This window comes from Azospirillum sp. TSO22-1, assembly GCF_003116015.1.
In the GTDB taxonomy this organism is placed as follows: domain Bacteria; phylum Pseudomonadota; class Alphaproteobacteria; order Azospirillales; family Azospirillaceae; genus Azospirillum.
Window position 1 is genome coordinate 1 of record NZ_LGQZ01000033.1, and the last position, 92,371, is coordinate 92,371.

Genomic DNA, 92,371 nt, shown 5'->3' on the forward strand with positions numbered 1-92,371 from the left:
GGGCGTGCGGGCGCCGCCGCGCGCCGGCAGCGCCGCCGCGCCGAGCACCGGCAGCGCGGCCAGCAGCGGCAGGGGCACGGCGGCGGCCAGCCACGCCACGCCGCCCGGCCCGGCGAACCCGGCCAGGGACGTGCCCACCGCCTGCGCCGCGTAGTAGGCGACGAGGTAGGCGGCCATCAGCCGCCCGCGCGTCGCGGCGTCGGCGAGGTCGTTGAGCCGGCTCTCCACCAGCACGAAATAGCCGGACACGGCGACGCCCGCGGCGAAGCGCAGCGCCATCCAGGCCGGTACGCCGTCGCTCGCCGCCAGCCCCGCGGTGCCGAGCGCGATGGTCAGGGCGAACAGCAGCGCGGCGCGTGGAACGCCCAGGCGGGCGATCACCCGCCCGGCCGCCGATGCCCCGGCCAGCGCCCCGATGAAGTGTGCCGAGGCGATGGCCGCCGCCGCCGTGGTGTTACCGGCGGCGAGCGGCAGCAGCGTCGCGGTGAAGCCGGTGCACAGCACCATCGCCACGACGGAGGCGAGCAGCGGCAGCGTGGCGCGCGGGGCAGGGAGGGGCATGGGACGCTCCGGTCCGGGTCGATACCGGAGCGCGTTGTACTCCCAGGCGTTTTATGGTGAAGAAAGCATAAATGCGCGGAAGTTGGGGCGGGAATGGGACGGGGCATCCGAGGTGTATTGCCCCCCTCCCAACCTCCCCCCGCTTCGCAGGGGGAGGGGACAGGGGTGGGGGCAAGCGGCTCACCACGCCCGATGGTCCGCCACCACCACCGCGAACCGGTCCGCCAGCGCGGCGAGGTTGGCGCGGTGCACCGCCGCGGCCGGGATCACCCCGCCCAGCGGGTCGGGCAGGGCGCGCGTCGCGGTGGCGCCGGCCACCAGGGTGACGCGCCAGCCGAGGTCGAACGCCGCCCGCACCGAGGACGAGACGCACATGTGCGTCATGAACCCGGCGACGATCAGCTCGCTGCGCCCGGTCGCCGTCAACTGCTCGTGCAGGTCGGTGCCGGCGAAGGCGTTGGGCAGGCGCTTGACCACCGTGGCCTCGCCGTCCAGCGGCTCCAGGCCGGGGATGACGGCGCTCAGCGGCCCCTCCGGGTCGAACAGGCCGCCGGGCTTGCCGTGCTGGACGATGTGGAACACCGGCACGCCTTCGCGCCGCGCCAGCGCCAGCAGCGCGCCGACCTCGGCCGCGGCGGCGTCGATGCCGTCCAGCGGCAGCCGGCCCTCGGTGTATTCCTTCTGGTGGTCGATCACCACCAGCGCCGCGCGGTCGAGCGGGCTGGGGTGCAGCGGCGCGCCGGCCAGGGCGAGCAGGGTGCGGGGTTCGGTCATGGTGTCCTCCGGAACGGGATCGTCGATGCGCGCATCGTCGCCTGTTCAATCCCGTCCCGCTATCCGCTAAAATGGCGCCATGCCTGTTCAAAAACGAACATCTCCGCTGGACTGGGAGGATCTGCGCGTCTTCGTGGCGCTGGCGCGGGCCGGCAGCCTGTCGGCGGCGGCGCGGAGCCTGCGGGTCAGCCACGCCACGGTCGGGCGGCGGGTGGCGGACCTGGAGGCGGCGGTGGGCGCGGTGCTGTTCGACCGTCGCGCCGACGGCTACGCGCTGACCGCCGAGGGGCAGGCGGTGCTCGACCTCGCCGCCGGGATGGACGAACGGGCGCAGGCGATCCTGCGCCGGGCCGGGCGCGGCGGCGGGCTGGCCGGCACGGTGCGGCTGACCGCCACCGAGATGCTGGGCGAACGCTTCCTGGTGCCTCGCCTCGCCGCCTTCCGCCGCCGCCATCCCGGCATCGACCTGGAGGTGATGACCGACCCGCGCTCGCTCAGCCTGGCGCGGCGCGAGGCCGACGTGGCGATCCGGCTGGCGCGGCCGGACGCCGGGGAACTGGTCGCCCGCCGTCTCGCCATCATCGGCTACGGGCTGTATGCCGCCGAGGGCGCGGCCGACGCGGTGATCGGCTACGACGATTCCCTGGCGCACCTGCCGGAGATGCGCTGGCTGGCCCGCCACGCCGCCGGCTGCCGGGTGGCGTTCCGGGCCAACAGCCTGTCGGCGCAGCTTGCCGCGGCGCGGGCCGGGTTCGGGCGGGCGCTGCTGCCGCGCTGGCTGGCGGCGGCGGAGCCGGAGCTGCGGCCGCTCGACCCGCCGGCCCCGCCGCCGGAGCGCGAGGCGTGGCTGGTGGTGCACCGCGACCTGCGCGACGTGCCGCGCGTGCGCGCCCTGCTCGACCACGTCACCGCGGCGTTCGAGGCGGAGCGGGCGCTGCTGGCCGGCTGAGCTACGCCCTTCGCCGGAGGGGCTGGCGGACGGCCGGGGGCACCTCGGTCGCGCCGCCGACTTGCTGCGCGGTGGACGATGCTTATGTGGATTCCAGGGGGGCCGCTCCGGTCTGCACGGATCCTGGGCAGGGAGCTTCGGATTCGGGCAAGGGATCCAATGCGGATCCCGCGTGTTGGTGAGGGAGAGGTACCGCGGCGGAGCCGCCGGTCCCGAGGTGGTGCCGCTGTTGCAGCGCGGCACGGCTCGTGCACGGTCCGCGCCGCGGAGTGACGACGAACCAGTGGAGTGTCGACGCATGTGGGATCTGCTGTTGGCGGGCGCCGCCTGGTACCTGTGTGGTGTGGTCGGGTTCCTGTACTGGTGGACCGAGGATTTCCAGGCCGATGCGCGCACCGTCGCCGAGGCGCTGGTGTTCGGCGCGATGGGCCCGGCCACCGTGCTCGCCGGCTGGCTGATCCACCGAGTCCTACTGGCCGGGGAACCGCGCGAGCTGAAGCCGATCCGCATCCGCACCGACGACGACCGCCGCCGTCCCCGCCGCTGACCGGCCACGCTGATGGATCAGGCGATGCGCCGCTCCGGCATCGCCTCGGCCCCCGTCCGGGCCGCGGCCGGGATCTCCACGGTGAAGACCGCGCCGCGGCCCGGGCGCGAGCGCACCCCGATCCGGTAGCCGAGCAGGCGCGTCAGCCGCGCCACCGTCGCCAGGCCCAGGCCCAGGCCCTTGTTGCGGTCCCGCTCGGGATTGTCGACCTGGTAGAAGTCCTCGAAGATCAGGTGCAGGCGTTCCGGCGGGATGCCGGGGCCGGTGTCCTGCACCTTGATGACCGCCCCGCCCTGCCGCGGCCGGCAGGCCAGCAGGATGCAGCCCGACGCCGTGTACTTCAGCGCGTTGTGCAGCAGGTTGCGCACGATGCGCTCCAGCATCGCCGGGTCGCTGTCGATGCTGAGACGGTCGAGGTGCACGCGCAGTTCCAGCCCCTTCGCCTCGGCCTCGACGTGCAGCTCGCGCGCGATGCGGTCGAGGAAGGCGTCGAGGTCGATCGGGCGCAGGGCCGGCTTCGCTGCGCCGGTCTCCAGCGCCGCAGTGTCCATGAGCGCCGTCAGCATGCGTTGCGCCGCCTCGAAGCCGGCGCGCGCGCCGTCCACCAGCCGGCGCATCGACGCGGCGGCGGCGTGCTCCGAGATCAGGTGCAGGTAGATGCCCAGCGTCTGCATGGGCTGGCGCAGGTCGTGGCTGGCCGCGGCCAGGAAGCGGGACTTGGCGGCGTTGGCGTATTCCGCCTCGGCGCGGGCGCGGGCCGCCTCGTCGTAGATGCGGCGCAGTTCGGCGGTGCGGTCGCGCTCGGCCAGCAGCGAGCGCGTCACCGCCACCAGCAGCACGCTGATGAGAAACCCGGCCACCAGGACCGTCACCGGCGCGCGCTGGTCCACCGACGCCTCGAAGCCGGGGGTGGCGCGGACGTCTACCGTCCAGGAGCGGCCGAAGACGTCCACCGCGGTGACCAGCTGGCGCGTGCCCGCCTCCTCCGCCGGCGCGTCGTACAGCAATGTTGCCGAATCCGCCGTGGCGCCGTCGTGGATGTGGACGTCCAGGTAGTCCTGCCATTGCCCGGTCATCAGCGGGTCCATCAGGTCGCTCATGCGGAACGGGCTGTAGACGAAGCCGCGGATGGCGCGCCGCCGGTCCCCGACACTCTCCAGCGGCAGGGCGCGGTCGTAGACCGGCAGGTAGATCAGGAAGCCGGCCTGCTCGTCCACGCCGGTCTCCTGCACCAGCCGGACCCTGCCGCTGGCGGCGGTCCGGCCGGTGTCGCGCGCCCGCTCCATGGCGGCGCGGCGCACCGGCTCGGAGAACATGTCGTAGCCGAAGGCGCGCAGGTTGCGGCCGCTGAACGGCTCCAGGTAGACGACGGGGAAGTAGGCGTCGCGTGGCGTGTCCGGCTGCACCCGGTAGTCGGGGAAGCCCTCGCCGCGCACGGTGATCTCGTGCGCGGCGATCTCGGCAGGCGCCACGCGCTCGGCGAAGCCGATGCCCTGGATGCCGGGATAGCGCTCCTCCACGTTCAGCGACGCCACGTAGGTGCGCCACGTGGCGCGGGTGACCAGCGCGCCGCCGGCATCCATCAGCGCCACGCCGCCGCGCAGGATCTGCTCGTAGTTTTCCATGCGCTCGACGATGGCGGCGGCGAGGTCGTGCGCCTGGGCGCGGAAGCGCGCGTCGGCCTGCCGATCGGCCTGCTGGTACAGCAGCCACGCCGCCAGCGCGGCCAGCGACAGGCCGAGTATCAGCGCCAGCGCCGCCTCCCAGGACGGCGGTCGGTGGTCGCCGTACGGCGGATCCGGCAGAGGCGCCACCATCACGCCCCCGGCTGGATCGCGCGGGCGAGGACGGCCTGCAGGTGCGGAGGCGGCACCGGCTTCTGCAGCACCGTGACGCCGCAGGCCCGCGCCTCGCGCAGGCCGTCGGTGCTGGTGTCGCCGGTGATGATGATGCTGGGGATCTCGATGCCGGTTATGGCGCGGATGCGGCGGATCGCCTCGACGCCGGTCTTCCCCTCGCGCAGGCGGTAGTCGGCGACGATGGCCTGCGGCGGCTCCCCGGCGGCGGAGAGCTTGTCCACCGCCTCGCGCTCGCTCTCGGCGGCGAGCACGCGGTAGCCCCACGCATCGAGCAGGACGTTCAACGCGCTCAGGACCGTGGTTTCGTCGTCGATGATGATGATCAGGGCGCCGGCTCCCCCGCGTGTTCAGGCGTCTTGCCCGTCCTGCCTCTAACATGGGCTGGGGGGGCGGAGGTTTCTATAAGCCCTCCGTCCTGCGCGCATGGCAGGAATCGGTTGAGATAATCCGGCCCATCCGCCATTCTTCTCGCCCTTTTTGGCGGGGATTTGGCGATGACCGGCGAACGCATCTACCTGTACGACACCACGCTGCGCGACGGCGCGCAGACCCAGGACGTGGACTTTTCGGTCGCCGACAAGATCGCCATCGCCAAGGACCTCGACCGCCTGGGCATCGACTACGTCGAGGGCGGCTGGCCCGGCGCCAACCCGACCGACGACCAGTTCTTCGCCCAAGTGCCGGAGCTGACGCGCACCACCTTCACCGCCTTCGGCATGACCCGCCGCCCCGGCCGCAGCGCCGCCAACGACCCCGGCCTGTCGGCGCTGTTCAACGCGCGCTGCAAGGCCGTGTGCATGGTCGGCAAGTCGTGGGACTTCCAGGTCGACGTGGCGCTGGGCATCCCGCGCGAGGAGAACCTGGAGCTGATCGCCGACAGCGTCGCCGCGGCGAAGGCCGCCAAGGGCGAGGCGCTGTTCGACGCCGAGCACTTCTTCGACGGCTACAAGCGCAACCCGGATTACGCGGTCCGGTGCATCCGCGCCGCCTACGAGGCCGGCGCGCGCTGGATCGTGCTGTGCGACACCAACGGCGGCACGCTGCCCGACGAGATCGAGGCGATCGTCCGCGCCGTGGTGACCGAGCACGGCATCCCCGGCGAGCGCCTGGGCATCCACTGCCACAACGACACCGAGAACGCCGTCGCCAACTCGCTGGCCGCGGCGCGGGCCGGCGTACGGATGATCCAGGGCACCATCAACGGCCTGGGCGAGCGCTGCGGCAACGCCAACCTCGTCTCGCTGATCCCGACGCTGATGCTGAAGATGGGCTTCGAGACCGGGATCAGCCGCGACGACCTGCCCCTGCTGACCGAGGTCAGCCGGAACCTGGACGAGCGGCTGAACCGCGCCCCCAACCGGCACGCGCCCTACGTCGGCGCCGCCGCCTTCGCGCACAAGGGCGGGCTGCACGTCTCCGCCATCGAGAAGGACCCGGCCTGCTATGAGCACGTGCCGCCGGAGACGGTGGGCAACCGTCGGCAGATCGTGGTGTCCGACCAGGCCGGCCGCTCCAACATCCTGGCGCGCCTGCGCGAGGCCGGCATCGACATCGACGCCAAGGACGCGCGCCTGCCCAGGCTGCTGGATCTGGTGAAGCAGCGCGACACCGAGGGCTACGCCTACGACACCGCCGAGGCCAGCTTCGAGCTGCTGGTGCGCGGCGAGCTGAAGCAGCTGCCCAACTACTTCGAGCTGCTGCGCTTCCACGTCACGGACGAGCGCCGCTACAACGCCAAGGGCGCGCTGGTGGTGGAGTCGGAGGCGGTGGTGCGCGTGCGCGTCGGCGGCGAGATCCAGCTGCACGTCGCCGACGGCAACGGCCCGGTCAACGCGCTCGACCACGCCATGCGCAAGGCGCTGGAGGGCAGCTATCCGGAGCTGAAGGGCGTCAAGCTGGTGGACTACCGCGTGCGCATCCTCGCCGCCAGCGCGGCGTCGGGCGCCATGCCGCGCGTGCTGATCCGCAGCCAGAACGTCTCGGGTACCGAGTGGTCGACGCTGGGCGTCTCCACCAACATCATCGAGGCCTCGATGGAGGCCCTGGTGGACAGCTACACCTACACCCTGTTCAAGGACGGCGTGACGGCACGCGGGTGACCCGGGCCGACGCTTCGAGAGACTGACATGACCTCCGGCAAGGACCCCAACCGGCCGACCATCACGGGCGGCCCCACCGTCATCCTCGTCCAGCCGCAGATGGGCGAGAACATCGGCGCCTGCGCGCGCGCCATGCTGAACTGCGGCCTGACCGAGCTGCGCCTCGTGCGCCCACGCGACGGCTGGCCGAACGAGAAGGCGCAGGCCAACGCGTCGGGCGCCGACCTCGTGCTCGACAACGCGAAGCTCTACGAGACGACCGCCGAGGCGGTGGCCGACCTGCAGGTGGTCTACGCCACCACCGTGCGCACCCGCGGCATGGTCCAGGAGTTCGTCACGCCGCGGGTGGCGGCCGAGGAACTGCGCGCCCGGTACACCGCCGGCCACACGGTCGGCGTGCTGTTCGGGCCGGAGCGCACCGGGCTGGTCAACGACGACCTGACGCTGGCCGACAAGCTGATCACCGTGCCGCTCAACCCCTCCTTCGCCTCGCTGAACCTGGCGCAGGCGGTGCTGCTCATCGGCTACGAGTGGTTCCAGACCGGCGAGGTCCCGCCCGAGCGCGTCCTGCACACCGGCCAGTCGCGCCCGGCCACCAAGGCGGAGCTGCTGAACTTCTTCGAGCACATCGAGGGCGAGCTGGAGCGGACCGGCTTCTTCACCACGCCGGAGAAGCGCCCCTCCATGGTGCGCAACCTGCGCAACGCCTTCGAGCGCATGCAGATGACCGAGCAGGAGGTCCGCACCTTCCACGGCATTCTCGCCAGCCTGACCGGGCGGCGGAAGGGCGGGACGTAGCGACAAACCGCTTGCGCGCCGCGCCGGCCTGTCCGACGCTGGCCGGCGCCATGCCGCCCACCCGCACCCCCGCCCCGTCCTCCTCCGGCAGTTTCGAGTACCGGCTGCAGCGCACGCCGGTGGGCGTGGTAATGCTGGACCTCGCGCGGCGCATCACGGCGGTGAACGCGGTGGCGGGCCGGCTGCTGCGGCTGAAGGGCACCGATCCGATCGGCGCGGACATCTTGGCGTTCCACCCGCCGGCCTCGCGCGCCAAGGTGCGCTGGTTGATCGACGCCGCCGAGAACGCCACCGACGGCACCGCCGGCATGGTGGTGACCACGCCCATGGGCAGCCTCGTCGCCAAGGTGACGACGCTGGGCGACCAGGGTTTCTGCATGATGTTCCACGCGCTGGGCGAACTGCCCATGGGCGACGCCGAACCGGCGGAGCGTCCGCACCTGCTGAAGCTGCCGGTGCTGCGCGGCGGCGCCACCGAGCTGGTGGAGATCGCCGACATCGTCTGCCTGACCGCCCAGGGCCACTACGCCGAGGCGCTGACCCGTGCCGGCACGCACCTCTGCCCGCTGGCGCTGGCGGAACTGGAGAAGCGCGTCGATCCCCTGACCTTCGTGCGCGTCCACCGCCGCCATCTGGTGAACCTGCGCCACGTCCGCGCCGCCGAGCGGGTGGACGGCCGCTGGACGCTGGCGCTGTCCGCCGGGCAGGGCGCGCGCATCCCGGTCGGCCGCGACAAGGTGGAACTGGTGCGCCGCCTTCTTGCGGTGTGATGCCGTTCATGCGCCGATGATGCCGTTCGTGCGCCGCCGGCGCGGTTCGGGCGCCGCCGGTTGAGCGCCGGTGCCGCCGGTGCGAGGCTGCCCGGGTCAACGCAGTCCTTTCAGGTGAGACGATGACCCAGCTCGCCCGCTACACCAGCTTCGCCGGCATCGACTTCGACGGCAACATGGCCGCGGTGCTCGGCCACCTGCGCCGCTACATTGACGACCCGGCCACGACCAACCCGTTCTGGGAACGCTTCAAGCAGCGCCTCGCCAAGGCCGAGAGCGACCGGGTGCCGGTGGCTGATGCGCTGCTGCTCATGCACTCCCACGTCTACTACATGGTCGAGCTGTTCGAGGAGCATGACGACGAGGTGGCCCTGGCCGCGCTGAAGAAGCTGGAGGAGGAGTGCTTCTGAGCGCCGCGCTTCAGATTGACCGACCGGGCGCCACCGGGGCGGGGGCGCCGCGTTCCGCCCGTTTGTCGTCCGGCTTCGGGCCGGTACCCCTCAGGCGGACGAACTGCGACAGCAGGTCGAACCAGAACGGTGCCCCCAGCGACAGGGCGAAACCGGTCAGCAGCCAGCCGAGCAGGTGAGTGGCCAGAACGTTGATGAGGACGCTAGGAAAACGCACCAGTCCGTCCCACGTCGGGATGAACGATTCGAGTGTCAGGGGCAGCGGCTCACCGGTCTTCTCATCGACCGGCCGCGCCCAGCCGATGGGCAGCCCGCCCAGCTTGGCATTCGCCTTGCGGATATCGGTGACCCAGCATTCGAGGTTCTTGGCGGGCGACTCGTCGGACTTGTCCGCGCAGGCGCTCTTGAGGAAGTCCTGCTTCTTGGTCGCCTCGACCGCGGCTTGCACGAAGGTTGCGCGCAACGTGTCGTTGCTCCACAGCTCCTTGCTGATGGCGACCGTGTCCACGTTGAGCGCCACCGTCACCAGCATGGCGACCAGCAGGGTCACCCGCTGGATGCGCTCCTTGTACCAGCCGGAGACGCGGTCCATGGACTGGTCGAACCAAGCCTGAATGGCTTTGACGGATGCCTCCGCCTTGCCAAGGGCATCCACCGCCTCCAATTCAGCGCGCGCCACGACCGGCAACAGCGCCGTGCGCAGCGGATGCCATTCCGGCAGTCGTTCCACCGCCGCCTTCACGTCGGTGAAGGCTTGGCCCACCTGAAGCGCCGGCGTGTCCGCCGGCTTCGGCGGCGGGTCGCCCGGCTTCTGGGCCGCGATCTGCTTAGGTGGTTCGGACGGCATGGCGCCGGACCGCAGAACGTCCACCAGCGCGGTCACGAACAGCTTCGGGTCGATGTAGCCCGGCACCTTGTCGCCCGGCGCGAGCCGGTAGATCAGAGGATGCTTGAACAGCTGATGCGACAGCGATTGGTCGAGAGGCACGTTCTCCGGGGTCGGCGGAAGGTTGCGCGCGTCGGTCGAAAGGGTGCGCCTCCCGTCGAAGCGCAGCGCCAGGAGGGGCATGATCAACACGTTGACCGGGGACAGGAGGGTCTGTCCGACCACCCGCTTGACCCGGTCCCAAGCCGTGGCCGGCCAAGGGGCGGCGTCATGCCGCGGCGGCGTGTTGTCGAGCAGCCAGACCAGTCCCTCCGCGAGGTTGATGGCACGGAGGCGCAGGAAGGAGGCGACGGTCTCGATGATCGCCGTGCATATGATGCTCAGCACCAGGTAAGCGAACATCAGGCCGATGGCCGTGTCGAGAAGCTTGAGCTGGTCCATGGCTTCTCACCCGCGGACGAGAGGGTTGCGATAACATCGCCGTCGTAAAATGACCTGAGGCTGTGGCTCTGCCAACCATGTCTCTGAAATGGTGTTTGGCCAAGCGGAAAATCCCGCACGTGCCGGGCGGGCACGTCGCGTTTGACATTCGGCGCGCGATCCGTATAGTGCGCGCCTTCACTTCCCGGGAAGGCGGGCGTGCCTGCTTGTCTGCGCCCCGTCCCCGGCGGAAACGCCGGTGGAACTACCGGGACAAAACCAACTCGCGAAAACCGAGGACGAGTATGAGCAAGCGTCAAGAGTCCAAGTACAAGATCGACCGCCGTCTCGGCGTCAACCTCTGGGGACGTTCCAAGAGCCCGCTGAACCGCCGCGAGTACGGCCCGGGCCAGCACGGCCAGCGCCGCAAGAAGCCGTCGGATTACGGCCTGCAGCTGATGGCCAAGCAGAAGCTGAAGGGCTACTACGGCAACATCGGCGAGAAGCAGTTCCGCAAGATCTACCAGGAGGCCGTGCGCCGCAAGGGCGACACCGGCGAGAACCTGATCGGTCTGCTGGAGCGCCGCCTGGACGCCGTCGTCTACCGCATGAAGTTCGTCCCCACCCCGTTCGCTGCCCGCCAGTTCATCAACCACGGCCACATCCTGGTGAACGGCAAGCGCGTCAACATCCCGTCCTACCGCGTCAAGGACGGTGACGTGATCGAGGTGAAGAACAAGTCCAAGCAGCTCGCGCTGGTCCTCGAGGCCGTCGCCTCGGGCGAGCGCGACATCCCCGAGTACCTCACCGTCGACACCGGCGCGCTGAAGGGCAGCTTCCTGCGCGCCCCGCAGCTGGCCGACGTGCCGTACCCGGTGCAGATGGAGCCGAACCTGGTGGTCGAGTTCTACTCGCGCTAACCGCCGGTTCTCGGACGACACGCGAAAGGCCGCGCCTCCGGGCGCGGCCTTTTCGTTTCTTAGCCCTCCCTCGCCTCCGGCGGGGGAGGGAGGGGACCCAGGCGAAGCCTGGGGAGGGTGGGGGCTACGGCCTTTCCCAAAAGCCGCTGCCCCCACCTAACCTCCCCCGCCGGAGGCGGGGGAGGGACAAGTCTCGTCAGGCGTCCACCGTCTCCAGCGCCGGATAGTCGGTGTAGCCCTTCTCCGTGCCGCCGTAGAAGCTCGCCTTGTCGCCCTCGGCCAGCGGAGCGCCGAGCTTCAGGCGGGCGGGCAGGTCGGGGTTGGCGATGAAGGGGATGCCGATGCTCACCAGATCGGCCTCGCCCTTGGCCAGCACGGCGTCGGCGGCCGCGCGGGTGTAATAGCCGCCGTTGATGATGAAGGTGCCCTTGAAGGCGGCGCGCAATTGGGACGCGACCGCCGGGGCGCCGGCCGGCAGCGTCATCGGGCCATCGATGCCCTCGATCACGTGCAGGTAGGCGAGGTTGAAGGTGCTCAGCGCCTTGGCGACGTGGGTGAACAGGGCGACCGGGTCGCTGTCGCGCATGTCGTTGAAGGTGCCGTTCGGCGACAGGCGGACGCCGACGCGGTCGGCGCCGATGGCGGCGACGGTGGCCTCGACGATCTCCAGCAGGAAGCGGGCGCGGTTCTCGATGGAGCCGCCGTAGGCGTCGGTGCGCTTGTTCGTGCCGTCGCGCAGGAACTGGTCGATCAGGTAGCCGTTGGCGCCGTGGATCTCCACGCCGTCGAAGCCGGCGTCGTAGACCGCCCGCTTGGCCGCCTCGGCGAAGTCGCGGACGAGGCCGGGGATCTCGGCCGTCTCCAGCGCGCGCGGCACCGGGAACGGCTTCATGCCCTCGCCGGTGTACAGCTCGCCCGCGGCGGCGATGGCGGAGGGGGCTACGGGCGGCGCGCCGTTCGGCTGGAAGATCGGGTGCGAGATGCGGCCGACGTGCCAGAGCTGCACGAAGATCCGCCCGCCCTTGGCGTGCACCGCCTCGGTCACCCGGCGCCAGCCGGCGGCCTGGGTGTTGGTGTGGACGCCCGGCGTGCTGGGGTAGCCCTGCGCGGTGTCGTTCACCTGCGTGGCCTCGGAGATGATCAGGCCGGCCGAGGCGCGCTGCGCGTAGTACTCGGCCATCAGCGGGGTGGGGGCGTTGCCCTCGCCGGCGCGGCTGCGGGTCATCGGCGCCATGGCGATGCGGTTCGGCAGCTCGAAGGCGCCGACGCGGACGGGCGTGAAGAGGTCGATCTGGCTCATGGGAGGTTCGCGTCCTCAGGTATGTATGTGCGTACATACTTACCGCATCGAGGCCGCTTGTCAAGTATGCGCGTGCATACCTATTATAAGCTCTATATCAAGCCTGCCGGGCACGGTGCCCGGCGAGGAAGGACGCCATGTTGGACGAGGAGACCCCCTGCGCGCGGGGTGACGAGGGCTGCGCCGGTCCCCGCAAGCGCGACCGCGAGGCGACGGCCAACGCGCTGCTGGACGCCGGCAAGCAGGTGTTCGCCGAGCGCGGCTTCGACGCCGCGACGACGCGCGAGATCGCCGCGCGCGCCGGCGTCAACGAGCAGCTGATCCAGCGCTACTTCAGCGGCAAGGCCGGCCTGCTGCTGGCGGTGGTCGAGCGCTATGGCCGCGAGGAGGCGCAGGGCTGCACGCTGCCGCCGATGACCGGCACCTGCGTGGAGAAGGAGATCCACACCTTCCTCCACCATCAGGCCGAACACGCCTGGAAGTGCCGCGAGTTCACCAAGGTGATCATGGGCCGCGCGCTGGTCGATCCGGCCATCGCGGCGGAGATGGGGCGGACGCTGTCGGAGAGCCGCATTCCCAGCCTGCTCTCGCGGCTGGAGGCCCTGCGCGACAAGGGGCTGATCGACCGCGACGCCGACCTGCCGAACGTCGCCGCCGGCATCGCGACGCTGAGCTTCGGCCTGGGCTTCCTGGATCAGGTGGTGTTCGCCGAGGACAACGGCCGGGTGTGCGCGGTGGCGCGCAGCATCGCGACGACGCTGGCGCGGGGATTGGCGCCGAAGGGTTAGTCAGTCCCCCGCCGCCGCGGCCGTCCGAACCGCCGCCCGGTGCGTGACGAAGGCGTCGTGCGAGTAGAGCACCAGCGCCACCCAGATGCAGCCGAAGGCGACGGCGTGCGCCGGGGTGAAGGTCTCGCCGTAGACCAGCACGCCGAGGAGCAGCTGCCCGGTCGGCCCGATGTACTGCAGCAGCCCGATGGTGGAGAGCTTGAGCCGCGCCGCGCCCACCATGAACAGCACCAGCGGCACCGCCGTGATCGGCCCGGCCAGCGCCAGCAGGACCGCCGTGCCGGTGCCGCCGCTGACGAACGCCCCCTGCGGCCCCAGCCACAGCAGGTAGCCGAGCGCCGGCGGGATCAGCAGGCCGGTCTCCACCAGCAGGCCGGTGACCGGCTCGATGGCGGCCTTCTTGCGGACCAGGGCGTAGATGCCGAACGTCACCGCCAGCGCCAGCGCGATCCACGGCACCACGCCGTACCACAGCACGAGGCTGAGCACCCCGGCCGCCGCCACCGCCACCGCGACCATCTGCTGGCGCGACAGCCGCTCGTGCAGGAAGACGACGCCGAGCAGCACGTTGACCAGCGGGTTGATGTAGTAGCCCAGGCTGGACTGCAGCATCTGCCCGCTGAGCGTGGCGTAGATGAAGATCAGCCAGTTGGAGGAGACCAGCGCCGTGGTGACCGCCAGGATGCCGAGCCGCCGCCACGTGCCGACCGCCCGCACCACGGCCATCGGCCCGCGCGCCGCCAGCACGAAGGCGCCGACCAGCAGCACGGTCCACACCACGCGGTGCGCGACGATCTCCACCGCGCCGATGCCGGTCAACAGCTTGAAGTAGACCGGCGCCACCAGCCCCCACAGCAGGAAGGCCCCGGTGGCCGCGGCCAGGCCGGTGAACGTCGGGTTGTGGCGGTCGGTGGTGGTGTCACTGAGGGTCGTCATGCCTCCGGTGTAGCACGGGGCCGGCGCGGCGGCGAGGCGACGCCGGGCATGACCGGGCTGCACCGCGGGCATGACGCTCCGTGGGGCGAACGGTTCAGCGTCTGCGCTCCTGCGTCTGCGGCGCGGCCGGCGCCGTCAGCGGCGACTATCACCGGCGCTCCGGATCCTCGTGGTCGAGGCGCTGGCGCGCCGCGTCGGCGGCCGAGCCGGGGACGGCGGACGGCGATGCCGTGCCGGGATTCACCGGGGGTGGCGGCACCGCCTCGGCGTTGCTGACGCGCAGCGCCTCGGCGGCCTTGCCCAGGTTGCCGTCGCCGCCGGTGTCGGTGCGCGGCTTCACCATGACCGGCGGCGGTTCGCCGGTCCAGCCGGAGGCGCGCCATTCGGCCGAGCGGGCGGCGAGATCGACGCTGTCCCCGCTTTCCAGCACGCCCATGGCGCGGTTCACCGCCTCGTCGTCGCGCGGCGAGACGACCAGCAGCGCGCCGCCGCGGCGCAGCCCCTCGGCGTAGGCCACCGCCTCGTCGTGCGGCGCGCCCCAGCCTTCGAGCTGCGGCATCACCTCGCCGTAGCCCTCGCCGGCGCCGTAGCCGGAGTTGTGCAGCACCTCGACCTCCATGTCGGAGAAGCCGGCGGCCAGCAGGTCGCGCTCCGCGGCCTCGGCGTCGTCCAGCGCGTCGAACAGGGCGACCAGGGTCTTCGCCATGACAGCCTCCTCAGTGCAGCCAGACCAGCAGGAGCGCCGCCACCACGACCAGCGCGACGATCCACAGGAACGACCGGGACTGCGACCGGATCGTGCCCACCCCCTCGTAGACGCCCACCTTGCGCGGGCCGTGATGGTCGGTGGCCATGCTGCTCTCCTTTCTGAACCTTCGGCAGAGGCAACAGGCGGATGGTCGGGCCGGTTCCGGCCAAGCCCACGAATCGGGTACGGCGAAAGCGCTGTTGCGCGCCGGGCGGGGCAGGGCCACCTGTCCGGTTTGGGGGGACTCGTCTCATGAAGGTGCTGATCGTCGAGGACGAGGCGCTGATCGCGCTGAGCTGGGCGCAGGTGGTCGAGAGCCTCGGCCACCGGGTGCTGGGCATCTGCGCCAGCCTGCCGGCCGCCCGGGAGCTGACGCGGCGCGAGGCGCCCGACGTGGCGCTGGTCGATCTGCGCCTCGGCGGTGGCCGCTGCGGCGCCAAGGTGGACGAGTACCTGAACGAGGCCTTCGGCACCACGTCGCTGTACGTCACCGCCAACCGCGACTTCGCCTACCGCTACGGCACCCGCGCCATCGGTTTCGCCGAGAAGCCGCTGTCCGGCGATTCCCAGTTCGCCGTGGTGCGCTTCCTGACCGCGTGGCACGAGGGCCGCCGCCCGCCGGTGCCGCCCGGGGTGACGCTGTTCGGCGACGCGCAGGAGGTGATGACGGAGGCAGCGCGGGCGGAGGAAGTTCAATAATTCCTCCCCCAGCCCCGCTGGGGGAGGTTAGGAGGGGGCAGCGGCCTTCGGGAACGCCGTAGCCCCCACCCTCCCACGTTGTGGGCCCCTCCCTCCCCCGCCGGAGGCGGGGGAGGGGAAAAAGGTCAGGCGTTGGCGCCGGTGGCGATGCCCTTGTCGGCGAGGAGCTGCTGCAGCTCGCCGTTCTCGTACATCTCGCGGACGATGTCGCAGCCGCCGACCAGCTCGCCCTTGACGTAGAGCTGCGGGAAGGTCGGCCAGTTCGAGAAGTCCTTCAGGCCCTGGCGCAGGCCCGGATCCTCGAGGATGTTGATGCCCTTGAACTTCACGCCCACGTGGCTCAGCACCTGGACGACGGCGGCGGAGAAGCCGCACTGCGGGAACACCGGGGTGCCCTTCATGTACAGCACGACATCGCTGCCGGAGAGATCCTGCTTGATGCGTTCGGCGACGTTCGGATCGACCATGTCTCGTACCCTTTTGTAAAAAAGCCTCAGGCCCCTTCCGGAACCGCGGTGGTGAGCGCCAGGGCGTGCAGCTCGCCGCCCATTCTGCCTTGCAGCGCCGCGTACACCATCTGGTGCTGCTGCACGCGCGACTTGCCCTTGAAGGACGGCGATTCGACGTGCGCGGCGTAGTGGTCGCCGTCGCCGCGCAGATCGGCGATCTGCACGGTGCAGTCCGGAATGCCTTCCTTGATCAGGCGTTCGATGTTCGCGGCTTCCATCGCCATTGGTCGTGTCCTTCGTCCTTATTCGACGCCGGCCGTCATATAGGCCGGAAGCCAAGCCTCATTCGCCTTGCGCAGGCGCTCGATCGATATGGCCTCGCCACCCCGGCCCGTCAACGCGGTGCCGCGCGTGGTGCCCAGAACGGTCACCGGCACGCCGGCTTCCCTTGCGCGGGCCTGCACCGCCTCGGCCTTGTCCGGGCGGACGGCCAGCACGTAGCGGGCCTGATCCTCGCCGAACAGCACCTTCGGATGGGCGCCGTCCAGGCCGGTGATGTGGGCGCCGACGCCGCCGGCCATCGCCATCTCGGCCACCGCGACCAGCAGGCCGCCGTCCGACACGTCGTGGCTGGCCGTCACCAGCCCGTCGAGCACCAGGGCGCGCACGAACTCGCCGTTGCGGCGCTCCGCCTTCAGGTCCACCGGCGGCGGCGGGCCCTCCTCGCGGCCGAGGATCTCGCGCAGGAACAGCGACTGGCCGATATGCCCCTTGGTCTCGCCGACCACCAGGATGGTATCGCCCTCGTTCTTGAAGGCGATGCCCACCGCCAGCATGGCGTCGGGCAGGCTGCCGACGGCGCCGATGGCGGGGGTGGGCAGGATGGCCTCGCCGTTGGTCTCGTTGTAGAGCGACACGTTGCCCGACACGACCGGGAAGTCCAGCGCCCGGCAGGCCTCGCCCATGCCCTGGATGGCGCCGACGATCTGGCCCATGATCCGCGGCTTCTCGGGGTTGCCGAAGTTCAGGTTGTCGGTGACCGCCAACGGCAGCGCGCCGACGGCGGACAGGTTGCGGTATGCCTCGGCCACCGCCTGGGCGCCGCCGCGGACCGGGTCGGCCTTGACGTAGCGCGGCGTGCAGTCGGTGGTGATCGCCACCGCCTTCTTCTGGTTCGGCAGGCGCACCACCGCGGCGGCGGCCTGACCGGACATGAAGCGGGTGTCGCCGCCGACGAGGCTGTCGTACTGCTCCCAGATCCAGCGCTTGGACGCCTGGTCGGGTCCGGAGACCAGCTTGACCAGCGTCTCCTCCAACGAGAGGTTCCAGCCGTCCCACACGCCCTCATCGACCTCCGGCTGCGGCGGGGTCGGCTCCCACGGGCGCTCGTAGACGGGGGCGCGGTTGGAGATCGGGGCGATCGGCATGTCGGCCCACACCTGCCCGTGCATCTTCAGCACCAGCCGGCCGGTGTCGGTCAGGTGGCCGATGACGGCGAAGTCCAGCTCCCACTTCTCGAAGATCTTGCGGGCGATCTCCTCGCGGCCGGGCTTGAGGATGATCAGCATGCGCTCCTGGCTTTCGGAGAGCATGATCTCGTACGGGCTCATGCCCGTCTCGCGCATCGGCACGTGGTCGAGCACCAGCTCGATGCCCAGGCCGCCCTTGCCGGCCATCTCGACCGACGAGGAGGTCAGGCCGGCGGCGCCCATGTCCTGGATGGCGACGATGGCGTCGGTGTCCATCAGTTCCAGGCAGGCCTCGATCAGCAGCTTCTCGGTAAACGGGTCGCCGACCTGGACGGTGGGGCGCTTCTCCTCCGAGTCCTCGGAGAACTCTGCGGACGCCATGGTGGCGCCGTGGATGCCGTCGCGCCCGGTCTTGGAGCCGACGTAGACCACCGGGTTGCCGATGCCGGCGGCGGCCGAATAGAAGATGCGGTCGGCCTTGGCGACGCCCACGGTCATCGCGTTGACCAGGATGTTGCCGTTGTAGGATTCGTGGAAGTTGGTCTCGCCGCCCACCGTCGGCACGCCGACGCAGTTGCCGTAGCCGCCGATGCCGGACACCACGCCGGAGACCAGATGCCGGGTCTTGGCGTGGTCGGGGCTGCCGAAGCGCAGCGCGTTCATGTTGGCGATGGGCCGGGCGCCCATGGTGAAGACGTCGCGCAGGATGCCGCCGACGCCGGTCGCCGCGCCCTGGTAGGGCTCGATGAACGACGGGTGGTTGTGGCTCTCCATCTTGAAGATGATGGCGTCGCCGTCGCCGAAATCGACCACGCCGGCGTTCTCGCCGGGGCCGCAGATGACCTGCGCTCCGGTGGTCGGCAGCGTCGTCAGCCACACCTTGGAGGACTTGTACGAGCAGTGCTCCGACCACATGACCGAGAAGATGCCCAGCTCGGTCAGGGTGGGCACCCGGCCCATGATCTCCAGGACGCGCTGGTATTCGTCGGCCGTGAGGCCGTGCTCGGCGGCGATTTCGGGGGTGACGGCGGCTTCGGTCAAGGCGGGTCTCACCGGTTCGTCCGGGCGGCCGGGCAGGGCCCGCGCCTCGGGGGTGGGTCTCCAGGGCTTTATAAGCCCCGCCCGCGCGAAAGCAAGTCGATCCGTCCCCGATTACCGCTCCGCGACCATGGTCTGCAGCGTGCCGGGCAGGTGGAGCGCCCCGGCGAAGCGTGCGCCGCCGATGCGCGCGTTGTCGAAGGTGGCGCCCGCCAGCTCCGCCCCGTCGAACACCGCGCCGGCCAGCTGCGCGTCCAGCAGCACCGCGCCGCCGAGGTCGGCGCCGGAGAAGTCGGTCGCCACCGCGTTGGCGGCGGTCAGCACCGCACCGCGCAGGTCCGCCCCCGCCAGCGTCGAGCCGGCCAGCACGCCGTTCAGCAGCAGCGCCTGCTCCAGCCGTGCGCCGGTCAGGTCGGCGCGGTCGAGGCGCGCGTCGCGGATGTAGGCGCCGGAGAAGTCGGCCGCTAGCGCGCGCGCGCCGACCAGCCGCACCCCCTGCAGATTGGCCGCGGCCAGCGTCGCGCCCGAGAGGTCGGCGCCGTCCAGCACGGTGTTGAACAGGTCGGCCCCGGAGAGGTCGGCGCCGACGAGGCTGCAGCCGGCGAGGTTCGCGAAGCGCAGGTCGGCCTTGCGCAGGTCGGCGCCGTCGAGACGGCAGCCGCGCAAGTTGATACCCGTCAAATCCGCCTGGACCAAGTCGACGCCGCGAAAATCATGGCCGGCCAGCTGTTGCCCGGCGAAGGGGCAGTGCGCGAGTCGGGTGAACGGCTGCGGCGCATCGCACGCGCCGCGGGGCCGGGAATCAAGGGCTTCGGCCGGGGTGCCGAAGGCCGCCACGACGAGGAGGGTGGCGACGAGGATGCCGGTGCCGAGGGAAAATCCACGCATGTTGGGCCTCCCAATGACTGGGACATTTTGCCCCAGATCTTGTCAGGCTACCGTATCGCGATCGATTCGCACAGCGATAGTTTCAAATTATGGCTTTTTGCGGCGCTATTCTGCACCCAGGCTTATTGCAGTGCGTCAACTAGGCCTTGGAACATAGGCCGGCCGTCGGTGTTGCCGTGCAGCGTCTCCACGGCGTCCTCCGGGTGCGGCATCAGGCCCAGTACGGTCTTCTTTTCGTTGAAGATTCCGGCGATGGCCGCGGCGGAGCCGTTCGGGTTGCCCAGGGGATCGTCGCCGCCGTCGGCCGCGACGTAGCGGAAGGCGACCTGGCCCTGGTCCTCCAGGCGCTTGATGGTGTCGGCGTCGGCCCAGTAGTTGCCGTCGCCGTGCGCCACCGGATAGCGGACGATCTGCCCCTTGCGGTACTTGGCGGTGAAGTCGCTGTCGGTGTTCTCGACGCGCAGCGCCACCTGCTTGCAGATGAACTTCAGCCCGGCGTTGCGGCGCAGCGCGCCCGGCAGCAGCCCGGCCTCGGTGATGATCTGGAAGCCGTTGCACACGCCCAGCACGCGCACGCCCTTGTCGGCGCGGGCCTTCACCTCGCGCATGATCGGCGAATGCGCCGCCATGGCGCCGGAGCGCAGGTAGTCGCCGTAGGAGAAGCCGCCGGGCACGACGATCAGGTCGACCTGGGGCAGCTCGGTGTCGCGGTGCCAAACCTCGTACGGCTTGACCCCGGAGACGGTCTCCAGGGCGGCGACGGCGTCGCGTTCGCGGTTGGAGCCGGGGAAAACGATGACGGCAGCCTTCATGGGGCGCGGATCCGCTCAGGACTGGGTGGGCGATGCAGGCCGGACACTAGAGGCATAGGCCCGGCGAAGCAAGGGCCTGCGGCGTGCGACCGCTTTCCATTCCTTAACGATAGATCGCTAACGTTGTGTGTTCCACGTCCCGCCTGGATCGGAAGAGCGCCCCATGGATTACCGGTTGTCCGATCTGATCGATCTCCAGCAGATCAAGCGGCTCATGGAGGCGTTCCACGCGTTGACCGGGCTGCCTTCCACCCTGATCGACCCGCAGGGCAACGTGCTGACGACCGCGGACGGCGCGATCGTCGGGGTCGGCTGGAAGCGCATCTGTTTGGACTTCCACCGCGTCGCTCCCGCCACCGCCGAGGCCTGCCGGCTGAGCGACGTGACGCTGTCGCGGGCGATGCGCAGCCGGACGCCGGAGGCGTGCAGCTACACCTGCCTCAACGGGCTGGTCGATGCGGCGGTACCGGTGGTGATCGACGGCGTGCACATCGTCAACCTGTTCACCGGGCAGTTCCTGCTGGCCCCGCCGGACGAGTCGCTGTTCCGCGAGCAGGCGGCGCGCTTCGGCTTCGACGAGGACGACTACCTCGACGCCCTGCGCGAGGTCCCGGTGTTCACCCGCGAGTATATGGAGAAGGGACTCGCCTTCCTGGCCTGCCTGGCCGCCACCGTGGCCGAGATGGGGTTGCGCCAGAAGCGCCTCCTGGAGGTCAACGCCGAGGTCGAGGGCCGGGTGCAGGTGCGCACCGCCGAACTGAGCGCCGCCAACGCGCTGCTGCAGGAGCGGCTGGCCGAGATCGAGCGCCTGAAGAAGGAGGTCGAGGAGCAGGCGGTCCGCGACCCGCTCACCGGGCTCTACAACCGCCGCTACTTCGACGAGGTGCTGAAGCAGGAGGTGGCGCGGGCGCAGCGCACCGGCCGGCCGCTGGCCATGGTCATGCTGGACATCGACCGCTTCAAGCAGGTCAACGACACGTTCGGGCACCAGGCCGGCGACGCGGTGCTGAAGATGCTGGCGGCGATGCTGCTGCGCGACACCCGCGCCCACGACGTGGTGTGCCGCTACGGCGGCGAGGAGTTCGCCGTGCTGATGTCCGACACCCAGGCGGCCACCGCGGCGGCGCGCGCGGAGTGCTGGCGCACCGCCTTCGCCGCCCTGCCGCCGCTGGTGAAGGACGGCAGGGAGGTGCAGGTCACCGTCTCCGCCGGCTTCGCCATCCTGCCGGCCAGCCTCGGCCAGGGCGACGAGTTGGTGCGCCGCGCCGACCTCGCCATGTACCGCGCCAAGCAGGACGGCCGCGACCGCGTCCAGGCGTGGAACGCCGCGCTGGATGGCGTGCTGTCTACCGTTTAGGCGTGCGGGCCCGCGCCTCGCGGGCCTGCTGCTGGAGCGCCACGTAGTGGTGCCAGACCAGCTTTGCGGCGAGGCTGCGGTAGGGGCGCCAGGGCTCGGCGACGGCGACCAGCGCGTCGCGGCTCGGGCGCTCGGCCCAGCCTTTCAGGCGCTGCACGCCCAGCATGATGGCGAGGTCGTCCACCGGCCACAGGTCGGGCCGGTCGAGCGCCATCATCAGGTAGACCTCGGCGCTCCAGCGGCCGATGCCCTTGAGTTTGACCAGCTCCGCTATGGCCGCCTCGTCGTCCATCGCGTGCAGGGCCTCCAGGTCGAGCCGGCCGGAGGCGACGGAGTCCGCCAGGAGGCGGCCGTACTCGATCTTGCGGCCGCTGAAGCCGCAGGCCTTCAGCGTCGCCTCGTCGAGCGCCAGGAACGCGTCGGGCGTGATTGCCGGCACCCGCTCCTCCAGCTTGCGCCACAGCGCCAGCGCCACCTGGGTGGAGAGCTGTTGTTCGAGAATGATGCGCAGCAGCCCCTCGAAGCCCGCCGGCCGCGAGAAGCCGCGCAGCACCGGCCCGCCGACGCGCACGCACTCGGCGAAGATGGGGTCGATGGAGGCGAGGTGTTCGGGGGTCATGGATTATTCCCTCCCCTGCGAAGCTCACGCGCAAACCAGAGGTTTGCGCTGACGCGGCAGGCGGATCTCCGATCCGCCGAGAGCGGGGGAGGGTGCCCGAGCGCAGCGAGGGCGGGTGGGGGGACGTATCGCGGTGAGGCCACTTGCCCCCACCCCAACCCTCCCCCGCTGCGCAGGGGAGGGAGTCACGCCAGCTCGATGGCGTAGTCTTCGATCACGGTGTTGGCCAGCAGCTTGGTGCACATGGCCTCCACTTCCTTGCGGGCGGCGTCCTTGTCGGTGCTCTTCAGCTCCAGCTCGATGACCTTGCCGGCGCGGACGTTGTCGACGCCCTCGAAGCCCAGCGTGTGCAGCGCGTGCTCGATGGCCTTGCCCTGCGGATCCAGGACGCCGCGCTTCAGGGTGACGTGAACCTTGGCCTTCATGGGTGTCTTCTCGCTTGTCGATGGGTGTTATTGAAGGGTCTTCGGGCCCTTGACGTCGCCGGGGCCGCCCTCGGGCAGGATGCCCAGGCGGCGGGCCACCTCCTGGTAGGCCTCCTCGACCTTGCCGAGGTCCTGGCGGAAGCGGTCCTTGTCCAGCTTCTCGTTGGTCTTGATGTCCCAGAGCCGGCAGTTGTCCGGGCTGATCTCGTCGGCGAGGACGATGCGCATGTCGTCCTCCTCCCACAGCCGGCCGAACTCCAGCTTGAAATCGACCAGCTTCAGCCCGATGCCGAGGAACAGGCCCGAGAGATAGTCGTTCACGCGCAGCGCCAGCGCCACCATGTCGTCCAGGTCTTGCGGGGCGGCCCAGCCGAAGGCGGTGATGTGCTCCTCGGTGACCATCGGATGCCCGAGTTCCTCGGACTTGTAGTAGTACTCGATGATCGAGCGCGGCAGCGGCGTGCCCTCGGGGATGCCGAAGCGCTTGGACAGCGAGCCGGCGGCGACGTTGCGCACGACCACCTCGATGGGGATGATCTCGACCTCGCGGATCAGCTGCTCGCGCATGTTCAGCCGGCGCACGAAGTGCGTCGGCACGCCGATCTCCGACAGCCGGCTCATCAGGTATTCGGAGATGCGGTTGTTCAGCACCCCCTTGCCGGTGATGACGCCCTGCTTCTTGTTGTTGAAGGCGCTCGCGTCGTCCTTGAAGTACTGGACGAGGGTCCCGGGCTCAGGGCCTTCGAAGAGGACTTTCGCCCTGCCTTCGTAGATGCGCCGGCGTCTGCTCATGGGTGGTCGTCCAAACTGCGTGTGGCCCGGCTTAACCGTTGCCGGCCCGGGGATGTACCCGAGTGATATAGCAAGCCGGCGTACGGAACACAATGCGGGGGGATACCCCCCCGTCTCAGCCCAAATCCAGCGGTTTCCAAGGCGTTTCGTGCGGTGCGCCCGGCGCGAAGTGCCAGATCGGGTCGAGATCCGGCCGCTCGGCCGACGGCAGCGCGAGGAGCGCGCTCGACGAGGTGCCGAAGCCGCTCGGCAGGCGGAAGTCCATGGCGCCGCGCGCGTCGGCACCGTCCCAGATGCGGCTGCCCAGCAGCTCCGGCCAGCCGCCCCAGCTCGCCGTCCCGGGATCCGGCGGCGGGGCGTGGCGGAACAGTGGCAGGTACAGCGCGGTGCGCGGGTCGGCGTCGTCGTCCAGGTCGAAGGCGGTCAGCATGTGCACGCCCTCGGGGATGGGCTGCGTCTCCGGGCGGTGGCGCGGGTTCGCGCCGTGGTGCGCCAGCACGTAGGCGTCGCGGTTGTCGGCGATCAGCAGGTTGAACGGCCGGTAGGCGCGGGTGTCGAGCTGGGCCAGCGCCAGCGCCGCCTCCGACGCGTCGGCGTGGTCGAGCGCCTCCAGCACCAGCTCGCCGCGCGAGCGCTTGCCCTGCTCCGGCCCCAGCGTGCCGGGGCGGTTGAGGATGGCGGCGACCAGCCCCTCGTCGTTCAGGCCCAGCCAGGTGCCGCCGGCCAGCTCGTCCAGGCCGGCGACCACGTTGGGGCGGTCGGGCCAGTGGCGCGCCGGCGGCTGCCAGGGGCGGTCGGCCATTTCGTCGCGGTTGGCGCCGAGGACGAGCGGCCACGCCGCGCCCGGTCGCCGCAGGATGATGACGCTGCACATGGTGTCCTTGCCCTCCGGCCTCGCTCCCGGTGTCGGACGCGCACGCCCCGGTGACGCGGGGCGGCGGGCCGGCTATATAAGACTAGGAACGAGAAACGCAAACAAGCCGAGGAGCCCGGGTCCCCATGACCACGTTCGACGAGCGCGAGCAAGCCTTCGAGAACAAGTTCCAGCACGACCAGGACCTGCTGTTCCGGATCCGGGCGCGGCGCGACAGGCTGGCCGGCCTGTGGGCGGCCGATCTCATGGGGCTGCACGGCGCCGACGCGGACGCCTACGCCCGGCAGATGGTCGATGCCGACTTCGCCGCCACCGGCCCGCACGAGATCCGCACCCGCATCGCCGACGACCTGCACGCCAAGGGCATCGACATCTCCGACCACCGGGTGGAGAAGGAGCTGGAGCGGCTCCTGAGCCTGGCGCACCAGCAGGTGGTGCGGGAGTAATTTCGAGCCCCTCCCCCCTCGCGGGGGAGGGGTTGGGGAGAGGGGGATAGCGGGCGGAGCCCGCAAGAGATTCGTGCCACCCTCTCCCCAACCCCTCTCCCGTCGAGGGAGAGGGGCCTTAGACCGCCCCCGGCAGCTGCCCGTTCCGCATCAGCAGCTCGCGGAAGCGTTCCGCCGGCACCGCCGGGCTGAACAGGAAGCCCTGGTACTCGTCGCAGCCGTGGCCGCGCAGGAAGTCCAGCTGGACGTCCGTCTCCACCCCCTCCGCCACCACCTTCTTGCCCAGCGCGTGGCCGATGGAGATCACGGCGGCGGCGATGGCCTCGCCCTCGGCGTGGTTGGTGATGTCGCGCACGAAGCTCTGATCCACCTTCAGGATGTCTAGCGGGAAGTGCCGCAGGTGGCTCAGGCTGGAATACCCCGTGCCGAAATCGTCGATGGCCAGCCGCAGCCCGATGTCCTTCAGCGCCCGCATGGTGCCGATGGCCTGCTCGGGGTTCTGCATGACCATGCTCTCGGTCAGCTCCAGCTCCAGGATGAAGTTGGACAGGCCGGCGTCCTGCAAGAGCTCGGCGATGTGGTGGTAGAGGTCGGCCTGGCGGAACTGCCGGGCCGACAGGTTCACCGACATCCGCGCGTTGCTCCAGCCCTCGGCGATCCAGCGCCGGCTGTCGTCGCACGCCGTCTCCAGCACCCAGCGCCCGACCTGCAGGATCAGCCCGCTCTCCTCCGCCACCGGGATGAAGCGGCCGGGCGACACGCTGCCCAGCCGCGGGTTGGTCCAGCGCAGCAGCGCCTCGGCGCCGACGATGGCGCCGGTCCGCACGTCGAGTTGCGGCTGGTAGAACACCTGCAATTCGCCGCGCGCGATGGCGCCGTGCAGCTCGCGCTCGATCACCATGCGCTCGCAGACGCGTTCGTTGATCTCGCGGGTGAAGAACTGGAAGCCGCCGCGGCCCATCTCCTTGGCGCGGTACATGGCGGCGTCGGCGTTCTTCAGCAGCGTCGCCACGTCCTCGCCGTCGCGCGGGTACATGGCGGCACCGATCGAGCAGGTGACGAACAGCTCCGACCCGTCGATGGTGAAGGGCCGGCCCAGCGCCTCGATGATGCGGCGCATGACGTGGGTGACGTCGCTCTCCTCCGGCGCGTCCTGGACGACCACGACGAACTCGTCGCCGCCCAGCCGCGCCACCGTGTCCACCTCGCGCAGGCAGTGCACGAGGCGCTTGGCCACCGCCTGCACCAGATGGTCGCCGACGTCGTGCCCCAGCGTGTCGTTGACCGTCTTGAAGTTGTCGAGGTCGACGAACAGCACCGCCGGCTTCTGGCCGTAGCGCTGGGCGCAGGCCAGCGAATGCTCCAGCCGGTCCATCAGCAGCGTGCGGTTGGCGAGGCCCGTCAGCGCATCGTGGTTGGCCTGATGCTCCAGCTGCTCCTCGTAGCGCTTGCGCTCGGTGATGTCGCTCATCACGCTGATGGTGTGCGTGACCTCGCCGGTCTCGTCGCGCACGGGGGAGACGAACAGCTCGTTGAAGAACAGCGTGCCGTCGCGGCGGTAGTTGCGCAGCACCGCGCTGCCCGGCCGCTTCTGGCGCAGCGCCGACTTGATGGCCTCCAGTTCCATCTGCTCGCGGTCCTGGTCCAGCAGGAAGCGCGGGTTGCGGCCGAGAGTCTCGGCCTGCGGGTAGCCGGTCATCCGCTCGAACGCCGGGTTGGCGTAGACGACGGGATAGTCGTGCGCCTTGCCGTCGGTGATGATGATGCCGTTGTTGGCCGATTCCACGGCGCGGTGGTAGAGGCGCATCGCCTCCTCCGCCCGCTTGCGCTCGGTGACGTCCTGCAGTGTCTCGATGGCGCCGACGACGTGCCCCTCGGCGTCGTGCAGCGGGGCGGCGGTGAAGGCCAGCCAGCGCCCGCCGCCCGGGCATTTCGGGAAGAAGTCCTCGGCCTCGTACGCCCCGGCGATGAAGGGGGAGCGGCGGAACTTGGTGGGGTAGTGGCGGGCGATCTCCGCCTCCAGGGCGCCGTCGACGATGAGGTCGGCCATCACCGGCCGCTCCTCGGTGTAGAAGGCCTGCCATTGCACCTGCGTGCCGACCAGCGCCGCCGCCGGCGCGCCGATCACCGCCTCGCAGGCGCGGTTCCAGTGGGTGACGCGGTGCTCGGCGTCGATGACGAAGGTGGGGACCGGGCTGCCCTCGACGATCTCGCCCAGGCGCTGCTGGGCCAGCCGCTCGCGCCTGACCTCCTCGGCCTGCTTGCGCTCGGTGATGTCCTGCAGCGTCTCGATGGCGCCGAGCAGGCGGCCGTCCTTGCCGCGCAGCGGGGCGGCGGTGAACGACAGCCAGCGCGCGCCGCCGGGGAAATGCTCGAACCAGCCCTCGGCCTCGTAGGCGCCCTCGATCAGCGGCGAGGCGCGCCAGCGCCCGGCGTACAGCCGCGCCACCGTCTCCTCGGTGATGCCGTCGACGATCAGGTCGGCCAGGGTCGGCCGCGGCTCGGTGTAGAAGGCGCGCCACTGCTCCGACGTGCCGATGATCGCCGCCGCGCGCACGCCGATGATGGCTTCGCAGGCCTTGTTCCAGTGGGTGACGCGGTGGTCGGCGTCGATGACGAAGGTGGGGACCGGCGTGCCCTGCAGGATGCTCGGCAGCGACAGGTCCGATTCAGCCGGCACCGACGACGCGTTCACGACCGCCCCGCCGGGCCCGTCGAGGCCCAGAAGCCCGTGGATCAAAGCGTTTCTCCCGAACTGCGCCGTTATAATTTTTATGGTCTTTCCAACCGGGGATGGTACGCGAGCGCGTGAAAAATCTGCAATATCTTTGATCTGTTTTTTCGGCGAATGAAATGTCGCACCGATGGTCGGTCAGGCCCCCGCCGGAGGGGCGGACGTTCCCAGCGGCCTGCGGTCGAGGGATCGGGCGCGAAAACCGCTTTCCGACTCGTTGCCGTCACGTCATCCTGGGCGGGCGGCTGCCGGCCTGTTCGTCGCCGCGACGCCTGGAGTCCCTCCCATGACCGACCTGATCGAAGCGCTGTGGGACCTGCTGATCGAGAACAGCCTGCTCCGGTGGTTCTTCATCGGGCTGCTGATCGGTCTGGTGCTGGTCGGCTCGATGGTCTGGAACGGCAGTTCCATGGACGCCGGGGACGCCGTCATGGGGATCGTCGCCAGCGGCGTTCTGGTGCTTGGCCTGCGTCTCGTGCTCTGGTTCGTCCGGAGCTAACGGCCCGGCGGAACGCGCCGCAGGTGTTCGTCGGCCGCGCTCCACCCGGCGCGGATGCGCGTTTCCACCGTGTCGGCGGAGTAGTCCACCGCCCCGCTCAGGGGCTGGTGCGGGCAGGCGACGACGCGCAGGTTCTTCAGGCAGCGGTACTCCATCAGCTTGTCGTACTGCGGGTTCCGCCGCACCGCGCTGTCCCTCGGCAGGGCGCGGTCGATGGCGTCGATCAGTCCGGCGTACTGGCGCAGGCCCTGCGGCCCGCCGAAATCGTCCCACGACTTGTTCTGGAACAGGATCTCCAGCACGCGGTCGCCGACCTCGTGCAGGTTTTCCGGGATGGTGCTGCCGCGCGTCTCGCGGTCGAGCACGAACAGCGGCAGGTCCTCGCGCTCGGCCGGCGTCAGGCTGTCGAGCATGGCGCGCAGCGGCATGTGGTCGAACAGCCCGCCGTCCCAGTACATCGCCTCGTCCACCCGCACCATCGGGAAGAACGGCGGCAGCGCCGCGCTGGCCAGGATGTGCTCGATGCCGAGCCGGGCGTCGGCGTTGCAGAAGCGTTCCAGGATGCCGGTCTGCACGTTGGTGGCGGTCAGCGCCACGCGCACGCGCTCCGGCTGGTTCAGCCGCTCGACGTCGATCAGCCGCTCCAGCGTGTCGGCCAGCGGCGCGAGGTCGTACCAGCTGGTCCAGGCGCCCAGGGAGAACGGGTCGGTGTGCGGGCGGTAGAAGCCGGGAATGCCGGTCATCGAGGTCAGTGCCTGCCGCACCACCGGCGGCACCGGCAGCGCCGGCACCTCCAGGTCGTTCCACAGCTCCCGCAGCGCCGCCGCCGGGTCGGGGTCGCGGGACGCCGCCAGCACCGCGGCGTTGATGGCGCCGATGGAGACGCCGGTCAGCACCACCGGCCGCAGCCCGGCCTCCAGCAGCCGGGTCGCCGCCCCGACCTCGTAGGCGCCCAGCGCGCCGCCCGCCTGCAGGCACAGTCCGATCGCCGTCATGCCACCCCCGCCCGGTGCAACCCAGCCCGTTCTACCATCGCGAACGCCCATCGTCCGCAAGGTCTTTTCACGCGCGCCCCGTGGGGCTAAGGTCCGGCCGCCGTCGCTGCCGTAGTTGGAGAGTACGATGATCCCGCGCTACACCCGCCCCGAAATGGCCCGCATCTGGGAACCGGAGAACAAGTTCCGCATCTGGTTCGAGATCGAGGCACACGCCTGCGACGCGCAGGCCAAGCTGGGCGTCATCCCCGCCGACGCCGCCAAGGCGGTGTGGGAGCGCGGCAAGTGGGAGATCGAGCGCATCGACGCCATCGAGCGCGAGACCCGGCACGACGTCATCGCCTTTCTGACCAACCTCGCCGAATACGTCGGCCCCGAGGCGCGCTTCGTGCACCAGGGCATGACCTCGTCGGACGTGCTCGACACCTGCCTCGCCGTGCAGCTCAAGCAGGCTGCCGACCTGCTGCTGGAAGACCTCGACGGCCTGCTCGCCGCGCTGAAGCGCCGCGCCTATGAGCACAAGGACACCGTCACCATCGGCCGCAGCCACGGCATCCACGCCGAGCCGACGACCTTCGGCCTCAAGCTCGCCGGCCACTACGCCGCCTTCCAGCGCGCCCGCGAGCGTCTGGTCGCCGCCCGCCAGGACATCGCCACCTGCGCCATCTCGGGCGCGGTCGGCACCTTCGCCAACATCGACCCGTTCGTCGAGCAGTACGTCGCCGGGCAACTGGGCCTGAGCGTCGAGCCGGTGTCCACCCAGGTCATCCCGCGCGACCGGCACGCCATGTTCTTCGCCGTGCTGGGCGTCATCGCCTCGTCGCTGGAGAACCTCGCCGTGGAGGTCCGCCACCTGCAGCGCACCGAGGTGCGCGAGGCGGAGGAGTTCTTCCACCCCGGCCAGAAGGGCTCGTCGGCGATGCCGCACAAGCGCAATCCGGTGCTGTCGGAGAATCTGACCGGGCTGGCCCGCATCGTCCGCTCCGCCGTCGTCCCGGCCATGGAGAACGTCGCGCTGTGGCACGAGCGCGACATCTCGCACAGCTCGGTCGAGCGGATGATCGGCCCGGACGCCACCGTGACGCTGGACTTCGCGCTGGTGCGCGCCATCGGCATGATGGAGAAGCTGGTCGTCTACCCCGAGCGCATGACGAAGAACCTGGAGGACCTCGGCGGCCTCGTCTTCTCCCAGCGCGTGCTGCTGGCGCTGACCCAGGCCGGCATGAGCCGCGAGGACGCCTACCTCGCCGTCCAGCGCAACGCCATGAAGGTGTGGGCGGAAGGCGGCAACCTGCTGGACAACCTGCTGGCTGACGCCGACGTCACCAAGCACATCGCCCGCGACACGCTCGCGCCGATGTTCGACATGACCTATCACACCAAGCATGTGGATACGGTCTTCAAGCGCGTGTTTGGCGCATAACCGGGTATTCACTTGGGCAGCTGCTGAAGAGGGCGGCGCGGATCTGGTCCGCGCCGCCCTTTTTCTTGGAGTATAGCTGCATACTTCAGTATGAAATGATTATCGGCCGCAATTTTCGCATGCGATAATTTATGAGGTAGGTTATAGTTCGGATGGGGTGTCCTGAAACGCGCATACGGGCGAAATCGGGCCTGCCTGAAAAGATCAAACCTCCCATCCTGTGGTCATCCGATGTCGGATTTTGACGGCCAGACGGCGCTGGAGCTTTTCCACGCCATGCTGCGCATCCGCCTCGTCGAGGAGGCCGTGGCGCTGCGCTACGGCGAACTGGAGATGCGCTGCCCCATCCACCTCTCGGTCGGGCAGGAGGCGGTCGCGGTCGGCCTGTGCGCTGAACTGCGCCGCAGCGACCAGATGCTCTCCACCCACCGCTGCCACGCCCACTACCTCGCCAAGGGCGGCGACCTCGCGGCGATGGTCGCCGAGTTGTACGGGCGCGAGGCCGGCTGCTGCGGCGGGCGCGGCGGCTCGATGAACCTGCACGACGCCGAGGCCGGGCTGCTGCTCAGCTCGCCCACCATCGGCAGCGCCATCCCCGTGGCGGTCGGCGCCGCGCTGGCCATGCGGCAGGCCGGCCAGGACGGCGTGGCCGTCACCATCTTCGGCGACGGCGCCGCGGAGGAGGGCGTGCTGCACGAGGCGATGAACTTCGCGGTGCTGCGGTCCCTGCCGGTGCTGTTCGTGCTGGAGAACAACCTGTGGTCCATTGTGACCACGCTGGAGCACCGCCAGCCCGACCGGCCGCTGACCGATCTGGCGCGCGCCCACGGCATCCCGGCGGAGACGGTGGACGGCAACGATGTGCTGGCGATGCGCGCCGCCGCGGCGCGCGCCGTGGCGCGGGGACGGCGCGGCGGCGGGCCGAGCTTCCTGGTCTGCGACACCTACCGCCTGCGCGACCACTGCGAACACACGCTGCCGCTGCCCGAGGACGCGGCGACCCGGGCCGAGCGCGCGGCGTGGCGCGAGCGCTGCCCGATCCAGCGCCTGCGCCGCCCGCTGCTGCGGTCCGGCGCCCTGACCGAGGCGATGGAGGAGGCCATGGCCATCGAGATCCTGGCCGAGATCGAGGACGCCTTCGCCTTCGCCCGCAGCGCTCCCTTCCCGACCACCGCCCGCGTCGAGGAGACCGTCTATGTTTAGCCTCGCCCCCGCCCCGGTTTCAGCCCCCGAGCCGCGCACGCTGACCACCATGCAGGCGTTGAACGAGGCGCTGGACCTCGCCATGGAGCGCGACGGGCGGGTGTTCGCCATCGGCCAGGGCGCGCTGCCGCCGCTCAGCCTGTTCGGCGCCACGCAGGGGCTGCTGGAGAAGTACGGCCCCGACCGCGTCGTCGAATCGCCGCTGTCGGAGAACGCCATGACCGGCGTGGCGGTGGGGGCCGCGTTGATGGGGCGGCGCCCGGTGCTGTTCCACATCCGCGCCGACTTCGCGCTGGTTGGCCTGGAGCAGCTGTTCAACAACGCCGCCAAGATGGCCTTCCTCAGCAAGGGCGCGCGCTCGGTGCCGCTGGTGGTGCGGCTGTACGTCGGGCGCGGCTGGGGGCAGGGGCCGGCGCACGGCCGCTCGCTGGAGGCGCTGTTCGCCGCGGAGCCCGGCCTGAAGGTCGTCATGCCCTCCGACCCGGCGAGCGCCAAGGGCCTGCTGCTTGCCGCCATCGAGGACCCGAACCCGGTGGTGTTCATCGAGCACCGCTGGCTGCACTTCATGGACGGCCCGGTGCCCGCCGGCCACTGGACCGAGCCGTTGGACGGCCCGAAGCTGCGCCGCCGGGGGAGCGACGTCACCATCGTCGGCACCTCCTGGATGCTGCGCGAGTCGCTGCGCGCCGCCGCGGCGCTGGCCGGCGCCGGCGTGTCGTGCGAGGTGATCGACCTGGCGGTGCTGCGCCCGTTCCGGCCGGAGATGATCCTGGACTCGGTGCGCCGCACCGGCCGGCTGATTGTCGCCGACACCGGCTGGACGACGCTCGGCATGGGGTCGGAGATCGTGGCGACGGTGACCGAGCGGGCCTTCGGTGCGCTGCGCCGCGCCCCGGTGCGCATCGGCCAGCCCGACCGCCCGACGCCCAGCGCCCCGGTGCTGGCGGCCGAGCACTACCCCACCGCGCTGACCGTCTTCGACGCCGCCGCCCGCCTTGTGGACGCCGCGCCGGCGCGGGTGGCCGCCGCACGGGGTGCGCTGGCGGCGGAGACCGCCGGGCTGCCGACCGACCTTCCGCATCCGGACGTGCGCGCGCCGTTCTGAGGCCGGATGCCCGTCCAGGCGTTGCGCGGGCGCGGGGCCGAATGCCCCTCGCCCGCGCTTTTTTTTTGCACGAACGCGACATGCTTCCCCTTCGCATCAGCCCTTCGGCGGATTGCCTGTGGTGGTGCAGGGGTGAGGCGGTGCGCACGGAACTGACGGCATCAATGTTAAAAACATCCAAAACGGGTGCGTCATTGAGTCACCTAAACAAAAAGTTTGTTTCCCGGTTTGGGTAACGTATGGTCGTTACCCGGGTCCAGTGAAGAAAATCCCAATACGGGGGAGTGGCATGGCTCCTCAATCCCAGTCATGTCACGCTGGATCCATAAAATGCTACCTTTATGATCGGGAGTTACCTATGGCTGCTCCACAGTTTGATTCAGGGTTTTATCTAAAATACAATCCGGATGTCGCAGCGGCCGGCGTCGATCCATATCAGCACTACGTGACCTACGGGTGAAAGGAGGGGCGCGATCCGAGCGTCTTCTTCGACACCAGCTATTACTTGCAGCAAAATCCCGACGTCGCCGCCGCCGGCGTGAACCCGCTGGAGCACTTCATCAACCACGGCTTCCGGGAAGGCCGCAGCAGCACGCCGCTCTTCGACCGGGCCAAGTATCTGGCGAGCAACCCGGACGTCGCCGCCGCCGGCGTCGATCCGTTCGAGCACTTCATCAACCATGGCATCGCGGAGCGCCGCTCCCTCGGCAACGGCATCGATCTCGCCGCGTTCAGCGGCGACGCCTCGTTCGACTACGACCTGCGGAACGGCAACACCGCCTCGGCGTTCGAGCGAGTGGCGCGGACGGCCGTGTTCCTGCCGACCTTCAGCGCCGACGCCGAGGAACTCCAGGCGATCGCCCAGGGCCTGCGCATCGGCGACATCGCCGCCAGCTTCAGCCCGGCCGGCGGTGCGACGCTGCACATTCCCGCGGAGATCAAAGCGACCGTCCTCCAGGTGATCGGCGCGGCGGTGGCTGAGGCGCCGGCGCAGGCGTCGAACATCCTGCGGTCGTTCGTCGCGAAGTTCGGCACCGACGACCTGTCGGTCGCGGACGTGGCCTCGGTGATCGGCAGCGCCGGGCTTTCCCTCGACGCGACCACGATCGTCGCCACCGCCGGCACCGCGCCCACCATGCACCTGCTGGAAATCGGGGTGGGGGACATCCGTCCGCGCATCGAGGCGCTGCCGTGGGAGCAGACGTTCCAGTCCGCCAACGACTCGATCATCAAGGAGATCGCCGCGCACGGCGCCTCGGTGTTCGAGTCGACGCAGCTCGACAGCATCTCCTCGACGCGGATCGAGGCGCACTCCGGGGCGTACCACGTCAGCGTCGATGGCTCGTTCTCGCTGACGGCGGGCAGCATCGGCGGGCTGTTCTCGTCCATGCGGAACAGCGCGACCGGCACCATCACCGCCTTCCAGCTCTCCAAGGACGGCGTCGGCACCGTGGTCCAGGGCACCATGAGCCCGACGGCGATCCACGTGGACTACGGCGACTACGCCATCGATCTCACCGGCACCCTCAGCAACAGCATCGAGACGGTGCGCAGCATCGCCCGCACCGGCACCGACAGCATCGGTCTGATCGGTCAGGCGGTCCTGTCGAAGGACGGCACGGCGCTGGTGCGCTTCGGCGTGAACGCCGACCACAGCGCGGAGATCGAGGCGGACGCCGTGCTGCAGAACGGCAGCCACGTGCACGCCCACGGAACTTTGCAAAACCCGGACGGCAGCCCGCTGCGCCTCTCCTACGCCGACCTGTTCGACATCGACGCCGACCGCGTCGACCTGCGCCTGGACGAGCTGTGGGTGGACAACGGCTCGACCCGGACGGAGCTGTCCGCGCCCGTCGTGCAGGACTTCCATGGCTGGGAGACCCTGCTCAGCCTCCACACCGCCATCCCCGGCGTCGACCGCATCTGGTACGCGGTCTGATCGGCGGCAATCCCCGGCGAGGGCTTCCCATCCAGGTGGGAGCCCTGCGCCCTTCCAGTGTGGAACGTGGTGATGAAGCGTTGGATGGGAACCGCGGTGGCGTTCGCCGCGGTGGCGTGCATGCTCGGCACGGCGGAATCCGCGGCGGCCGTCCCGGCGGCCGGCGTCTGCGCGGCGTCGGTGTCGGTGGTGGAGCGGCTGGGCTGCTTCGACCGGCTTGCGGAGCCGGACGGTGTGGTGCTGGCGTGCCGCGGCGTCGGCTCGGACCTGCACCGCCTCGATTGTTACGACCGCGCCGGGCGCGCGGTGGCGGCGGTTCCGCCGCAGGAGCCGGTCCGCTCCGCCGAGGCCGCTCCGCCGCGGGAGCGCAAGTCCTGGCGCGCGGAGGTGAACGCCGGGCTGATGCAATGGCGGCTCGACGCGCAGACCCGCATGAGCGTCGGCGCGGACAAGGCAGAGCTGTCCTGGCGCAACTTCCTCGGCGGTGCGCACGCCACCTGGGGGGCGGAGGCGTGGCGCGACCATGCCGGGTACGACGAGCTGTCGCTCGGCCTCGAGTACCGGCGCATCGAGCTGCGGGCCCGCGTGGACGCGCAGGCGCCGCGCGGCGTGGCACCGGTGCGCGATCCGATCACCGCGGCCGGCCGCGGCGAGGCCACGGCCAACCTGCTCTTCCTCAACGCCGCATGGCGCAAGGAACTGACCGACGACGTCGCGCTGTTCGCGGGCGCGGGCATAGGCCCCGGGCGGGCGTCGGTGAACCTGCGGGCGGAGGTCGCCTCGCCGCTGCTCAGCCAGACGGTGTCGGCGAGCTATGACGACCGCGTCTGGATCTACGGCGCCCAGGCCTTCGCCGGAGTCAACGTGAACCTGACGGACTCGGTCTACCTGTCCCTCGCCACCCGCTTCATCGTGTCGTCGGCGCGCCCGTTCAAGACCAACCTCCACTTCCAGGGGCTTGCCGCCTCGACGGGGCTGGGCGTGCGCTTCTGAGGTTCACAGCAGCCCCAGCGCCTTGAAGCTGGCGTGCCTGCCCTTGCCGACGATCAGGTGGTCGTGCACCACCACGCCGATGGGATCCAGGGCGCGCATGATCTCCTTGGTCATGTCGATGTCGGCGCGGCTGGGGCTCGGATCGCCGCTCGGGTGGTTGTGCACCAGGATGAGGGCGGTCGCCTTCAGGTCAAGCGCGCGGGTCACCACCTCGCGCGGGTAGACCGGCGTGTGGTCCACGGTGCCGCGCTGGTGCACCTCGTCGGCGATCAGCCGGTTCTTGATGTCGAGGAACAGCAGGCGGAACTGCTCGGTCGTCTCGTGCGCCATCGCCGCCTGCACATAGTCGAGCAGCGCCTGCCAGGACCCCAGCACCGGCCGCTGCATCACCTCCTGCCGCATGCCGCGCAGCGCCGCGGCGCCGACCGCGCGGATCGCCGCGACCGCCGCGTCGCTGTTCAGCGCGACGTCGCCCGCCTTGACGCCGCGCAGCTTCTCCGGCGGCGCGTTGACGACGTTCCACAGCCCGCCGAACCGCTCGATCAGCGCTTTGGCCAGCGGCTTGACGTCGCGCCGCCGGTCGACCGCGAACAGAATCATCTCCAGCAGCTCATAGTCCTGCAAAGCTTCCGGCCCGCCAGCCAGGAAGCGCCCGCGCAGCCGGTCGCGGTGCCCGTGGTAGTGCGGGTCCTCGCGCGCCGATCCGGGCGCCTCCTCCGGCGAGACGCCGGGCAGCGCGGGTTCGGCGAAGCTCGGCGGCGGTTTGCGCGTGCGGGGTGCGGCCATGGCTGTCCTGCATACAAGGGCGTGCCGACTATACCCCTTCCGCGCGAATTCATACACTGCATCGCACGCGGACCGCGGATGCGGTGGGCGTACGCCGCAAGGCATACACAGGGGCCGCATCATCGACTATGCTGCGGCCTCCCGCCGTGCCCGCCCATCCGGAGCCCCATGACCCCGATCCGCTCGTTTCTCGCCGCCGGCCTTCTAGTGTGGGCTGTCGTCGCCACCGTCCTGCTGGTGGAGAAGCGCGGGGCGGCCCCGTCCGGCGAGGCGGCGCGGGTGCGCGACGCGGAATCGGTGGACGTGTCCGCCAAGCGGCCGGAGCGCGACTACTTCCGCCCGGCACCCGACGGCGGCGCGGGGCCGCGCGGCGGCACGGTGTACGTGCCGGTGTACTCGACCCTGTACCTCGGCCACGGGGTGGCGCAGCCGAACCTGGCGGTGACGCTCAGCGTGCGCAACACCTCGCCCACCCAGGGGTTGACGGTGCGGCGGATCACCTACTACGACACCGCCGGCAACGAGGTGCAGCGCTTCATCGGGGCGCCGCACGCGCTGGCCGCCATGGGCACGGCGGAGTTCTACATCGACCTGACCGACGGCCGCGGCGGTCCCGGCGCCAACTTCGTCGTGGAGTGGAGCGCCGCCGAGGGCGCCAGCGACCCGCTGATCGAGGCGGTGATGGTCGGCGGCGTCGGCACCCGCGGCATCTCGCTGATCAGCCGCGGCCAGAGCATCGATGGAGTCCGGGGCGGCGGCCCCCAGCCCAAATGATCCACAACACGCAACTGCTGATCGACGTGCTGTTGCTGCTGGTGGCGGCCATCCTGCTGGTGCCGCTGTTCCAGGCGCTGCGCATCCCGGCGGTGCTCGCCTATCTGGCGGCCGGCGTGGTGCTCGGCCCGCACACCCCGGGGCCGGTGGTGGATCCGGAGCTGCCGGGCGTGCTGGCCGAGTTCGGCGTGGTCTTCCTGCTGTTCGCGGTCGGGCTGGAGCTGCCGCTGTCGCGCCTGCGGGCGATGCGGCGCTTCATCTTCGGGCTCGGGCTGCTGCAGGTGGTGGCGACCGCCGCCGCCATCGGCGTCGCCGCCTACCTGTTCGGCCTGGACTCGAGCGCGGCGCTGATCGTCGGCGGCGCGCTGGCGTTCTCCTCCACCGCCACCGTGCTGAAGGTGCTGGTGGAGCGCGGCGAGACGGTGGCGCGCTTCGGCCGCGTCTCGGTCGCCGTGCTGATCTTCCAGGACCTCGCGGTGGTGCCGCTGCTGACGCTGCTGCCGCTGCTCGCCGGCGACGCCGCCAACCTGCAGGAGGCGCTGGCCATCGCCATCGTCAAGGGTGTCGCGGCCATCGTCGGCATCATGCTGCTGGGCCGCTACGTGGTGCGGCCGGTGTACGGGTTCGTGGCGTCGGCCAACAGCCCGGAGGTGTTCACCGCCACCAACCTGTTCCTGGTGCTGGCGGTCGGGCTGCTGACCGCGCAGGTCGGCATGTCGATGGCGCTGGGCGCCTTCCTGGCCGGCCTGCTGCTCGCCGACACCGCCTACCGGCACCAGGTCGAGGCCGACATCGAGCCGTTCCGCGGCCTGCTGCTCGGCCTGTTCTTCATGACCGTGGGCATGTCGCTCGACCTGCCCTTCATGGCCCGCAAGGCGGAGACCATCCTGGCGCTGACCGCCGCGCTGCTGATCGGCAAGAGCGTGCTGCTCATCGCGCTGTGCCGGCTGTCGGGCCTGGGCACCGCCAACGCGCTGCGCGTCGGCCTGCTGCTGTCGCAGGGCGGCGAGTTCGCCTTCGTGGTGCTCAGCCGCGCGGTGGGCCTGCGCATCCTCGACGGCGAGGACGGGCAGACGCTGACCTCCGTGGTGGCGCTCAGCATGGCGCTGACCCCGGCGGTCGGCGTCCTGGCGCACAGCCTCGCCGAAGCCTGGGAGCGCCGCTGGGGTGCCGAGGCGTTCCGCGTCGAGACCAGCGACGTCAAGGGCCACGTGCTGATCGCCGGCTACGGCCGGGTCGGGCGCACGGTGGCGCGCATCCTGTCGCGGCACGGCATCCCGTACGTGGCGCTGGACCTCGACGCGCACCGGGTGGCGGCGATGCGCGACGGCGGCCGGCCGATCTACTACGGCGACGCCACCCACGCCGGGGTACTGCGCGCCGCCGGGGTGGAGCGCGCCCGCGCCGCGGTGGTCACCGTCAACCGCCCGGCGCTGGCCGAAAAGGCGGTGGAGGCGATCCGCCGCCATGCCCCGCACCTGCCGATCATCACCCGCGCCCACGACCTGGCGCAGTTCGGCCGCCTGAAGCACGCCGGCGCCTCCGCCGTGGTGCCCGAGACCATCGAGGCGAGCCTGCAGATGGCCGGCCTCGCCCTGCGCTCGGCCGGGGTGCCGGTCGACGTGGTGGACGATGCGCTGGACGAGCTGCGCAAGGACAACTACGGCGCCCTGGCCGAGGGGCCGGCCGACAAGGCCAAGCCGGCGGGCGGGGATTGAGGGATCAGACCCCCGCCGCCGCCTCGACGACCGGGTAGGGCGGCTTGGTGAAGCCGGCGGGCGAGGCGGTGAAGATCTCGCACCCCTGCGCGGTCACGCCGATCGAGTGCTCGAACTGCGCCGACAGCGACTTGTCCTTGGTCACCGCGGTCCAGCCGTCGCCGAGGATCTTCACGTCGTGGCGGCCGGCGTTGACCATCGGCTCGATGGTGAAGAACATGCCCTCGCGCAGCACCACGCCCTGGCCCGGCTTGCCGAAGTGCAGGACGCTCGGCGGCTCGTGGAAGACGCGGCCCAGGCCGTGGCCGCAGAAATCGCGCACCACGGAATAGCGGTGGCTCTCCGCGTACTGCTGGATGGCGTGGCCGACGTCGCCCAGCGTTGCGCCCGGCTTCACCTTGGCGATGCCGAGCATCAGCGATTCGTAGGTGACGTCCACCAGCTTCCTGGCCTTGATGCTGACGTCGCCGCACAGGTACATGCGGCTGGAATCGCCGTGCCAGCCGTCGACGATCGGGGTGACGTCGATGTTCAGGATATCGCCGTTCTGCAGCCGCTTGTCGCCCGGGATGCCGTGGCAGACCACGTGGTTGACCGAGATGCAGGTCGACTTCGGATAGCCGCGGTAGCCCATGGGCGCGCTGATGCCGCCGTGGTCGGCGATGAAGGCGGCCAGCAGCCGGTCCAACTCGCCGGTGGCGACGCCGGGCTGCACATAGGGGGTGATGAAGTCGAGCGCCAGGGCAGCCAAGTGGCCGGCCTTGCGCATTCCCTCGAAGTCCTCCGGCGTGTGCAGCCGGATGCGATGCGAATCGAGGTCGTTGTGTTCCACGGACAGTCCCTTATCTAGTCGGCGAGGCGCAGCGGCAGCGGCCGGTCCAATTCAATCGACTCGCGCGTCAGCGCGCAAGACCAACACAAAGTTTCCACACCCGCCGCCACCGCCCGGCGCAGGCCGGCGTCGTAGGCGGGGTCGATGTCGCGGGCCACCCGAAAGTGGGTGCAGTCCATGCGCTGGACAAGATAGAGCATCACCGCGCGGCAGCCCTGCGCCACCATCGCCGCCAGCTCCTCCAGGTGCTTGGCGCCGCGGGCGGTCGGGCAGTCGGGGAACTCGGCCCAGATGACGCCGTCCTGGCCGTCGCCCGGGTGCGGCCGGCGCAGATGGACGTTCTTGACCTCGACGTACGCCGGCGGCCGGTCGTCGTCCTCCAGCAGCACGTCGATGCGCGAGTTCTTTCCGTACTTCACCTCGCGCCGTACGCGGGCGTAGCCGGCCAGTTCGGGGATGCGGCCCGACGCGATGGCCGCGGCGACCAGCGCGTTGGGGTGGGCGGTGTTGACGCCAACCAGCCCGCCGTCCGCCTCCACCATCTCCAGCGTGTGGGCGAGCTTGCGGTTCGGGTTGTCGGAGCGCGACAGCCACACCGGCGCCCCCGGCGTGTCCACGCCCATCATGCTGCCGGAGTTCGGCACATGCGCCGTAATCAGTTCAACGCCATCGGGCCCGCCGGGCAGCTCGACGTCGGCGAGGAAGCGTTTGTAGCGGCGGACCAGCCGGCCTTCGATGAGCGGGGAGGGGAAGCGCATGGCCGCCACGCTACCCGCGCCGCCGTCGCCTTGACAATGCCCGTCATGGGTTCATCTTGGGGGAACCCCGCCGAACGAAGCCCCCCGATGACGACCACCGACCCGAACCCCACCGCCGCCGTGCTGATCGTCGGCAACGAGATCCTCTCCGGCCGCACCAAGGACGCCAACCTGCCGCACATCGCCGAGAAGCTGGGCGAGCAGGGCATCCGCATGCGCGAGGCCCGCGTCGTTCCCGACGTCGAGGAGGAGGTCGTGGCCGCGGTGAACGCGCTGCGCTCCCGCTACACCTACGTTTTCACCACCGGCGGCATCGGCCCGACGCACGACGACATCACGTCCGAATGCGTCGCCAAGGCGTTCGGCGTGGCGCTGGAGCGCAACCCGGAAGCGGTGGCGCGGCTGGAGCGCCACTACGGCGACCCGTCCAAGCTGAACGAGGCGCGGCTGCGCATGGCCAACATCCCGGAGGGGGGCGAGCTGATCGACAACCCGATCAGCGCCGCGCCGGGCTTCCGCATCGGCAACGTGTACGTGATGGCCGGCGTGCCGAACATCATGCAGGCGATGCTCGACGGCGTGCTGCCGCGGCTGAAGGGCGGTGCGCCGATCCACGCCCGCACGGTCAGCTGCGCGCTGGCCGAGGGCGTTCTGGCCGCCGACCTCGGGGCCCTGCAGGAGCGTTATCCCGACCTGGAGATCGGCAGCTACCCGTACTTCCGCCGCGGCGACTTCGGCGTCTCGCTGGTGCTGCGCGGCACCGACGAGGCGGCGGTGGAGCGCGCGACGGAGGATCTGGTGGGGATCGTCCAGCGACTCGGCGGTACGCCGACCGTCACGGTCGGCTCGAAGGGGTAGCTTTCAGCCTATTGCGTAACGGTGAATTGTCGCGACCCCGGCTGTTTCTACTTTGATAAGTCAGTAGACAGTCCGGTAATCGAGCCATGAAACCCTTCGAGAGAGAGGCCGTCTTTTTCCTGCTCAACCATCTGCTCTCGGGAATGGCGGGGGCGGTCGTTCTGGGTCTTGGGCTGTTGGTGTGCGACGTGGCGAACCTGCGCACTCTGATCTTCGCCAGCGAGAGCGCTTTCGTCGCTGCGTTCCTGCTCTTCGCCAGCCTGATGATCACCTTCGGCAGCGTCGCCATGGGCATCGGCATCATGTCCATGGGCTGGGACGGCCGCCCGGACGACTAGAACGGCCCGAAGGTCGTGTAGACGAAGATCAGCGCCGCCACGATGGCGAGCCACGCGGCGGCGTAGGGCAGCACCCGGCCGCGGGTGCGCCGCAGCGCGCCGGGCACCACCAGCACCGCCACCATCAGCAGCCCCACCAGGGCGATCCACTGGCTCTCGGTCATGCCTTCCCATATGGGGATACAGGGCGGCGGGGTCCACGACTCTTGACCCGTTCCGCGCAACCCACTATTCAACCGGTGCGCGTGCCGCGGGCGTGGCGGAACGGTAGACGCAGCGGACTTAAAATCCGTAGCCGGAAACGGCGTGGGGGTTCGACTCCCCCGGCCCGCACCATTTGCGAATGCTGGGTTTTCGCTTTGCGGAAGGGGTGGTATTGGAGCGGCGCGGAGGTGGATAGCAATCACATAGCAATCACCGTGGCCGGTGTCGTGACGGTGGCGGCGTCCGGGCAGCCACCCCATCTTACGGGTAGCGCGGATAGGACGGCCATCCGACAAGCCTGGCACCGCACCGGGCTTCCGCGTCTCCACCCTGCGGCGCGCCTGCGGAGGCGTTATGCGATCCCCATTCGCCACCTTCCCCGACGAACCGACCCTGACGGAGATCGCGCGCGAGTGGCCGCTTGGGGGCAAGGCCACGGACGCCGACGTCATCCTGGAGCGGCTCGTCCAGTTCATGTGGCGGGGCGACTTCGAGGCGGACGGCCGCCCGACCCTCTTCACACTCGAACGGCCCGAAGGCTGCACGATCGGTGTCGGCGGCGCGGTCTACCGGAACAGCCGGCCGCGCGACCCGCAGCCCTTCATCCGGGTCATCCCGACCTGGGCGGGGCCGGGAGGAATCTCCATCATCGCGGAGAGCGGCCGAGGACTGCCATTCCTGAAGTGGAGCGTGGAGTCCCGCTCCGGCCATCGGATCGGCAGCGATGATCCCTTCGTGCACGATCCCGCGTTCGAAGAGGCGTTCATTCGGTTCGCCCTGTCCGACGATCTGGAGGATCCCGAGGAGCCGCAGCGGTCGGAGTTGGTGATGGAGCGCGTCCGCTATCCCCGCACCCGGGCGGAGGTGCTGGACATCCTTGAAGTCCTGGGCTTCAGGATCGAGGGCGCGACCGGGAGTCCGGAAGCGAAGTTTGCAGAGCTCGCTGGATGGTCGCTGCGGGAGTACGACGACAGCCACGGACACTTCAGCAACCTCTTCCGCCTTTTGCGGATCAGGCTGTCCGACCTCGCCGAATGGTTCGATTCAGTCGGTCTGGATTGGCCGCGGCCGAGGTGGTTGCTAAGAGCGAGTGATGACAAGCAGTCTTCCGGCGTTACTCAGCACTCCGGAGGAATGGCTGTGGCGGTGGAATGGTTCAAAAATAACTGCGGCGCCTATCCCGCAAATGGTAGCCCTCGGGGAGCAAAGAAGGCATGGTTTTCCCGGTGCTCCAAGGAGACCGGTATTCCCATAAAAACAGCTGAAGTCTATTTTGGCCGTTGGTCTTCGGAGTGCGCGGATGTTGGTAACAAAGGTAACAAGTAACAGTTACTTGTTATTATTGGCGTGGTTTGCCTCGCATTGACCATCATTGACCCACCAGCCCGCCCGATTGCGGGTCCGTCAATGAGGGTCAGATGCTCCACACCCCCACGGAATACTCTGCAGACGCTCTCGGCGTCGGCGCGCCGGACGACAGCCGGCCTGCCATCTTGCATGTTCCCGACGACCGCTGGCTGTCCCGCAAGGAGGCCTCCGAGCTACTCACCGCGCTCGGTCTGAAGACCTCTCCAGCCACGTTGGCCACATGGTTCACCCGCCGCTCGGACGGGCCGCCGGTCCAGCACTTCGGCCGCCTTGCCAAGTATCAGGCAGGGGACCTGCGGCAGTGGGCGTATGCACAGATGACGAAGCCGCGCCGCTCGTCCTCCGAGGCGAGGGAGGCCGCGTAATCACATGGCCCAGAAACAACTCCGCCCCGGAACCGCGCTTGTGGCGAGCGCGGCGACCAGGGCGGGCGGAGAGATCTTCGGACTGGCTGCGAACCGGGAAGATCCTACCGCCTTTCATCCGATCTCGCAACATATTGCAGCGCGGATGCTGAGCCGCCGCTTCGGCTTGGTACTGAGCACAGCCCGCACCGTCGCTGAGTTGGCCGGCTACCCAGCGGGAGGCGCGGCATGACCGCCGAGATCCGCGACCTGGGAGCGGCGCACTTCCGCGCACTGAGCCGCCGCCTCCTCCAGCGCCAGCCGAGCGCGCACCGGCAGCTGCTCGGCCTGAGCGCAGACCTGGACACGCTCGCACTCCGCGGCGCCGACCCGTCCGAATTGGACGCGCTGTCCCGGTGGGCCGAGCAGATCGCCTCTCGCATCGAGAGGGAGGCGCGCCGGTGACCAATGCCGCCCCCATCGACACGCTGCCGGCCGAGCAGGCGCTGCTGGGAAGCTTGCTGTTCGGGGCCCGCCTCGACACGGTGCTCGGCGTCGTGTCGCACGAGCACTTCGAGGATGAGGGGCACCAGCGCATATTCGCGGCGATCCTCGACCTCGCCGAGAGCGGTGCACCCGTCAGCCTCGCGACCGTGGCGCACCAGCTCGCCGACGCGCCGGAGTTTGCCAACGAAGTTGGCGGCATCTGGGGCTACTCGCGACGGCTTCACGGGGCCTTCGCCAGCCCGCACGAGGCGCAGCACTACGCCCGCCTCGTGCTCGAGAACCACAACCGCCGCCGCCTCGTCGCCTTCGCCGCATGGCTGGACGCGGAAGCGCGCCGGCGCGACCTCGACGGCGGCGCCGCGGCGCTCGTGGGGCAGGCCGAGGCGGAGCTGGCCGAGATCCTGGAGCGCCCGGAGGGCGTCCAGCGGGATGCCGACCTCGACGGCGTGCTCTCGTCCGCGTGGGAGGCCGTCCAGCGGGCGCAGAGCGCCGTCGGCGGGGTGTCGGGGATTAGCACGGGCCTGCACGACCTGGACCGGCTCCTCGGCGGCCTACAGCCGACTGACCTCGTTATCATCGCCGGACGACCGAGCATGGGGAAAACCGTTGCCGGCCTGACGATCGCCACCAACGCCGCCGCCTCCGGCTACGTCGGCCGGTTCAACTCGCTGGAGATGAGCCGGGCGCAGCTTGGCCAACGCCTCTACGCGCGGCGCTCCGGCGTCAGCACGATCGAGCAGCGCAGCCACCTCCGGCCCGACCAGCTCGCCGCGCTGGAGGAGGCCCGGCGGTGGTATGGAGGCATGGCGCTGGTGGTGGATGACCAGAGCGGCCTGACCGCCGGTCAGATCCGGGCACGGGCACGAGCGCAGAAGCGGCGGCGTGGGCTCGACCTCCTCTGCGTCGATTACCTGGGCCTGCTGGCCGCCGCCGATCCTCAGGCCAACAGGACGCACCAGCTCGAGGCGATGACCCGGACGCTGAAGGAGACGGCGAAGGAGCTGGAGATCCCGATCGCTCTGCTGTGCCAAATCAACCGCGGCGTCGAGGGTCGCGAGGACAAGCGGCCGACCCTCGCGGACCTGCGGGACTCCGGTGCCATCGAGCAGGACGCCGACGTTGTCGCCTTCGTCTACCGCGAACAGTACTATCTGGAGCGCTCGGAGCCGGCCCAGCGTGCCGACGAGCCGGCCGAGAAGTTCTCCGACCGCTATCACCGCTGGAGCCAAGCGCTCGACCGTTCCCGGAACGTCGGCGAGATCATCATCGCCAAGAACCGGCAGGGCGAGACGGGCATCGCCCGCGTGCGCTTCGACGGGCGGCGGCAGGTCTTCGAGGACCTGCACGACGCGGAGGGTGCCCCATGAGCATCCGCGTCGTCGAGGCGGTCTACGCAAGCGCGCTCGACCTGGACAGCACCGCCGTCACGGTGCTGTCCCGGCTCGGCTGCTTCGCCAGCGACGACGGTGGCGGGGTGTTCCCGAGCTTGGCACGGGTTGCCGCCGAGTGCCGGCTCAGCCAGCGCGCCGTTCAGTATGCCATCCGCCGCATGGAAGCTATGGGTGTGCTGGTCAAGGTGGCGGACGAGCATCCCGGCGCCAAGCGCGGGCGGGAGTACCGCATCGCGCTCGACGTACTGACTGGTACCAGTGACGGGTGCACCACGTGCAGGGGTGCACGAGATGCAGGGGTGCACCACGTGCGCCCTAGGGGTGCACCACGTGCAGGGGTAGGGGTGCACCACGTGCACCCTGAATCGTCATTAGAACCGTCAGGGAATAGTCAGAAGACTCTCTTGCTCGACGACGAGCCGCAGGAGCGTCCCGACGACCTCGACGCCGAGTTCGCAACGTGGTGGCTCCAGGTGCCGAAGAAGACCGCGAAGGCCACCGCTCACCGCGCCTACCGCACCGCCCGCAAGAAGGCCACCGCCGAGCAACTGCTGGCCGGCATCCTCCGCTACGCCGCCGAGATCCAGGTCAAGGGCACCGAGCCCCGCTTCATCGCCCACCCGGCCACCTGGCTGAACGGCGAGCGCTGGCTGGACGAGCCGCCACCCAACGTCACCCCGATCCGCCCCGGCGCCCAGGCGACGAGCCCCACCATGGCGGCGTTCGCCGACCTGTACGACGACACCCCCGAAGCCGCCTCTGAACGAGCGAGGTTCCGCCTGTGAACGCATCCCGCCCAGCCGGCGCGCTGCCGATGATCGCCAAGTCTGCCGGCAGCCTGTCGGTGACCAGCTGGCACGAGCCCGTGCTACTCGAGGCCGCCCGTGCGCCGCTGGCGCCAAATGCGCCGCTGCTGCCGCTGGAGACCCTGGCTCAGGTCCGCGCCGAGCTGGAGGTGGCGCTGACCGGCTACACGCCCGAGCCGCAGGCCGGCCGGATCGCTTTCACCCTCAACGCGGCCTACCCGCAGCGCGACCAGCGGTCCGCGCCCGAGGTGAAGGCCTACGTCGTCGCGCTGACGGACGAGCTGGCGCGCTTCCCGGCCGATGTCGCCGAGGAGTCCGCACGGACCGTCCGGCGAACCGTCGAGTTCCGCCCGTCCGTCGCCGAACTGGTGAAGGCCGCTGAGGCGATTATGGCACGCCGCCGTCTGCTGCTGATCGGCGTCGATCGCATGGAGCGGGCGCACACCGCCCGAGCCACCCGGGAGGCCGGCCGTGCTGCGTGACGACCTCACCGATCTGCGCCGCCGGCTGGAGGCTGAGCGCGATGCGCTGCTGGACGAGATGACTGCCGGCGACCACCTCGCGCCGGGCCTGCTGAACTTGCTGACTGGCGTGCACGTCGCTCTCTCCGCCCTAGGCGCCACGCAACTCGAAGTCGCCGAGCCCCTCGCCGCCCGGGTGCGGGTCCGCGACATCGACGGCGAGCCGCTGTCCCTGGTCGCCTACCTGCAGGACGGCGCCTCCATCGCCGTTGAGGTGCCGGCGCTGCGGGCGCTCGCCCTGGCCGAGGACCTGACCGCGGCCGCACGCCGCCGCTTGGTGGAGCAGGCCCATGTCGCGCCGTAGATCGCCCGCAGGAACGGAGGCTGAGGAGGCCAAGCGCGACCGCCGCGGCCGCTTCGCTCCCGGCAACCCGGGGCGCCGGCCGGGCTCCCGGAACAAAGCGACGCTGGCGGCCGAGCAGCTGCTCGACGGCGAGGCGGACGCCCTGACCCGGAAGGCCATCGAACTGGCCAAGGCCGGCGACGTCCAGGCGCTGCGCCTGTGCCTGGAGCGGCTGCTCCCGGCGCGCAAGGACCGGCCGGTGCGCTTCACCCTGCCACCGCTGTCCACCGCGGCCGACGCCGCCAAGGCCGTCAGCGCCATCGTCGAAGCGGTCGCCGGCGGCGACCTGACTCCGGGCGAGGCGGCAGAGCTCGGCAAGCTGATCGAGACCTACACGAAGACCCTGGAAGCCGCCGAGTTCGAGACGCGGCTGGCCGCGCTGGAGGAGAGGAGTTCGAAGACATGAACCGGACCGTCATGAACCGGCTGCAACGCCTGGAGGGCGCGCAGGGCGCCTGGCGCAGCGAGCACCCGGAGATCGATCTCACCCGCCTCACCGACGACGAGCTGGAGCGCCTGTGGACCCTCGCGGAGAAGCACCGCGGTGGCGCGGAGCTGACCGCCGAGGAGATCGCCGAGCTGGAGGCGATGGACGTCCGCTTCAACGGGGAGACACCAGCATGAGCAACCGAGCCCGCCGGCTGGCCCTGCTGGAAGCCGCCACCCGCCCTCGTGATCCCGCCCGCCTGATGCCCGACCTCGGAGGCCTCTCCGACGAAGAGCGGCAGCGCTTGAGGGAGATCGCCGAGCGCCTCCAGCATGGCGGCGAGCTGACGCCCGACGAAGCGGCCGAGATCGCCGCCATGGAACCCAAGGTCCGCTGGACCGACACGACGCGGAGGACCGCATGAGCAGCACCCGTGAGCGGCGCCTGTCACGCCTGGAGGGCGCCCAGCCGGACGAGACCGGCCCGGTGGTTGTGATCTTCCGCACCGGCGAGGAACCGCAGGACGCCGCCGCTCGGCAGGGGGTGGACCTCACCGGCCGCACGGTCGTCGCCATCCCCGACAACGGCCGCGACGCGCCGGCGGTGCGGCAATGAACGCTCCGCCGCAGGACCTGCGGGAACGCCTCATCTGAGCCACGACGGCGCCAAGCCCGTAGCGGCCAAAGTGATCCGTCGAGCCACCGCCATCAGGCCGTCCCAGCGGCACCACCGTTCATCGCCATCATCCCGAGCCCGAGCAGCATCGCCAGGCCCTGGACCGCGTGTGACCATGCCGCCGCCACGGGGAGGGGGACGCCGGCACCGGTGAGCCGGTTGACCAGCTCGGCGTCTGCGGCCAGCAGCGTCCGTGTCACCTCCCCGGTGTTGGTCATGCCGTGGACCCGCAGCGCCACCTCCTGGGCGCACGCCTGAAGCGGCGCCGCCTTCTGCAGGGTGACCAGGTGCGGCCGAAGGGCCGCAGCGTGCCGATCGACCTCACGCAGGAGGAGCGCCATGCGCTCCATCGGCACATCACCCATGATCCGGTGAAGAAGCTCGTCTTCGACCATGCGCAACGAGGCGCGACGGTCGAAACCCTGTGTCAGGGACGCTTCGCTCATAAGCGCCGCCCCAAGGTCGGCAATCAAGAGCACCCGACCATCGCTGAACTCATGCCGCAGGTTCATCGCAGGATACTCCCAAGTGATCGCGTGCTATTATCGTCGTCGCAAGGCAATATCAACAAGAATTCACGGTAAATTTTAGCGTGCCGCCCAACCATTGTAAAATCTTGCAAATACATGAGCAAGAGGAATACAACGCGTCTTGCGTCGAAAGCCGGTCTCGACTACTATGTTTGTGCTCTGCTGTTGTGGTTGGCCAGTGCGGATAACGAGCGCGTCGTTCGGCAGAGGAGACGCGTTGTAGCAAGATCCGCCGATCGGACAGCCCGGTGACCCGATGCATTCGGGGCCGGGCTCATTGCGCCTTCGGCCCCTCGGGGAAGGAGAGCGCAGGCATGCAGACCATCACCGCAGTTCGGGCCGGCCCCGCTGAACCGGCCCCGCGCCGCTCCCTCGGAACGCCACTCCCCAACATCCCCGACCACGTCCGCGCCGAGTTCGAGCGCGTCCGCCCGATCCTGGAGCGCGCGCTGAGCTATGGGCCGCGCACCCACGACGCCGACGATGTTCTGGCGGGCATCGAGGCCGGGGCCATGCAGCTGTGGACTGCGCCGGCCAGCGTGTGCATCACCGAAATCGTGGAGTTTCCGCGCCTTCGCGCCGTGCGCGCGCTCTGGGCGGCTGGCGACCTCAGGGAACTCACCGAAACCATCTTGCCCGCCGTCGAGCGGTTCGGGCGTGACCACGACTGCCGCGCCGCCCTGCTGGGCGGCCGGTTCGGCTGGCGGCGCGCGATGACGCGCCACGGCTTTCGCGACTACGCGGTCATCATGAACAAGGAGATCTGACATGCCCAGCGGTGGCGGTGGCTCGACCAGCACGACGCAGCAGGTCTTCCCGGAGTGGTACTCCGGCCCAATGCAACAGGTCATGGGTTACGCTCAAGGCGCGGCCGGGCAGCCCTATTCGCCCGTGCCGTTCCAGCGCATCGCCGAGTTCACGCCGGACCAGCAGACCGCGTTCGACATGGTGCGCAAGGCCTCCTCCAACGGGCGCCCGACCATGGAGGCGGCGCGGCAGACGATGGTCGAGGCGGGCGCCATGAGCGGCATGCAGACCGCACTGCCGTACTTCACCCAGGCGGCCGGCATGAGCGGCGCCGCGGCGGCTTCGCCGATGCTGACGGCCGGCGCCAACACCGACGCGGCGGGGGCCGCGTCCCCGTGGGTGACGCAGGGCATGAACGCCTCCTCGGCCGGCGCCGCCAACCCGCTGGTGTCGCAGGGCACTGGGCGGTTTGTCGACAGCGTCGATGACTACATGAGCCCCTACACCGACAAGGTGGTGGACCGCATCGCGCAGCTCGGCCAGCGGAACCTGACCGAGAACCTGCTGCCGGCGGTCAACGACACCTTCATCGAGGCCGGGCAGTTCGGCGGCAAGCGCAACGCCGAGTTCACCAACCGTGCGATCCGCGACGCCAACGAGTCGATCCTGGGCCAGCAGGCGCAGGCACTGGAGAGCGGCTGGGCCACCTCGGGCCAGCTCTACGGCGCCGACGCGGCGCGCCAGGTGCAGGGCGGCCTCGGCCTGGGCGCGCTGGCCGGCCAGGACGCCGGGCGGCAGATCCAGGGCGGCCTCGGGCTGGGCCAGCTGACCGACGCCAACGCGCGGCGCCAGATCGACGCCGGCACGACGCTGGGCAACCTGACCGGCCAGGACGCCAACCGTCTGGCCTCCATCGGCCAGCAGGCGGGCGCGCTCGTCAACGCCGACGCCGCGCGCAAGCTGGAGACCGGCCGGGCGCTCACCGACTTCGTCGGCAAGAACCAGGACATCCAGCTGCGCGACGCCGCGGCGATGGCCGGCATCGGCCAGCAGCAGCAGGGCATGGATCAGAAGAACATCGATCTGGCATTGCAGGACTTCCAAAGCCAGCGGGACTATCCGTGGACGCAGCTCAACCGCTGGAGCGGCCTGCTCTCCAATGCCCGGCCGCCCGGTTCCAGCACCACCACGTCGCAGGGACCGGACACAACCGGCAAGGACATGGCGTCGCTTGGCATGTCGGCGGCCATGATGGCAGCGATGTTCCTGAAGAAGGGCGGTCTGGTGCGCCCGCGTCAGCGCCTCGCCCGGGGCGGCCTCGCCCAGGGCGCCGCACAGGCGCGCTCGGCGCGCACCCTCGGCATGCTGCCGCGTTCCCGCTACGCCGCCGGTGGCACCGTCGGGCAGATTGACCTTGGGCAGGGGCAGCAGCCGCCCGGCGTGATGTACGACGCCATCCCAGGCGCCCAGGCGCCAGCGCAGGCCGCGAGCCCCGGATACCCTGTGCCGCAGCCGCTTCCCGAGGGCTTCAACCCGAAGACCTACGGCTTCGGCGGCGAGCACCAATTCTTCCAGCCGCAGTCGCTGGCGCTGGCGACCTCGGCCCCATCGTTCAACCAGCAGTCGCTGGAGCAGATGATCGCCGGGATCATGCAGCAGTACGCGCCGAGGGGGATGAATGGCCTCGGCTTCGGTTCCGGCGATGGCGGCAGCGACAGCGATGGCGGCGACGCGGACGGAACTGGCGGCGCCAGCAGTGACGGCGGCGGACCCGACGGGGGGAGTGGCGGAGAAGGCTATGCACTCGGCGGCCTGGTCGCGGCGAGAGGGGCCCGTTCCTACGCCCGCGGGGGCTTGGCGCAAGGTGCTATGGCGCAGTTCTTCGAAGGCGGCATGGTGGACCCGGACCTGTTCATGAGCATGGGGCCGGAGGAGATGCTGGCGGCCGACATCGCGGCGCAGGACGCCATGGGCGGCCCGTTGGCGGACGCGGCGCTCAGCGACGCCTACCCCGACGCGCTTCCGTTCGATGACCCCTCGCAGGCCACCGGAGCCCCCGGCACGCTGCTGCCGAACGGCCAGACCGCGCCGCCCATCCCCGGCCGCAAGCCGCGGGCGCCGATGAGCCGGAAGGACCGGATGAAGTGGCTGCTGCCGCTGATGCTCGGCTCCGGAGCGATGGGCGGCAAGGGCGCGCTGCCCTATGCCGGGCTCGCCCTGATGGGCGCTGGCGGCCTCGGCGCGTCCGGCGCCTTCGGTGACGACGGCTGGCTGATGTCCAAGCTCGGCAGCCTCGGCATGGGGAGCGGCAACTCCGGCGGCCAGGGGACCCAGGGGATGACCACGGTGCCGCGCTACGCCCGCGGCGGCCTCGCGCTCGGGCGCGCCTACGCCGAGGGCGGGATGGTGGTGGACTGGGCGACGCAGCCGGAGGACATCCTGAGCGCCGCGGCCGGCAACGGCGACCCGGACGCGCAGGCGGAACTGACGCGGCGCTACGGCGGCATCAGCGATCCGGGCGGGCAGAGCCTGTTCACCAAGCGCGGCTTCGTGCCTGAGATCAAGGGCTGGATCGGCCGCAACGTCCAGATCGGCGACTTCACGCCGGGCAACGCCTTTGAGAGCAACACCAGCGTGGAGATGCCGGGCGACGAGGATGGCGGCCTGCTCGGCATGGGGGGCCTGCCCGAGACCTACGAGGGTGCCCGCATGGCCGACCGCGTCGGGCGGGTGGCCGGAGCCTGGGCTGGCGGCGGTCTGCGTGCTGGACGCGAGGTGGCGGCGCAGCCGGACCTCGACCGCACCGACTGGGAGTTCCGCGACTTCGCGGGCGCCTACCCGGGCGCTGATGAATTGCCGGCGGGCGGCTTGGCGCAGGGCGTTCCCACAGGGTCCGGGGGCGTTCCGGGAGCCGTCAACCAGGACGCCGAGCAGGAATTGCGCGCCGCGATGGACGCGGAGCGCCCCGTGGGCGGGCTGCCCGGCCCGCAGTTCGGCCCGGTTCCAGGGCCGTCCATTGACGTAAAGCCGCGGCTGCCGGCGAAAACCGTCAGCTTCGGAGGCGGTCTCCCCGTCCCCGCGGCGCCCCCGTCAATGGCTCCCGCAGCCATGAGCGGCGCACCAGCCGGCGGCCTCGCTATGGGCGCGGCAGAGTCGGGGAAGGAGCCCGGCTTCATGGACAAGCTGACCGAGGCGATGTCAAACCCGCTCGTGCAGGCCGCGTTCGGCATGATGGCCAGCCGCAACCCCAGCATCGCCGGCGCGCTCGGCGAGGGGCTGTCCGGGGCGAGCCGAAACATGATGGCGAACCGGCTGCACCAGCGGCAGATGGACATCGCCGAGCGTAACGCGCGGTCCAACGAGACCTTCCGCAACAAGCAGCTGACGAACGAGGAGCGGCGCTTGGCGCTGGCGGAGCGCGGCGACGGCGCGCTCCCGGCCCAAGCACAGCTCGTCAACTTCCTGATGCAGGGCGGCCGGTCGCGCCAGGAGGCGGAGGACATGGTGTTCTCAACGAAGGCCGATCCGTACAAGAAGGTCCACCTGCTCAACGAGACCATCAAGTCGGCGGTCGAGCACCTCGGCATGACCCCAGAGGAGGCGAGGAAGTACGCCGAGCGCCTGATCGACACCACGGCGCCGGCGCGCGCGGGCGGCGGCGAGCGGCCGCCGGTGGCCGGCGCACAGAAGGCGCCGGACGGGAAATGGTACGTCAAGCAGGGCGACAAGTGGGCGCGGGTGGAGATGGGCGGGGCAAACGCCGTTAAGCCGCTCACATCTGCAGGCGCCGACCGGCAGGATCGGGCGCCCTGACCATGCGCACCTTCAGCCGCCGCCTGTCCAAGCTCGAAGCCAGGCACCCGGGGCGCCCCTCCACCACGCTCGATCTGTCGCCGCTGTCCCCGGACGAGCAGGATCGCTTCACGGCCATGTTCGGCCGCGCGTGGGAACGGCAGCCGATCAGCGACGACGACCTGGCGTTCTTCGATGCCGCGGCCGGGCGGCTGGTCTGGGATCTCCCCCGATCCGTCATCGCTGGCGCGAGCCGGCGCGCAGCCATGAGGGCGTTCCTGGAGGCAGATCGCTGAGCGGGATGCCAATGTCCCGGCGCCGGCCCACGAGGCGCGCCGGGCCCAGCGCGCCACCTCCAATCGGAGGCTCCCTTATCCCTGGGATCGAGGGGGGGGGCTGCTGGCTTACGGCCGCAGCGGCGCCCGGCGGCAGTTCGGTAACTCTGCGGTTCTGGCGAGGCCACCGGCTCAAGAGCCGGCTGCTCGGATCAGGGACCTCCCCGCACCTCGCGATGCGGTTCAACCGGGCACGCTCAATGTGGACGCGTCGCCGCGCGTCGGCAAGCGATCGCTGCGAACACCGCGGCGCTTCCCCCCATGACGCCCAGATCAGACCGCCGACACAGGCCCGCCAGAGGCGCGCTGATGCGTTCTGGCGGCACTTCCGCATCTGCCTAGCTGAAGGTAGTGGAACGCATCCATGGGGCTTCTGACGACCTCCGGGAGGGGTGTCGCTATTACCGACACCCCTTTGACCGCCACACGTGGTCAAGCGTACGATCTGCCGGTTGAACTCCTCAATGGAGACGTCCCATGCCGCGCGCATTTGGCATGCTGCTGGTCATTCTGGCCATGCTGTTGGGCCGCAACGGCAGCGCCGCTGCCGCTACGGTCAGTGGCGGGGAAGAATGCGAAGCCAACCTCTGTGCGTTCAACGTGCAGATCTCCGGCAGGATCACCGAAGATGCGGCGCGAGACTTCGTGAGAGTCGCCGGAAGGGCCGACCAGATCATCAATCTGAAGGTCAACAGCGACGGCGGCAGCGTGAGGGGCGCGATGGCGCTCGGCCGCGAACTGCGCACCAAGACCGTCAACATCATCGTGGCCGAGGACGCGAGGTGCGTCAGCGCGTGCGTCCTCCTGCTCGCCGGCGCGTCCATGCGCGACATCGCCGGCGCCGTCGGCATCCACCGCCCGTACTTCGAGGTTCCGACGGGGGCCCTCACCGTTGCCGGGGTTCAAGCCGCGTCCGACAAGGTGGCAGAGGAGATGCGCGCCTACTTCCGCGGGATGAACGTCTCGGCGCAAATCGTCGATGACATGCTGCTGATCCCGCCGGAACGGGTACGTTGGCTGACGGCGGCGGAGTTGCGGCAGTACGGCATTGCCGATGAAGATCCGGTGTACCGTGAGGCCACTATTTTGGTGAACGCGCAGCGCTACGGCCTGACGCGGCAGCAGTACCTGAGGCGGACGGCCCGTGCTGACGCCGAGTGTCGCCTGCCCGATCCGGTCGCGATGGTCAACTGCTACGAGGCGACCCTCCGCGGTCAACGCTGAAGGCAGTTGCGGGCGAAGAGTGATGGAGTTCGGGGCTGGCGCATAACGCCCGCCCCTCCCCTTCGGTCAGCGCCGGCGGAAGCGGGCGCTGCGGGCCGCGGTCTCCCGCCGCAGCCGCTCCTGCGTCTCCCGAAGCCGTCGGGCCTGATCGGCTTCCGCAGCCCTGGCGAGGATCGCCAGCCCTTCGGCGATCCGGTCGGCGGTCGGGGTCTCGTCGTCGGTGGTGCTCATGGTGACCTCTGCGTCTCAGATGGAAGAGGCCTCGACGCTGTCACGGGACGCGGAGGAGCGACAACGCACGCTGGGATCTGGCTCACCACTCCAGCCGGATCCGCGCTACAACCAGCCGTCCGGCGGATTTCCGTCATCCGTCATCACTCACAACGGAATTCCCCGCGTCCAGCGATCGAACAACTCCGCTCGGCGTGAATTCATCGAGCTATGGCGTGCGAACATCCGTCGACGCTTCCACATCCCCATGCCGCTGCCGGCATGGAGGGAGCCATGGAATACGCCATCCTGGTGCACAAGAAGCACCACACGATGTCGGCGCTCAGCGCCGTCGCCGCGCACAACAACCGGACCAGCGCCGCCCCGAACGCCGATCCGAGGCGCGCTTCCTTGAACCGCCAGCTCCACGGCACCGCCGACTTGGTGGCGGCGGTGCGGGCGGCGCTCGATGTTGCGGGCATCACGCGGCTGCGGCGCAACGGCGTGCTCGGCGTCGAGATGGTCCTGTCGGCCTCGCCCGGGTACTTCCGGCCCGACGCGCCGCACGAGATCGGCACGTGGCGCGGCGCGCGCCTCGGCGAGTGGGTCACCGCGACGATGAGGTACCTGAGGAAGACCTACGGGGAGAACCTGCTGTCCGCCGTCCTGCACCTTGATGAGGGCACCCCGCACATCCATGCCCTGGTGCTCCCGGTGGACCGGTCGCCGCGCCGGAAGGGTGCGGCCACGCGGCTGAACGCCAGCCGGTGGTTCGGGACGCCGGCGAAGCTGCGCGCCCTTCAGGACGCCTACCACGCGGAGCTCGCGCCTCTCGGCCTCCGGCGCGGCGAGCGCGGGTCCGCCGCCACCCACACCGAAATCCGCGACTGGTACATGGCGATGGCAGCGACGAAGGCGGCAGCGCAAGCGGAGCAGGCCGCGCTCGCCGCCGCCTCCCGCCGCGCCGGGTTCGCGCTGATCGACGCCATGGAGCACGAGCAGGCGGCCAACGATCTGCGGCGCCAAGCCGAAGCGGATGCCGCGCAGGCCAGCGAGGAGCGGGAAGCCGCTGCCGCGGCCCGTGCGGCGGCCGAGCGCGATGCCAGGGAGGCGGCGAAGGGCTTGGCCGCCGCGGAAGCCGACCGTGCCGCAGCGGCCGAGCAGTGCCAGCGGGTGGAGGAGGAGACCGCGGCCGAGAGGAAGCGCGTGAAGAGCTGGGCTCAGGCCATCGACGTCGGGGTGGGGGCCTGGACCGAGGGCGCCATTGTCGGCGCCGAGGAGAGCCCGCGTCGGCTGGTCTGGGCGCCCGACGTCCCGGCGGAGCGCCGCCGGCAGATCGAGGACGCCATCAACCCGGCCTTCGACGCGGTGTGGACGCTGGTTGGGCGCCTTGCCGCCAAGCTGGGCGAGGCGATGAAGGCGGCGCGGGACGCCGCCGCCGAGATCGTACGGCGCGCCGAGGAAGAGGCCGGGGAGCTGCACGCCGGCCTTGCCAAGCGCGCGCAGACGATCGAGCGCAGGGAGCTGCAGGTGGATGCGGACCTCGCCGCCGTAGATCTCAGCCGGGCGGAACTGGAGGACGCGCTGTCTCGGGTGCGCGCGCTGAAACTGCCCACTGAGCGGGCGCAGGACTTTCAGCACGCCGAGGAAATGGGCAGGGCGGCGGCAGTCCGAGTCGCACCCGTGCGTGCGCGGGTCGAGTGGAGGATGGAGGGCCAGCGAGATCGATAGCCTGTCCGGATGACCAACAAGCGGCTTGCCCTCACATCATGCCCGCATGACGCGCATCACCGCCTTGCAGATCGCGCGTTGCCCTGCTCAAATCCTTCAGTCTGAGACAGACCGGAGGAACCCACGTGACCAGCACTCCGCATGACATTGAGGGCCGTCTGGCCGCCCTCGAGCTGATCGCCGGCATCGCCTTCAAGGCATGGGCTACGCAGATGTACGCGTCGGGTCACCCGACTCGGACACCGAAGATCCTGGAGCGGATCAAGGCCGGGATCGACGACGGGAGCTTCCCGGCGCCGGCAGACCCGAAGGCACGCGACGCGATGAAGGCGACGCTCGATGCCATCTTCGACGCGCCGGCCTTCCCACCGGGGAACTGGGTGCAGGAGATCGAGAAGGAACTCTTCCCGGATCGCACCGCCTGACCACCGGCTCGGCGGCGGGGAGCGCCGCCGACAGGTGTTCATCCCACCCGATCGCCACCATCAGCTCGACCACGCGGCTGAAGCGCTCGCGGGTCAATCAGAGACCTCGACGAAGAGGTAAAGACGGGGGCGCTCGGTTGTTCCATTCACGCGATCAACGCGAGCCTGGACCTTGCCGGAGCTAAGCCAGCGGTGGAATGCTTCTGTTTGCAGCCGATTAATGTATCCGACACACTGCCCCTTCCAGACAACCTGAATAGCTTGATCGTCGTGAATATTCGTCGGCTCAGGTATCAGAAATACATGGTCGCCCGCCCGAATACCATCCACGAGGTATCGGTGAAAGCTGGCCGCTTCGGTTACAAATTCGCACGGACCATCGATCTTATAGAACGGATTAACAATTGAGAAGCCGTCGCTTGGCAACCTTGCCTCAGTGTAACCAAGCAGAGCAAAGTCCGATATTGTGGAGCCCGGATCTATCCGATAGTTCAATAGGTACTTCGCGAAGTCGCCCCGCGTGCGTGGCGGCAGTCGTCGCATAAACGCGCTCATTACTCCGGTGTCGTGAATATTATTTGATGTCCTAAATGCAGGATATCCGGTGAACCCCTCCCTCAGGGCGCATTCAAACTCTTCAGTGTCACTGAGGTAAGTGAACATGACGAACTCGGTAGCCCCCTGCATCTCGCGATCCAGGCGCCCAACGGTCCATCGCCGGCGCGAGGTATGCTCCGGGCCTTGCCAAGCCAGAAGAAGGACCATCGGCTCTACAATATGGCGAACCATGTTCATGCCGCCCCTCCCGTTACCACTTCCGCTATGAGCCGTTGCCGCAGTGCTATGACGTCCAGAACGAAATTGGTTCGCTGCCGCGTAAAAACAGGCTGCACCTCAAACCGTTCCATTTCATGCAGAATTTTAGCCACATCCATAATATCGAATGTCACAGTTTCCGATATTACCTCTTTAGTTTCAGGATATGCATTAATAATGCGTTCGAGCATTTCCATGTGCCGGCACTGATGTTCGTCACCGCGGGACCACCGCATATGATGATATCCCCGCAGCACATAGGCTTCTAGGGCAGTGCGCTGACGTTTAGCCGCCAGTTTGTGCTCCAGAATGTCGTACCCGAGACTCGTCCCGTTATCGAATGCGGGGGCGAAACGTGCACTCGGCGCCTGGGTGCGCTCCTTCGGAAACTTCCAGAGTATTCCCCAATTATCTTGATGCCTATCTGTGTTCCCGATCAAGGCATCAAATGTAAAAACCTTCGCCCAATGCCGGCTAGGCTCAGCAACTCCAAGCGCATGAAACGCCTTGCAGATACGCATTACATCGCGTACATTGTGCTGCTTGCCCCTGTGTCTATCAAAATCCTTGTTCAAGGCTTGCAGTGCATCACCGCCCTCACTAAATCGCTCTTCAACGTCCCCAGGAGCGCCATAAAAAAACTCTAGAAGACTACCGACTTCACCCGTTTCGCTATTCAACGCCACAAAAGCTGGCGGCACCTCCACCCCAATCATCGCTCCGAACTGATAAGAAAAGATTTCCGACCAAAACTGGATCGGATGACGATCCGATGAAAGTTTAAATATATACCGGTGGTGTGGAATAATGAATTGTGGCGCTCCGAGCCCTGGAGCGATGTAGATGCTCTTAGGCCGCGCTCCTACCGGGTGGTACGGTGTCTCCCCATAAAGCGTCCAACCTCTAATATCGAGCAGATCTTCGGGACGCTGAACCTTCACTGGAATAGGCATCGCTCAACCGTTCAAAGCGCAACAGCGCATGCCGCTGCCGACAACACAAAGGCTTGGCAACAGCATACAGCCCTGGCTAGTCAGCGCCAGTACCGTTCACCTCGCAGACCGTGAACCCATCGGATCACTCAGCCAGTGCAACGTCCAACTCCACGCCGCCTGCCGCGAACGCCCGCCGGATGCTGATCGGCACGTAGCCGCGTGATGAGCCCCGGCCGAGTTCGAACTGCCGCACCGCCGAGACGGAGACCGTCGCCTTATCGGCTAGCGCCTCCTAGGACCAGCCCAGGCGCTTCCGGCCGGTGCGGCATGGTTCCGGCGTCACGACGGCACCCGCTGGTACAGGCTGCGGTCGGTCAGCGCCGAGACGCCGATCAGGATCGGGCCGCCTCCGCCTTCGAGCGCGAGCTGCGCGTGCGGCGGCTCGCCGGGCTTCGTCCGCAAGCCGGTGACGACGTAGACCTTGTCGGACTGGCCGACCCGGGCAAAGCGGTCGCCGATGGCGATGGGCAGGGTGCGGCTCATGCGTCAGCCTTCACCGAGGCCGGGCTGCGGCGCATCCTTGCGGAGCCGCACGCCGGGACCGCCGTCGCCTTGGTGGACAGGCACGTCCCGAGCTGCGCGCCACTCCACACCGTAGCGTTGGCGAAATGTGACGCTACCCGTGTTAACCCCGCGTCCGCCCTTGGGTGCCCCAGAAGCCGCCCGCTTCTTGCCCGCCGGCTTTTGTGGCGCGTGTGGCGCGGCCGGCTCCAGAGCCGACTCAGCCGCGCGGGCGAAGGTCTCCCGGATGGCTGACTCGGTGATGACCAAGCGCCCTGTGATCGGGTTGGGGAAGAACGGCAGCCGGCGGTTCTCGATGGCTCGCCGCATCTGCCGGTCGTTCAGGGCGATGCCGATGGAGGCCAGGAAGGCGCGCGCCTCGTCCTTGTTCATGTAGCGCTCAGCCATCACTCCCCCTTCCCGCCGGCCTGGTTGACCTTCCACCGCACGCCAGCGCCACCACCGTTGGGGAATATGAACTCCAACCCGGCACCTTCGAAGGCAGCGCGCAGATCACGCATCGTCCTCGGTTGCGGCTTGGCGACTGCCCCGCGTTCGAAGTCCGCGATGGACTTCTTCGTCACCCCCGAAGCACGCGCGAGGTCGTCCTGTGACCATCCGATCAGGGCGCGGGCAGCGCGGCACTGCCCGGGGTCTATATCACCATCAGTAACTTTCTTCATTTTTGATGTTGATCCCGACCGAATACAATGCTACATCATTAATGCAGAACGTGACTGAGGGCAACCCCCATGATCGACCGCCGCACCCTCTTCCAGACCGCCCACGTCATCGCCCGCCGCGAGCGTGGCATGTACGGGCTGTCGATGACCTACCGGCAGGCGTTCGCCATCGCGCTGCGCAAGCTCTATGCCCAGGCGAGGGAGCAGACCGAGCGCGCGGCCCGGGCGGAGGCGTTCTGCGCCGCCCTGGCGCAGCAGGCGCGTGAGGCCGCCGCCCGCCGCCTCGCTGAGCTGAAGGGCATCGCCGCCGACCTGGAGCACACCGACCGGCTCGGCAACGCCGGCCTGCGCCGCCTCGCCGCGGTCAACAGCGAGATCCACCGCCTGGAGCACGCCGCGTAGGCCGGCCCGACCACCATCCACATCAGCCCCTGGAGGACACCATGCGTGCGAGACACGCCACACCCGAGCCTTGCCTGCATCCCGCCCTTCTGCCGCGCCTTTCCCGCGCGGTGCTGGAGCGGATCGCCGACGCCGCCATCGCCGAACTCGACCGGCGCGACGGGGACCCCGACGCGGAGCCGAACTGCGGCGACCTCGACACCCTGGCCGACGACGACACGCTGCACCGTCTCGACCTCCTGCCGCTGCCCCGCACCGACCTGTTCGCCCGGTGCTGCCCGGCGGAGGTGCATCATGGCTGACGCAACCCGCCGCCTGTTTCTGATCGCCGCCGGCGACTTGGCCGCTGCCGCCGCTCCGGCCGTCGCCGCCCAGGCCGTCGCGCCGGCCGTCACCCTGAACGATCGCGAGAGACAGCTCGTCGCCTCCTTCCGCCGGATGAAGGACCGGCGCAAGGAGGCGCTGGAGAGCCTGATCCGCTGCTTCGACGAAGCCGAGCGGGAAGAGGAGAGGGCTTGACCATGCTCAGCCGTCGAATCCTCCTCGCCAGTAGCGGCGCTGCCGCCGTGCTGGCGGTCGGCTCGGTGCCCGGCCTGTCGCTCGCCGGCGAGGCGGTCCCGCCCGAGGTGCTCGCCTTTGGGCCCGAGTGGGCCACGCTGTGGCTCAACGCATCCCCTCCCACCCGCCATGTCGCCCGCCGCTTGGTCGAAAGGCTGGCCCGCATGTCCGACGAGCAGCTCGTGCGGTTCGCCGATCGGATCGAAGCCGAACACGAACACCTCCGCGCCGAAGGGAGATGATCATGCAGACCACCAGCATCACCCGCCGGGCATCGCTCGGCGGCACGGCGACGGTGTGCGTCGCCACCACCAGCGCCGCCACACCGACGGCCGCCCGCCCCATCCCTCCGGCGTTCGGCGACATGCCGCCAGACGCCGCGCTGTTCGCCGCCTTCGACGGCTGGATCGAGCGGCAACGCGCCATCGAGGCCGCGGCGCCGAGCCTGAGCGCCCACGCGATGTCTGCCGCTCTCGACGTCGCCGACCGCATCATGCAGGAGATCGCTGCGCTGCCGGCGCGCAGCGCCGCCGGGTTCGCGGTGAAGGCGTACCTGCAGGCGCACAACCGCTACGGAGGCACGGCCGACGACGTCCTGCGCGTGGACCTGCCGGAGTGCGATGCCGGCGTGGAGGATGCCATGTACCGCTCCGCCTACGCGGATGCGCTGCGCTGGTTGCCGGTGCTGAGCGAGGGGAGGGTCTGACCATGGCCATCACCCGCCGCACCCTGATCACCCGCACCGCCAGCGCGGCGCCGGCGCTCGCCCTCGCCGCCTTCCCCACATCGGCCGCCAGCTCTTCGCTCGGACCGGCCGACCTGCAGGTTGACCGCACGCTCGTCCGTCTGTGGCGCCGCCTTCTCAACGCCCGTGCGGCCTATGAAGCCGTGCGCGACGCGGAGACCGCCGCCGTGCGCTGTCTCCCCCGGTGGGCGCAGTGGGCCGGCCGCGCCGAGAATGGATGCGCCATCGCCGATCCGGAGTGGACCGACGCCATGCTGGCCGAGTACGCCATCCCGGCGGAGGTCGGGCGGCGGCCATCGCTGAAGCAGATTGAGGATCTGAACCGCGAGCGCCTGATCGACACCTACGCGCTTCGCACCGGTGGCGACCGCCAGGCGGCGTCGCTGCTGGCCTTCTGCGACAAGGAATGGAAGCGCGAGGTGCCGCCGGAGGCCGCCGTGGTGAAGGAGGCGAACGACCGCCGCGTCGCCGCGTACCGCGCCCGCCTGGATCAGAAGCGCGCCGAGGAGAAGCGAGTCGGGCTGGACGGGCTGGACGCCCAGAAGGAACGCGCCTGGGACCTCATTGACACCGTCATCGACCGCATCGGTGAGGCGAAGGCCCACACCGCCGTCGGCATGGTGGTGAAGCTGCGCATCTGGGCGCTCTCTACCCTGGAGTGGGGCGAGCGCGACAGCGGCGGCGCCGACTTCTACGAGCGCATGGTGCTGACGGTGCTGGACGGACTGGAGGCGTCCTTGCCGGAGGAGGTGGCGCGGGCCATCCCGCCCATGCCGCTGCGCGAATGGGACCGGCCGGACGCCACGCCGACGACGGAGGCGCACCATGCTTGACCGTCGCTGCTTCCTGGCCAGCGCCACGGCCACGTCCATCGGCGTCGGCGTAGTCGCCAATAGGGCGCCAGCCACCCCGCATCCCGACGCCGGCTGGCGGGAGGAAGCCCGGCACCTCCTCGATCAGCTCTCGGACGGACAGCTCGAGGATCTGGCCGGCCTGGTTCACGACCTCGTCGCCTTGGGGAGAGCCTGATCATGCAGCCGACCGATCTCACCCTCGAGGAGAAGGGCTGGATCCTGTGCGCCCGCTCCCTGGACCCCGACCTCCGCGCGTGGCTGGTCGAGACCGCCGAGGCTATCGCTGACGGGCGCGAGACGAAGCCCTTCCGCCGCAGCGGCGCCGGGCAAACGACGGGGAGGGCCTGACCATGATAGCTGCCGACAAGAAGGTGGCCGCCCAGAAGGCGGAGTTCCGCCAGCTGCTGAAGCACCTCTCGGACGACCAGTTGCGGGAGTTCATCCGGGCAGCGCGGGTGCTGACGGCTACCGCCAGCGCGAAGGTTGAGCGGTAGCAGGACGCCAGTGCCCAAGGTCCGCCACTCCCGGCCGAACGCGACCGGGCGGAACGACACCGCCCGGTTCGTCGCGCTGCCGCACTACCTGCTGCGGTGCCCGGCATGGCGGACCATGAGCCCGAACGCCAAGGCGCTGCTGCTGGACGTCTGGGTTCGACACAACGGCGTCAACAACGGCGAGATCGCCTACGCGGTGCGCGAGGCCGAGGGGATCGGGCTGCCGAAGTCCGTCGCCGCCCGCGCGTTCGCCGAGCTGGTGGAGCGCGGCTTTCTGAAGCTGCACCGCGCCTCGACCTTCACGCTAAAGACGAAGGAGGCCCGCGCCTGGGAGCTGACGGCGGAGCGCCGCGGCGACCAGCCGGCGTCCAAGGACTTCATGCGGTGGCGGCCGGAGACGGCAAACGAGCCCGCAAACGCCGCTGCCACAAACAGAACACGGTCCCTCCAGCGGGACGCTCAGTCCCTCCAGCGGGACAGCAAACCGGTTTGCGCAACGATGTTGCCGACTTCAGTCCCTCCACCGGGACTGTCAGGGGCTCAAACAGGGGTTCCACGGTCCCGCCAGGGGGACACTTCTATTCTACCATGGGGGCCTGGACAAACCGCGCCCAGCCCGACCTCGCGCAGCCGCCGGTACACCACGTCCAATGCTGCGATCTTCTCGGAGACGAACAGCACCGTCTTCCGCTCCGCCAAGCATTGGGCGACCAGGTTGGCGATGGTCTGGCTCTTGCCGGTGCCCGGAGGTCCGACGAGGACGAAGTCCTTTCCCTTGGCCGCGGCCATCACGGCGGAGAGCTGCGAGGAATCGGCCGGCAGCGGGCAGAAGGTCTGTTCCGGCCCGTGGGTGGAGTCGAGCGTGCGGGGCGACGGGAAGGCGACGCCGGACACGTAGGGGTCGCGCGGCGTCTCGATCAGGTGCCGCACCACCGGGTTCCGCTTTAGCTGGTCGGTGCGGTCGACCAGATCCTTCCACATCAGGTACTTGGCGAAGGAGAAGGTGGCGAGCACCACGTCCTCCACGACCTCCCACCCCTTGATATCCTTCACCGCCAGGGCGACCGCCTTCCAGATGCCGGCGATGTCGAGGCCGCTCTCGTCCCGCGGCAGTTCGCCTTCGGCCACCGGGATGGCGAGCCGGAAGTCCTGCCGCAGCATTTGCAGGAGGGTCGGGTTGAAGCGCGGCTCGTCGTCGTGCAGGACGAGGCTGAAGCCGGAGCGGACGCTCTTGCGGTGCAGGGTCACCGGAATGAGGATCAGCGGCGCGCGGTAGCGCTTATCGTCCTTGGCGTCGCGCGTCCACGACAGGAAGCCGAGGGCCAGGAACAGCGTGTTGGCGCCGCCCTCCTGGAGCGAGTTGCGGGCGAAGCGGTACAGCTCCGTCAGCCGTGAGTCCAACTCGTCGGCGTTCGTGCCGACCAGTACCTCGTTGCGGCGCAGGGCGTCCAGCGCGTGCTCCCGGCGCAGGTCCTCCTGGGTGCGCTCCTCGTGGATGGCTTGGCTGCGCGGATCGGCTCCATCCATCAGGTTGGGCCGCGGCAGCAGCTTCAGCGCCCGCCCCTCCGCCAGCAGATCCTCCAATAGGCCGGGGTTCGGCGCGTCCAGCTTGAGAGACCGCTTGCCCGCCCGGAAGTTGAGCAGCGTGTTGCGCAGCGAGAGGTCCAGCAGCTTCCGCTGCCATTTCTCCAGACGGGTCTGCGGCCCGGCCGGAGCGGAGTCCTCGACCGGCCCGGCCGCATCTTCCTCCAGGTCCGCCGGCGCCTCGTCGAAGGTCGGCGGCTCCGGCGCCGTCGGCACGCTGGCATCCGCCAGGATCACGGGAGCCTCGGCGCTCGCCAGCGGGCGGATGCGCTGCACGCGGGCTCGGCGGATGTCCACTGCCAGCTCGAACGCGTGCTCCTCCTGATCCGAGATCTGCCGCGCGCCCTGGTCGGTTGCTACCTTGAACGAAGGACACGGCCGTTGGGCGATCAGCGTCGTCTCGAAGAGAACCATCTCCTTGAGCTTGACCCGCTTGCGCAGGGCCGTCACGTCATCCACCACCGGAGTGGAAAAGTCCTCCTTCACCAGCCAGACGCCAGCGAAGGCATGCCCGTGCGTGAAGACGACCAGGGGATTGAGGCCGCAATGCTCCAGCGCAGCGCAGAACAGAAGAGTGGTGTCCAGACACGTGGCAAGACCGGTATCGACGATCTGCGAGGGCCCGCGCACCTTTTGGCCGGCGTGCTCGAAGCTGGGGGGCGGCAGGGCGTAGTCGAGCCCGAGGGTGCCGACCGCTGACCATACGGCCGACGCCAGCTCCCACGCGCGCTTGGGCCCGCTGGCGTAGCCATCGAGTGATCCGCTCTTGCCGGCCAGCCGCAGGACTTCGGCCGCCTGCTTCAGCAGGCGTTCGATCGCGGGATCGTTCGGCTGGACGAAGGCGGCCACCATCTCCGGAATGTGGCCAACACCGCCCCACTGGTTGCGGGCGAGGAGTTCGACGCACATGTCCAGACCGGCCACGGTCTCGCCGCCGGCGGTGGCGGAGAGGCGCGCAGTGGCCTTTTCTGCCTCCGTCAGCCGACCGAGCATGGCACCGTCGAGCGCCACGTCGAGCTTGGGCACGCGGTACCGCTGTCCTGGCCCAACCGTATCAATCCGCCACGTCTTCGGCGCGAAGAACGCCGGTTCCGAAGACAAGGTCAACTCGATCTCTTCGAGAGGGGAGGTCCCGTCGTTGATCAGCGTAAGCTCGTGCAGAATGGGTACGGCATTCTGGTAAAAGGCGAGGTTCAGACGAGGGGTGATCGTTGCCTCGATGCGAATTGGAACCGGCGCATCCGATGTCGTTTCCGCTACTGCGTCGAGGGAATCTGCTTCGTTGATCGAGCCCATCGTCGATACCGAGTGCTTTGCCTGGCCACGCCACAGTGGCGCCTTCGGCGGGAAGCAAAAGCCTATCATGCTCGTATTTGGCGATGCGATTCCTTCTTTTCTCCTATTTGTCAGGAAGCTCGAAATGGCGCGGGCTTGCCGAGGTGGCTGCGGCTGCGCGCTTTCTTCAGAGCTTACTTCGAGGACACCGGCTTGAGCGGCACGACGTTGTTGGTCTCGTCGCCCTGGTCGGCGGCCTTGGTCCGGGCGCTCGCGTCGAGCGCCGCGGTGATGCGCCCCTCGACCTTGTCGGAGAGGTCGCGCAGCGGGTCGGCGTCGCGGTTGACGTAACGGCCGGTCATCGCCAGCGTCTTGTGCCCGAGCTTGTCGCGTACCAGGAAAGCGTTGGCCCCGGCGTTGCCGGCGTAGGTGCCGACGGTATGCCGCATGTCGTGGATGCGGACGTCCGTGATCCCGGCCGGCAGGGGCGTTCGGGCTGCGGCGGCAGCCTCCATGCACTCGCCGTAGGTTGGCCGCCGTTCGAGCTGTTGCTCGAGCTGGAGGACCAGCGCACCGGCCGGTGTGTCCGGCGCCTCCCTCCAGAGCGCCACGGTCGCGATCTCGCGGATCCGCTCCCAGGCATGCGTGATGGTGCTCTTGGACAGCGGCTTGTCGGGGTCGCGGGAGGGCAGCACCCACTTCCCGTTCCGCGGCATGTCCGCCAGGAGGGCGATGGTGTGCGCGCCGATGGCGTGGCGCCGGGCGCCGGACTTGCCGCGTTCCGTCGGGATCATCAAGGCACCTTCGGCGAGCCTGACTTCGCTCCAGCGCAGCCCCACCACCTCCGAGAGCCGGCAGCCCGTCAGCAGCAGCAGGCGAATGCCGTTCAACACGCTGGCCTGCTCGATCTGCTCGCGCTCGTTCAGGACTTGGCCGACCGCGGCGATCTCCGCCACCGACAAGAAGCGTTCGCGCTCCGTTTCCTTGTAGCGCTGGATCCCCTCGCAGGGGTTGGTGCGCCTGGGGCGGAGGTGCCAGAGTTCGGCGAGGGCGAACATCTTGGACAGCACCGCCAACGTCTGGTTCGCCTGGCGCGGCGTGCCCCTCATCGCGTGGTGCAGCTTGGCGACGTCGGCGCTGGAGACCTTTTCGAGTGGAAGGCGCCCGAGGGCTGGTCGGATCTGCTTGGTGACGAGGCGCCGGAACTCCGCCGCGGTGGTGGCGCGGTTCTTCTCCTCGACGTGCTCCTCAAGGTAGCGGTCGGCGAGGTCATCGACCGTGATCGCCTTCTCGCGGACCTTGCGACGTTCATCGGCCGGGTCCTTCGCCTCGGCCGCCAAGCGCAGCAGCCGTTCGGCTTCCGTCCGGGCTGTGTCGGGGGTGTACGCGCCGTGCGCGCCGATGGTGTAGCGCTTCGGTGTCCCCCGACCGCCGCCGACGCGGTACTGGACGATGTAGACCTTCTTGCCTACCGGCGTGACCTTCAGGCCGAAGCCCTTCAGGTCGGCGTCCCAAACGAAGACGTCGCGCTCGCCGGGGGCGGTGCTGTCCACCAGCCGCTTCGTGATCCTCGCCTGCATGTTCGCCTCCACCGTCAGCAATCACCCAGCAATCACCGCGGCTCAAAAACACCCAATCGGCGACAAACCAGCGCAACGCCGTTCGGCACCAAAACCTTGATACCACAAGGCTTTCGCAAAGCCCATCAGAACACCGCAAAATCGCACAAAATCATCGGCGTCAGACTTAAAATCCGCAGCCGGAAACGGCGTGGGGGTTCGACTCCCCCGGCCCGCACCATTCGCTCCCTCCTCTCGACCCGTCAGGGGAGGTCGCCGCCGGTTCAGTGCACGGCGGCGCCGGCCTCCATCCCACTGACGAACTCGTCGAGGCGGCGGTCCTCGACGGTGCGGTGGTCGAGCACGAGGTGCAGCAGGAACGGCATCTCCTGCCGGACCAGCCCGTCGTCGCGGCGCTCCGCCGCGGCGGCCAGCTTGTCCACGAAACGGCGGATCAGCCCATGCGTCTCCTCGTGCCGGCCGGCGTCGGGGTAGCGGGTGGCGTCCATCAGGTCGCGCTCGTGCGCGAAATGCTCCGCGAAGGCGGCGCCGAGGCTGTGCAGCTCCGCGGTCAGGGCGGCGTCCGCCGGCCCGCTCAAGCTCTCCTCGTAGAGGCGTCCGAGTTGGTCGAGGATGTGGTGGTATTCGCTGGCCAACGCCCGCAGATAGGTCGCGCCCATACCGCGATGCCCTTCCATCGCATCAAGTCGGCTGGAATACTATCAGAATTCGTCGAAAACGCACGCGCGGCAAGTTGAGGCGGGTTGTCGCATGCCGGAAGTCTTTCCTTTGCATCTCATAATGCTGGACGAATTCAGCGAGAATTCATGGAGTATTTTCGGCAAAACGGCGTGATCTCGCCGGCATGGCAAGCAATCATTAACCAACGCGGCGCACGGTGCCGTTCCACGCGACGCAGCACCGGAGCCACCGCCACCATGACCGTCATGACCGCCGTATCACGCCGGATCGCCGACCTGACGGCGCAGGAGACCACCATCGTGCGGCACGCCTACGATGCCGGGCGGTTGCACGAGGATCACGACGGCGCCTTTTCACTGGCGATGAGCGTGCTGCGCGGCCTGCGGCCGGGCCTGCCGCTGGCGCTTCTGGCGGCGGAACTGGACGGACTGCTGACCAACGCGTCCGTCGGCTGATGCAAGCGTGCAATCATTCGATAGTGTGCCGGCCGGCTTTTTGGCCGGACACTGAACGGTCAGCGGGTCGAGCCCTCGTCCGGCAAGCAGTAGGCCTTGTACACGATCTTGCCGCGCCGCAGGTCGACCAGTTCCAGCGTGCCCGAAATGTTGCTTGAGTTAAGAAACTTTTCAAGCATCTGGGTCGCCTCGACCAAATACTTTAAGGTTACTTCTTCGCTACCGTCAGGTCCCGGTTGGACAAGGCAGTTTATTTCATAGTGCACGGTACAGTTCCCGTCCGAACAGGGGCTGATCAACCGCTGAGAAGCCGGTTATACTCCGCCAGGACAGCAAGTCAATCGCGGCGTGCCGTATCACGGACGCCTTTCAAGTCCGCGCAAAAACAATTTTATTTCAAAAATCGTCCTGGTCGTGTGGGTGCGGCGACATATAATTATTTAACGCGCCCGTTCATCTGCTGACGGGGGCCGGCCGGGCGGGTGTTGTCCTACGACGAAGGATCTATCCATCCAGGGCGGCAGAAACCCCCGCCGCCGAACGCCCGGTGGCGGGGTTGAACCCGTTGCTGCGCCTGGACCGACTCGGGGCAGCGCGGAGCGCTCCTACAGCTTGGCGGCCGGCTTCGGCTTGGTCGGTTCGGTGCCGGCGGTGTGGGTGTTGGTCGGGTCGATCAGCGGCTGCAGCGCCGGGGCGAGACTCTTGAGCAACTGCGCCGGCAGCGCCGAGGTGAAGCGGTAGTGGTCGGCTTCCGGCCCGTGCACGAAGGCGGTCATGGTGCCGAAGAAGCGGTCGCCGATGTAGAAGACGAAGGTCGCCGTGCGGTTCACCGCGCGGGATTCGATCAGGTGGCCGCCGGGGCCGTAGCGGTCCAGCCGGTGGTCGCCGGTGCCGGTCTTGCCGCCGATCGGGATGATCTGCCCGGCCGGGTCCTTGAACGAGCCCCAGACGCGCTTGGCGGTGCCGTTCTGCGCCACGTCCATCAGCGCCTTGCGCAGCGTCGCGGCGATCTCCGGCTTCAGCACCCGCCGACCGCCCATCGGCCCCAGGCCGACCACCGCCTCGTACGGCGTGCCGGCGGCGAAGTGCAGCTTGTTGACGCGCACGGTCGGCTGGCGCACCCCGTCGTTGAGGATGATGCCCATCAGCTCGGCCAGCGCCGCCGGCCGGTCGGCGGAGCTGCCGATGGCGGTGGCGAAGGAGGGGATCAGGTCGAACGGGTAGCCCAGCTTCTTCCAGCTCTCGCCGATGCGCAGGAAGGCCTCTTCCTCCAGGCCGATGCGGATGCGCGTGTTCTGCGCCTGCTGGCCCTTCTTGAACAGCCACTTGTAGCTTTCCTGGCGCTTGTCGGCCGACGCGTCCAGCACGTCCTGCCGCCTGGCGCCGGGGGTCTTCTGCAGATGGGCCACCAGCCACAGCTCCAGCGGATGCACGCGCGCCAGATAGCCCAGGTCGTTCAGCGGGAACTTGTCCGGCCCGTACTTGGTGTAGAGCTTGGCGATCTCGTCGTCGCCCAGGTGCGCGTCGGGCAACCGCGCGCGCATGAACCGGGCGAAGGCGTCCACCCCGGCCTCCGGCCGGACGTAGCGGAACACCACCGCCAGCCGGTGCGGCGCCGGCCGGGTGCGGCTGGCCAGCAGGGCCAGCGCCTCGTCGGGGGTGCGCTTGCGGTAGTCGTTGTAGAAGCGGTTGAGGAAGTCGCTGCCTTCCTTGTCGGCGAAGCGCGCCAGATAGGCCTGCCGCGCCGGGTGGTCGGCGTTCTGCAGGATCTCGGCGGAATCGTCGCCGCCCTCGGCCGAGTAGAACTGCACCACGTCGCGCATGATGCGGATGAACGGCAGGTTGACCGAGTTACGCAGCGACTCGGTGACGGTCAGGATGCTGCCGTTGTCCTTGTTGTTGAAGTTCACGAAGGTGTGCAGCCCGCCGCCGGTGAAGAACGCCTCCGCCGGGCTGGCCGAGTAGCGGCGCTCCATGGCGGCGTCGAGCATGGCCGGCAGGCTGCGGTCCCTGGCGGCGATCAGCCACTCCGCCGCCCAGCGCGTCAGGTTGTCGGATGCCTCGTCCTGCACGTCCACCAGGAACTCGCGCGGCAGGTGGCCGTAGCGGGTGTGCAGCTCGGCGACGATCTCTAGGTAGGTGGTCAGCGTGCGCAGCTTGGCGGTGGAGCCGAGGTCGAGCTTGGCGCCCTCGTTGATGTCCAGCGGCTGGTCGTAGTTGTCGGCCTGGACGCGCAGGTGGTTGGCGTCGGTCCCGCGCTCGTACAGCGTGATCGAGTAGATGATCTTCGACAGGTCGTTGCCCTTGACGTCGAGCAGGCGCTCGCCCGTCAGGCCCATCTGGGCGGCGAAGGCGGGGTCGTTCAGCTTCGCCAGCGTCTCCACCACCCGTTGCTGGGTCGGGTTGTCCAGCGACGTCTCCACCGTCACGTCGGTGCGGTCGAGCTGGTAGAGGCTCGGCACGTTCAGCATGGACAGGAGGCGCGCGCGGATGGCGTTGGGCGCCTTCTGCTCGATGAAGGAGGCGGTCTGCGCCGGCGGCGGCTCGTCGCGGAACTTCAGCCGGGTGGCCAGCGCCGCGTCGCGCAGCGTGGCGTCGATGACGCCGGCCTGCGCCATCACGCGCAGGTAGCTGTTGGCCAGCGTCTCCAGGGCGTTGCGGTCGGCGATCAGGTAGTGCGAGGGCCGGCGCTGCGCCAGCATCAGGCTCAGCACCTGCTTGTAGGCCAGCGCCTTCAGCTGCAGCGTGCGGGCGTCCGGCGCCGGCTCCGACAGCGCCTTGACGGCCAGCGCCAGGTCGGTGCCGTACCACGCCCACAGCCCGTCGCCCAGCCCGTTGACCTCGCCGAAGCCCAGTCGCCCGGTGAGCGGCGTGGAGTTCAGGTAGTCCACCAGGATGCGGCGGCGGGCCAGCGTGGTGTCCTCGCCGTCGAGATAGGCGCGCACCGAGGCGGAGGCCATCTGGCGCAGCTTCTCCGACGCGCCGGTGGTCTGGCCGTCGGGGGAGTGACGGTACTTCTCGATCTGCGTCGCCAGCGTCGAGCCGCCGGGCGAACGGCTGCCCGGCTTGATGACCTGGATGGGCAGCGACAGCACGGCGGCGCCGAATCGCTCCCACTCCACGGCCGGGTTGCGGCGCGCCTCGTCGGCGTTCAGCAGCTCGCGGTTCTCGATGAACAGCAGCGTGTCGGCGACCAGCGGCGGCACGTCCTCGAAGCGGGTGAACACCCGCTCCGGATAACGGGCGGAGAACAGCGCCGAGCCGTTGCGGTCGAGCAGCGTCAGGCCGCCGCGCGTCTTCTCGTGGTAGATCGGGAAGCCGCCCTTCGCCATGAACTGGTCGAGCGTGGGGGAGAGCGTGGCCTGCATCTCCACCGCGTACATGTCGTCGGTCAGCGCCTTCAGCTGGTTGGGCAGCGCGGTGTAGCCCAGGCGCTCGTTGTACGGCCCCATGGTCGGGTAGCGGGCGGCCGGGTTCGGCCCGTCCTTCAAGGCGTACGTCATGTCCTTGGCGTAGGACGACAGCAGCTTCGCCTGCAACCGCGAGGTGCGCATCTCCTCCATGCCGACGGCCGCCGCCCCGCCGAGCAGAGCCAGCGTGGATACGCCGAGGATCGACCGCCGCCAGAAAGACCAGGACATGGGGGACCAGCCATACCGCGATTTGGTTAAAATACCGGCCAAGTTTCTGGACGATATGGCTGAACGCTACGCTTTTGATGGTTAACAAGGAGTGTAACGGGGTCTTCGTTCGGGCCAGAAAATGACCTCGAAAAAGCTTTACTCTGAAATAAAAGGGTAGCGTTGCGGCGCCGACACGGAGTCGTCTTGCGGTGGCAAGGAGGTTTGGAGAGGCTGTCGGCTCAGCCGTACCGGCCGGTCAGGCTGTCCCAGTTGTCGCCGCACAACGCCATCAGGTCGACCGACACGCCGTGCCGCTCCAGCAGCGTCTGCGCGTAGGTGGAATAGAGCCGGCCGAGCAGCAGGGGCATGTCGGTGCGCGGCGAGTCGGCCTTCCTGGAGCATTCCTCCAGGGCGTCGATGGCGCTCCGCAGCGCAACGTGATCGACCATGGCTGCCTTTCCACGCCGTATCGAGACGTTATGGTTACGTGTCTAACCCTATGGGAATGGTGCTACCATTTTCTCCCAATTGCAATCGGCCCCGTCAGGTTGTGGAAATTATTGCGTTGCCGCGTGGGGGGCGGGTGCAACGTCGCCGTGCTTTTCCTAAAGAGCTGTCGCGGCAACGCCCAAGGTCAAGCCCCGGCCGTCACTCAGCGTGCGGCGCGGATTTCCTGAAGGAACAGGTGCACGGCGCTGCCCAGCGCGGTGGCCTCGTGCGACACGCCCTCGGCCACGCCCAGCACCTCGTGGGCGTGGGCGCGCACGCGCGCTGCGGCGTCGGACAGGTCGGTGACGAACTCCGAGGCCCGCTGGGTGCCCTGCGCCACCTGATGCGCGCTGCCGACGATTCCCTCGGTGATCGCCGACTGCTCCTCCACCGCCGCGGCGATGGCCGAGGCGTTGCCCTCGATGCGCTGGATGCTGCTGGTCATGATCTCGACCACCGCCGCGGTCTCCTGGCTGGCGCTCTGGGTGGCGGTGATCTGGCGGGCGATGTCGCCGGTCGCCCGCACCGTCTGGGTGGCGAGGTGCTTCACCTCGGTGGCGACGACGGCGAAGCCCTTGCCCATCTCGCCGGCCCGCGCCGCCTCGATGGTGGCGTTGAGCGCCAGCAGGTTGGTCTGCCCGGCAATGGTGTCGATGACGCCGACCACGGTGCCGATCGCCTCGGTGGTGCTGGAGAGCTGGCCGACGGTGGCCTTGACCTGCTCGGCCCCGGCGGCGGTCTCGCCGATGATGCGCGCCGATTCCGAGGTGCGCTTGCAGATCTCGGCGATGGAGGTGGAGATCTCGGCCGCCGCGGTCGCCACCTGCTGGATGCCGGCGGAGGTTTCGGCCGACACCTCCATGGCGGCCTGCGCCTGGTCGCTGGCGCGCGCGGCGATGTCGGTCAGCGTGCGGGCGCGGTCGTGCATGGCGCGCGACGCGTCGGCCAGCGTGTTGACGCTGGTCAGCACGTTGCGCTCGAAGGTCGCGGCGATGTCCAGCATGCTGGTGCGGCGCACCTCGGCGGCGCGGGCGCGCTCCTCCTCGACGCGGCGGCGGGCCTGCTCCATCTCGCGGGCGTTGGCGATGAAGACGTCCAGCGTGTCCGCCATGTCGGCGATCTCGTCCGAACCGCTGCGCGGCACGCTGACCGACAGCTCGCCGCGCGCCACCCGCTGCATGGCCGCCGCCAGCGCCTCCAGCCGGGCGACGAGGCCGCGCCCGACCACCAGCACGACGATCAGCACCGACAGCAGCACGCCGGCCGAGGCCAGCAGGATCTGGATGGTGCTGGTGCGCTCCAGCGCCGCGCGGGCGTCGCCGGCGCCGCGCTGGGCCGCCTCGGCGGCGCTCGCCACCAGCGTGTCCACCGCCGCCGACAGGGTGGCGGCCAGCGCGCGGTTGCGCTCGATCAGCGCGGCGTTCTCGGCGAACGCCTCCAACTCGCCGCGGCGCAGCGCCAGGATGCCTTCCTGACCGAATCCGATGTCGAGCAGGCGCTGCACCAGCGGTCTGGCCGCCGCCTGCGCTTCGATGCCCTCCAGGTCGGCCGCCAGCGTGCGGATCTCCGCCGCCCCGGCGTCCAGCGCGCGGCGCGCTTCGGCCAGCCGGTCCGGGGTGTCGGCGTTGCCGGCCTCGGCCAGCAGGCCGGCCAGCAGGTTGGTCTCGGCCAGCAGCCCGCTCAGCGCCATGTAGGCGTGCTGGGCCTGCGGCACGGTGGAGGTCGCCAGTTCCTGCACCCGCTGCACCATGGCGTCGCCAGCCTGGGCGATGCGGCCGCGGGCGTTCAGCATCAGCGGCAGCATGCGCGCGTTGGCCTCGCCGTCCAGGCGGACGATCTCGGCGACGCCGGCGGCGATCTCCTTGGCCAGAGCGCGGGCCGCCGCCGGATCGGTGGCCGGGTCGAGCTGGCGGACGCGCCGGGTGTAGACGCTCCGCGGCCCGTCGCCGAAGGCCTCCAGCGCCCGCACCGCGGCGACCACCGGGGCTGCCGCCGCGTCGCCGGCCAGCGGGCGCAGCGCCCCCTGCACGTCCGAGACCGCCGAGTCGTAGTCGGTGGACGCCGACATCACCCGCGATCCGTCGGTCTCGAAGGCGCCGATCAGCAGCGCCTTGGTCAGCGCCGACAAGGCGCCGCGCAGCTGGAACAGCGGCAGCACGGCCTGCCCCAGTTCGTCGCCGATGGCGGCCGAGGACTGCGAGGCGGCCTCGGCCATGGTGCCGATGGCCTCGGCGAGGTCCTGGCCGGAGCGGGCCATGGCCGGCTTCAGCACCGCCAGCAGCTCGGCGTGCACCGCGGTCAGCTCGGTCAGGCGCAGGGCGCGGCGCTCGCGCCGGTCGAGGCGGCGGGATGTGGCCTGCGCCAGCGCATCGACGTTGCCGAGAACGGAACCGGCGGCGGTGCGCATGCCGGCAACCTGCGCCGGGTCCACCGGCCCGCGTGCCAGCGTATCGACCAGCCGCGTCAGCTCGGCGCGCCGGGCGTCGGTCTCGGCCGCCAGCGCTTTCAGCTCCACCGGCGCCTTGGCGGCGTCGATCAGGGGGCCGAGCGCCAGGATGCGCGCGGTCGCCGTCGCCATGCCCTGCGCGGCGCCGAGCACCGGCATCTGCGTGTCGGCGATGTCGGCGACGCGTTCGCGCACGGAGGCGTAGGACAGCCAGCCGATTCCCGCCGCCAGCACCGGCAGCGCCGCCACCGCGGCGAAGGCCAGCAGCATCTTCGCCTTGATGCCGAAACGGCGGGGGGCGTGGTGTGTGGTCATGGCGTCCGGCGCGGTCTTGAGTGTACGGGGCGACTCCGTTACGCCCGCCGCCGCATCACCGCGATGACGCTTCGATGAAATTTCCGAGAAGGATAATCGGGTAATCGTTGCCCGTACGAAACGGGCGTTCTCCACCAGGGCGCGTGGAAATGACGCTCGGTACGTGTTATTTTCAGGACATGGCAGAGCCGAACCGCGTCCCTGACCCGCGCCTTGCCCCGCAGGAGGGGAACAAGCTCGACACGCTCCGGCGTGCGATCGAAGAAGGCGCGCGGGAACTGGAAGCGGGCTTGGGGCTGGATGGTGAGACTGTCATGGCCAAATTGCGGGCCCACATCGAGGTCGCCTATCAGCAGGTTCTGACCGGCGACGTCGTGGAGGGTGATGAGGTCTTCGCCGAACTCTCTGCCCTACACGGCAGGCCCTCAAACTGACGCACTTGCCCCTACCCTCCCCATGCTTCGCATGGGTCCCCTCCCTCCCCCGCTGGGCAGGGGAGGGAGTTTAGGGGAGCGCGGCGGAGTTCCCTCCCCTGCAAAGCGGGGGAGGGTTAGGGTGGGGGCAATACGTCGTCACCCCCCGCTCGGCGCCGTGACCGCGTGCTCCTTGAGGACCGCCTCCGACACCGCCGACACCTCGACCAGTTGCACCTCGTAGCCCCAGAGGTTGGCGATGTGGCGCAGCACCGCCTTGGCGTCGCTCTCGTCCAGCAGCACGCCGTTGGTGACGCGGTGGTGCAGGATCAGCTTGCGGTCGCCGGCGAGGTCCACGTCGACGATCTGGATGTCCGGCTCCAGGTAGCCCAGGTCGTACTGCCGGGCCAGCAGCTTGCGGATGTGGCGGAAGCCGCGCTCGTTGTGGATGTGCTCGACCAGCAGGTAGGGGTCCTCGGCGTCGTCGCGCACGGTGAACAGCTTCATCTTCCGGATGAGGTGCGGGCTGAGGTACTGCAGAACGAAGCTCTCATCGCGGAAGTTGTGCCACGCCTCGCGCAGCGCGGCCATGCCGTCGCCCTTGCCGGCGAGGTCGGGGAACCAGTGGCGGTCCTCCTCGGTCGGGTTCTCGGCGATGCGCTGGATGTCCTGCATCATGGCGAAGCCCAGCGCGTACGGGTTGATGCCCGAGAAGCGCGGGTCGTCGAACTCCGGCTGGAAGACCACGGAGGTGTGCGAGTGCAGGAACTCCAGCATCGCCCCTTCCGTGATCATGCCCTTCTGGTGCAGCCGGTTCATGATCGTGTAGTGGGTGTAGGTGGCGCAGCCCTCGTTCATCAGCTTGGTCTGCTTCTGCGGATAGAAGTACTGGCTGATGTGGCGGACGATGCGGAGGATTTCGCGCTGCCAGTGCTCCAGGCGCGGCGCCTTCTTCTCCAGGAAGTAGAGCAGGTTCTCCTCGGGCAGGCCCAGCAGCTTCTTGCGCTCGGACATGCTGCGCGACGGCCGGCTGCTGCCGGACGGGCGGGGCACGGTGCGCCAGAGGTCGTTGAAGGTCTGCTCCTCGTACTCGCGGCGGTCGCGCTCGCGCTTCTGCTCCTCGCGCAGGTCGAGCGGACGCTTCTTCGGGTACTTGTGCACGCCCTGGCTCATCAGCGCGTGCGCGGCGTCCAGCACCCGTTCCACCGCGGCGTGGCCGTGGCGCTCCTCGCAGTGCGTGATGAAGGCCTTGGCGAACTCCAGGTAGTCGAGGATCCCCCGGGCGTCCGTCCACTGCTGGAACAGCTGGTTGTTCTTGAAGAAGTGGTTGTGCCCGAACGCCGCGTGGGCGATCACCAGCGTCTGCATCGTCATGGTGTTCTCTTCCATGATGTAGCTGATGCAGGGGCTGGAGTTGATGACGATCTCGTAGGCGAGGCCCCGGTAGCCCTTGCGGTACATCATCTCGTCGCGGGCGAAGTGCTTGCCGAACGACCAGTGCCTGTACATCAGCGGCATGCCGATGGACGAATAGGCGTCGAGCATCTGCTCGGCGGTGATCACCTCGATCTGGTTCGGATAGACGTCGAGGCCCATCTCGTTGACGGCGATGTCCTCGATGGCGTCGTAGACGCGCTTGATCTTGTCGTAGTCCCAGTCGGCCCCGTCGTAGAGCAGGCCTTCCGGCTTCGAGATGACGGCGGTCATGCTGGACGGCTCCTTACGGGGCAGCGACCTTGTCGCGGGCGAACAGGTCGCGGAAGACGGGGAAGATCTCGCGGCGCGAGCGCACGCGCCGCATGGCGAGCGGCAGGTCGGGGCGCTGCACCATCTTGTAGGTGCGCCACAGCTCGGTCTCGCGGCCGAGCGCGGAGAGGCCCATGTTGTGCTCCGCCGCCACCTCGATGTAGGCGAAGTACTGGCACAGCGGCAGGATCACGTCGCGCAGCAGGGCGGCCGAGCGGGCGTTGTCGGAGGACATGTTGTCGCCGTCCGAGGCCTGGGCGGCGTAGATGTTCCAATCGCCCTCGGGGTAGCGCTCCTGCACGACGCGCTGCATCTCCTCCAGCGCGGTGGACACCACGGTGCCGCCGGTCTCGGTGGAGTAGAAGAACGTCTCCTCGTCCACCTCCTTGGCCTCGTGGGTGTGGCGGATGAAGACGATGTCGACCGAGCGGTAGCGCCGCTTCAGGAACAGGTACAGCAGCATGAAGAAGCGCTTGGCGAGGTCCTTCATGTGCTCGGTCATCGAGCCGGAGACGTCCATCAGGCAGAACATCACCGCCTGGGCGATCGGCTTCGGCACGGATTCGAAGCGGTTGTAGCGGACGTCGATGGGGTCGATGAAGGGGATGCGCTTGGAGCGCAGGTGCTTGTGCTCCAGCGCCTCGCGCAGTTCCCGCATCTCCTCGGAATCGCCGCGCTCCTCGGCCTCCTTCAGCAGGCGCTCCAGCTCCTCGATCTCCGCCGGCTTCGGCCGCTTCAGCGCGATGCGGCGGCTCAAGCTGTTGCGCATGGTGCGCACCAGGTTGAGGTTGGCCGGCGAGCCGCTGGGGGTGAAGCCCGCCCGCGTCAGCGAGAAGCTCTCCGACTGCTTGACCTTCTGCTTCACCAGGTCGGGGAGTTCCAGGTCCTCCAGGAAGATGTCCAGGAACTCCTCGCGCGAGAGGACGAAGCGGAAATCGTCCTCGCCGTCGCCGTCGGGCGACCCTTCGCTGCCGCGTCCGCCGCCCTGCTCGGGGCGGGGGATGGTGTCGCCCTCGACGTACTCCTTGTTGCCGGGCACGACGTAGTCGCGCAGGCCGCCGGAGTTGGCCCGGTGGAGGGAGGGTTCCCGCACGCCGCCGGTCGAGATGGAGATCTTGTCGCCACTCTCGACGTCCTGGATCGAGCGCTTGGAGGAGGCGTCGCGGACCGCCTTGACCACCTGCTCCTTGGCTCGCCGCAGGAAGCGCTGGCGGTTGGCCAGGCTCTTGCCCTGCGGGTTCAGGCGTCGGTCGATGATGTTCATCAATGGGGAGCCCTCACGCTACCGAACCATTCAACCAACCGGTCAGCCGGCCTGTTTCACGCGCATGTACCACTCGACCAGCCGGCGGACCTGCCGCTCGGTGTAGCCGCGCGACATCATGCGCGAGACGAACTCGGTGTGCTTCTTCTCGGTCTCGCCGTCCTTCTTCGACCCGAACGAGATGACCGGCAGCAGATCCTCGACCTGGCTGAACATCCGCTTCTCGATGACCTCGCGGATCTTCTCGTAGGACGTCCAGGACGGGTTGCGGCCCTGGTTGCCGGCCTTGGCGCGCAGCGCGAACTTGACGACCTCGTTGCGGAAGTCCTTCGGGTTGGCGATGCCGGCCGGCTTCTCGATCTTGGTCAGCTCCTGGTTCAGCAGTTCCCGGTTCATCAGCTGGCCGGTGTCCGGGTCCTTGAAGTCCTGGTCCTCGATCCACGCGTCGGCGTAATCGACGTAGCGGTCGAACAGGTTCTGGCCGTAGTCGCTGTACGACTCCAGATACGCCTTCTGGATCTCGTTGCCGATGAACTCCGCATAGCGCGGCGCCAGCTCGGCCTTGATGAACTCGATGTACTTCTTCTCGGTGTCGTCGGGGAACTGCTCCCGCTTGATCGACTGCTCCAGGATGTACATCAGGTGCACGGGATCGGCGGAGATCTCGTTGCTGTCATAATTGAAGGTCGCCGCCAGCACCTTGAAGGCGAAGCGGGTGGAGATGCCGTCCATGCCCTCGTCGACGCCGGCCTGGTCGCGGTACTCCTGCATCGACTTGGCCTTGGGGTCGGTCTCCTTCAGGCTCTCGCCGTCGTAGACCCGCATCTTCGAGTAGAGGCTGGAGTTCGGGTGCTCGCGCATGCGCGACAGCACCGAGAACTTCGCCAGCATCTCCAGCGTCGATGGCGCGCAGGGCGCGGTGGCGAGGTCGGAACCGGTGATCAGCTTCTCGTAGATGTGCCGCTCCTCCATCACCCGCAGGCAGTACGGCACCTTGATGACGCAGATGCGGTCGATGAAGGCTTCGTTGTTCTTGTTGTTCTTGAAGGACTGCCACTCCGCCTCGTTGGAGTGCGCCAGGATGATGCCCTGGAACGGGATGGCGCCGATGTTCTCCGAGCCGACGTAGTTGCCCTCCTGGGTCGCCGTCAGCAGCGGGTGCAGCATCTTGATCGGCGCCTTGAACATCTCGACGAATTCCATGATGCCCTGCGACGACCGGTTCAGGCCGCCGGAGAAGCTGTAGGCATCCGGATCGTTCTGGCTGTACACCTCCAGCTTGCGGATATCGACCTTGCCGACCAGGGACGAGATGTCCTGGTTGTTCTCGTCGCCGGGCTCGGTCTTGGTGACGCAGATCTGCCGCAGCTTGGACGGATGCACCTTGATGACGCGGAATTTGGAGATGTCGCCGCCGAACTCGTCCAGGCGCTTGACCGCCCACGGGCTCATCAGGCCGGTCAGGCGGCGCTTCGGGACGCCGTAGCGCTCCTCGATCAGGTCGCCCATCTCTTCCGGGTTGAACAGGCCCAGCGGGCTCTCGAACACCGGCGAGATCTCCTTGCCGGCCTTCAGCACGTAGACCGGGCACTTCTCCATCAGCGACTTCAGCCGCTCGGCCAGCGACGACTTGCCGCCGCCCACCGGGCCCAGCAGGTAGAGGATCTGCTTGCGCTCCTCCAGCCCCTGCGCGGCGTGGCGGAAGAAGCCGACGATCCGCTCGATCGTCTCCTCCATGCCGTAGAAGTCGGAGAAGGCGGGGTAGACCTTGATGGTCCGGTTCATGAAGATGCGCCCGAGGCGCTGGTCGCGGGCGGTGTCGACCACCTCCGGCTCGCCGATGGCGGCCAGGATCCGCTCCGAGGCGGTCGCGTACATCATCGGGTCGTTGCGGCAGCCCTCAAGGTACTCCGTGAGGGTCATCTCGTGCTCACGGCGCCCCTCGTAGGACTGCGCGTAGCGGGTGAACAGTTCGTCGCTCGGGAACATGCCTCGCTCCGTATTCCTAGTCCGATGCGTCGGATCCTCCTGTGCGGCCGTACCCCGGCGCAGACGGAAGACACCGCGTTCCAAGGGCGGACACGGTTGGACAAGCCCCGTGCCGACCCCGCTCACCGTCGAAGCCCAGACTTACGTGATTGCCGTCAAATCCCAGCGGACCCGCAGGGGCGCCCACTTTCAATGTAATGCCCGGTTCAAGGCTTTCCAGGCGTTCGGGAGTGCTGTTCGGTTCGGAAGGCCTGCCCGGCGGCCGATATGCCGTCCGTCGGGTGCCCCGCCCACCGGCCGAGCCCGCCGGGAACGCCGGCCGTAGCCGTCTCCCGGCACCGGGGGAGACCCCCGTGCACCGCTCCTTCAGAGTGTCTTTGGCGCCACAGGTCACGCCATCATCCTCCAGAGCCGCCGCGCACCGTCAGACGCTGTGTGCGCTAAGGATAACCACCAGCTTTAGGACCAATCGTTAACAACTCCCTGCCAAGCCTGAGGATGCCGGCCCGAAGCACCGGCTTCTCCCACGACATGAACGCACAGTCGGTACCCATTGATCCGCCCATCCCTAAGAGAGATGGGGTGTCTTATCCCATGCCAACAACGCGTGCGGGCACAGCGCATTGGGGTGCATGCGAAAGGTTAAGGTCGAGGTCGGTCCGCCTGTCCCTTCGGGGTGGCCCGTGCGCCACGCCAGGACAACGCATTTTGTCGGACGGGTATGTGATCCGCGCCACAGTCGGGCCCATGCGGGGCGTGGATGGGGCGTGGATGGCGGCTCAGCCCAGCCGCTCGCCCAGCGTCTGCCGCAGGGCGTCGGGCGTCGCCGGCTTAACCAGGAAGGTGTCGGCGCCGAGGCCGCGGGCCTCCGCCACCCGCCCTTCATCGACGCGGTTGGTCATGAACACCACCGGAAGCTCCTTGTGGCGCGCGTCGTCGCTGGCGCGCAGCGCCTTGAGGAAGCCCAGCCCGTCCATCGGCGCCATCTCGACGTCACAGATCACGGCGTCGGGGGCGTGGGTGCGCACGGCGGCCAGCCCACTCTCGCCGTCCTGCGCCTGGTGGACGGCCCTGAAGCCGAGGGTCGATAGCATCTTGGCGAGCACCATGCGGGTAAACGCCTCGTCCTCGATGACCAGCACCGAAAAGTCGCCGAACGCCGTGCCCGCCATCACCCGCCTCCTGAAACCGGTGCCCGAAATTGGTGTACGCCACGCAACCGCGGAATTGCAACCACCCGGCCTGTGCTGCAAGGAGTATTGCGCGGCGGCGCGGCGGCCCTAAACTCGCTGCCATGTCCTTCCTCGACCGCATCCGTGCCTGCAACACGCACGATTTCAGCGCCTACCGCCCGTTCGAGGTGGACGGCGTCCGCATCGGCTGGATCCGCCACGCGCTCGCCGAGGAGCTGCCGGACGTCGACCCCGGCTTCGTGGTGAGCGCCGGCCGCGTCACCCTGGCGCCGGAGGTGCGCGACTTCGAGGCGCGCTCCGCCGTGCTGGCGCACGCCGCCGCCTACGTCGTCGAGAAGGGCTTGGCGCGCAAGCTGCGCGGCGAGTTCTACCCGGTGCTGCCGAGATGGGGCGTGGAGCCGCTGGCCCGCATCGACCGCGCGGTGGTGGCGCATTTCGGCATCGCCGCCTACGGCCTGCACGTCAACGGCTTCGTCCGCACGCCCGCCGGGCTGGAGCTGTGGGTCGGCCGCCGCGCCATGGACCGCGGCGTGGCGCCGGGCCAGCTCGACAACCTGATCGCCGGCGGTCAGCCCATCGGCCTGACGCTGGCCGAGAACCTCGTCAAGGAGGCCGAGGAGGAGGCCGGCATCGGCCCCGAGCTGATCGCCCAGGCCGTCCCGGTCGGCGCCGTGACCTACCTGATGGAGAACGAGCACGGCCTGAAGCCGGACACGCTGTTCCTCTACGACCTGGAACTGCCTCCGGACTTCGAGCCGCGCAACACCGACGGCGAGGTCGAGACGTTCGAGCGCTGGCCGCTCGATAAGGTGGCGGCGTCGGTGCACGACACGCTGGACTGGAAGTTCAACGTGAACCTCGTGGTGCTCGACTTCCTGGTCCGCCACGGCTGGCTGACGCCGGAACACCCCGACTACCTGGAGATCGTCCACGGCCTGCGCCGCAGTGCGGCGTGAACGGCTCCTAAAGCAAGTCTCCGGATTCGCTCCGGACCTTTTTGGGCCGTCATCCCCGCCTTCGCGGGGATGACGGATAAGCGACTGAATTTCCGCATGTTTCACTTCGTGTCCAGCGGGCAACGCGCCGCTCGGCAGGAAAGGGGATCGGTTCAGATGATTACCCCGGATTCGGCGGTTGACGGGCTGGGAATCGCGATATAGGATTATAGTCGCAGACACCGGAGGTGTGTCCGCAGCCGGGGGATGTGAACTGAACACGCCCCGCACACTGTTTCAGAGTGTTCCACAGCGTTCCATTCACCGGCCGCTCAGTCCGGGCCGACCAGCTTGAGCCCGAGGATTCCGGCGACGATCAGCCCGATGCAGGCCATCCGCGCCAGCGATGCCGGCTCGCCGAACAGGACGATGCCGAGGATCACCGTGCCAACCGCCCCGATACCGGTCCACACGGCGTAGCCGGTGCCGACCGGCAGCGTCTTCAGCGCCAGCGACAGGAACAGGAAGCTCACCGCCATGGCCGCCACGGTGGCCAGCGACGGCCACAGCCGGGAGAAGCCTTCGGTGTATTTCAGCCCGATCGCCCAGCCCGTCTCCAGCAGGCCGGCGATGAGCAGATAGATCCACGCCATCTACGCCTCGTACACCAGGAACAGAACCCGCGTGTCGCCATACCGCCGGTCTTCCAGCAACGCGAAGCCCTCCGGCGGTTCGACCACGGCGCCGGCCTCCTCCTCGACCACCGCCACGGCGCCGGGCGCCAGCCAGCCGGCGCGGGCCAGCGCCGCCAGCGCCCTGGGGGCGAGGTCCTGGCCATAGGGGGGATCGAGGAAGACGAGGGTCGCCGGCTCCCGCGCCGGCGGCGGCTTGGTGGCGTCGGCGCGCAGCACGGCGGTCCGCCCGGCTTCTCCCAGCTCGGCGACGTTCGCGCGCACGGCGTCGAGCGCGCCGCGGCCGAGGTCGAGGAAGGACGCCCGCTCCGCCCCGCGCGACAGCGCCTCCAGCCCCAGCGCGCCGGTGCCGCAGAAGGTGTCCACCACCACGGCGCCCTCGACCGGGGAGCCGCCGTCCGGCCCCCAGCCGGAATGCGCCAGGATGTTGAAGATGGTCTCGCGGGTGCGGTCGGTGGTCGGCCGGGTGTCGCGTCCGGCCGGCGCCTGCAGCCGTCGCCCGCGGTGCCTACCGGCGACGATCCGCACGGCCGCTGCCTCCGGCTCCGCCGCGGGAGCCACCGCCACGCGGACCATCGTTGCGCGGACCGCCGTTCCGGGCGCCGCCGCCCGGGGGCGGGCCACTCCGCTCCGGCTTGCCGCCCGGCTTCGCCGACCGTTCGCCCTGCGGGCGGCCACGCGTCGGGCCCGCCGGCTTGTCCGCCGACGCGCCGGCCGGCCGGCCGGCACGCTCGCCTGTCGGTTTGCCGCCTGTCGGTTTGCCGAACGGCCGCTCGCCGCGCTCGTCGGGGCGCCGTGCCGGCTTGCCACCGGGTTTTGCGGTACGCTCGCCCTTTTCGAACGGCCGCTCGCCGCGCTCGTCGGGACGCCGTGCCGGCTTGCCGGCCGGCTTCGCGGCGCGCTCGCTCTTTCCGAAGGGCCGGTCGCCACGGTCGCCGCGCTCCTCCGAACGGCGTGCCGGGGCGCTCGGCTTGCCGCCCACGGGCTTGCCGGCCGGCCGGCCGGCGCGCTCGCCGTGCGGGCGCGCGTCGGCCTTGCGGGCCGGCCGTTCGGCCGTCTCGGCGTCGGCGACGTCGGCCGCCTTCGGCTTCGCCTTGGGCGCGCGGATCGGGCTGTTGACCACCTTCGGTTCCGGCTTCGGTCCGGCCTTGTGCGGGCCGCGGTTGGCCACCCGGGGCGCCGCCTTGGCGGTGCCGCCGGCCGATTTCGGCGGCTCGGGCGCGCCGTCGCGCTGGGTGAAGAAGCCGGCGACCTGGTCCTTGACCACGCGCTTCGGCACCTCCTCCACCTCGCCCTCCGGCAGCTTGCCGAGCTGGAAGGGGCCGTAGGCGGTGCGGATCAGGCGGTTCACGGTCAGCTCCAGGCTTTCCATGACCTTGCGGATCTCGCGGTTCTTGCCTTCCTTGATGGCGACCGTCAGCCAGGCGTTGGAGCCCTGCACGCGGTCGAGCGCCGCCTCGATCGGGCCGTACTGGACGCCGTCGATGGTGACGCCCTTGGCGAGTCCGGCCAGCCGCGCCTCGTCCACCGCGCCGTGCACGCGCACGCGGTAGCGCCGCGTCCAGCCGGTGGCCGGCAGCTCCAGGAAGCGCGCCAACTCGCCGTCGTTGGTCAGCAGCAGCAGCCCCTCGGTGGTGAGGTCGAGGCGGCCGACCGACACCACGCGCGGCATGCCCTCCGGCAGCTTGTCGAAGACGGTGGCGCGGCCCTTCTCGTCGCGGGCGGTGGTGACCAGCCCGGCCGGCTTGTGGTAGCGCCACAGGCGCGTCGGCTCCGGCTCGGGCACCGGCTTGCCGTCGACGATCACGTCGTCGCCGGGCCGGACCACGAAGGCCGGGCTGTCGAGCGTCCTGCCGTTGACCGCGACGCGGCCCTCGGCGATCCAGCGCTCGGCGTCGCGGCGCGAGCACAGGCCGGCCCGCGCCAGCCGCTTGGCGATGCGCTCGCCGCCCGATCCCTCGAGCGGCGAAGTGGTGTCGGAGGAGGTGTCCATGGGCACGGACCATAGGGCCTGCCGTGCCCGCCCGCAATGGCGGAAGGAGCCTACTCTTCCAGGCGGAAGCCGACCTTCATCACCACCTGGAACTGCGCCACCTTGCCGCCGCGGACGTTGCCGCGGGTCTCCAGCACCTCGAACCAGTCCACGTGCTTCAGCGTCCTGGAGGCGCGGTCGATGCCGTTCTTGATCGCCTCGTCGATGGAGACGTCCGAGGTGCCGACGATCTCGACCTTCTTGTAGACGTGGTTTTCCATGGCGCGCGTCCTCCGTCGTGACGGTTCTGTCGTGTGAGCTTGATCCCGAACGTCGTCCGGATCAACCCGGCCTTGACCGGCGGATTGCCGCGGGGCAGGGTCGCCGCCATGTCCAGCGCATCCCCCATGTCCCTCGCCCTGGCCGAGGCCGAAGCCGCCGCGGCGCGCGGCGAGGTCCCCGTCGGCGCCGTGCTGGTGGATCCGGCGACCGGCGCCGTGCTCGGCCGCGCCGGCAACCGCACCGAGGAGCTGAAGGATCCCACCGCCCACGCCGAGGTGCTGGCGATCCGCGAGGCCTGCGCCGCGCTAGGCGAGCCGCGGCTGCCGGGCCTCGACCTCTACGTGACGCTGGAGCCCTGCGCGCTGTGCGCCGCGGCGATCAGCTTCGCGCGCCTGCGCCGGGTCTATTTCGGCGCCTACGACCCGAAGGGGGGAGGGGTGGAGCACGGCCCGCGCTTCTACACCCAGCCGACCTGTCATCACGCCCCGGACGTCTACGGCGGCATCGACGAGACGCGGGCGGCGGATCTCCTCAGAGGCTTCTTCCGGGAGCGGCGGGGCGGGGCCTAGGCATCGGCATTGTCCAGCCCTGGCTTGACCACGTATGATCCCGTTCCGTCGAAACTCCGGTCTTCACAAGGCGCCGCGAAGGGTGATGCGACCACGATTCTTGCTCGTCGACCTCCCGCGCCTGCAGGGCGACGACGCAACGATCTACCAGGACCGGGCGCGGCAACGCGACCGGATGGTCGTCCGCTTCATCGCCGCGTTCATCCTGGTCGCCCAGACCGTCCGGATCTTCCTCGACTGGAACGTGGTGCCTGACCTCGTCCGCGCTGGGCTGCCCTACCGGTTCGGCGGCCTCCTGTGCTTCACCGCCCTGTTCGCCATGTCGTTCCTGCGCGCCAGCAGCGCCCACCTGCACGCGCTGACCGGAGCGGGCTTCCTGGCGGGGAGCGCCTTCATGGTCAACGCCTTCGCCGGAATCGCCGTCCAGTCGCAGTTCGTGATGACCGCGCTGGTGATCGCCTTCCTGCTGTTCAGCCCGCTGTCGTTCGGGCGGCCCCTGGTGCTCATGCTCGGCACCATGGCGGTGGCGATGGCGACCATCCATATGCCGATGGCTGGCCTGGAGACGGTGAACCTGACGGCGCGCCTGGCCATCATCGGCGTGGTCTGCGGCCTCGCGCTGCTGGGCAGCCGCACGCTGGAGCGGCAGTGGCGGCGGGCGTTCCTGCTGGAACGAAACCTCGCACGATCGCATGAGGATCTGCGGCGCACCCACCGGGAGCTGGCGGCCGCCTACGCGACCGTGAAGGCGACGCAGGCGCAGTTGGTGAAGGCAGAGAAGACGGCGGCGCTCGGCCGGCTGGTGGCCGGGGTGGCGCACCGGTTGAACACCCCTATCGGCACGCTGGTGGGCGCGTCCAGCCACCTCGCCGACCGCACCGAACGGTTCTCCCGGACCGTGGCGGACGGCAGCCTGCGCCGCTCCGACCTCGCGCGGTTCCTGCAGACGGCCGGCGAGGCCAGCGCCCTCGTCCTCGACAACGCCCGGCTGACGGCGCGCCTCATCGACGCGTTCAAGCAACTGGAGACCAATGCCGACGAACCGGTCATCGCCATGGATCTCGGCCGGTTCCTGGCCGGCATCCGGCCGTTCCTGGCGACGAGCATGCCGCCGGGCATCGCGTTGGTGGTCGAGGCGCCCGCCGGCCTGACGGTCCAGGGCACCCCGAACCTTCTGGAAACCGTCCTCTACCAGACCGTCGGCAACGCCGTGCAGCACGCCTTTCCCGACGGCCGCCGCGGAACCGTGACGGTGCGGGCCGGGACGGACGGGGAGGGCGGCACGGTGCTGACCATCGCCGACGACGGATGCGGCATCCGCGCCGAGCACCTGGAGCACGTGTTCGACCCCTTCTACACCGACGGCCACATCGGTGGGAGCCGGGGGCTGGGCCTGTCCATCGTCCACAGCGCGGTGGTCGGCCCGCTCGGCGGCGACATCGCCATCGACAGCCGGGACGGCCATGGCACGACCGTCATCATCCGCTTGCCGCCGGCCGAACAGTCATCGGAATGCCCGGCTGTCGAGCCGGCGGTCCCGTAGCGTCCGGGTCGCCTCAGCGCTCCACCGCCCGCCAGCCGATGTCGCGCCGGCAGAAGCCCTCCGGCCACTGGATCCGGTCCACCGCCTGGTAGGCCCTCGCCTGCGCCTCCCGGACGGTCGGCGCCGTTGCGGTGACGCCCAGCACGCGCCCGCCGGTCGCCAGCACGCGGCCGCCGTCCGCCTTGGTGCCGGCGTGGAAGACGGTGGCGCCCTCCACCGCGTTGGCCTCCGTCAGGCCCCTGATCTCGGTGTTCTTGAGGTAGTCGCCGGGATAGCCCTGGGCGGCCATGACGACGCACAGCGCCGCCGCGTCGTGCCACTGCACGTCCTCCGGCTTCAGCGTGCCGTCGCGGGACGCCAGCAGGGCGGCCAGCACGTCGGACTTGAAACGGGCCATCAGCGTCTGGCACTCCGGGTCGCCGAAGCGCACGTTGAACTCCAGCGTCTTCGGCACCGGCTTGCCGTCCGCACCGCGGACGATCATCAGGCCGCCGAACAGCACGCCCTTGAACGGCCGCCCCTCGGCGGCGAGGCCGCGCACCGTCGGCTCGACGATCTCGCGCATGACGCGGGCCTCGAGGTCCGGCGTCAGGACGGGGGCGGGGGAGTAGGCGCCCATGCCGCCGGTGTTCGGCCCGGTGTCGCCGTCGCCCACCGCCTTGTGGTCCTGCGCCGAGGCCAGGGGCACTGCGGTGGCGCCGTCCACCAGGGCGAAGAAGCTGACCTCTTCGCCGTCGAGGAACTCCTCCACCACGATCTCGGCGCCGGCGGAGCCGAAGCGGCCCCCCACCAGCGCCTCGTCGATGGCGGCGAAGGCCTCCTCCTCGCTGCGCGCCACGGTGACGCCCTTGCCGGCGGCCAGACCGTCGGCCTTCACCACGATCGGGGCGCCGTGCTGGCGGACGTAGGCCTTGGCGGCGTCGGCGTCGGTGAAGCGCTGGTAGAAGGCGGTCGGCACGCCGTACTTGGCCAGCAGGTCCTTCATGAAGCCCTTGGAGCCCTCCAGCTCCGCCGCCGCGGCGCTGGGGCCGAAGGCCTTGATGCCGGCGGCCTCCAGCTTATCGACGAGGCCGAGCACCAGCGGCCCCTCCGGCCCGACCACCACGAAGTCGATGGCGTTGTCCTTGGCGAAGCGCAGGATGCCGTCCACGTCCTCGGCGCCGATGGCGACGCACTCGGCGACCTCGGCGATGCCGGCATTGCCGGGGGCGCAGTACAGCCGGTCGCACAGCGGCGAGCGCTTGATGGCCCAGCACAGCGCGTGCTCGCGCCCACCCGACCCGACGACCAGGACTTTCATGGGACCCCGTCCTTCCATGCTTGTTGCCGACCGGCAGCCTTGTATCATGGCGCGACCATGACTCAAGACCTGGATAGCACCCCCCTCATCGCCGAGCCGCCGCGCCCCGGCTCCAACCTCCCGGAATTCTCGGTCGGCGACCTGGCGCGGGCGCTGAAGCGGACCATCGAGGACACCTACGGATTCGTGCGCGTACGCGGCGAGATCTCGCAGCCCAAGCGCCACAGCTCGGGGCACTGCTACCTGCGGCTCAAGGACGAGACCGCGGTGATCGAGGCGGTGTGCTGGCGCGGCACCGTGTCCAAGCTGGCGGTCGCCCCGGAGGAGGGGTTGGAGGTCATCGTCACCGGCCGGGTCACCACCTACCCCGGCCGCTCGCAATACCAGCTGATCATCGAGACGATGGAGCTGGCCGGCGAGGGCGCTCTCCTCAAGATGCTGGAGGAGCGCAAGCGGCGCCTCGCCGCCGAAGGCTTGTTCGACCAGGGCCGCAAGAAGCCCATCCCCTTCCTGCCGGAGGTCATCGGCGTCGTCACCTCGCCGACCGGTGCGGTGATCCGCGACATCCTGCACCGCCTGAACGACCGCTTCCCGTGCCGGGTGCTGCTGTGGCCGGTGGCGGTGCAGGGAGACGGTGCGGCGGCGCAGGTGGCCGCCGCCATCGCGGGCTTCAACCGGCTGGAGCCGGGCGGCCGGGTGCCGCGGCCGGACCTGCTGATCGTCGCGCGCGGCGGCGGCTCGCTGGAGGACCTGATGGCCTTCAACGAGGAGGTCGTGGTGCGCGCGGCGGCGGCCAGCCGCATTCCGCTGATCTCGGCGGTCGGCCACGAGACCGACACCACACTGATCGACTTCGCCTCCGACAAGCGCGCCCCCACGCCGACCGCGGCGGCCGAGATGGCGGTGCCGGTGCGGGCCGAACTGCTGGCCCAGGTGATGGACGACGAGCGCCGGCTGATGGCCAGCGCCCACCGCTGGATCGCCGAGCGGCGGACCCGGGTGGAAGGGTTGGCGCGCGGGCTGGGCGATCCGCGCTCGCTGCTGGAGGGGCACGCGCAACGCCTCGACGACCGGGCGGAGCGGCTGGGCATGGCGGTGCGCGGGCTGGTCGAGCGGCGGCGGACGCGGGTCGGCGAACTGGGCGCCAAACTGCGGCACCCGCGCGAGAAGCTGGCGCAGGCGGAGGCGCGCTTGGCGTCCGAGTCGCGGGCGCTGGCCGGCGCGCTGCGGCACGCCGTGGTGGCCGCGGAAGGGAAATTCGAGCGGGTCGCCGGGCGGCTGTCGATCCGGCCGGCGGCGATCAAGATCGGCGAGGGTGGGCGGCGGCTGGCCGACCTGGCGCCGCGGGTCGAACGCGGTTACGGCAAGCTGGTCGAGGAGCGGGCGGTGCGGGTCCAGGCGCTGGGCCAGCTGCTGGAGAGCTACTCCTACGAGGGCGTGCTGAAGCGCGGCTACGCGGTGGTGCGGGGGGCGGACGGCAGGCCGGTGACCGAGGCGGCCGGGGCCACGCCGGGGCTGGCGGTCACCCTGCAGTTCCACGATGGGAGCGCGGCCGCGACGGTGGAAGGCGGGGCGCCGACAGCGGAGCCTCCGCCCAAGGCCGCCAAGTCGAAGCCCGCCGAGTCCCCGAAGGCCGAGCCGAAGAAGGCGGTGCGGGCGCCGGCCCAGGGGAGCCTGTTCTAGACCCCGCCGGCGAACCGCCAGGGCAGCGTCTCGCCGCTCTTGAAGGGCAGGACGCCGTCGCCCTCGGGCAGCAGGATGATGTCCGGCACTGGACCGGGGGTGCGCTCCAGCACCACCTTCTCCTCGGCGACCGGCAGGCGGTAGAAGCGCGGGCCGTTCAGGCTGGCGAAGGCCTCCAGCTTGTCCAGTGCGCCGGCCTTCTCGAAGGCCAAGGCATACAGTTCCAGCGCGTTGGCGGCGGTGAAGCAGCCGGCGCAGCCGCAGGCGGTCTCCTTGGCGATCACCGTGTGCGGGGCGGTGTCGGTGCCGAGGAAGAACGGGCCTTCGCCGGAGATCGCTGCTTCCACGAGGGCGCGGCGGTGCTTCTCGCGCTTGGCGATGGGCAGGCAGTAGAGGTGCGGGCGGATGCCGCCCTGGAAGAGGTGGCTGCGGTTGATCAGCAGGTGGTGCGCGGTGATGGTGGCGCCGAGGCGGCCGGAGGCGGCCTGCGAGCGCACGAACGTCACCGCCTCCTCGGTCGTCACGTGCTCCAGCACGACGCGGAGCGTGGGATGGCGCTCCAGCAGCGGGGCCAGCACGGTGTCGATGAACACCGCCTCGCGGTCGAAGACGTCCACGGACTGGTCGGTGACCTCGCCATGGATCAGCAGGGGCAGGCCGATCCCGGCCATGCGCTCCAGCACGCCCTCGACCTTGCAGAGGTCGGTGACGCCGTGCGCGCTGTTGGTGGTGGCGTTGGCGGGGTAGAGCTTCACGGCCGCGAACACACCCTCGGCAGCACCCCGCGCGATGTCGTCGGCGTCGGTGGTGTCGGTCAGGTAGGCGGTCATCAGCGGCGTGAAGGCGAAGCCGTCCGGCAGCGCGGCCAGGATCCGCTCGCGGTAGGCGCGGGCGTCGGCGGCGGTGACCACCGGCGGCTTCAGGTTCGGCATCACGATGGCGCGGCCGAACTGGCGCGCCGTGAAGGGCAGGACCGCCTTCAGCATGGCGCCGTCGCGCAGGTGCACGTGCCAGTCGTCGGGGCGGCGCAGGATCAGGCGGTCGGTGGGCATGGCGGTCGAGGCTCCGGGTGCCGGGGAGGACCCGGGTCTTTTAGACGCTCGCGCCGCCGGGCTCAACCGGGACG

The 92,371-nt window shown here is 69.6% G+C and carries 100 protein-coding genes, 1 tRNA gene and 1 pseudogene; 54 read left to right on the plus strand and 48 right to left on the minus strand.

The window, feature by feature from the left end; all coding sequences use genetic code 11:
* Together TSO221_RS10220 and TSO221_RS10225 are read right to left on the minus strand one after the other, a co-directional pair.
* Window positions 1–561: pseudogene (locus TSO221_RS10220) on the minus strand (hypothetical protein); the annotation flags it as partial.
* Window positions 562–741: 180 nt separating this feature from the next.
* Complete coding sequence (locus TSO221_RS10225) at window positions 742–1,335, minus strand: cysteine hydrolase family protein (RefSeq protein ID WP_109118389.1); 594 nt, start codon at window positions 1,333–1,335, stop codon at window positions 742–744.
* Between the two features lie 79 nt (window positions 1,336–1,414).
* Between TSO221_RS10225 and TSO221_RS10230 the strand changes: the two genes are divergently transcribed.
* Window positions 1,415–2,284 (plus strand): LysR family transcriptional regulator, encoded by an 870-nt coding sequence (locus tag TSO221_RS10230; protein ID WP_109118390.1) that lies wholly within the window; start codon window positions 1,415–1,417, stop codon window positions 2,282–2,284.
* A 298-nt stretch (window positions 2,285–2,582) separates the two neighbouring features.
* Window positions 2,583–2,831: a hypothetical protein gene (locus tag TSO221_RS10235; protein ID WP_109118391.1), complete on the plus strand. Its 249-nt coding sequence runs from the start codon at window positions 2,583–2,585 to the stop codon at window positions 2,829–2,831.
* Between the two features lie 17 nt (window positions 2,832–2,848).
* Here the strand turns inward: TSO221_RS10235 and TSO221_RS10240 are convergent, their stop codons facing one another.
* Entirely contained in the window at window positions 2,849–4,648 is a 1,800-nt protein-coding gene (locus TSO221_RS10240; protein WP_109118392.1) for a CHASE domain-containing protein, read from the minus strand.
* Window positions 4,648–5,016: a response regulator gene (locus TSO221_RS10245; protein WP_109118393.1), complete on the minus strand. Its 369-nt coding sequence runs from the start codon at window positions 5,014–5,016 to the stop codon at window positions 4,648–4,650. The genes TSO221_RS10240 and TSO221_RS10245 overlap by 1 nt, the downstream gene beginning before the upstream one ends.
* Before the next feature lie 168 nt (window positions 5,017–5,184).
* Between TSO221_RS10245 and cimA the strand changes: the two genes are divergently transcribed.
* The 4 genes from cimA to cowN all read left to right on the plus strand — a co-directional run bounded on the left by cimA (window position 5,185) and on the right by cowN (window position 8,767).
* Window positions 5,185–6,789, plus strand: coding sequence for a citramalate synthase (cimA, locus tag TSO221_RS10250; RefSeq protein ID WP_109118394.1), 1,605 nt, complete (start codon window positions 5,185–5,187; stop codon window positions 6,787–6,789).
* Between the two features lie 27 nt (window positions 6,790–6,816).
* The gene (locus tag TSO221_RS10255; RefSeq protein WP_109118395.1) at window positions 6,817–7,587 is read left to right on the plus strand and encodes an RNA methyltransferase; all 771 of its coding nucleotides are present in this window, start codon (window positions 6,817–6,819) and stop codon (window positions 7,585–7,587) included.
* 11 nt (window positions 7,588–7,598) lie between these two features.
* Window positions 7,599–8,357 carry a PAS domain-containing transcriptional regulator gene (locus TSO221_RS10260; protein WP_247877998.1) on the plus strand — a complete coding sequence of 253 codons (759 nt, stop codon included), beginning with the start codon at window positions 7,599–7,601 and terminating at the stop codon, window positions 8,355–8,357.
* Between the two features lie 122 nt (window positions 8,358–8,479).
* Window positions 8,480–8,767: a N(2)-fixation sustaining protein CowN gene (gene cowN / locus TSO221_RS10265; protein ID WP_109118396.1), complete on the plus strand. Its 288-nt coding sequence runs from the start codon at window positions 8,480–8,482 to the stop codon at window positions 8,765–8,767.
* A gap of 10 nt (window positions 8,768–8,777) precedes the next feature.
* Here cowN and TSO221_RS10270 read toward each other — a convergent pair whose 3' ends face one another.
* Window positions 8,778–10,094 (minus strand): hypothetical protein, encoded by a 1,317-nt coding sequence (locus TSO221_RS10270; protein WP_109118397.1) that lies wholly within the window; start codon window positions 10,092–10,094, stop codon window positions 8,778–8,780.
* 284 nt (window positions 10,095–10,378) lie between these two features.
* Between TSO221_RS10270 and rpsD the strand changes: the two genes are divergently transcribed.
* The gene (gene rpsD, locus TSO221_RS10275) at window positions 10,379–10,993 is read left to right on the plus strand and encodes a 30S ribosomal protein S4 (RefSeq protein ID WP_109118398.1); all 615 of its coding nucleotides are present in this window, start codon (window positions 10,379–10,381) and stop codon (window positions 10,991–10,993) included.
* Between the two features lie 196 nt (window positions 10,994–11,189).
* On the opposite strand, the gene TSO221_RS10280 is transcribed toward rpsD, so the two are convergent.
* Window positions 11,190–12,293 (minus strand): alkene reductase, encoded by a 1,104-nt coding sequence (locus TSO221_RS10280; protein ID WP_109118399.1) that lies wholly within the window; start codon window positions 12,291–12,293, stop codon window positions 11,190–11,192.
* 137 nt (window positions 12,294–12,430) lie between these two features.
* On the opposite strand from TSO221_RS10280, the gene TSO221_RS10285 reads away from it, so the two are divergent.
* The gene (locus tag TSO221_RS10285) at window positions 12,431–13,081 is read left to right on the plus strand and encodes a TetR/AcrR family transcriptional regulator (RefSeq protein WP_109118400.1); all 651 of its coding nucleotides are present in this window, start codon (window positions 12,431–12,433) and stop codon (window positions 13,079–13,081) included.
* Here TSO221_RS10285 and rarD read toward each other — a convergent pair whose 3' ends face one another.
* The 3 genes from rarD to TSO221_RS35315 form a co-directional block, all read right to left on the minus strand.
* Window positions 13,082–14,017: an EamA family transporter RarD gene (rarD, locus tag TSO221_RS10290; RefSeq protein WP_109118401.1), complete on the minus strand. Its 936-nt coding sequence runs from the start codon at window positions 14,015–14,017 to the stop codon at window positions 13,082–13,084. It abuts the gene before it with no gap.
* 148 nt (window positions 14,018–14,165) lie between these two features.
* The gene (locus TSO221_RS10295) at window positions 14,166–14,723 is read right to left on the minus strand and encodes a hypothetical protein (RefSeq protein WP_109118402.1); all 558 of its coding nucleotides are present in this window, start codon (window positions 14,721–14,723) and stop codon (window positions 14,166–14,168) included.
* A gap of 10 nt (window positions 14,724–14,733) precedes the next feature.
* Entirely contained in the window at window positions 14,734–14,871 is a 138-nt protein-coding gene (locus TSO221_RS35315) for a hypothetical protein (protein ID WP_158284046.1), read from the minus strand.
* A gap of 146 nt (window positions 14,872–15,017) precedes the next feature.
* On the opposite strand from TSO221_RS35315, the gene TSO221_RS10300 reads away from it, so the two are divergent.
* Window positions 15,018–15,464, plus strand: coding sequence for a response regulator (locus TSO221_RS10300; RefSeq protein ID WP_158284047.1), 447 nt, complete (start codon window positions 15,018–15,020; stop codon window positions 15,462–15,464).
* Window positions 15,465–15,589: 125 nt separating this feature from the next.
* On the opposite strand, the gene grxD is transcribed toward TSO221_RS10300, so the two are convergent.
* From grxD to purQ, 5 genes are all read right to left on the minus strand, one after another.
* On the minus strand, window positions 15,590–15,931 hold the full coding sequence (gene grxD / locus TSO221_RS10305) for a Grx4 family monothiol glutaredoxin (RefSeq protein ID WP_109118404.1): 342 nt from the start codon (window positions 15,929–15,931) through the stop codon (window positions 15,590–15,592).
* A gap of 26 nt (window positions 15,932–15,957) precedes the next feature.
* Window positions 15,958–16,197, minus strand: a complete 240-nt coding sequence (locus TSO221_RS10310; protein WP_109118405.1) for a BolA family transcriptional regulator — start codon at window positions 16,195–16,197, stop codon at window positions 15,958–15,960.
* Between the two features lie 18 nt (window positions 16,198–16,215).
* Complete coding sequence (purL, locus tag TSO221_RS10315) at window positions 16,216–18,423, minus strand: phosphoribosylformylglycinamidine synthase subunit PurL (RefSeq protein ID WP_109118406.1); 2,208 nt, start codon at window positions 18,421–18,423, stop codon at window positions 16,216–16,218.
* 111 nt (window positions 18,424–18,534) lie between these two features.
* The gene (locus TSO221_RS10320) at window positions 18,535–19,308 is read right to left on the minus strand and encodes a pentapeptide repeat-containing protein (protein ID WP_109118407.1); all 774 of its coding nucleotides are present in this window, start codon (window positions 19,306–19,308) and stop codon (window positions 18,535–18,537) included.
* Between the two features lie 122 nt (window positions 19,309–19,430).
* Window positions 19,431–20,120 (minus strand): phosphoribosylformylglycinamidine synthase subunit PurQ, encoded by a 690-nt coding sequence (gene purQ, locus TSO221_RS10325; RefSeq protein WP_109118408.1) that lies wholly within the window; start codon window positions 20,118–20,120, stop codon window positions 19,431–19,433.
* Window positions 20,121–20,283: 163 nt separating this feature from the next.
* On the opposite strand from purQ, the gene TSO221_RS10330 reads away from it, so the two are divergent.
* On the plus strand, window positions 20,284–21,477 hold the full coding sequence (locus TSO221_RS10330; RefSeq protein ID WP_109118409.1) for a diguanylate cyclase: 1,194 nt from the start codon (window positions 20,284–20,286) through the stop codon (window positions 21,475–21,477).
* On the opposite strand, the gene TSO221_RS10335 is transcribed toward TSO221_RS10330, so the two are convergent.
* From TSO221_RS10335 to TSO221_RS10350, 4 genes are all read right to left on the minus strand, one after another.
* A complete protein-coding gene (locus TSO221_RS10335; protein WP_109118410.1) occupies window positions 21,467–22,096 on the minus strand; it encodes a DNA-3-methyladenine glycosylase in 630 nt (209 codons plus the stop codon). The genes TSO221_RS10330 and TSO221_RS10335 overlap by 11 nt on opposite strands.
* A gap of 185 nt (window positions 22,097–22,281) precedes the next feature.
* Window positions 22,282–22,521 (minus strand): phosphoribosylformylglycinamidine synthase subunit PurS, encoded by a 240-nt coding sequence (purS, locus tag TSO221_RS10340; protein ID WP_109118411.1) that lies wholly within the window; start codon window positions 22,519–22,521, stop codon window positions 22,282–22,284.
* Window positions 22,522–22,548: 27 nt separating this feature from the next.
* Window positions 22,549–23,313 (minus strand): phosphoribosylaminoimidazolesuccinocarboxamide synthase, encoded by a 765-nt coding sequence (gene purC / locus TSO221_RS10345; protein ID WP_109118412.1) that lies wholly within the window; start codon window positions 23,311–23,313, stop codon window positions 22,549–22,551.
* A gap of 115 nt (window positions 23,314–23,428) precedes the next feature.
* The gene (locus TSO221_RS10350; RefSeq protein WP_109118413.1) at window positions 23,429–24,187 is read right to left on the minus strand and encodes an NRDE family protein; all 759 of its coding nucleotides are present in this window, start codon (window positions 24,185–24,187) and stop codon (window positions 23,429–23,431) included.
* Between the two features lie 125 nt (window positions 24,188–24,312).
* On the opposite strand from TSO221_RS10350, the gene TSO221_RS10355 reads away from it, so the two are divergent.
* Window positions 24,313–24,633, plus strand: coding sequence for a DUF1476 domain-containing protein (locus TSO221_RS10355; protein ID WP_109118414.1), 321 nt, complete (start codon window positions 24,313–24,315; stop codon window positions 24,631–24,633).
* A 118-nt stretch (window positions 24,634–24,751) separates the two neighbouring features.
* On the opposite strand, the gene TSO221_RS10360 is transcribed toward TSO221_RS10355, so the two are convergent.
* Window positions 24,752–27,373 carry an EAL domain-containing protein gene (locus tag TSO221_RS10360; RefSeq protein ID WP_109118415.1) on the minus strand — a complete coding sequence of 874 codons (2,622 nt, stop codon included), beginning with the start codon at window positions 27,371–27,373 and terminating at the stop codon, window positions 24,752–24,754.
* A 280-nt stretch (window positions 27,374–27,653) separates the two neighbouring features.
* Here TSO221_RS10360 and TSO221_RS10365 point away from each other — a divergent pair, with 280 nt between their 5' ends.
* Complete coding sequence (locus TSO221_RS10365) at window positions 27,654–27,866, plus strand: hypothetical protein (RefSeq protein WP_109118416.1); 213 nt, start codon at window positions 27,654–27,656, stop codon at window positions 27,864–27,866.
* On the opposite strand, the gene TSO221_RS10370 is transcribed toward TSO221_RS10365, so the two are convergent.
* Window positions 27,863–28,861 carry a patatin-like phospholipase family protein gene (locus TSO221_RS10370; protein ID WP_158284048.1) on the minus strand — a complete coding sequence of 333 codons (999 nt, stop codon included), beginning with the start codon at window positions 28,859–28,861 and terminating at the stop codon, window positions 27,863–27,865. The genes TSO221_RS10365 and TSO221_RS10370 overlap by 4 nt on opposite strands.
* 127 nt (window positions 28,862–28,988) lie before the next feature.
* Here TSO221_RS10370 and purB point away from each other — a divergent pair, with 127 nt between their 5' ends.
* From purB to TSO221_RS10395, 5 genes are all read left to right on the plus strand, one after another.
* Window positions 28,989–30,284: an adenylosuccinate lyase gene (purB, locus tag TSO221_RS10375; RefSeq protein WP_109118418.1), complete on the plus strand. Its 1,296-nt coding sequence runs from the start codon at window positions 28,989–28,991 to the stop codon at window positions 30,282–30,284.
* 231 nt (window positions 30,285–30,515) lie between these two features.
* Window positions 30,516–31,487 carry a thiamine pyrophosphate-dependent dehydrogenase E1 component subunit alpha gene (locus TSO221_RS10380; RefSeq protein ID WP_109118419.1) on the plus strand — a complete coding sequence of 324 codons (972 nt, stop codon included), beginning with the start codon at window positions 30,516–30,518 and terminating at the stop codon, window positions 31,485–31,487.
* Window positions 31,480–32,592, plus strand: coding sequence for a transketolase C-terminal domain-containing protein (locus tag TSO221_RS10385; RefSeq protein ID WP_109118420.1), 1,113 nt, complete (start codon window positions 31,480–31,482; stop codon window positions 32,590–32,592). Before TSO221_RS10380 ends, TSO221_RS10385 begins: the two co-directional genes overlap by 8 nt.
* Before the next feature lie 505 nt (window positions 32,593–33,097).
* Window positions 33,098–34,531, plus strand: a complete 1,434-nt coding sequence (locus TSO221_RS10390) for a hypothetical protein (RefSeq protein WP_109118421.1) — start codon at window positions 33,098–33,100, stop codon at window positions 34,529–34,531.
* A 72-nt stretch (window positions 34,532–34,603) separates the two neighbouring features.
* The gene (locus tag TSO221_RS10395; protein WP_109118422.1) at window positions 34,604–35,524 is read left to right on the plus strand and encodes a hypothetical protein; all 921 of its coding nucleotides are present in this window, start codon (window positions 34,604–34,606) and stop codon (window positions 35,522–35,524) included.
* A 3-nt stretch (window positions 35,525–35,527) separates the two neighbouring features.
* On the opposite strand, the gene radC is transcribed toward TSO221_RS10395, so the two are convergent.
* A complete protein-coding gene (radC, locus tag TSO221_RS10400) occupies window positions 35,528–36,310 on the minus strand; it encodes a DNA repair protein RadC (RefSeq protein WP_109118423.1) in 783 nt (260 codons plus the stop codon).
* Between the two features lie 168 nt (window positions 36,311–36,478).
* Between radC and TSO221_RS10405 the strand changes: the two genes are divergently transcribed.
* Together TSO221_RS10405 and TSO221_RS10410 are read left to right on the plus strand one after the other, a co-directional pair.
* A complete protein-coding gene (locus tag TSO221_RS10405) occupies window positions 36,479–37,084 on the plus strand; it encodes a DUF3124 domain-containing protein (protein WP_158284049.1) in 606 nt (201 codons plus the stop codon).
* On the plus strand, window positions 37,081–38,802 hold the full coding sequence (locus TSO221_RS10410) for a monovalent cation:proton antiporter-2 (CPA2) family protein (RefSeq protein WP_247877999.1): 1,722 nt from the start codon (window positions 37,081–37,083) through the stop codon (window positions 38,800–38,802). Before TSO221_RS10405 ends, TSO221_RS10410 begins: the two co-directional genes overlap by 4 nt.
* Window positions 38,803–38,806: 4 nt before the next feature.
* Here the strand turns inward: TSO221_RS10410 and map are convergent, their stop codons facing one another.
* Window positions 38,807–39,634 (minus strand): type I methionyl aminopeptidase, encoded by an 828-nt coding sequence (gene map, locus TSO221_RS10415; RefSeq protein ID WP_109118425.1) that lies wholly within the window; start codon window positions 39,632–39,634, stop codon window positions 38,807–38,809.
* Window positions 39,635–39,648: 14 nt separating this feature from the next.
* Complete coding sequence (gene sfsA / locus TSO221_RS10420; protein WP_109118482.1) at window positions 39,649–40,392, minus strand: DNA/RNA nuclease SfsA; 744 nt, start codon at window positions 40,390–40,392, stop codon at window positions 39,649–39,651.
* A gap of 87 nt (window positions 40,393–40,479) precedes the next feature.
* Here sfsA and TSO221_RS10425 point away from each other — a divergent pair, with 87 nt between their 5' ends.
* Both TSO221_RS10425 and TSO221_RS10430 read left to right on the plus strand, forming a co-directional pair.
* Window positions 40,480–41,250, plus strand: coding sequence for a molybdopterin-binding protein (locus TSO221_RS10425; protein WP_109118426.1), 771 nt, complete (start codon window positions 40,480–40,482; stop codon window positions 41,248–41,250).
* 86 nt (window positions 41,251–41,336) lie between these two features.
* Window positions 41,337–41,588: a hypothetical protein gene (locus tag TSO221_RS10430; protein ID WP_109118427.1), complete on the plus strand. Its 252-nt coding sequence runs from the start codon at window positions 41,337–41,339 to the stop codon at window positions 41,586–41,588.
* Here the strand turns inward: TSO221_RS10430 and TSO221_RS35930 are convergent.
* Complete coding sequence (locus tag TSO221_RS35930) at window positions 41,585–41,752, minus strand: hypothetical protein (protein WP_199229438.1); 168 nt, start codon at window positions 41,750–41,752, stop codon at window positions 41,585–41,587. The two genes, TSO221_RS10430 and TSO221_RS35930, sit on opposite strands and share 4 nt — an antisense overlap.
* 86 nt (window positions 41,753–41,838) lie before the next feature.
* Here TSO221_RS35930 and TSO221_RS10435 point away from each other — a divergent pair.
* From TSO221_RS10435 to TSO221_RS10490, 12 genes are all read left to right on the plus strand, one after another.
* Window positions 41,839–41,924 (plus strand) — tRNA-Leu (locus TSO221_RS10435).
* A 222-nt stretch (window positions 41,925–42,146) separates the two neighbouring features.
* Entirely contained in the window at window positions 42,147–43,118 is a 972-nt protein-coding gene (locus TSO221_RS10440) for a hypothetical protein (RefSeq protein ID WP_109118428.1), read from the plus strand.
* Between the two features lie 92 nt (window positions 43,119–43,210).
* On the plus strand, window positions 43,211–43,525 hold the full coding sequence (locus tag TSO221_RS10445; protein ID WP_109118429.1) for a hypothetical protein: 315 nt from the start codon (window positions 43,211–43,213) through the stop codon (window positions 43,523–43,525).
* A gap of 228 nt (window positions 43,526–43,753) precedes the next feature.
* Window positions 43,754–43,969: a hypothetical protein gene (locus tag TSO221_RS10450; RefSeq protein ID WP_109118430.1), complete on the plus strand. Its 216-nt coding sequence runs from the start codon at window positions 43,754–43,756 to the stop codon at window positions 43,967–43,969.
* Entirely contained in the window at window positions 43,966–45,378 is a 1,413-nt protein-coding gene (locus tag TSO221_RS10455) for a DnaB-like helicase C-terminal domain-containing protein (protein ID WP_146208759.1), read from the plus strand. Before TSO221_RS10450 ends, TSO221_RS10455 begins: the two co-directional genes overlap by 4 nt.
* Window positions 45,379–45,806: 428 nt before the next feature.
* Window positions 45,807–46,187: a hypothetical protein gene (locus tag TSO221_RS10460; RefSeq protein WP_109118432.1), complete on the plus strand. Its 381-nt coding sequence runs from the start codon at window positions 45,807–45,809 to the stop codon at window positions 46,185–46,187.
* Window positions 46,188–46,216: 29 nt separating this feature from the next.
* Window positions 46,217–46,690: a hypothetical protein gene (locus TSO221_RS10465; RefSeq protein ID WP_109118433.1), complete on the plus strand. Its 474-nt coding sequence runs from the start codon at window positions 46,217–46,219 to the stop codon at window positions 46,688–46,690.
* Window positions 46,680–47,033 (plus strand): hypothetical protein, encoded by a 354-nt coding sequence (locus tag TSO221_RS10470; protein WP_109118434.1) that lies wholly within the window; start codon window positions 46,680–46,682, stop codon window positions 47,031–47,033. The genes TSO221_RS10465 and TSO221_RS10470 overlap by 11 nt, the downstream gene beginning before the upstream one ends.
* Window positions 47,020–47,478 carry a DUF5681 domain-containing protein gene (locus tag TSO221_RS10475; protein ID WP_109118435.1) on the plus strand — a complete coding sequence of 153 codons (459 nt, stop codon included), beginning with the start codon at window positions 47,020–47,022 and terminating at the stop codon, window positions 47,476–47,478. The genes TSO221_RS10470 and TSO221_RS10475 overlap by 14 nt, the downstream gene beginning before the upstream one ends.
* On the plus strand, window positions 47,475–47,696 hold the full coding sequence (locus TSO221_RS10480) for a hypothetical protein (RefSeq protein WP_109118436.1): 222 nt from the start codon (window positions 47,475–47,477) through the stop codon (window positions 47,694–47,696). Before TSO221_RS10475 ends, TSO221_RS10480 begins: the two co-directional genes overlap by 4 nt.
* A complete protein-coding gene (locus TSO221_RS10485) occupies window positions 47,693–47,923 on the plus strand; it encodes a hypothetical protein (RefSeq protein WP_109118437.1) in 231 nt (76 codons plus the stop codon). Before TSO221_RS10480 ends, TSO221_RS10485 begins: the two co-directional genes overlap by 4 nt.
* Window positions 47,920–48,114, plus strand: coding sequence for a hypothetical protein (locus tag TSO221_RS10490; protein ID WP_109118438.1), 195 nt, complete (start codon window positions 47,920–47,922; stop codon window positions 48,112–48,114). Before TSO221_RS10485 ends, TSO221_RS10490 begins: the two co-directional genes overlap by 4 nt.
* Before the next feature lie 92 nt (window positions 48,115–48,206).
* Here TSO221_RS10490 and TSO221_RS10495 read toward each other — a convergent pair whose 3' ends face one another.
* Window positions 48,207–48,686 (minus strand): hypothetical protein, encoded by a 480-nt coding sequence (locus TSO221_RS10495; protein ID WP_109118439.1) that lies wholly within the window; start codon window positions 48,684–48,686, stop codon window positions 48,207–48,209.
* A gap of 332 nt (window positions 48,687–49,018) precedes the next feature.
* On the opposite strand from TSO221_RS10495, the gene TSO221_RS10500 reads away from it, so the two are divergent.
* The 4 genes from TSO221_RS10500 to TSO221_RS10515 all read left to right on the plus strand — a co-directional run bounded on the left by TSO221_RS10500 (window position 49,019) and on the right by TSO221_RS10515 (window position 54,802).
* The gene (locus TSO221_RS10500) at window positions 49,019–49,471 is read left to right on the plus strand and encodes a hypothetical protein (RefSeq protein ID WP_109118440.1); all 453 of its coding nucleotides are present in this window, start codon (window positions 49,019–49,021) and stop codon (window positions 49,469–49,471) included.
* A 1-nt stretch (window position 49,472) separates the two neighbouring features.
* The gene (locus TSO221_RS10505) at window positions 49,473–53,264 is read left to right on the plus strand and encodes a hypothetical protein (protein WP_109118441.1); all 3,792 of its coding nucleotides are present in this window, start codon (window positions 49,473–49,475) and stop codon (window positions 53,262–53,264) included.
* A 2-nt stretch (window positions 53,265–53,266) separates the two neighbouring features.
* The gene (locus TSO221_RS10510) at window positions 53,267–53,539 is read left to right on the plus strand and encodes a hypothetical protein (RefSeq protein WP_109118442.1); all 273 of its coding nucleotides are present in this window, start codon (window positions 53,267–53,269) and stop codon (window positions 53,537–53,539) included.
* Window positions 53,540–54,055: 516 nt separating this feature from the next.
* Window positions 54,056–54,802, plus strand: a complete 747-nt coding sequence (locus TSO221_RS10515) for an ATP-dependent Clp protease proteolytic subunit (protein WP_109118443.1) — start codon at window positions 54,056–54,058, stop codon at window positions 54,800–54,802.
* Window positions 54,803–54,868: 66 nt separating this feature from the next.
* Here TSO221_RS10515 and TSO221_RS35320 read toward each other — a convergent pair whose 3' ends face one another.
* Window positions 54,869–55,033, minus strand: a complete 165-nt coding sequence (locus TSO221_RS35320) for a hypothetical protein (protein WP_158284050.1) — start codon at window positions 55,031–55,033, stop codon at window positions 54,869–54,871.
* Between the two features lie 273 nt (window positions 55,034–55,306).
* On the opposite strand from TSO221_RS35320, the gene mobV reads away from it, so the two are divergent.
* A complete protein-coding gene (gene mobV, locus TSO221_RS10520) occupies window positions 55,307–56,743 on the plus strand; it encodes a MobV family relaxase (RefSeq protein ID WP_158284051.1) in 1,437 nt (478 codons plus the stop codon).
* 125 nt (window positions 56,744–56,868) lie between these two features.
* Window positions 56,869–57,168 carry a hypothetical protein gene (locus TSO221_RS10525; protein WP_109118445.1) on the plus strand — a complete coding sequence of 100 codons (300 nt, stop codon included), beginning with the start codon at window positions 56,869–56,871 and terminating at the stop codon, window positions 57,166–57,168.
* Window positions 57,169–57,261: 93 nt separating this feature from the next.
* Here TSO221_RS10525 and TSO221_RS10530 read toward each other — a convergent pair whose 3' ends face one another.
* From TSO221_RS10530 to TSO221_RS10550, 5 genes are all read right to left on the minus strand, one after another.
* Window positions 57,262–57,963 (minus strand): HIRAN domain-containing protein, encoded by a 702-nt coding sequence (locus TSO221_RS10530; protein WP_109118446.1) that lies wholly within the window; start codon window positions 57,961–57,963, stop codon window positions 57,262–57,264.
* A complete protein-coding gene (locus tag TSO221_RS10535; RefSeq protein WP_158284052.1) occupies window positions 57,960–58,925 on the minus strand; it encodes a HipA domain-containing protein in 966 nt (321 codons plus the stop codon). The genes TSO221_RS10530 and TSO221_RS10535 overlap by 4 nt, the downstream gene beginning before the upstream one ends.
* 333 nt (window positions 58,926–59,258) lie before the next feature.
* Entirely contained in the window at window positions 59,259–59,462 is a 204-nt protein-coding gene (locus TSO221_RS10540) for a hypothetical protein (protein ID WP_109118448.1), read from the minus strand.
* A gap of 3 nt (window positions 59,463–59,465) precedes the next feature.
* A complete protein-coding gene (locus TSO221_RS10545) occupies window positions 59,466–59,888 on the minus strand; it encodes a hypothetical protein (RefSeq protein ID WP_109118449.1) in 423 nt (140 codons plus the stop codon).
* On the minus strand, window positions 59,888–60,163 hold the full coding sequence (locus TSO221_RS10550; RefSeq protein WP_109118450.1) for a helix-turn-helix domain-containing protein: 276 nt from the start codon (window positions 60,161–60,163) through the stop codon (window positions 59,888–59,890). The genes TSO221_RS10545 and TSO221_RS10550 overlap by 1 nt, the downstream gene beginning before the upstream one ends.
* Window positions 60,164–60,232: 69 nt before the next feature.
* Here TSO221_RS10550 and TSO221_RS10555 point away from each other — a divergent pair, with 69 nt between their 5' ends.
* The 9 genes from TSO221_RS10555 to TSO221_RS35330 are packed head-to-tail and all read left to right on the plus strand — an operon-like array spanning window position 60,233 to window position 63,216.
* Window positions 60,233–60,565 carry a hypothetical protein gene (locus TSO221_RS10555; RefSeq protein ID WP_109118451.1) on the plus strand — a complete coding sequence of 111 codons (333 nt, stop codon included), beginning with the start codon at window positions 60,233–60,235 and terminating at the stop codon, window positions 60,563–60,565.
* A 41-nt stretch (window positions 60,566–60,606) separates the two neighbouring features.
* Complete coding sequence (locus TSO221_RS10560) at window positions 60,607–60,867, plus strand: hypothetical protein (protein ID WP_109118452.1); 261 nt, start codon at window positions 60,607–60,609, stop codon at window positions 60,865–60,867.
* Window positions 60,860–61,084, plus strand: coding sequence for a hypothetical protein (locus TSO221_RS10565; RefSeq protein ID WP_109118453.1), 225 nt, complete (start codon window positions 60,860–60,862; stop codon window positions 61,082–61,084). Before TSO221_RS10560 ends, TSO221_RS10565 begins: the two co-directional genes overlap by 8 nt.
* Window positions 61,081–61,365, plus strand: coding sequence for a hypothetical protein (locus TSO221_RS10570; RefSeq protein WP_146208760.1), 285 nt, complete (start codon window positions 61,081–61,083; stop codon window positions 61,363–61,365). Before TSO221_RS10565 ends, TSO221_RS10570 begins: the two co-directional genes overlap by 4 nt.
* Before the next feature lie 2 nt (window positions 61,366–61,367).
* Window positions 61,368–61,829 carry a hypothetical protein gene (locus TSO221_RS10575; protein ID WP_109118455.1) on the plus strand — a complete coding sequence of 154 codons (462 nt, stop codon included), beginning with the start codon at window positions 61,368–61,370 and terminating at the stop codon, window positions 61,827–61,829.
* Between the two features lie 2 nt (window positions 61,830–61,831).
* Complete coding sequence (locus TSO221_RS10580) at window positions 61,832–62,701, plus strand: hypothetical protein (protein ID WP_109118456.1); 870 nt, start codon at window positions 61,832–61,834, stop codon at window positions 62,699–62,701.
* Entirely contained in the window at window positions 62,694–62,897 is a 204-nt protein-coding gene (locus TSO221_RS10585) for a hypothetical protein (RefSeq protein ID WP_109118457.1), read from the plus strand. The genes TSO221_RS10580 and TSO221_RS10585 overlap by 8 nt, the downstream gene beginning before the upstream one ends.
* A gap of 2 nt (window positions 62,898–62,899) precedes the next feature.
* Window positions 62,900–63,070: a hypothetical protein gene (locus TSO221_RS35325; RefSeq protein ID WP_158284053.1), complete on the plus strand. Its 171-nt coding sequence runs from the start codon at window positions 62,900–62,902 to the stop codon at window positions 63,068–63,070.
* Between the two features lie 2 nt (window positions 63,071–63,072).
* On the plus strand, window positions 63,073–63,216 hold the full coding sequence (locus tag TSO221_RS35330) for a hypothetical protein (RefSeq protein WP_158284054.1): 144 nt from the start codon (window positions 63,073–63,075) through the stop codon (window positions 63,214–63,216).
* 189 nt (window positions 63,217–63,405) lie between these two features.
* On the opposite strand, the gene TSO221_RS10590 is transcribed toward TSO221_RS35330, so the two are convergent.
* From TSO221_RS10590 to TSO221_RS10605, 4 genes are all read right to left on the minus strand, one after another.
* Window positions 63,406–63,597, minus strand: coding sequence for a hypothetical protein (locus TSO221_RS10590; RefSeq protein WP_146208761.1), 192 nt, complete (start codon window positions 63,595–63,597; stop codon window positions 63,406–63,408).
* 159 nt (window positions 63,598–63,756) lie between these two features.
* The gene (locus TSO221_RS10595) at window positions 63,757–65,826 is read right to left on the minus strand and encodes a DUF4011 domain-containing protein (RefSeq protein WP_199229439.1); all 2,070 of its coding nucleotides are present in this window, start codon (window positions 65,824–65,826) and stop codon (window positions 63,757–63,759) included.
* Window positions 65,827–66,269: 443 nt separating this feature from the next.
* Entirely contained in the window at window positions 66,270–67,655 is a 1,386-nt protein-coding gene (locus TSO221_RS10600; RefSeq protein ID WP_109118460.1) for a tyrosine-type recombinase/integrase, read from the minus strand.
* Window positions 67,656–67,918: 263 nt separating this feature from the next.
* The gene (locus TSO221_RS10605) at window positions 67,919–68,314 is read right to left on the minus strand and encodes a hemerythrin family protein (RefSeq protein WP_109118461.1); all 396 of its coding nucleotides are present in this window, start codon (window positions 68,312–68,314) and stop codon (window positions 67,919–67,921) included.
* A 258-nt stretch (window positions 68,315–68,572) separates the two neighbouring features.
* Between TSO221_RS10605 and TSO221_RS10610 the strand changes: the two genes are divergently transcribed.
* Complete coding sequence (locus TSO221_RS10610) at window positions 68,573–68,791, plus strand: hypothetical protein (protein ID WP_109118462.1); 219 nt, start codon at window positions 68,573–68,575, stop codon at window positions 68,789–68,791.
* A gap of 605 nt (window positions 68,792–69,396) precedes the next feature.
* On the opposite strand, the gene TSO221_RS10615 is transcribed toward TSO221_RS10610, so the two are convergent.
* The 3 genes from TSO221_RS10615 to TSO221_RS10625 all read right to left on the minus strand — a co-directional run bounded on the left by TSO221_RS10615 (window position 69,397) and on the right by TSO221_RS10625 (window position 75,664).
* Window positions 69,397–72,432: a transglycosylase domain-containing protein gene (locus TSO221_RS10615; protein ID WP_109118463.1), complete on the minus strand. Its 3,036-nt coding sequence runs from the start codon at window positions 72,430–72,432 to the stop codon at window positions 69,397–69,399.
* Window positions 72,433–72,653: 221 nt separating this feature from the next.
* Window positions 72,654–72,863 (minus strand): hypothetical protein, encoded by a 210-nt coding sequence (locus tag TSO221_RS10620; RefSeq protein WP_109118464.1) that lies wholly within the window; start codon window positions 72,861–72,863, stop codon window positions 72,654–72,656.
* 203 nt (window positions 72,864–73,066) lie between these two features.
* Entirely contained in the window at window positions 73,067–75,664 is a 2,598-nt protein-coding gene (locus TSO221_RS10625) for a HAMP domain-containing methyl-accepting chemotaxis protein (protein ID WP_109118465.1), read from the minus strand.
* Between the two features lie 149 nt (window positions 75,665–75,813).
* Between TSO221_RS10625 and TSO221_RS10630 the strand changes: the two genes are divergently transcribed.
* Window positions 75,814–76,098, plus strand: coding sequence for a hypothetical protein (locus TSO221_RS10630; RefSeq protein ID WP_109118466.1), 285 nt, complete (start codon window positions 75,814–75,816; stop codon window positions 76,096–76,098).
* 138 nt (window positions 76,099–76,236) lie between these two features.
* Here TSO221_RS10630 and TSO221_RS10635 read toward each other — a convergent pair whose 3' ends face one another.
* From TSO221_RS10635 to TSO221_RS10650, 4 genes are all read right to left on the minus strand, one after another.
* A complete protein-coding gene (locus TSO221_RS10635; RefSeq protein ID WP_109118467.1) occupies window positions 76,237–77,784 on the minus strand; it encodes a SpoVR family protein in 1,548 nt (515 codons plus the stop codon).
* A 13-nt stretch (window positions 77,785–77,797) separates the two neighbouring features.
* On the minus strand, window positions 77,798–79,087 hold the full coding sequence (locus tag TSO221_RS10640; RefSeq protein ID WP_109118468.1) for a YeaH/YhbH family protein: 1,290 nt from the start codon (window positions 79,085–79,087) through the stop codon (window positions 77,798–77,800).
* A 42-nt stretch (window positions 79,088–79,129) separates the two neighbouring features.
* Entirely contained in the window at window positions 79,130–81,076 is a 1,947-nt protein-coding gene (locus TSO221_RS10645; protein ID WP_109118469.1) for a PrkA family serine protein kinase, read from the minus strand.
* A 779-nt stretch (window positions 81,077–81,855) separates the two neighbouring features.
* The gene (locus TSO221_RS10650; RefSeq protein ID WP_109118470.1) at window positions 81,856–82,248 is read right to left on the minus strand and encodes a response regulator; all 393 of its coding nucleotides are present in this window, start codon (window positions 82,246–82,248) and stop codon (window positions 81,856–81,858) included.
* 122 nt (window positions 82,249–82,370) lie between these two features.
* Here TSO221_RS10650 and TSO221_RS10655 point away from each other — a divergent pair, with 122 nt between their 5' ends.
* Window positions 82,371–83,225 carry a DUF4743 domain-containing protein gene (locus TSO221_RS10655; RefSeq protein WP_109118471.1) on the plus strand — a complete coding sequence of 285 codons (855 nt, stop codon included), beginning with the start codon at window positions 82,371–82,373 and terminating at the stop codon, window positions 83,223–83,225.
* Window positions 83,226–83,536: 311 nt separating this feature from the next.
* Here TSO221_RS10655 and sugE read toward each other — a convergent pair whose 3' ends face one another.
* Genes sugE through TSO221_RS10675 form a run of 4 tightly spaced genes read right to left on the minus strand, consistent with a single transcriptional unit; the run spans window position 83,537 to window position 86,149 of the window.
* The gene (sugE, locus tag TSO221_RS10660) at window positions 83,537–83,857 is read right to left on the minus strand and encodes a quaternary ammonium compound efflux SMR transporter SugE (protein ID WP_109118472.1); all 321 of its coding nucleotides are present in this window, start codon (window positions 83,855–83,857) and stop codon (window positions 83,537–83,539) included.
* Entirely contained in the window at window positions 83,858–84,424 is a 567-nt protein-coding gene (rsmD, locus tag TSO221_RS10665; protein ID WP_109118483.1) for a 16S rRNA (guanine(966)-N(2))-methyltransferase RsmD, read from the minus strand.
* Window positions 84,405–85,889, minus strand: a complete 1,485-nt coding sequence (locus tag TSO221_RS10670; RefSeq protein ID WP_109118473.1) for a pseudouridine synthase — start codon at window positions 85,887–85,889, stop codon at window positions 84,405–84,407. The genes rsmD and TSO221_RS10670 overlap by 20 nt, the downstream gene beginning before the upstream one ends.
* A gap of 50 nt (window positions 85,890–85,939) precedes the next feature.
* A complete protein-coding gene (locus TSO221_RS10675) occupies window positions 85,940–86,149 on the minus strand; it encodes a dodecin (protein WP_109118474.1) in 210 nt (69 codons plus the stop codon).
* A gap of 108 nt (window positions 86,150–86,257) precedes the next feature.
* On the opposite strand from TSO221_RS10675, the gene TSO221_RS10680 reads away from it, so the two are divergent.
* Together TSO221_RS10680 and TSO221_RS10685 are read left to right on the plus strand one after the other, a co-directional pair.
* On the plus strand, window positions 86,258–86,719 hold the full coding sequence (locus TSO221_RS10680; RefSeq protein ID WP_109118475.1) for a nucleoside deaminase: 462 nt from the start codon (window positions 86,258–86,260) through the stop codon (window positions 86,717–86,719).
* Between the two features lie 100 nt (window positions 86,720–86,819).
* Complete coding sequence (locus TSO221_RS10685; RefSeq protein WP_146208762.1) at window positions 86,820–88,262, plus strand: HAMP domain-containing sensor histidine kinase; 1,443 nt, start codon at window positions 86,820–86,822, stop codon at window positions 88,260–88,262.
* A gap of 13 nt (window positions 88,263–88,275) precedes the next feature.
* Here the strand turns inward: TSO221_RS10685 and purD are convergent, their stop codons facing one another.
* A complete protein-coding gene (gene purD, locus TSO221_RS10690; protein ID WP_109118477.1) occupies window positions 88,276–89,562 on the minus strand; it encodes a phosphoribosylamine--glycine ligase in 1,287 nt (428 codons plus the stop codon).
* 57 nt (window positions 89,563–89,619) lie between these two features.
* Here purD and xseA point away from each other — a divergent pair, with 57 nt between their 5' ends.
* Window positions 89,620–91,245 (plus strand): exodeoxyribonuclease VII large subunit, encoded by a 1,626-nt coding sequence (xseA, locus tag TSO221_RS10695; protein WP_109118478.1) that lies wholly within the window; start codon window positions 89,620–89,622, stop codon window positions 91,243–91,245.
* Here xseA and pyrC read toward each other — a convergent pair.
* On the minus strand, window positions 91,242–92,297 hold the full coding sequence (gene pyrC, locus TSO221_RS10700; protein ID WP_109118479.1) for a dihydroorotase: 1,056 nt from the start codon (window positions 92,295–92,297) through the stop codon (window positions 91,242–91,244). The genes xseA and pyrC overlap by 4 nt on opposite strands.
* Between the last annotated feature and the right edge of the window lie 74 nt (window positions 92,298–92,371).

Coding starts and splice junctions, on each gene's coding strand:
- TSO221_RS10225 (WP_109118389.1), bottom strand. CDS start 1,335: ATGACCGAACCCCGCACCCTGCTCGCCCTGGCCGGCGCGCCGCTGCAC.
- TSO221_RS10230 (WP_109118390.1), top strand. CDS start 1,415: ATGCCTGTTCAAAAACGAACATCTCCGCTGGACTGGGAGGATCTGCGC.
- TSO221_RS10235 (WP_109118391.1), top strand. CDS start 2,583: ATGTGGGATCTGCTGTTGGCGGGCGCCGCCTGGTACCTGTGTGGTGTG.
- TSO221_RS10240 (WP_109118392.1), bottom strand. CDS start 4,648: ATGGTGGCGCCTCTGCCGGATCCGCCGTACGGCGACCACCGACCGCCG.
- cimA (WP_109118394.1), top strand. CDS start 5,185: ATGACCGGCGAACGCATCTACCTGTACGACACCACGCTGCGCGACGGC.
- TSO221_RS10255 (WP_109118395.1), top strand. CDS start 6,817: ATGACCTCCGGCAAGGACCCCAACCGGCCGACCATCACGGGCGGCCCC.
- cowN (WP_109118396.1), top strand. CDS start 8,480: ATGACCCAGCTCGCCCGCTACACCAGCTTCGCCGGCATCGACTTCGAC.
- TSO221_RS10270 (WP_109118397.1), bottom strand. CDS start 10,094: ATGGACCAGCTCAAGCTTCTCGACACGGCCATCGGCCTGATGTTCGCT.
- rpsD (WP_109118398.1), top strand. CDS start 10,379: ATGAGCAAGCGTCAAGAGTCCAAGTACAAGATCGACCGCCGTCTCGGC.
- TSO221_RS10280 (WP_109118399.1), bottom strand. CDS start 12,293: ATGAGCCAGATCGACCTCTTCACGCCCGTCCGCGTCGGCGCCTTCGAG.
- TSO221_RS10285 (WP_109118400.1), top strand. CDS start 12,431: ATGTTGGACGAGGAGACCCCCTGCGCGCGGGGTGACGAGGGCTGCGCC.
- rarD (WP_109118401.1), bottom strand. CDS start 14,017: ATGACGACCCTCAGTGACACCACCACCGACCGCCACAACCCGACGTTC.
- TSO221_RS10295 (WP_109118402.1), bottom strand. CDS start 14,723: ATGGCGAAGACCCTGGTCGCCCTGTTCGACGCGCTGGACGACGCCGAG.
- TSO221_RS35315 (WP_158284046.1), bottom strand. CDS start 14,871: ATGGCCACCGACCATCACGGCCCGCGCAAGGTGGGCGTCTACGAGGGG.
- TSO221_RS10300 (WP_158284047.1), top strand. CDS start 15,018: ATGAAGGTGCTGATCGTCGAGGACGAGGCGCTGATCGCGCTGAGCTGG.
- grxD (WP_109118404.1), bottom strand. CDS start 15,931: ATGGTCGATCCGAACGTCGCCGAACGCATCAAGCAGGATCTCTCCGGC.
- TSO221_RS10310 (WP_109118405.1), bottom strand. CDS start 16,197: ATGGCGATGGAAGCCGCGAACATCGAACGCCTGATCAAGGAAGGCATT.
- TSO221_RS10320 (WP_109118407.1), bottom strand. CDS start 19,308: ATGCGTGGATTTTCCCTCGGCACCGGCATCCTCGTCGCCACCCTCCTC.
- purQ (WP_109118408.1), bottom strand. CDS start 20,120: ATGAAGGCTGCCGTCATCGTTTTCCCCGGCTCCAACCGCGAACGCGAC.
- TSO221_RS10330 (WP_109118409.1), top strand. CDS start 20,284: ATGGATTACCGGTTGTCCGATCTGATCGATCTCCAGCAGATCAAGCGG.
- TSO221_RS10335 (WP_109118410.1), bottom strand. CDS start 22,096: ATGACCCCCGAACACCTCGCCTCCATCGACCCCATCTTCGCCGAGTGC.
- purS (WP_109118411.1), bottom strand. CDS start 22,521: ATGAAGGCCAAGGTTCACGTCACCCTGAAGCGCGGCGTCCTGGATCCG.
- purC (WP_109118412.1), bottom strand. CDS start 23,313: ATGAGCAGACGCCGGCGCATCTACGAAGGCAGGGCGAAAGTCCTCTTC.
- TSO221_RS10350 (WP_109118413.1), bottom strand. CDS start 24,187: ATGTGCAGCGTCATCATCCTGCGGCGACCGGGCGCGGCGTGGCCGCTC.
- TSO221_RS10355 (WP_109118414.1), top strand. CDS start 24,313: ATGACCACGTTCGACGAGCGCGAGCAAGCCTTCGAGAACAAGTTCCAG.
- TSO221_RS10365 (WP_109118416.1), top strand. CDS start 27,654: ATGACCGACCTGATCGAAGCGCTGTGGGACCTGCTGATCGAGAACAGC.
- TSO221_RS10370 (WP_158284048.1), bottom strand. CDS start 28,861: ATGACGGCGATCGGACTGTGCCTGCAGGCGGGCGGCGCGCTGGGCGCC.
- purB (WP_109118418.1), top strand. CDS start 28,989: ATGATCCCGCGCTACACCCGCCCCGAAATGGCCCGCATCTGGGAACCG.
- TSO221_RS10380 (WP_109118419.1), top strand. CDS start 30,516: ATGTCGGATTTTGACGGCCAGACGGCGCTGGAGCTTTTCCACGCCATG.
- TSO221_RS10385 (WP_109118420.1), top strand. CDS start 31,480: ATGTTTAGCCTCGCCCCCGCCCCGGTTTCAGCCCCCGAGCCGCGCACG.
- TSO221_RS10395 (WP_109118422.1), top strand. CDS start 34,604: ATGAAGCGTTGGATGGGAACCGCGGTGGCGTTCGCCGCGGTGGCGTGC.
- radC (WP_109118423.1), bottom strand. CDS start 36,310: ATGGCCGCACCCCGCACGCGCAAACCGCCGCCGAGCTTCGCCGAACCC.
- TSO221_RS10405 (WP_158284049.1), top strand. CDS start 36,479: ATGACCCCGATCCGCTCGTTTCTCGCCGCCGGCCTTCTAGTGTGGGCT.
- TSO221_RS10410 (WP_247877999.1), top strand. CDS start 37,081: ATGATCCACAACACGCAACTGCTGATCGACGTGCTGTTGCTGCTGGTG.
- sfsA (WP_109118482.1), bottom strand. CDS start 40,392: ATGCGCTTCCCCTCCCCGCTCATCGAAGGCCGGCTGGTCCGCCGCTAC.
- TSO221_RS10425 (WP_109118426.1), top strand. CDS start 40,480: ATGACGACCACCGACCCGAACCCCACCGCCGCCGTGCTGATCGTCGGC.
- TSO221_RS10430 (WP_109118427.1), top strand. CDS start 41,337: ATGAAACCCTTCGAGAGAGAGGCCGTCTTTTTCCTGCTCAACCATCTG.
- TSO221_RS35930 (WP_199229438.1), bottom strand. CDS start 41,752: ATGACCGAGAGCCAGTGGATCGCCCTGGTGGGGCTGCTGATGGTGGCG.
- TSO221_RS10440 (WP_109118428.1), top strand. CDS start 42,147: ATGCGATCCCCATTCGCCACCTTCCCCGACGAACCGACCCTGACGGAG.
- TSO221_RS10445 (WP_109118429.1), top strand. CDS start 43,211: ATGCTCCACACCCCCACGGAATACTCTGCAGACGCTCTCGGCGTCGGC.
- TSO221_RS10450 (WP_109118430.1), top strand. CDS start 43,754: ATGACCGCCGAGATCCGCGACCTGGGAGCGGCGCACTTCCGCGCACTG.
- TSO221_RS10465 (WP_109118433.1), top strand. CDS start 46,217: ATGATCGCCAAGTCTGCCGGCAGCCTGTCGGTGACCAGCTGGCACGAG.
- TSO221_RS10475 (WP_109118435.1), top strand. CDS start 47,020: ATGTCGCGCCGTAGATCGCCCGCAGGAACGGAGGCTGAGGAGGCCAAG.
- TSO221_RS10480 (WP_109118436.1), top strand. CDS start 47,475: ATGAACCGGACCGTCATGAACCGGCTGCAACGCCTGGAGGGCGCGCAG.
- TSO221_RS10485 (WP_109118437.1), top strand. CDS start 47,693: ATGAGCAACCGAGCCCGCCGGCTGGCCCTGCTGGAAGCCGCCACCCGC.
- TSO221_RS10490 (WP_109118438.1), top strand. CDS start 47,920: ATGAGCAGCACCCGTGAGCGGCGCCTGTCACGCCTGGAGGGCGCCCAG.
- TSO221_RS10495 (WP_109118439.1), bottom strand. CDS start 48,686: ATGAACCTGCGGCATGAGTTCAGCGATGGTCGGGTGCTCTTGATTGCC.
- TSO221_RS10500 (WP_109118440.1), top strand. CDS start 49,019: ATGCAGACCATCACCGCAGTTCGGGCCGGCCCCGCTGAACCGGCCCCG.
- TSO221_RS10505 (WP_109118441.1), top strand. CDS start 49,473: ATGCCCAGCGGTGGCGGTGGCTCGACCAGCACGACGCAGCAGGTCTTC.
- TSO221_RS10510 (WP_109118442.1), top strand. CDS start 53,267: ATGCGCACCTTCAGCCGCCGCCTGTCCAAGCTCGAAGCCAGGCACCCG.
- TSO221_RS10515 (WP_109118443.1), top strand. CDS start 54,056: ATGCCGCGCGCATTTGGCATGCTGCTGGTCATTCTGGCCATGCTGTTG.
- TSO221_RS35320 (WP_158284050.1), bottom strand. CDS start 55,033: ATGAGCACCACCGACGACGAGACCCCGACCGCCGACCGGATCGCCGAA.
- mobV (WP_158284051.1), top strand. CDS start 55,307: ATGGAATACGCCATCCTGGTGCACAAGAAGCACCACACGATGTCGGCG.
- TSO221_RS10530 (WP_109118446.1), bottom strand. CDS start 57,963: ATGAACATGGTTCGCCATATTGTAGAGCCGATGGTCCTTCTTCTGGCT.
- TSO221_RS10540 (WP_109118448.1), bottom strand. CDS start 59,462: ATGAGCCGCACCCTGCCCATCGCCATCGGCGACCGCTTTGCCCGGGTC.
- TSO221_RS10545 (WP_109118449.1), bottom strand. CDS start 59,888: ATGGCTGAGCGCTACATGAACAAGGACGAGGCGCGCGCCTTCCTGGCC.
- TSO221_RS10550 (WP_109118450.1), bottom strand. CDS start 60,163: ATGAAGAAAGTTACTGATGGTGATATAGACCCCGGGCAGTGCCGCGCT.
- TSO221_RS10555 (WP_109118451.1), top strand. CDS start 60,233: ATGATCGACCGCCGCACCCTCTTCCAGACCGCCCACGTCATCGCCCGC.
- TSO221_RS10560 (WP_109118452.1), top strand. CDS start 60,607: ATGCGTGCGAGACACGCCACACCCGAGCCTTGCCTGCATCCCGCCCTT.
- TSO221_RS10565 (WP_109118453.1), top strand. CDS start 60,860: ATGGCTGACGCAACCCGCCGCCTGTTTCTGATCGCCGCCGGCGACTTG.
- TSO221_RS10575 (WP_109118455.1), top strand. CDS start 61,368: ATGCAGACCACCAGCATCACCCGCCGGGCATCGCTCGGCGGCACGGCG.
- TSO221_RS10580 (WP_109118456.1), top strand. CDS start 61,832: ATGGCCATCACCCGCCGCACCCTGATCACCCGCACCGCCAGCGCGGCG.
- TSO221_RS10585 (WP_109118457.1), top strand. CDS start 62,694: ATGCTTGACCGTCGCTGCTTCCTGGCCAGCGCCACGGCCACGTCCATC.
- TSO221_RS35325 (WP_158284053.1), top strand. CDS start 62,900: ATGCAGCCGACCGATCTCACCCTCGAGGAGAAGGGCTGGATCCTGTGC.
- TSO221_RS35330 (WP_158284054.1), top strand. CDS start 63,073: ATGATAGCTGCCGACAAGAAGGTGGCCGCCCAGAAGGCGGAGTTCCGC.
- TSO221_RS10590 (WP_146208761.1), bottom strand. CDS start 63,597: ATGAAGTCCTTGGACGCCGGCTGGTCGCCGCGGCGCTCCGCCGTCAGC.
- TSO221_RS10600 (WP_109118460.1), bottom strand. CDS start 67,655: ATGCAGGCGAGGATCACGAAGCGGCTGGTGGACAGCACCGCCCCCGGC.
- TSO221_RS10605 (WP_109118461.1), bottom strand. CDS start 68,314: ATGGGCGCGACCTATCTGCGGGCGTTGGCCAGCGAATACCACCACATC.
- TSO221_RS10610 (WP_109118462.1), top strand. CDS start 68,573: ATGACCGTCATGACCGCCGTATCACGCCGGATCGCCGACCTGACGGCG.
- TSO221_RS10615 (WP_109118463.1), bottom strand. CDS start 72,432: ATGTCCTGGTCTTTCTGGCGGCGGTCGATCCTCGGCGTATCCACGCTG.
- TSO221_RS10620 (WP_109118464.1), bottom strand. CDS start 72,863: ATGGTCGATCACGTTGCGCTGCGGAGCGCCATCGACGCCCTGGAGGAA.
- TSO221_RS10625 (WP_109118465.1), bottom strand. CDS start 75,664: ATGACCACACACCACGCCCCCCGCCGTTTCGGCATCAAGGCGAAGATG.
- TSO221_RS10630 (WP_109118466.1), top strand. CDS start 75,814: ATGACGCTCGGTACGTGTTATTTTCAGGACATGGCAGAGCCGAACCGC.
- TSO221_RS10635 (WP_109118467.1), bottom strand. CDS start 77,784: ATGACCGCCGTCATCTCGAAGCCGGAAGGCCTGCTCTACGACGGGGCC.
- TSO221_RS10640 (WP_109118468.1), bottom strand. CDS start 79,087: ATGAACATCATCGACCGACGCCTGAACCCGCAGGGCAAGAGCCTGGCC.
- TSO221_RS10645 (WP_109118469.1), bottom strand. CDS start 81,076: ATGTTCCCGAGCGACGAACTGTTCACCCGCTACGCGCAGTCCTACGAG.
- TSO221_RS10650 (WP_109118470.1), bottom strand. CDS start 82,248: ATGGCGGGCACGGCGTTCGGCGACTTTTCGGTGCTGGTCATCGAGGAC.
- TSO221_RS10655 (WP_109118471.1), top strand. CDS start 82,371: ATGTCCTTCCTCGACCGCATCCGTGCCTGCAACACGCACGATTTCAGC.
- sugE (WP_109118472.1), bottom strand. CDS start 83,857: ATGGCGTGGATCTATCTGCTCATCGCCGGCCTGCTGGAGACGGGCTGG.
- TSO221_RS10670 (WP_109118473.1), bottom strand. CDS start 85,889: ATGGACACCTCCTCCGACACCACTTCGCCGCTCGAGGGATCGGGCGGC.
- TSO221_RS10675 (WP_109118474.1), bottom strand. CDS start 86,149: ATGGAAAACCACGTCTACAAGAAGGTCGAGATCGTCGGCACCTCGGAC.
- TSO221_RS10680 (WP_109118475.1), top strand. CDS start 86,258: ATGTCCAGCGCATCCCCCATGTCCCTCGCCCTGGCCGAGGCCGAAGCC.
- purD (WP_109118477.1), bottom strand. CDS start 89,562: ATGAAAGTCCTGGTCGTCGGGTCGGGTGGGCGCGAGCACGCGCTGTGC.
- xseA (WP_109118478.1), top strand. CDS start 89,620: ATGACTCAAGACCTGGATAGCACCCCCCTCATCGCCGAGCCGCCGCGC.
- pyrC (WP_109118479.1), bottom strand. CDS start 92,297: ATGCCCACCGACCGCCTGATCCTGCGCCGCCCCGACGACTGGCACGTG.